104 protein-coding genes and 1 tRNA gene (1 of these 105 running past the window's edge) are annotated in these 115,343 nt (G+C 36.5%); 50 read left to right on the plus strand and 55 right to left on the minus strand.

What is annotated here, in order from left to right; genetic code table 11:
- The 4 genes from DRF60_RS14160 to DRF60_RS14175 all read left to right on the plus strand — a co-directional run.
- The coding region (locus tag DRF60_RS14160; protein WP_116012675.1) for an acyl-CoA synthetase family protein at positions 1-883 on the plus strand (883 nt) is incomplete at its 5' end.
- 74 nt (positions 884-957) lie between these two features.
- Positions 958-1,350, plus strand: coding sequence for an alternative ribosome rescue aminoacyl-tRNA hydrolase ArfB (arfB, locus tag DRF60_RS14165; RefSeq protein WP_116012676.1), 393 nt, complete (start codon positions 958-960; stop codon positions 1,348-1,350).
- 345 nt (positions 1,351-1,695) lie between these two features.
- Positions 1,696-2,076, plus strand: coding sequence for a GreA/GreB family elongation factor (locus DRF60_RS14170; protein WP_116012677.1), 381 nt, complete (start codon positions 1,696-1,698; stop codon positions 2,074-2,076).
- A 182-nt stretch (positions 2,077-2,258) separates the two neighbouring features.
- On the plus strand, positions 2,259-3,230 hold the full coding sequence (locus tag DRF60_RS14175; protein ID WP_111955197.1) for a deoxyhypusine synthase family protein: 972 nt from the start codon (positions 2,259-2,261) through the stop codon (positions 3,228-3,230).
- A 104-nt stretch (positions 3,231-3,334) separates the two neighbouring features.
- Here DRF60_RS14175 and DRF60_RS21390 read toward each other — a convergent pair whose 3' ends face one another.
- Complete coding sequence (locus tag DRF60_RS21390; protein WP_167443737.1) at positions 3,335-3,481, minus strand: hypothetical protein; 147 nt, start codon at positions 3,479-3,481, stop codon at positions 3,335-3,337.
- 106 nt (positions 3,482-3,587) lie between these two features.
- Here DRF60_RS21390 and DRF60_RS14180 point away from each other — a divergent pair, with 106 nt between their 5' ends.
- Positions 3,588-3,884: an MGMT family protein gene (locus tag DRF60_RS14180; protein WP_116012678.1), complete on the plus strand. Its 297-nt coding sequence runs from the start codon at positions 3,588-3,590 to the stop codon at positions 3,882-3,884.
- Positions 3,885-4,225: 341 nt separating this feature from the next.
- Here the strand turns inward: DRF60_RS14180 and DRF60_RS14185 are convergent, their stop codons facing one another.
- The 5 genes from DRF60_RS14185 to DRF60_RS14205 all read right to left on the minus strand — a co-directional run bounded on the left by DRF60_RS14185 (position 4,226) and on the right by DRF60_RS14205 (position 10,233).
- The gene (locus DRF60_RS14185) at positions 4,226-4,609 is read right to left on the minus strand and encodes a helix-turn-helix transcriptional regulator (protein WP_116012679.1); all 384 of its coding nucleotides are present in this window, start codon (positions 4,607-4,609) and stop codon (positions 4,226-4,228) included.
- A gap of 326 nt (positions 4,610-4,935) precedes the next feature.
- A complete protein-coding gene (gene htpG / locus DRF60_RS14190; protein WP_116012680.1) occupies positions 4,936-6,828 on the minus strand; it encodes a molecular chaperone HtpG in 1,893 nt (630 codons plus the stop codon).
- 149 nt (positions 6,829-6,977) lie between these two features.
- Positions 6,978-7,985 carry a recombinase RecA gene (gene recA / locus DRF60_RS14195; protein ID WP_116012681.1) on the minus strand — a complete coding sequence of 336 codons (1,008 nt, stop codon included), beginning with the start codon at positions 7,983-7,985 and terminating at the stop codon, positions 6,978-6,980.
- 203 nt (positions 7,986-8,188) lie between these two features.
- A complete protein-coding gene (locus DRF60_RS14200) occupies positions 8,189-9,385 on the minus strand; it encodes an oxygenase MpaB family protein (protein ID WP_116012682.1) in 1,197 nt (398 codons plus the stop codon).
- Positions 9,386-9,459: 74 nt separating this feature from the next.
- On the minus strand, positions 9,460-10,233 hold the full coding sequence (locus tag DRF60_RS14205; RefSeq protein ID WP_116012683.1) for a response regulator transcription factor: 774 nt from the start codon (positions 10,231-10,233) through the stop codon (positions 9,460-9,462).
- 429 nt (positions 10,234-10,662) lie between these two features.
- Here DRF60_RS14205 and DRF60_RS14210 point away from each other — a divergent pair, with 429 nt between their 5' ends.
- Positions 10,663-11,940 (plus strand): hypothetical protein, encoded by a 1,278-nt coding sequence (locus DRF60_RS14210; protein WP_116012684.1) that lies wholly within the window; start codon positions 10,663-10,665, stop codon positions 11,938-11,940.
- A 79-nt stretch (positions 11,941-12,019) separates the two neighbouring features.
- Here DRF60_RS14210 and gap read toward each other — a convergent pair whose 3' ends face one another.
- The 3 genes from gap to DRF60_RS14225 form a co-directional block, all read right to left on the minus strand.
- Entirely contained in the window at positions 12,020-13,024 is a 1,005-nt protein-coding gene (gap, locus tag DRF60_RS14215) for a type I glyceraldehyde-3-phosphate dehydrogenase (protein ID WP_116012685.1), read from the minus strand.
- A 29-nt stretch (positions 13,025-13,053) separates the two neighbouring features.
- A complete protein-coding gene (gene pfkA / locus DRF60_RS14220) occupies positions 13,054-14,040 on the minus strand; it encodes a 6-phosphofructokinase (protein ID WP_116012686.1) in 987 nt (328 codons plus the stop codon).
- Between the two features lie 576 nt (positions 14,041-14,616).
- On the minus strand, positions 14,617-14,958 hold the full coding sequence (locus DRF60_RS14225; RefSeq protein ID WP_116012687.1) for a winged helix-turn-helix transcriptional regulator: 342 nt from the start codon (positions 14,956-14,958) through the stop codon (positions 14,617-14,619).
- Between the two features lie 94 nt (positions 14,959-15,052).
- Between DRF60_RS14225 and DRF60_RS14230 the strand changes: the two genes are divergently transcribed.
- Together DRF60_RS14230 and DRF60_RS14235 are read left to right on the plus strand one after the other, a co-directional pair.
- Positions 15,053-15,691, plus strand: coding sequence for a peroxiredoxin-like family protein (locus DRF60_RS14230; protein ID WP_116012688.1), 639 nt, complete (start codon positions 15,053-15,055; stop codon positions 15,689-15,691).
- Positions 15,688-16,497, plus strand: a complete 810-nt coding sequence (locus tag DRF60_RS14235) for a DNA alkylation repair protein (RefSeq protein WP_116012689.1) — start codon at positions 15,688-15,690, stop codon at positions 16,495-16,497. The genes DRF60_RS14230 and DRF60_RS14235 overlap by 4 nt, the downstream gene beginning before the upstream one ends.
- Positions 16,498-16,509: 12 nt before the next feature.
- On the opposite strand, the gene DRF60_RS14240 is transcribed toward DRF60_RS14235, so the two are convergent.
- Positions 16,510-17,268 (minus strand): TIGR03915 family putative DNA repair protein, encoded by a 759-nt coding sequence (locus DRF60_RS14240; protein WP_116012690.1) that lies wholly within the window; start codon positions 17,266-17,268, stop codon positions 16,510-16,512.
- Between the two features lie 104 nt (positions 17,269-17,372).
- On the opposite strand from DRF60_RS14240, the gene bla reads away from it, so the two are divergent.
- Positions 17,373-18,257 (plus strand): class A beta-lactamase, subclass A2, encoded by an 885-nt coding sequence (gene bla / locus DRF60_RS14245; protein ID WP_116012792.1) that lies wholly within the window; start codon positions 17,373-17,375, stop codon positions 18,255-18,257.
- A gap of 23 nt (positions 18,258-18,280) precedes the next feature.
- Here bla and DRF60_RS14250 read toward each other — a convergent pair whose 3' ends face one another.
- On the minus strand, positions 18,281-19,540 hold the full coding sequence (locus DRF60_RS14250) for a putative DNA modification/repair radical SAM protein (protein ID WP_116012691.1): 1,260 nt from the start codon (positions 19,538-19,540) through the stop codon (positions 18,281-18,283).
- A 142-nt stretch (positions 19,541-19,682) separates the two neighbouring features.
- Here DRF60_RS14250 and DRF60_RS14255 point away from each other — a divergent pair, with 142 nt between their 5' ends.
- The 5 genes from DRF60_RS14255 (at position 19,683) to sucC (ending at position 25,361) form a co-directional block, all read left to right on the plus strand.
- Complete coding sequence (locus tag DRF60_RS14255; protein ID WP_116012692.1) at positions 19,683-21,011, plus strand: hydroxymethylglutaryl-CoA reductase, degradative; 1,329 nt, start codon at positions 19,683-19,685, stop codon at positions 21,009-21,011.
- Positions 21,012-21,177: 166 nt separating this feature from the next.
- The gene (locus DRF60_RS14260; RefSeq protein ID WP_116012693.1) at positions 21,178-22,254 is read left to right on the plus strand and encodes a hypothetical protein; all 1,077 of its coding nucleotides are present in this window, start codon (positions 21,178-21,180) and stop codon (positions 22,252-22,254) included.
- 2 nt (positions 22,255-22,256) lie between these two features.
- Complete coding sequence (locus DRF60_RS14265; protein ID WP_111955169.1) at positions 22,257-22,643, plus strand: DUF423 domain-containing protein; 387 nt, start codon at positions 22,257-22,259, stop codon at positions 22,641-22,643.
- Positions 22,644-22,761: 118 nt separating this feature from the next.
- A complete protein-coding gene (locus DRF60_RS14270) occupies positions 22,762-24,039 on the plus strand; it encodes a chloride channel protein (protein WP_116012694.1) in 1,278 nt (425 codons plus the stop codon).
- Positions 24,040-24,170: 131 nt separating this feature from the next.
- Complete coding sequence (gene sucC / locus DRF60_RS14275) at positions 24,171-25,361, plus strand: ADP-forming succinate--CoA ligase subunit beta (RefSeq protein ID WP_111955165.1); 1,191 nt, start codon at positions 24,171-24,173, stop codon at positions 25,359-25,361.
- A 363-nt stretch (positions 25,362-25,724) separates the two neighbouring features.
- On the opposite strand, the gene DRF60_RS14280 is transcribed toward sucC, so the two are convergent.
- A complete protein-coding gene (locus tag DRF60_RS14280; RefSeq protein WP_116012695.1) occupies positions 25,725-26,609 on the minus strand; it encodes a mechanosensitive ion channel family protein in 885 nt (294 codons plus the stop codon).
- 94 nt (positions 26,610-26,703) lie between these two features.
- Here DRF60_RS14280 and DRF60_RS14285 point away from each other — a divergent pair, with 94 nt between their 5' ends.
- Positions 26,704-27,339, plus strand: coding sequence for a peroxiredoxin (locus DRF60_RS14285; RefSeq protein ID WP_116012696.1), 636 nt, complete (start codon positions 26,704-26,706; stop codon positions 27,337-27,339).
- A 100-nt stretch (positions 27,340-27,439) separates the two neighbouring features.
- On the opposite strand, the gene DRF60_RS14290 is transcribed toward DRF60_RS14285, so the two are convergent.
- The 3 genes from DRF60_RS14290 to DRF60_RS14300 all read right to left on the minus strand — a co-directional run bounded on the left by DRF60_RS14290 (position 27,440) and on the right by DRF60_RS14300 (position 31,059).
- Positions 27,440-28,030: a hypothetical protein gene (locus DRF60_RS14290; RefSeq protein ID WP_116012697.1), complete on the minus strand. Its 591-nt coding sequence runs from the start codon at positions 28,028-28,030 to the stop codon at positions 27,440-27,442.
- 160 nt (positions 28,031-28,190) lie between these two features.
- Entirely contained in the window at positions 28,191-28,706 is a 516-nt protein-coding gene (locus tag DRF60_RS14295) for a hypothetical protein (protein WP_116012698.1), read from the minus strand.
- An 82-nt stretch (positions 28,707-28,788) separates the two neighbouring features.
- A complete protein-coding gene (locus tag DRF60_RS14300; RefSeq protein ID WP_116012699.1) occupies positions 28,789-31,059 on the minus strand; it encodes a TonB-dependent siderophore receptor in 2,271 nt (756 codons plus the stop codon).
- A 184-nt stretch (positions 31,060-31,243) separates the two neighbouring features.
- On the opposite strand from DRF60_RS14300, the gene DRF60_RS14305 reads away from it, so the two are divergent.
- Positions 31,244-32,299, plus strand: coding sequence for a Gfo/Idh/MocA family oxidoreductase (locus DRF60_RS14305; RefSeq protein WP_116012700.1), 1,056 nt, complete (start codon positions 31,244-31,246; stop codon positions 32,297-32,299).
- An 84-nt stretch (positions 32,300-32,383) separates the two neighbouring features.
- Here DRF60_RS14305 and DRF60_RS14310 read toward each other — a convergent pair whose 3' ends face one another.
- Positions 32,384-34,273, minus strand: a complete 1,890-nt coding sequence (locus DRF60_RS14310) for an ABC-F family ATP-binding cassette domain-containing protein (protein WP_116012701.1) — start codon at positions 34,271-34,273, stop codon at positions 32,384-32,386.
- A gap of 272 nt (positions 34,274-34,545) precedes the next feature.
- Here DRF60_RS14310 and DRF60_RS14315 point away from each other — a divergent pair, with 272 nt between their 5' ends.
- The 3 genes from DRF60_RS14315 (at position 34,546) to DRF60_RS14325 (ending at position 38,013) form a co-directional block, all read left to right on the plus strand.
- Positions 34,546-35,064, plus strand: coding sequence for a DUF1761 domain-containing protein (locus DRF60_RS14315; protein WP_317125829.1), 519 nt, complete (start codon positions 34,546-34,548; stop codon positions 35,062-35,064).
- Between the two features lie 45 nt (positions 35,065-35,109).
- Positions 35,110-36,240 (plus strand): GNAT family N-acetyltransferase, encoded by a 1,131-nt coding sequence (locus DRF60_RS14320; RefSeq protein ID WP_116012702.1) that lies wholly within the window; start codon positions 35,110-35,112, stop codon positions 36,238-36,240.
- A 126-nt stretch (positions 36,241-36,366) separates the two neighbouring features.
- A complete protein-coding gene (locus tag DRF60_RS14325) occupies positions 36,367-38,013 on the plus strand; it encodes an alpha/beta fold hydrolase (protein ID WP_116012703.1) in 1,647 nt (548 codons plus the stop codon).
- A 160-nt stretch (positions 38,014-38,173) separates the two neighbouring features.
- Here the strand turns inward: DRF60_RS14325 and DRF60_RS14330 are convergent, their stop codons facing one another.
- A complete protein-coding gene (locus DRF60_RS14330; protein ID WP_116012704.1) occupies positions 38,174-39,037 on the minus strand; it encodes a glycoside hydrolase family 25 protein in 864 nt (287 codons plus the stop codon).
- Positions 39,038-39,102: 65 nt separating this feature from the next.
- Between DRF60_RS14330 and DRF60_RS14335 the strand changes: the two genes are divergently transcribed.
- The 5 genes from DRF60_RS14335 (at position 39,103) to deoC (ending at position 43,585) form a co-directional block, all read left to right on the plus strand.
- Positions 39,103-40,365, plus strand: coding sequence for an NAD(P)/FAD-dependent oxidoreductase (locus DRF60_RS14335; RefSeq protein WP_116012705.1), 1,263 nt, complete (start codon positions 39,103-39,105; stop codon positions 40,363-40,365).
- Positions 40,362-41,033: a tRNA (guanosine(37)-N1)-methyltransferase TrmD gene (gene trmD / locus DRF60_RS14340; protein ID WP_116012706.1), complete on the plus strand. Its 672-nt coding sequence runs from the start codon at positions 40,362-40,364 to the stop codon at positions 41,031-41,033. The genes DRF60_RS14335 and trmD overlap by 4 nt, the downstream gene beginning before the upstream one ends.
- 376 nt (positions 41,034-41,409) lie before the next feature.
- A complete protein-coding gene (locus DRF60_RS14345; RefSeq protein ID WP_116012707.1) occupies positions 41,410-42,351 on the plus strand; it encodes an endonuclease/exonuclease/phosphatase family protein in 942 nt (313 codons plus the stop codon).
- 14 nt (positions 42,352-42,365) lie between these two features.
- Complete coding sequence (locus DRF60_RS14350) at positions 42,366-42,836, plus strand: Lrp/AsnC ligand binding domain-containing protein (protein WP_116012708.1); 471 nt, start codon at positions 42,366-42,368, stop codon at positions 42,834-42,836.
- Between the two features lie 5 nt (positions 42,837-42,841).
- A complete protein-coding gene (gene deoC / locus DRF60_RS14355) occupies positions 42,842-43,585 on the plus strand; it encodes a deoxyribose-phosphate aldolase (RefSeq protein WP_185144594.1) in 744 nt (247 codons plus the stop codon).
- A gap of 39 nt (positions 43,586-43,624) precedes the next feature.
- On the opposite strand, the gene dusB is transcribed toward deoC, so the two are convergent.
- Both dusB and DRF60_RS14365 read right to left on the minus strand, forming a co-directional pair.
- On the minus strand, positions 43,625-44,620 hold the full coding sequence (gene dusB / locus DRF60_RS14360; protein WP_116012710.1) for a tRNA dihydrouridine synthase DusB: 996 nt from the start codon (positions 44,618-44,620) through the stop codon (positions 43,625-43,627).
- A 334-nt stretch (positions 44,621-44,954) separates the two neighbouring features.
- Positions 44,955-48,146 carry a hypothetical protein gene (locus DRF60_RS14365; protein ID WP_116012794.1) on the minus strand — a complete coding sequence of 1,064 codons (3,192 nt, stop codon included), beginning with the start codon at positions 48,144-48,146 and terminating at the stop codon, positions 44,955-44,957.
- Between the two features lie 415 nt (positions 48,147-48,561).
- Between DRF60_RS14365 and DRF60_RS14370 the strand changes: the two genes are divergently transcribed.
- The gene (locus tag DRF60_RS14370) at positions 48,562-49,398 is read left to right on the plus strand and encodes a lamin tail domain-containing protein (protein ID WP_116012711.1); all 837 of its coding nucleotides are present in this window, start codon (positions 48,562-48,564) and stop codon (positions 49,396-49,398) included.
- Positions 49,399-49,688: 290 nt separating this feature from the next.
- On the opposite strand, the gene DRF60_RS14375 is transcribed toward DRF60_RS14370, so the two are convergent.
- From DRF60_RS14375 to DRF60_RS14410, 8 genes are all read right to left on the minus strand, one after another.
- Positions 49,689-52,508 (minus strand): aminopeptidase, encoded by a 2,820-nt coding sequence (locus DRF60_RS14375; protein WP_238640216.1) that lies wholly within the window; start codon positions 52,506-52,508, stop codon positions 49,689-49,691.
- A gap of 54 nt (positions 52,509-52,562) precedes the next feature.
- Entirely contained in the window at positions 52,563-53,942 is a 1,380-nt protein-coding gene (gene pyrF / locus DRF60_RS14380) for an orotidine-5'-phosphate decarboxylase (RefSeq protein ID WP_116012713.1), read from the minus strand.
- A gap of 125 nt (positions 53,943-54,067) precedes the next feature.
- On the minus strand, positions 54,068-54,409 hold the full coding sequence (locus DRF60_RS14385; protein ID WP_116012714.1) for a YkvA family protein: 342 nt from the start codon (positions 54,407-54,409) through the stop codon (positions 54,068-54,070).
- Between the two features lie 85 nt (positions 54,410-54,494).
- A complete protein-coding gene (locus DRF60_RS14390; protein WP_116012715.1) occupies positions 54,495-55,034 on the minus strand; it encodes a TlpA family protein disulfide reductase in 540 nt (179 codons plus the stop codon).
- Between the two features lie 46 nt (positions 55,035-55,080).
- Positions 55,081-55,644 (minus strand): thioredoxin family protein, encoded by a 564-nt coding sequence (locus tag DRF60_RS14395; protein WP_116012716.1) that lies wholly within the window; start codon positions 55,642-55,644, stop codon positions 55,081-55,083.
- Positions 55,645-55,661: 17 nt separating this feature from the next.
- Positions 55,662-56,732, minus strand: coding sequence for a chorismate synthase (gene aroC / locus DRF60_RS14400; protein WP_116012717.1), 1,071 nt, complete (start codon positions 56,730-56,732; stop codon positions 55,662-55,664).
- A 50-nt stretch (positions 56,733-56,782) separates the two neighbouring features.
- Positions 56,783-58,414: an LIC_10190 family membrane protein gene (locus tag DRF60_RS14405; protein ID WP_116012718.1), complete on the minus strand. Its 1,632-nt coding sequence runs from the start codon at positions 58,412-58,414 to the stop codon at positions 56,783-56,785.
- Positions 58,415-58,469: 55 nt separating this feature from the next.
- Positions 58,470-59,021 carry a glycine zipper domain-containing protein gene (locus DRF60_RS14410; protein WP_116012719.1) on the minus strand — a complete coding sequence of 184 codons (552 nt, stop codon included), beginning with the start codon at positions 59,019-59,021 and terminating at the stop codon, positions 58,470-58,472.
- A gap of 238 nt (positions 59,022-59,259) precedes the next feature.
- On the opposite strand from DRF60_RS14410, the gene DRF60_RS14415 reads away from it, so the two are divergent.
- The 12 genes from DRF60_RS14415 (at position 59,260) to DRF60_RS14465 (ending at position 68,878) form a co-directional block, all read left to right on the plus strand.
- Positions 59,260-59,709, plus strand: a complete 450-nt coding sequence (locus tag DRF60_RS14415; protein ID WP_116012720.1) for a hypothetical protein — start codon at positions 59,260-59,262, stop codon at positions 59,707-59,709.
- A gap of 851 nt (positions 59,710-60,560) precedes the next feature.
- The gene (locus tag DRF60_RS21190; protein WP_157967970.1) at positions 60,561-60,737 is read left to right on the plus strand and encodes a bacteriocin-like protein; all 177 of its coding nucleotides are present in this window, start codon (positions 60,561-60,563) and stop codon (positions 60,735-60,737) included.
- A gap of 461 nt (positions 60,738-61,198) precedes the next feature.
- Positions 61,199-62,497 carry a tyrosine-type recombinase/integrase gene (locus tag DRF60_RS14420; RefSeq protein ID WP_116012721.1) on the plus strand — a complete coding sequence of 433 codons (1,299 nt, stop codon included), beginning with the start codon at positions 61,199-61,201 and terminating at the stop codon, positions 62,495-62,497.
- Positions 62,498-62,499: 2 nt separating this feature from the next.
- Entirely contained in the window at positions 62,500-62,775 is a 276-nt protein-coding gene (locus DRF60_RS14425; RefSeq protein WP_116012722.1) for a hypothetical protein, read from the plus strand.
- A 216-nt stretch (positions 62,776-62,991) separates the two neighbouring features.
- Complete coding sequence (locus tag DRF60_RS14430; protein WP_116012723.1) at positions 62,992-63,216, plus strand: hypothetical protein; 225 nt, start codon at positions 62,992-62,994, stop codon at positions 63,214-63,216.
- A complete protein-coding gene (locus DRF60_RS14435; RefSeq protein ID WP_116012724.1) occupies positions 63,206-63,388 on the plus strand; it encodes a hypothetical protein in 183 nt (60 codons plus the stop codon). The genes DRF60_RS14430 and DRF60_RS14435 overlap by 11 nt, the downstream gene beginning before the upstream one ends.
- A gap of 146 nt (positions 63,389-63,534) precedes the next feature.
- The gene (locus tag DRF60_RS14440; RefSeq protein ID WP_116012725.1) at positions 63,535-64,017 is read left to right on the plus strand and encodes a hypothetical protein; all 483 of its coding nucleotides are present in this window, start codon (positions 63,535-63,537) and stop codon (positions 64,015-64,017) included.
- Positions 64,018-64,092: 75 nt separating this feature from the next.
- Positions 64,093-64,794, plus strand: a complete 702-nt coding sequence (locus DRF60_RS14445) for a hypothetical protein (RefSeq protein ID WP_116012726.1) — start codon at positions 64,093-64,095, stop codon at positions 64,792-64,794.
- Positions 64,795-64,893: 99 nt separating this feature from the next.
- The gene (locus DRF60_RS14450) at positions 64,894-65,178 is read left to right on the plus strand and encodes a helix-turn-helix domain-containing protein (RefSeq protein WP_116012727.1); all 285 of its coding nucleotides are present in this window, start codon (positions 64,894-64,896) and stop codon (positions 65,176-65,178) included.
- 11 nt (positions 65,179-65,189) lie between these two features.
- A complete protein-coding gene (locus DRF60_RS14455; protein WP_116012728.1) occupies positions 65,190-65,618 on the plus strand; it encodes a hypothetical protein in 429 nt (142 codons plus the stop codon).
- Positions 65,608-66,708, plus strand: coding sequence for a hypothetical protein (locus tag DRF60_RS14460; RefSeq protein ID WP_116012729.1), 1,101 nt, complete (start codon positions 65,608-65,610; stop codon positions 66,706-66,708). Before DRF60_RS14455 ends, DRF60_RS14460 begins: the two co-directional genes overlap by 11 nt.
- A 172-nt stretch (positions 66,709-66,880) precedes the next feature.
- Positions 66,881-68,878: a hypothetical protein gene (locus tag DRF60_RS14465; RefSeq protein ID WP_116012730.1), complete on the plus strand. Its 1,998-nt coding sequence runs from the start codon at positions 66,881-66,883 to the stop codon at positions 68,876-68,878.
- A gap of 63 nt (positions 68,879-68,941) precedes the next feature.
- Here the strand turns inward: DRF60_RS14465 and DRF60_RS14470 are convergent, their stop codons facing one another.
- The 8 genes from DRF60_RS14470 to thrA form a co-directional block, all read right to left on the minus strand.
- Positions 68,942-69,646, minus strand: a complete 705-nt coding sequence (locus DRF60_RS14470; RefSeq protein ID WP_116012731.1) for a hypothetical protein — start codon at positions 69,644-69,646, stop codon at positions 68,942-68,944.
- A 600-nt stretch (positions 69,647-70,246) separates the two neighbouring features.
- Positions 70,247-70,317 (minus strand) — tRNA-Cys (locus tag DRF60_RS14475).
- A 58-nt stretch (positions 70,318-70,375) separates the two neighbouring features.
- Entirely contained in the window at positions 70,376-70,882 is a 507-nt protein-coding gene (locus tag DRF60_RS14480; protein WP_116012732.1) for an RDD family protein, read from the minus strand.
- 23 nt (positions 70,883-70,905) lie between these two features.
- Positions 70,906-72,270 (minus strand): DUF4403 family protein, encoded by a 1,365-nt coding sequence (locus DRF60_RS14485; protein WP_116012733.1) that lies wholly within the window; start codon positions 72,268-72,270, stop codon positions 70,906-70,908.
- A 27-nt stretch (positions 72,271-72,297) separates the two neighbouring features.
- Positions 72,298-72,669, minus strand: a complete 372-nt coding sequence (gene folB, locus DRF60_RS14490; protein ID WP_116012734.1) for a dihydroneopterin aldolase — start codon at positions 72,667-72,669, stop codon at positions 72,298-72,300.
- Positions 72,666-73,979, minus strand: coding sequence for a threonine synthase (thrC, locus tag DRF60_RS14495; RefSeq protein ID WP_116012795.1), 1,314 nt, complete (start codon positions 73,977-73,979; stop codon positions 72,666-72,668). The genes folB and thrC overlap by 4 nt, the downstream gene beginning before the upstream one ends.
- A gap of 10 nt (positions 73,980-73,989) precedes the next feature.
- Positions 73,990-74,931 carry a homoserine kinase gene (locus DRF60_RS14500; protein ID WP_116012735.1) on the minus strand — a complete coding sequence of 314 codons (942 nt, stop codon included), beginning with the start codon at positions 74,929-74,931 and terminating at the stop codon, positions 73,990-73,992.
- 10 nt (positions 74,932-74,941) lie between these two features.
- Complete coding sequence (thrA, locus tag DRF60_RS14505) at positions 74,942-77,392, minus strand: bifunctional aspartate kinase/homoserine dehydrogenase I (RefSeq protein WP_116012736.1); 2,451 nt, start codon at positions 77,390-77,392, stop codon at positions 74,942-74,944.
- A gap of 350 nt (positions 77,393-77,742) precedes the next feature.
- Here thrA and DRF60_RS21955 point away from each other — a divergent pair, with 350 nt between their 5' ends.
- Both DRF60_RS21955 and DRF60_RS14510 read left to right on the plus strand, forming a co-directional pair.
- Entirely contained in the window at positions 77,743-77,940 is a 198-nt protein-coding gene (locus DRF60_RS21955) for a bacteriocin-like protein (protein WP_449384869.1), read from the plus strand.
- A gap of 236 nt (positions 77,941-78,176) precedes the next feature.
- Complete coding sequence (locus DRF60_RS14510) at positions 78,177-78,371, plus strand: bacteriocin-like protein (protein WP_123902693.1); 195 nt, start codon at positions 78,177-78,179, stop codon at positions 78,369-78,371.
- A 65-nt stretch (positions 78,372-78,436) separates the two neighbouring features.
- On the opposite strand, the gene DRF60_RS21195 is transcribed toward DRF60_RS14510, so the two are convergent.
- The 4 genes from DRF60_RS21195 to DRF60_RS14525 all read right to left on the minus strand — a co-directional run bounded on the left by DRF60_RS21195 (position 78,437) and on the right by DRF60_RS14525 (position 81,236).
- Complete coding sequence (locus tag DRF60_RS21195; protein WP_157963414.1) at positions 78,437-78,583, minus strand: bacteriocin-like protein; 147 nt, start codon at positions 78,581-78,583, stop codon at positions 78,437-78,439.
- Positions 78,584-78,622: 39 nt separating this feature from the next.
- On the minus strand, positions 78,623-79,642 hold the full coding sequence (gene nadA / locus DRF60_RS14515) for a quinolinate synthase NadA (protein ID WP_111960477.1): 1,020 nt from the start codon (positions 79,640-79,642) through the stop codon (positions 78,623-78,625).
- A 114-nt stretch (positions 79,643-79,756) separates the two neighbouring features.
- Complete coding sequence (gmk, locus tag DRF60_RS14520; RefSeq protein ID WP_116012738.1) at positions 79,757-80,320, minus strand: guanylate kinase; 564 nt, start codon at positions 80,318-80,320, stop codon at positions 79,757-79,759.
- A gap of 70 nt (positions 80,321-80,390) precedes the next feature.
- On the minus strand, positions 80,391-81,236 hold the full coding sequence (locus DRF60_RS14525) for a YicC family protein (RefSeq protein ID WP_238640217.1): 846 nt from the start codon (positions 81,234-81,236) through the stop codon (positions 80,391-80,393).
- Between the two features lie 143 nt (positions 81,237-81,379).
- On the opposite strand from DRF60_RS14525, the gene miaA reads away from it, so the two are divergent.
- Entirely contained in the window at positions 81,380-82,288 is a 909-nt protein-coding gene (gene miaA, locus DRF60_RS14530; RefSeq protein ID WP_116012740.1) for a tRNA (adenosine(37)-N6)-dimethylallyltransferase MiaA, read from the plus strand.
- A 190-nt stretch (positions 82,289-82,478) separates the two neighbouring features.
- Here miaA and DRF60_RS14535 read toward each other — a convergent pair whose 3' ends face one another.
- The 4 genes from DRF60_RS14535 to DRF60_RS14550 all read right to left on the minus strand — a co-directional run bounded on the left by DRF60_RS14535 (position 82,479) and on the right by DRF60_RS14550 (position 89,376).
- Positions 82,479-83,891 (minus strand): efflux transporter outer membrane subunit, encoded by a 1,413-nt coding sequence (locus tag DRF60_RS14535; RefSeq protein ID WP_116012741.1) that lies wholly within the window; start codon positions 83,889-83,891, stop codon positions 82,479-82,481.
- A gap of 148 nt (positions 83,892-84,039) precedes the next feature.
- Positions 84,040-87,222 (minus strand): efflux RND transporter permease subunit, encoded by a 3,183-nt coding sequence (locus DRF60_RS14540; protein ID WP_116012742.1) that lies wholly within the window; start codon positions 87,220-87,222, stop codon positions 84,040-84,042.
- A gap of 40 nt (positions 87,223-87,262) precedes the next feature.
- Positions 87,263-88,423 (minus strand): efflux RND transporter periplasmic adaptor subunit, encoded by a 1,161-nt coding sequence (locus DRF60_RS14545; RefSeq protein WP_116012743.1) that lies wholly within the window; start codon positions 88,421-88,423, stop codon positions 87,263-87,265.
- Positions 88,424-88,779: 356 nt separating this feature from the next.
- Entirely contained in the window at positions 88,780-89,376 is a 597-nt protein-coding gene (locus DRF60_RS14550; RefSeq protein WP_111960491.1) for a TetR/AcrR family transcriptional regulator, read from the minus strand.
- A 156-nt stretch (positions 89,377-89,532) separates the two neighbouring features.
- Between DRF60_RS14550 and DRF60_RS14555 the strand changes: the two genes are divergently transcribed.
- Positions 89,533-90,087, plus strand: coding sequence for a thioredoxin family protein (locus DRF60_RS14555; RefSeq protein ID WP_116012744.1), 555 nt, complete (start codon positions 89,533-89,535; stop codon positions 90,085-90,087).
- Between the two features lie 120 nt (positions 90,088-90,207).
- Here DRF60_RS14555 and DRF60_RS14560 read toward each other — a convergent pair whose 3' ends face one another.
- Positions 90,208-91,113 (minus strand): AraC family transcriptional regulator, encoded by a 906-nt coding sequence (locus DRF60_RS14560; RefSeq protein ID WP_116012745.1) that lies wholly within the window; start codon positions 91,111-91,113, stop codon positions 90,208-90,210.
- A gap of 123 nt (positions 91,114-91,236) precedes the next feature.
- Here DRF60_RS14560 and DRF60_RS14565 point away from each other — a divergent pair, with 123 nt between their 5' ends.
- From DRF60_RS14565 to DRF60_RS14575, 3 genes are read left to right on the plus strand one after another with little or no spacing between them, the layout of a single operon-like run.
- Entirely contained in the window at positions 91,237-92,469 is a 1,233-nt protein-coding gene (locus tag DRF60_RS14565; protein ID WP_116012746.1) for an MFS transporter, read from the plus strand.
- Positions 92,469-93,947, plus strand: coding sequence for a trehalase family glycosidase (locus DRF60_RS14570; protein WP_116012747.1), 1,479 nt, complete (start codon positions 92,469-92,471; stop codon positions 93,945-93,947). The genes DRF60_RS14565 and DRF60_RS14570 overlap by 1 nt, the downstream gene beginning before the upstream one ends.
- 18 nt (positions 93,948-93,965) lie before the next feature.
- Positions 93,966-96,422 carry a TonB-dependent receptor gene (locus DRF60_RS14575; protein ID WP_116012748.1) on the plus strand — a complete coding sequence of 819 codons (2,457 nt, stop codon included), beginning with the start codon at positions 93,966-93,968 and terminating at the stop codon, positions 96,420-96,422.
- Positions 96,423-96,591: 169 nt separating this feature from the next.
- Here DRF60_RS14575 and DRF60_RS14580 read toward each other — a convergent pair whose 3' ends face one another.
- On the minus strand, positions 96,592-97,230 hold the full coding sequence (locus DRF60_RS14580) for an MBL fold metallo-hydrolase (protein WP_116012749.1): 639 nt from the start codon (positions 97,228-97,230) through the stop codon (positions 96,592-96,594).
- A 70-nt stretch (positions 97,231-97,300) separates the two neighbouring features.
- Here DRF60_RS14580 and DRF60_RS14585 point away from each other — a divergent pair, with 70 nt between their 5' ends.
- The gene (locus DRF60_RS14585) at positions 97,301-98,515 is read left to right on the plus strand and encodes a type IX secretion system plug protein (RefSeq protein WP_116012750.1); all 1,215 of its coding nucleotides are present in this window, start codon (positions 97,301-97,303) and stop codon (positions 98,513-98,515) included.
- 161 nt (positions 98,516-98,676) lie between these two features.
- Here DRF60_RS14585 and hemH read toward each other — a convergent pair whose 3' ends face one another.
- Genes hemH through DRF60_RS14600 form a run of 3 tightly spaced genes read right to left on the minus strand, consistent with a single transcriptional unit; the run spans position 98,677 to position 101,137 of the window.
- Entirely contained in the window at positions 98,677-99,705 is a 1,029-nt protein-coding gene (gene hemH, locus DRF60_RS14590) for a ferrochelatase (RefSeq protein ID WP_116012751.1), read from the minus strand.
- Between the two features lie 15 nt (positions 99,706-99,720).
- The gene (locus tag DRF60_RS14595) at positions 99,721-100,248 is read right to left on the minus strand and encodes an NADPH-dependent FMN reductase (RefSeq protein ID WP_116012752.1); all 528 of its coding nucleotides are present in this window, start codon (positions 100,246-100,248) and stop codon (positions 99,721-99,723) included.
- 10 nt (positions 100,249-100,258) lie between these two features.
- A complete protein-coding gene (locus tag DRF60_RS14600) occupies positions 100,259-101,137 on the minus strand; it encodes a NifU family protein (RefSeq protein WP_116012753.1) in 879 nt (292 codons plus the stop codon).
- 174 nt (positions 101,138-101,311) lie between these two features.
- Between DRF60_RS14600 and DRF60_RS14605 the strand changes: the two genes are divergently transcribed.
- Positions 101,312-101,845, plus strand: coding sequence for a gamma carbonic anhydrase family protein (locus DRF60_RS14605; protein ID WP_116012754.1), 534 nt, complete (start codon positions 101,312-101,314; stop codon positions 101,843-101,845).
- A 271-nt stretch (positions 101,846-102,116) separates the two neighbouring features.
- Here the strand turns inward: DRF60_RS14605 and DRF60_RS14610 are convergent, their stop codons facing one another.
- Complete coding sequence (locus DRF60_RS14610; protein WP_116012755.1) at positions 102,117-102,566, minus strand: hypothetical protein; 450 nt, start codon at positions 102,564-102,566, stop codon at positions 102,117-102,119.
- Between the two features lie 83 nt (positions 102,567-102,649).
- On the opposite strand from DRF60_RS14610, the gene DRF60_RS14615 reads away from it, so the two are divergent.
- A complete protein-coding gene (locus DRF60_RS14615; protein WP_116012756.1) occupies positions 102,650-104,776 on the plus strand; it encodes a helix-turn-helix domain-containing protein in 2,127 nt (708 codons plus the stop codon).
- Positions 104,777-104,813: 37 nt separating this feature from the next.
- Here the strand turns inward: DRF60_RS14615 and DRF60_RS14620 are convergent, their stop codons facing one another.
- Positions 104,814-105,659 carry a M12 family metallopeptidase gene (locus tag DRF60_RS14620; protein WP_116012757.1) on the minus strand — a complete coding sequence of 282 codons (846 nt, stop codon included), beginning with the start codon at positions 105,657-105,659 and terminating at the stop codon, positions 104,814-104,816.
- A gap of 360 nt (positions 105,660-106,019) precedes the next feature.
- On the opposite strand from DRF60_RS14620, the gene DRF60_RS14625 reads away from it, so the two are divergent.
- Positions 106,020-107,024: an LLM class flavin-dependent oxidoreductase gene (locus tag DRF60_RS14625; RefSeq protein WP_116012758.1), complete on the plus strand. Its 1,005-nt coding sequence runs from the start codon at positions 106,020-106,022 to the stop codon at positions 107,022-107,024.
- A 67-nt stretch (positions 107,025-107,091) separates the two neighbouring features.
- Positions 107,092-108,213 (plus strand): 3,4-dihydroxy-2-butanone-4-phosphate synthase, encoded by a 1,122-nt coding sequence (ribB, locus tag DRF60_RS14630; protein WP_116012759.1) that lies wholly within the window; start codon positions 107,092-107,094, stop codon positions 108,211-108,213.
- 145 nt (positions 108,214-108,358) lie between these two features.
- On the opposite strand, the gene fmt is transcribed toward ribB, so the two are convergent.
- From fmt to folK, 5 genes are all read right to left on the minus strand, one after another.
- On the minus strand, positions 108,359-109,303 hold the full coding sequence (fmt, locus tag DRF60_RS14635) for a methionyl-tRNA formyltransferase (RefSeq protein ID WP_116012760.1): 945 nt from the start codon (positions 109,301-109,303) through the stop codon (positions 108,359-108,361).
- 235 nt (positions 109,304-109,538) lie between these two features.
- A complete protein-coding gene (locus DRF60_RS14640; protein ID WP_116012761.1) occupies positions 109,539-111,446 on the minus strand; it encodes a RecQ family ATP-dependent DNA helicase in 1,908 nt (635 codons plus the stop codon).
- Positions 111,447-111,523: 77 nt separating this feature from the next.
- On the minus strand, positions 111,524-112,960 hold the full coding sequence (locus DRF60_RS14645; RefSeq protein WP_116012762.1) for an OmpA family protein: 1,437 nt from the start codon (positions 112,958-112,960) through the stop codon (positions 111,524-111,526).
- Positions 112,961-112,993: 33 nt separating this feature from the next.
- Positions 112,994-114,103, minus strand: a complete 1,110-nt coding sequence (locus DRF60_RS14650) for an OmpA family protein (RefSeq protein WP_116012763.1) — start codon at positions 114,101-114,103, stop codon at positions 112,994-112,996.
- A 20-nt stretch (positions 114,104-114,123) separates the two neighbouring features.
- Positions 114,124-114,540, minus strand: a complete 417-nt coding sequence (gene folK, locus DRF60_RS14655; RefSeq protein ID WP_116012764.1) for a 2-amino-4-hydroxy-6-hydroxymethyldihydropteridine diphosphokinase — start codon at positions 114,538-114,540, stop codon at positions 114,124-114,126.
- 20 nt (positions 114,541-114,560) lie between these two features.
- Between folK and sppA the strand changes: the two genes are divergently transcribed.
- A protein-coding gene (gene sppA, locus DRF60_RS14660) for a signal peptide peptidase SppA (RefSeq protein WP_116012765.1) crosses the window boundary here: on the plus strand, positions 114,561-115,343 show its start. The gene runs 972 nt beyond the window's last position; 783 of the gene's 1,755 nt are visible here — the first part of the coding sequence; it begins with the start codon at positions 114,561-114,563; its stop codon lies beyond the right edge, outside the window.

Here is a 115,343-nt window from a genome sequence, read left to right on the forward strand (position 1 = left end):
AATTTTTGAAATCGAAAAAGAGAAAATGCTGAACTCTGCTGTAATGACCTGTAATTTCTTAGGCTTGAAAGAAGGAAATAAAGCGCTGTTATGCCTGCCGGTTGAATATATTTCAGGTAAAATGATGGTAGTCCGTTCTATCGAGAGAAAATTAAGGCTGATTGTTTCAGATCCATCCTTGAAACCAGTTGAGCATTTAAGTGAAGAAATTGATTTCTGTGCAATGACTCCTCTTCAGGTAGAAAACTCGCTGGATAAACTCCATTTGATCAAAAATCTGATCATCGGTGGGGCAGCTGTTTCTGAATCATTAAAAAGAAAGATAGCCCAAAATAAAAGATTAAAAAGTATCCGTATTTTTGAAACCTATGGAATGTCTGAAACGCTTTCCCATATTGCTTTAAAGCAGCTTATGCCGGAACCGCAAGATTATTTTACGGCTTTTGAAAACGTAGCTATCAATATAGATGAAAGAGGCTGTCTGAAAATCTATGCGCCCAATGTTAATGCTGAGGTTTTGCAAACTAATGATTTAGTTGAAATTAGAAATGGAAAACAGTTTAAGTTTCTCGGACGTATAGATAATGTTATTAATTCCGGAGGAGCGAAAATTTTTCCTGAAACACTGGAAGCATTGGTGAAACAAGAAATTCCCAATGAAGCAGTTTTTATAGGTCTGAAAGATGAAAGTCTGGGCCAGAAGCTGATATTGGTGATAGAAGGATCAGAATCAGCGGATCTGATTGAAAAGATTGCCGGAATACCTTTTGAAAAAAGCTTTCACAAACCTAAAGAGATTATTTTTATAGAACGTATTCCCAGAACCCCAAACGGAAAAGTGAACAGGATAGAGCTGAATAAAATAATAACCGAAAGATTATAAATTTTTGCCCATTATTTGATGTACTTTAATTCCTGATTCCTGGCTCTTAAATCCAGACCTTTAAAATATAAAACATGAAAGACTTTTCAAAAGAACTGAGTTTTAAAACTTCCCGGAGCAGCGGAGCGGGCGGGCAAAACGTTAATAAGGTGGAAACTTCGGTGACCGTTCTATGGTTTGTTGCCGGGTCTGAATTTTTTAATGAGCATCAGAAGGAACTAATCCTTACTAAACTGAAAAACAGAATCAATGCAGAAGGATATCTTTTTCTGACCGTATCGGAAAGCAGAACCCAGCTGATGAACAAGAATAAAGCGATTGATAAAATGATTGAACTCGTTAATAAAGCTTTAATCGTTCCTAAGAAAAGGGTCGTCACAAAACCATCAAAAGGACAAAAGCAAAAGCGCCTGGATACCAAAAAGAAAATTTCTGAAAAAAAGGAAAACAGGAAATTTAAGTTTTAGATTTTAAATAAAAGAGGTAGAGTAAAAAAGTAGTCTCTTTCACGAATCAAAATTTTTAAGTATCTTAGAGTATTATTAATGGTTTTAAGCATGACAGCAATTATTTCTTTTTCCCCGGCAGACCGTTTTTCAGGTCTTTTGCTGTCATTGCTGTATTTACATAGAGATTCTTTTCTAAAAAGCTCTAAGGACTTTATCAATTAAGCCCTGTCAGGATTCAGGACAGGGAAAATATTCCGATAAACTTTACGTATTATTTTTGCAGTTTTCTACAGGAAAAGGCTGTCTGCTATCCTGCATTGGATCATGGAATGACTGCATCCATTACCTTAAAAAATATAAAAAATGTCCAATCATATTATTGTAACCACCGGAATTTATGATGCTATAAAAGATACGCTCAGAAGAAAAAAAGTAAGCATGCCGGAGGAAAAAAGACTTGCTGAAGAATTGAGAAAAGCTAAACAAGTACTGAGAAGAGAGCTTCCTGCCGATGTAGTGACGGTTAACAGGAAAGTGACGATTAAAGATCATACTCAGAATTTTGAACACGAATATATTTTCGTGGCTTCTTCAAAAGCTAAGCCTGTAAAAAACAAGTATTCCATTTTATCAGATATTGCGCTTGCTACAGTTGGATATAGAGTAGGAGATATCATCGACTGGCCTTTTAAAGATGGTGAAAGAAAAATTGAGATCTTAAAAGTAGAATCTTGTCACGGGTAATTCCTGTGTATCTATATTTGTTAGATGAAAGTACAGCTTCACGGCTGTACTTTTTCATGAAGAGACGTTATGGATAAAGCTATTTTTATCATTTGTTAAAAAAGAATGGTCAGGCAAGAGTTTCTTTAAGTACTCATGTTGCATTCCGTTTTTAAGTTTTATCTTTGCAAAAATTAAAAAAAATGAGCAAACCGATTTCTGAATTTATAGAGAAATATTATCTGCACTTCAATGCGGCTGCATTGGTAGACGCATCTAAGGGGTATGTTGCACATCTTAAAGATGGCGGAAAAATGATGATCACTTTGGCAGGTGCGATGTCTACTGCTGAATTGGGAAAAATTCTTGCAGAAATGATCCGTCAGGGAAAAGTTGATTTTATTTCTTGTACAGGAGCCAACCTTGAAGAAGATTTGATGAACCTTGTGGCGCACTCTCACTACGAAAGAGTTCCGCATTACAGAGATTTAACGGCGCAAGATGAGTGGGATCTATTAGAAAGAGGATTAAACAGAGTTACAGATACATGTATCCCTGAGGAAGAAGCTTTCAGAAGGCTTCAGAAGCATATCGTGGAGATCTGGAAAGACGCAGAAGCTAAAGGCGAGCGTTATTTCCCGCACGAATTTATGTATAAAATGATCCTTTCAGGGGTTCTTGAGCAGTATTACGAAATTCCTAGAGAAAATTCATGGATGATTGCCGCAGCTGAGAAAAACCTTCCGATTGTAGTTCCGGGATGGGAAGATTCTACCATGGGTAACATCTTCGCTTCTTACTGTATCAAAGGTGAGCTTACAGCAACCACTATGAAATCGGGGATCGAATATATGACCTATCTTGCTGACTGGTATACTAAAAATTCAGCCGGAAAAGGAGTTGGGTTCTTCCAGATCGGGGGAGGAATTGCAGGAGATTTCCCAATCTGTGTGGTGCCGATGTTGTATCAGGATATGGAAATGCACGACATTCCTTTCTGGTCTTATTTCTGCCAGATCTCGGATTCTACAACGTCTTACGGTTCATATTCAGGAGCAGTTCCTAATGAGAAAATCACTTGGGGTAAACTGGATATCACAACACCGAAATTCATCGTTGAAAGTGATGCTACGATCTGTGCACCATTGATGTTCTCTTATATACTGGAAAATTAAGAATAAATTTCTTTTAAAAATACCAACGCTTCAATTCATTTTGAAGCGTTTTTTATTTCCCGTTCGTCATTGCGAGCGAAACGAAACAATCTCTTACTTGGAGGTCAATCAAGAGAATTAATCAGCACAAAGTATCGGTAGGCCAGAATTCCTTTCTCTATTTTACTAAGCTTGTTCGGATCTTTATTACTCAACTTGGGAAGAAGCTTTTTATTGACTGCATTCAGCAGCCGGAAAAATGATTTTTTCATATCTTTAATATTTAAAATCAGACATCATTGAATAATTAAGAATCCAAAAATGATGCAGAAAGATGTTTAATGTTTATTATTTAACGATAAAACAGTTCGCTATACTATGGACGAAATTTTCAAACAACAGATTTATGAGATTACAAGACTTATTCCAAAAGGAAGAGTGTCTTCTTATGGTGCCATAGCCAAGGCGGTAGGTTATCCTAACCATTCTCGTCATGTAGGAAAGGCGATGGGAGGATGCCCGGAAGATGTCCCGGCACATCGTGTTATATCCAGTTCAGGTGTATTATCTGTCCCCGAATTTCAGAAAAGACTGGAAGCAGAAGGTGTTGTCGTTGAAAATTTAAGAATAAAAGATTTCAAAAAACTGTTCTGGAACCCACTTGAGGAGATTTAGAATTAAATTTTACTGTCCAGTTAAGAAATTACGGTTCAGCAACTGTTTTTTTATTCACAGCTATTAAAGTACTTTGGTTCATCAATAAATCTAAACTTATAAAACGAATTGATCAATTCGGGTTTCCGGCGGCGAAGCCGCCGGAAACCCGAAAATTACCATTCATATTTCAACTGCCAGAGGTAAGATCATCATTTTACTTTTTGAAGGGGTGGCTTTTTGTTTACAAAAAGACGAGGTAGTTAAAAAATATCCACAATAAAAAAGCCTTGGATACTATTGAGTATTTAAGGCTTTTAAAAATTTATACGTAAAAACGGGCTGATTTTTAAAACTGCAACCTATTTTCTTCCTTTTGGTGTTCGTAATTCTTCCTTTAATTTCTCATTTTCCTCTTTCAGCAGGGCAATATAATCCTGCAGGTTCTGAATAATAGACGCTGACATATTATGAAACTGAGTGATCGTTCCTGATGATGAAGAGGATTGGTCATTATATACAGGATGATTATTATTGATCACAATCTTAGCTTCTTCATCCTCATAAATGTCTTCTACTGAAACATCTAAAAAACGGGCAATCTTGTCCCATTCATCTCTTACAATCTTTACATCACCGCTTTCCTTTCTGCTGTAGTTGGATACATCAGTCGCGATAATATCAGCTATTTGCTGCTGAGTATAGCCTTTTTGTTTTCTGATAACGCGTAATTTTTCTTTTTGCATATCCTACATTTTATACAAAAATGGAAAAAAAGTGCAATGTGCGCAATAAAAAAGAGAAAAAATATGCAGTGCACTACAGGATATAACCAAAAATGCTGGAAAAGTTTAGAATATCAAAGCTAGTCAATAGTTTGCTTTGAGCCATTAGGGCAATTATTAAGATTTTAAGAGTATTAAGTTTAAACTTTGTTTTAATAAATAAGATTGGATTTGCTTTGTCTGCACTAGTGTATGCTTTATCGGAGACAAAGTATTTTCTACTTAAGTGTAAGCATAAAAAAACTGTTCCCAATAAGAGAACAGTCTTTTTAAATTTTAGTATTTTATTATTTTTCCAGTTGCTTATAGCTTCTCTGGATAAAATCTGTCAGATCTTTTCCTTTTAGTAAATTCTGTGAAAGTTTCGCCAGATCAAGAGCATATTTGATCAGCGTTTCCTTTTCCTCAGGATTTTCTGTCTTTAAAATTTGGTTTGAAAGCTCACTGTTAGAATTCACCACAAGATTATACATCTCCGGAAAACCTCCCATTCCGAACATACCGCCTCCTCCGGTTGCCTGCATTTCCTTCATTCTTCTCATGAATTCTGGCTGTGTGATGGTGAACGGAGCATCATTGCTGTCAAGATCTTCAAGCTGTACCGTGAATTTGGCATCTTTTACAGCTTCTTCCACATCTTTCTTTAAAGATTCCTTTTCAGTTTCATTTAATTTAGAAATAACCGGTTCGTCTTTTTTGATGAGGTTATTGATGTGGTCCGCATCCACTCTTGCAAATGAGATTTTCTCTTTTGTAGTTTCCAGTTTTTGGATAACGTGGGAAATCACAGGTGAGTCTAATAACAGAACGTCATAGCCTTTATCATTAGCGGCCTGAATATAGCTGTGCTGCTCATCAGCATTCGTTGCATAAAGAATTACTGTACTACCATTCTTATCTGTGTGGGCAGGCTGGATTTTTTCAATTAATTCATTCCACAGGAAATATTTTCCGTCTGTGGTAGGATATAGTGTGAACTTATCTGCCTTTTCTGCGAATTTCTCCTCTGTGATAATTCCGTATTCGATTACTATTTTGATATCGTTCCATTTTTGCTCATAATCTTCACGGTTCTCGTTGATCAGAGAAGACATTTTATCGGCAACCTTCTTAGTGATGTAGGACGAGATTTTCTTCACAGCACCATCAGCCTGAAGGTAAGAACGGGAAACATTCAACGGAATATCCGGGGAATCTATTACCCCTCTTAAAAGCATTAAGAAATCCGGAACAATACCTTTTACTTCATCCGTTACGAATACCTGATTCTGGTACAATTGGATCTTATCTTTGTCAATATTTAAATTGTTGCTCAGTTTCGGGAAAAATAAAATTCCTGTAAGATTGAAAGGATAGTCAACGTTCAGATGGATGTTGAATAAAGGCTCCTCAAACTGCATTGGGTACAGTTCATGGTAAAATTTCATATAATCTTCATTCGTCAGCTCGCTTGGTGCAATAGTCCATGCGGGTGTTGGATTGTTGATAATATTATCCACTTCCTCGGTTTCAGCAACCGCATCTTCCGGAGCATCCTCAGGTAATGGAAGAGTATGTGTTCTGGTCCCGAATTTAATAGGAACAGGCATGAATTTATTGTATTTTGATAACAGTTCCCGGATCTTAGTTTCTTCTAAAAATTCCGTAGAATCTTCTGCAATGTGGAGAATGATTTCCGTTCCTCTGTCAGTTTTGTCAGTTGTTTCCTCGAGGGTAAATTCCGGGCTTCCGTCGCAGATCCAACGAACTGCAGCACCGTCCTTATAAGATTTTGTAAGAATTTCTACTTTTTCTGCCACCATAAATGCAGAATAGAAACCAAGTCCGAAATGTCCGATGATTCCTGCATCTTTTGCAGAATCCTTATATTTTTCCAGGAATTCTTCGGCACCGGAAAAAGCAACCTGATTGATGTATTTTTCAACCTCTTCACCAGTCATACCAATTCCCTGATCGATAATACGTAACGTTTTCTGTTCCTTGTCAATCTTAACTTCAATCTTCGGGTTTCCGTAATCAACCTTTGCTTCCCCGATACCTGTCAGGTGCTTTAATTTTAAAGTAGCATCAGTTGCATTGGAGATCAGCTCTCTCAGGAATATTTCGTGGTCACTGTAAAGAAACTTTTTAATAAGTGGGAAAATGTTTTCCACAGATACATTAATATTTCCTTTAGTCATAATAATTTTTGTTTTTTAATTTTCTATGTAAGCCTCAAAAAAAATACCATGAAGGAGAATGTGACAGAATGTCAGAAGGAGCTAAGGCTTAAATTATAAACAAAAAAAAGACAGCCCGAAAGCTGTCTTAAATTTATATATTGAAAAAATTATTTCATTTTATTTTTCAATTCTTCTTTGATTTTATTTTCCAATTCTTCAGCAAGCTCAGGATTGTCTTTTAACACATCTTTTACAGCATCACGACCTTGTCCTAATTTAGTTTCCTCATAGCTGAACCAAGAACCGCTTTTCTTTACAATTCCCTGTTCTACAGCTTGGTCAAGAATTTCTCCTGTTTTAGAAACTCCTTCACCATACATAATGTCGAATTCAGCCTGCTTGAAAGGAGGTGCTACTTTATTTTTTACAATCTTCACCTTTACACGGCTTCCGATAGCTTCATCGCCATTTTTAATAGGTGCACTTGCCTTTCTGATATCTACTCTTACAGAAGCGTAGAATTTCAATGCATTACCCCCTGTAGTTGTTTCAGGATTTCCGAACATCACACCTATTTTTTCTCTCAACTGGTTAATGAAAATTACGGTACATTTCGTTCTTGAAATCGTAGCTGTCAGTTTTCTCAATGCCTGAGACATTAATCTTGCATGAAGACCCATTTTAGAATCTCCCATTTCCCCTTCAATTTCCGCTTTTGGAGTAAGGGCTGCTACAGAGTCAATAACCACGATGTCAATTGCTCCTGAACGGATCAGGTTATCAGCAATTTCCAGAGCCTGCTCACCGTTGTCCGGCTGAGAAATGATTAAGTTTTCAAGATCGATTCCCAGTTTTCCTGCGTAACCTCTGTCAAAAGCATGCTCTGCATCAATAAATGCTGCAATTCCACCTGCCTTTTGAGCTTCTGCAATAGCATGAAGCGTTAAAGTTGTTTTACCGGAAGACTCAGGTCCGTAGATCTCAATGATTCTTCCTCTTGGATATCCACCTACTCCAAGAGCGATGTCTAATCCCAAAGATCCGGAAGGAATAACTTCAATGGTAGTATCAATCGTACTGTCACCTAAGGTCATTACAGTTCCTTTTCCGTATGTTTTATCTAGCTTGTCAAGCACTAATGCAAGTGCCTTTTTCTTATCGTCTATGTTGCTCATCTGTTGTTAAAATAATTGCTCAAAATTACGGAATTTTAACGTCAAAAACTAATATTGTTTCATGTGAAAAACTGTTTTTAACGTTAAAAAATAATAATGTTTTGAGACTGATGTTATTCATTACGAATAGAATGCAGAGTTTTATGATTCAAAACATAAAAATATTTTTTTTCCGTTTAATGTATTTGCTGTTCAGGATTCTTCTAATGAAAATTTGAATTTTTAGTAACTCTAAGATAGTCTTCCAGCACTTTCATCTGATCTTTATTTCCTTTTTTTATTCTTGTGTCCTGGCTTACCAGGTTATCATAAATTTTGTTGATAATAATTTTGGTTTTAGGAAACAGTTTCCGGTTGGGAACTTCAGGGATCCGTAGTCTTTTACATACCTCATCATCGAGAAGAAACCACGTGCAGCAAATATGCAGGTATCTCAGGTTTTTTCTTTGAAATTTGAATTTTAAGATCGGGTTTTCCAGAGATTCATTCAATAAAGAATGAGCGAGCAGAATAGAATCTTTATCTGATGGCGGCTGTACAGAAGTCCACAGGTAGAAATATTCGGTTGCCTGCTTTTTGCTTTCTGGAAGAAGATGTTCAGGAATTCCCAATAGATATCCGACATATTTCCAGAGATGGAAAATTCCTTTTTCCTCTTGAACAGAAAAAGTATTTCCTAATTTTTGAAGGCTATGAAGAAAAACGAGGCTAAACCCTATATACGTAGCCATCATATCCCACGAATTAATGGGCTCGCCCCAGTTTTCAGTATCCCATTCTTTGTAATATTTTTTAATGGAAAGTCTGGCGTAAGAGTGGATGAGGCGGGTTTTTATGGCAAATTCGTAGCCTTTTGCATGCAGTTCCAATGCATCGTAACGTGTGACATTTACCCAAAAATCCAGGGTTTCTGAAAGACGTTTTACAGCGCCCTTTTTTAATGCTTCTGTAGCGGTAAGAGGCTTGTTGAGGTAAGCATAGTCATAACCTCCCATCAGGCAGTAATCTCTTAACGAGATCAGCGAGTCCAGGTTGCTTCGCATGCAGAGTTCTGCGCCGCTTTTCAACAGGTTGTAATCAAGCCATTCAGGAATCCGTTGGGCTTGGGAGAAGAGTTTTTTTACACTTTCAGGGACATCATCTGTTTCAGAGATTCCATTTCGTATATAGCCTTCAATTTCTTTAGATGCTTCATGAAATTTTTTAGTAAGATAAACATCCCGGACAACTTCATCACCTATTGTATCTACATGATAAAAATAGGATGAAAACTTGTCAAAATCTTTAAAGCTCACTTCAGCGCTGGAAAAATCAATAAGCTGTTTCCCGTTACCTTTTCCCCAAAAACTCTTGAAATGGGGAAAATCTTTAAAGCGAGGTTGTATAATCGGTGTGTCCATTTCGTATAAAAATACAAGTTTTACACCGAAATTCAATGGTGAGATTTGTCAGTCCTTACTAAACGTTGAGAATATTAAATAAGTCCTCTTTCAAAAGCCTTTTTTACAAGTTCTTTGCTGTTTCTGGAATCTGTTTTCCGTAAAATGTTTTTTCTGTGCGTACGAACTGTATGTTCAGACAAAATCAGAGCCTGAGCTATCTCCGGCCCGGAATATCCTTTGGTGATAAGGGCAAGAATTTCCATTTCTCTTTTCGTTAGATGTTCAGAAAAATTCTCTGGTTTCGAAAATGAATCCAGCTTCACCTGGTGAAAGTCATTTCTGGGACCTATCCCGGAAACCAGAACGGTATAAGGATTTTCTTTTGTGATATGATGAATATTGGTATGGATGTTTATAGCCTGTACAGGAATTCCGGTTTCATCCTCCATAGTGATAATGGACTGATGGTGAAACAGTTCATAATTTCCTTCCGCTGTTTTCATTCTGAAGCAATAGCTGCCCTTAATATAAAGCTGATGCTCAAGTCCAATCTCTGTTATTTTGTTAATAAGGATATGTTCGGCTTTTATTACAAATTCTATATCATCAGGATGGGTAAGATCAATGACATCTTTTAAGTTTTCCGGATATGATGAAAGGCCGTGAAGCTTCAGAATGTTTTCATGATGATGAGAAAGTGTACTGTTTGTAAGGTTCAGTGCATAGTAATAAAATTCTCCTATAGCAAACATTTCGCCAATGATGCGCTCTACGGGTGGTTTATCCAGGACCTCTCTGTCTCTCCTGACGCCGGGGTATGTGTTCCAGACTTCAATGAGAGGATGTTTTTTTTCTGAATTCTCCATGAATAAATTAGTTTTAGCTAAAATAAATAAAATACTTACAAAATACCACAAAAGGGGGATTTTTTTACACTGATAAAATGCTAAACTTTGTACTAGCTAATAACCATGGCGACTCAATTCTTTTGTTCCGTTTTGTTTTATGGTTTATTTTTTTTTATAATTTGTTTAATTAAGAAAATAGTAAGTCTCAGAATATTGAATTTTTACACACGGTTTATTCGAAGTTAATTAATGAATGTTATAAAAACAGTTTAATCTTTTCTTTTTTAGTTGTTTGAAAATGATAAACTATTAGCCTCTCTTTGCTGGAGAGGTTTTTTTGTATAATATATTCTCTCAAAATATTGCTCTTTTTGATATTTAAAATCACCCAAACGGGTAATTTACTTGTATTCATGGATTTTCAAACTTTGTAGAAAACTAATAGCCATGAAAACATATGTATTACTTCTATTCCTACTGTGGGCGGGAATAGTTTTGGGACAAGAAAAAGATCAAGCAAATTTAGAAGCCGTCCTTGATCGATTAGTAAAAGCGGATACAAATTATATTAAAAATAACAGTGCACTGGTATCTATTTATACATTTAAGCAGACGGTAAAAAAAGATTTCTCCTTATTGGTAACAGGATCACCAGAAAATACCCAGGTTGGAAAATATGCCGCTCTTTCGGTTGATAAAAATGAACAGAGCTTCTCCTTTAGTCCTGTTAATTATATTGTTAATGGGGACAATGCCAATAGTCCCTTTAAACATGTATTGGCGATAAATGCTAACGGGAAGTTAAATAATAACGGTTTTTTTGATTTTTCTGACAGAAAAAAACTGCAAGTAGGAGGAAGTTGGACTGCTCTGTGGTTTTCCGGATATAATTTCCCTAAGAATTATAAGGCCCATTTGGGGATCTATGATCTGGCCAAAAAGTCTGTAATAAAGCAAGCCGGTAATGAAGCTGAATTTCAAAGAATTATACATAAGAAAATGGATACGACGTATTATAAGCAAATCTATCATCAGGAAGTCGAGAAATATGAAAATGAGGCTTATAAGAATGTCTGGACTTCAAAATTTCTTATCTGGACAAAACTTGATATTGGTTATGCCGAAGATAAATTAAAAATAATTGACAGTGTTAATGTTCAAAATTCTGTTATTGAGCCTATTAATAAAAATGTTAATGGGGGTTATTTTTCGTTATCAGGCAATCTTTTTTACGGACTGAGAAATGGTTTGGGATTCTATATCAATGCTCAGCTTTCATATTCTAAAAAGACCTCTCTTTCTGAAATATTCTCAACGGTAGAGTGGAATAAAATTCAATACAGCAGTGGAACAAATAATACAGTCTATTACGATATGGAGGAACAGAATGTTTATATTGCCAATATCAGTACGCTTAAGCAAAGATATAAAAGAGATATATCGGTGCAGATTCTCAGCTTTATTCCCCTTGGACAGCACAATTTAATAGGTTTAGATGTAAGCTATCAGAATAAAGAGTTTATCACACCGGGCTCAACTACTTTTACAAGTAATAAAAATATTTTTAGTGTAGGGATTATGTTCCCGCTGCGGGATAAGGATGGAAAAACCACCATCAATATAGAGCCTTTCTGGCGTAATACTTCTTTCAGTAATTACGATGAAGGGAAGGAGGAAAGTTTTTGGGGCGTGAAATTCGGGGTTCCTCTGAATCAGCTTTTCTAAAAAATGTATTGTAATTTATTCTAATGTACTAAACAAAAAAACCTTCCCATCGGGAAGGTTTTTTATAGCTGATTACTTATTATAAAGAAGCAGAATGTACAAGCATATCTACCAACTTGTTAGAATAACCCATTTCGTTGTCATACCAAGAAACAAGTTTTACAAAGTTTGGAGAAAGCATGATACCAGCATCTTTGTCGAAGATAGAAGTTCTCTTATCTCCTACGAAATCCTGAGAAACTACTGCATCTTCAGTATATCCTAAGATTCCTTTTAATTCACCTTCAGAAGCGGCTTTAATAGCAGCGCAGATCTCATCGTAAGAAGTAGCTTTTTCTAATCTTACAGTAAGGTCAACTACAGAAACGTCTACTGTAGGTACTCTGAAAGACATACCTGTTAGTTTTCCGTTTAATGAAGGGATTACTTTTCCTACCGCTTTAGCAGCACCTGTAGAAGAAGGGATAATGTTGTTTAATGCAGCTCTACCACCTCTCCAGTCTTTCATTGAAGGACCGTCAACAGTTTTCTGAGTTGCTGTTGTAGCGTGTACCGTAGTCATAAGACCTTCAACGATCCCGAAGTTATCGTGGATTACTTTAGCTAAAGGAGCTAAACAGTTGGTAGTACAAGAAGCGTTTGATAAAATTTTGATATCGTCAGTAAGTTCCTTGTGGTTCACACCCATTACGAACATCGGAGTGTCGTCTTTAGATGGAGCAGAAAGGATTACTTTTTTAGCACCGGCATTGATGTGAGCCTGAGCAGAATCTTTAGATAAGAAAAGACCTGTAGATTCTACGATATAGTCAGCGCCTATTTCATTCCATTTTAAATTGTTAGGATCTTTCTCAGCAGTTACTCTGATTCTTTTTCCGTTTACCACAAGGTCATTTCCTTCTACAGAAACTTCTCCCGGGAAAATACCGTGTACAGAATCATATTTTAACATGTAAGCCATGTATTCTGCGTTGATTAGGTCATTGATTCCTACTACTTCAATGTTATCTCTTTCAGTCATTGCTCTGAAAACAAGACGTCCAATTCTACCAAAACCGTTGATACCTACTTTAATTGTTGACATAATAGTTTGTTTTAGATTATAAAAAAATATTAGATTGCTAAAATTTCGGAAATCAGTAAAAGATCTTTATTGATTTCATTATGTTTTTTAATAGCTTCTTCAATTGGTGTATACACCATATCGTTGGAACGCATTCCGGCCATTACATTTGTTTTTCCTTCCATGAGTCCCACTACGGCACCGTAACCAAGTCTGCTTGCCAGAACCCGGTCTGCACAGCTGGGAGAACCACCTCTCTGGATATGTCCTAAGATCGTTACACGGATATCGTAATCAGGGAATTCCTCTTTAGTCTGCTTAGAAAGCTCGTAGATGTTCCCAAGTTTTTCACCTTCGGCTACCACAACGATGCTTGATGCTTTTCCTGTTTTCTCAGCTTTTCTGAAATTGGCGAAAAGATCTTCCATGCTGTCTTTCTTCTCAGGAATAAGAATATCCAGAGCACCGGTAGCCAATCCACTGTTTAAAGCGATGAAACCTGCATCACGGCCCATTACCTCTACAAAGAAAACCCTGTTGTGGGATGTTGCCGTATCACGGATCTTGTCAATAGCTTCCATAGCGGTATTTAAAGCCGTATCGTAGCCAATCGTATTATCAGTTCCGAAAATATCATTATCGATAGTTCCCGGTACACCAATTACCCTGATCCCGAATTCTTCGTTGAAAATCTTTGCCCCGGTAAAAGTCCCGTCACCTCCAATGCACACCAATGCATCCACACCATGTTTCACACAGTTGTCATAAGCTTTCTGACGTCCTTCAGGAGTTCTGAATTCTACAGATCTGGCAGATTTAAGAATTGTTCCGCCCTGGTTGATTATATTTTTTACAGAACGGGGGCCCATTTTCAGGAAATCATCATGGATGAGTCCATTATAGCCTTCCCTTACTCCGTAGCATTCGATATTATAATAGTTTGCAGTTCTAACGACCGCTCTTAATGCTGCATTCATACCCGGAGAGTCACCTCCTGAAGTAAGAACTGCAATTTTTTTTACAGCACTTTCTTTCATCTAGTAAAAAATTTCGAACACAAATTTACAAAAACAAGTTCAGATAATGGCAGTAAGTTCATAAGAGTTTTAAATATAAATAATTAAAAGCTTCTAAAATTTGAAGGCTTAAAAAAATACTTCGTTGTTTTTTTCTGAGAATTTACATCAAGATATAAATACCAAGAACAGCTTCATGTAAATTTTGTGTTGCAGCTTGTGTTTCATCATATTTTATGATCGGACTGCCACAAGGTTTCAGTTTAAAATTTTCAACAAAATAACCGAAAGTGTCCGGTTATTTTCAGTCCATATATAACCTTCAGGAGCGGAAATCCTTTTCCTGATCGTATTTTTTTATCTTTATTGAAATGGATGGAGCTTTGGAAATCCGGGTTCCTGCAATTTCTATCTTCCGGGCAAATAAAGATTTGTCGTTACTGCAGGCTGAGGTGAATCTATAGTGACCACTATCGGAATAATTCTTTTCATGTAGTTTTATTCAGCCATAATGTAATCACAAATATCTGAGATTTTGAAAATGAATAAATGAAAAGGGAGAAATTAAGAATGAAAGTGAAAAAATCATAGAATAATCTAAGCCTTTTCATCTTCAGGAATCAAAAGTTTTCCCCAGTCATTCAGCTGCCAGAGAATCTCTACCAGTTTTTTTCCAAGCTTGGTCAATGTATATTCTACCCGGGGAGGTAGCTCATTAAAAGACTGTTTGGTCAGAATACCGTCTTCTACCATTTCATTGAGCTGCTGATTTAAAACCCTACGGTCTACTTTGGCAATCCCCCGAAGAAATTCACTAGGCCGTTTCTTGCCTTCATGGATCTGCCATACAATTGGGATTTTCCATTTTCCACTAATGGTATTCACGGCTATTTCCAGTGGACAGATTTTATTTTCTTCAGCTTTCTCCTTTGTTTTCATAAAATTGACTTTTTTACCCCTATGGGTGGAAAATATGCGTTATTGTCTATTTTGATTCACTTTTAGACCTTTGTAAAAATAATAAAATTAAAAGATGAATATTCTGGCTAAACAGATTGACGAATTGAATCATACATTGTCTTCCCGGCTTCCAAACGAGGTTTTGCAGGCATTTGAAAAGTCTATAGAAGAATTGAAAACCAGAAATCTGGAAGAAGGCAGCCTTAAAGTAGGTGATAAAATGCCCGAATTTTCTCTTCCCAATACTATGGGGCAAATGATATCGTCTGGAGAAATTCTTAAAAAAGAAAAAATGATCCTGGCTTTTTACAGAGGAAACTGGTGCCCGTACTGTAATCTTGAGCTGAGGTCTTTACAGCAAACTCTTTCAAGAATAAAAAATGAGAATGCTTTTTTGGCCGCAGTGTCTCCACAAACTTTATATCATTCCAGAACGACGGCTGAGAAAAACAATCTTGGTTTTAATGTTTTGACGGATGCCGACAATACTTTTGCGAAAAAGTTGGGAATTGTTTTTCAGTTGCCGGATTTTATATTACCTTATTATCAGAGCCTCGGTATTGAGCTTACAGATTTTAATAATAATGAAGAAAACACCCTGCCGATTCCTGCTGTATTTGTAGTGGACAGAAATGGGTACATTATTTTCAGATTTTTAGATGTAAATTACATGAACAGACTGGATATTGAAGAACTGATTAAAGTATTATGACAGAAAAACGAAAAGGTGCCCGCTCCATAAAAGACATCCCTGATGATATCCTTGAAAAACTGAATCAGGGAAAGATTGAAAGTGTGAATCTTACAGAATGGCTGGCTGTAGATCAAAAACAGTTGTTGGAGAATTTTCTTTTGCAGCAGAACCGAAAGGAATATTTAGAACCTATATTAAAAGACGTCAGTAATCTGAAAAAACAAACGGTTAATACCATTAATGAAGCGATTGGTCTTGGCATATTCAATGAAGTCTTAAAAAATAATGATGATGAATTTTTACCCATTGTTTCCGGGCATACATCTGATCTTGTAAGATGCTGGGGAACCTATATGGTGGGAAGAAATAATGCTTTAACTATAAAAGAAAAACTGGAGAAAATACAGCAGTTTGCTTCCGACGGACATTTTGGAGTAAGAGAAATTTGTTGGATGGCAGTGAGATCTGAGATTGCAGACGATCTCGAAGAAAGCCTGTTCATATTGTCAGAGTGGACTGATCACGAAGATGAATACATCAGACGCTTTGCCAGTGAGTCAACGAGACCACGTGGAGTCTGGTGTGCACATATTGAAAAATTAAAAGAGAATCCTGCATTGGGGCTTGAAATTTTAGAACCCATGAAATCAGATTCATCCAGATACGTTCAGGACAGCGTAGGGAACTGGCTGAACGACGCCAGTAAATCCTGTCCAGAATTTGTAACAAAAACCTGTGAAAGATGGCTCCGGGAAAGCCCAACAAAAGAAACCATGTATATTATCAAAAAAGCTTTGCGAACAATTCAAAAAGATAGGAATTAATATATCATTAAATCACCGTTTTTCCGTCAAGTACTTCCAATACCTCTTTGGAACATGTTGAATATGAAGTTTAAGGTTCTTCCTTTCCACAATATTGGTCTTTGTAAAATACCGTTGCCACAACTTTTGATAATTGTTTTCATCATCATGAAACTTCTCCTGGTATCGGTGCAGATCCAATTTTTCATCCGGATAAAAAAACTCACAGTTCTCCAGGTCATATAGAATTCCGTAATTCCGTCTTAGGTCGTAGATCATCCATTTCTGGTCCTGGTAGCGGTTTTTAAAGTGTTTTCGGATCAGTGGAAGAACATCGAAATCAGGATCTATTTTTGCAAAGAAAACTTCGTCCTGCATTTTTTCAAATCGTACAAAAGCCGTCATTCTGTGCCTTTCACGATCTACAGATTTACAGATCTTTGAAATTTTAAGCATCTCTTCATCTGCATAATTCTGAAGAATATTTTTCCCAGGGTGCCGGATGGATTGTTTTACAGCAGAAAGAATAAGATGCTCCCGTTCCGGATCTTCGGAAAGGAAAACTTTCAGAAGCTGTTGAACGCCTGATCTTCCGATATGCTGTTCCAGTTTGTTGAATACTCTTTCCGCTTTATCGCTTTGTGTAATCACTGTATGAATTTCGGCAAAAATATTTTCCTGATGAAACCTTTCCTTACTGGCAATTCCCACATCTTGATACCGGTATTCAAAAACTTCAAATACAGCAGTTAAAAGTCCGTCAAAACTTCCGTCATAAAGTAATGTTGTCATTGGAATACAAATATTTTTTTTAAAATACAAAAATGAGTCCTTCTTAGTATTTTATTTTGTTTCTTTGAAACAGTAGCAGAATGTATAAAATACAGATGGTAAAGATGATAAAAAATATTCTTTTAACCCTGATCTGTCTGATCAGTTTTCAATTGAAATCACAGTCAGTTCAGCAATTAAAAAAAGAATTGCAGCAAATAATATCTACGAAGAATGCAACGTTTGGAATTTCTGTCAAAGGAATTGAAGATAAAGATACTTTGAGCATCAATGGAAATAAGAGAATGCCGATGATGAGTGCTTTTAAATTTCATATTGCATTAGCCGTTCTGGATCAGGTGAATAAAGGGAAACTCCGGTTGAATCAGAAATTTTTCATTAAAAAAGAAGAACTTCATCCTAATACCTGGAGCCCGATCAGAGACGGGTTTCCTGAAGGGAATATGGATCTGACCCTTGATCAGCTGCTGAGATATACCGTTTCGCACAGTGATAATAACGGCTGCGATATATTACTGGAGATCATTGGCGGAACGCAAACGGTTCAAAAATTCATTAATAAAAAAGGGATTCAAGATTTTACCATACGATTCAACGAACAACAAATGTCCGGGGAAAATCTATACGGTAACACTACAACGCCTATTGCAACTACCGAACTTCTTGATAAATTCTACAAAGGAAAAATTTTAAAGGAAGCTACAACAAAATATCTGTACACCATCATGGTGGAAACATCCAGAGGATTGACATGGATGAAAGCAGGCTTGCCTGAAGGTACTGAACTGGCACACCGTACGGGGATTTCCGGGACCAATGAAAAAAATCTCAGAGCTGCCATGAATGATGTGGGGATTGTAAAGCTTCCCAACGGGAAACATTTTATACTTTCCATCTACCTGAAAAATATTACAGAAGATAGAGCAGCCACAGAAAAAACGATCGCAAATATCGCCAAAACAGTATGGGAATATTATTCAAAAAAATAAATTTGATACGGGAGATATCAGTTTTAAAACAAACTTAGTTGCTGTGAAAACTGATTGTGAAACTTGGAAGAACTTCCGCCTACAACTAGCTTTCTCAAATTTTTATCTGTTAAATATTTCAAGTAAGCATTTCCAGCATTGAAATCAATAAAATATTTTGCACGGTTGACAGCAGCACCCAGCTTTTTCAAATGATCCATATTTAAGACCTGAAAACGACGTGCCTGAATGATTTTCTGCGCAGTTTTTACGCCAATTCCCGGAATCCTTAAAATCATTTGATAATCGGCAGTCTGCAGATTAACAGGGAATTGGTGAAGATGCCTCAAAGCCCAGCTGAGCTTAGGATCCACTTCCAGGTCCAGAAATGGCATATGAGGATCCAGAATTTCCTCAGCTTTAAAACCATAAAAACGCATCAGCCAATCCGATTGATACAAGCGATTTTCACGAAGCATCGGAACTTCCGTAGTAAGAGAAGGAAGCCTTTTATCTTCCAGAACAGGAACATAACCGGAATAATAAACCCTTTTAAGACTGAAATTTTTATAAAAATGATCGGCCACTTTGATGATCTGCAAATCATTTTCATTGGTTGCCCCCACGATCATTTGCGTAGATTGTCCTGCCGGAGCAAACTTAGGAACCTTTCTGAAAATTTTCTTTTCATCTTTATATTGAGCAATTCCATTCTGAATATATTTCATAGGATTCAGCATATCCTGACGGTTTTTTTCAGGTGCTAATAATTTCAGTCCGCTTTCTGTAGGAATTTCAAGATTGATAGATAATCTGTCCGCATAAAGAGCGGCTTCCTGCATTAGCTCATCACTTGCTCCCGGAATAGATTTTAAATGAATATAGCCGTTGAAATTTTCTTCTAAACGTAATTTTTTTGCCACTCTTACCAGACGTTCCATCGTCGTATCAGCGTTTTTAAATATGCCAGAGCTTAAAAAAAGTCCTTCAATATAATTTCTGCGGTAAAAATTAATGGTCAAATCTGTTACCTCTTCCACAGTGAAGGCTGCTCTCTTAATATCATTGGAACTTCTGGATACACAGTAGGCACAGTCATAGATACAATGGTTGGTCAGCAGGATTTTGAGCAGGGAAACACATCGCCCGTCCTCTGTATAGGTATGACAGATCCCGCTTACGGAACTGTCTCCTAAAGCACCTTTTTTATTCTTTCTCGTACCTCCGCTTGATGAGCAGGAAACGTCATATTTCGCTGCATCCGCAAGGATTTCGAGTTTTTCTTTCAGGCGTTCAAAATTCATTTTTCAGAAGGATGTTATAATTTGTATCTAAATTCTGTTCAAAAGTAGTTCCAAAATTGATAAATATCAATTTTTTTCAATAGAAGTTATCAACAACAGAGACTTTCAAAATTACTATCTTTACACTTATTAAATTTATGCTATGAATCATAAACCGGTAGAAGGTTTCTCTAAACTTACAAAGCAGGGGAAAATCGATTGGCTTGTCAGCGAATACCTTGAAGGAAACGAAGAATATCAAAATATATTAAAACAATACTGGAACGAAAATGCTGATCTTCAGAAACTCCATGAAGAGTTTTCTGAAAATACGATCTCCAATTTCTATATGCCTTACGGAATTGCCCCGAATTTCTTAATTGACGGGAAATTATTTGCTCTTCCAATGGCCGTTGAAGAGAGTTCAGTAGTAGCAGCCGCTTCAAAAGCCGCTAAATTCTGGATTGATAAAGGAGGTTTCAAGACAACCATCATCAATAACGAAAAACTAGGACATACCCACTTCATATTCAATGTAGAGTCTCATAAGCTTTTACATTTTTTTAATTTCAAATTAAAGAAAAAACTGTTTGAAGCCACAGAAGATATTACCGCCAATATGAGAAAACGAGGCGGTGGAATTCTGGATATCAGATTAATTGATAAAACCTCAGAAATGCCTGATTATTATCAGCTTAAAGCAAGCTTTGATACGGTAGATTCCATGGGTGCGAATTTTATCAATTCGTGTCTTGAGCAGTTTGGAAAAACAATGAAGCAGGAGATTGCAACGAGTGAAGATTTCACACAGGAAGAAAAAAACTCGCTTCAGATCGTGATGAATATTCTTTCCAACTTTACACCGGACTGTCTCGTAAGAGCTGAGGTTTCATGTAAAATTGAAGATTTAAAAGATGACAGTGGGATTTCGAATGAAGAATTCGCAAGAAAATTCAAACAGGCCGTTACCATTGCTGAAATAGAGCCTTTCCGTGCAACCACACATAATAAAGGCATAATGAATGGGGTAGATGCAGTAGTAATCGCTACAGGAAATGATTTCAGAGCAACAGAAGCCTGTGCTCATGCCTACGCAGCGAGAGACGGACAGTACAGATCTCTAACGCATTGTACAACAGACAATGGAATTTTCAGATTCTGGATCGATCTTCCCATTTCTGTAGGAGTAGTTGGAGGACTTACGAACCTTCACCCATTAGTAAAATTCTCCTTGGCATTACTTGGGAAACCATCTGCGCAGGAATTGATGAGCATTCTGGCTGTTTCCGGACTTGCCCAGAATTTCGGAGCTCTCCGTTCTTTGGTGACAACCGGTATCCAGAAAGGGCACATGAAGATGCATCTGTTGAATATTCTAAACCAAATGGGGGCGACGGAAGAGGAAAAACAGCATTTTGTGAACTATTTTAAAGACAAAACGGTAAGCCATCATGAGGTTATTCATGAATTTAACAGATTAAGAGCTCAATGATGCTGCAGATTATCCTACCTATAGTATTTATCATCTTCGGAATCTTCCTGAAGAAAACAACGTCACCGGGCTTTAGAAATTCTAAAAAGCTTTCCAATCTCTTTATTATATTAGGAATCTCGACGTTGGTGGCAAAACTGATTTTAATTTACATTCATTCAAAATAATGAGAAAGAAAATGGTATTCTTCCTGATAATTTCTGGTTTAAGTTTTTCTCAGCAGAAAAATGTAAAAATCAGTGATTTGCAGCCGAAATCTGAAGATACTGTTTTTCCGGTTGTTTCCTATCCCGGAAATCCTTTGGCTGAAAATAAAATCAATACCTTTCTGCAGGTCAATGAACTGGAATATGTACCGAATTCAGGCCCTGATCCTTTTAAAAAGGCTGCCACTGCGACCAATTCCTATACCAATTATCTCTATTTTTACAGTTGGGAAAAATTAGAAACCCCTAAAAATATTTTAAGTATTGGTATAGATGGCGAGGCTTCGGGAGCTTATCCGGAAGGTTTTTCCAAATGGATTAATTTTGATCTCAGAACAGGAAATTTTATTAATTGTCCCGATTTATTTCAGCCCAACGCTGTTAAAACGATTGAAAACTTAATCAATCAGAAAATTAGGAAAAGAGTTGATGATTTTCTTAAAGAGTTGAAAGCCGATAAAAATCCTACAGAAGAAATTCAGGAGCAGATAGCAATCTATGAAGACTGTTTTTTAGAACATACTCTGGAATATATTGAGTTCCGTTTTGGAAAGGATCAATTGACTTTCGTTGCAGGAAGATGTTCCAATCATGCGATGAGAGCATTGGATGATCTGGGAAGTCACAGCATTGAAATTTCTTATAAAGACCTAGAAAAATATTGGAGTCCTTACGCAAAAAATCTTCTGTCAGGTTCTGAAAAAACTGATGCAACAAGTTTCCAGTATAAGCTGTTGAAAGGAAAAATTGATCGATACCCCATTACAGTCCTGATCAAACATCTTTACACGGATAATGAAGAACATGCTTTTTCTGCCATGTATTGGTATGATAAAAATAAAAAACTGATAGAATGGAACGGAAAGATGAAAAGAAATCATATTTCCATTACGGAAAATGACCGCTATGATGAAGAATTGGAAAAATGGATTCCGAGGGCTTTTATTGAGGCTAATAAAAAAGGTAGCAAGATTACCGGAACCTGGCAGGATTATAAAACAAAAAAATATTTAAATCTAGAATTAGAAGAATTATAAAAATGAAAACAATTACTTTAATTTTTGGTGCTGCGTATGGAATGCTGTCTGTGATTCTGGGCGCCTTCGGAGCACATGCTTTAAAAAAAATATTGTCTGTAGAAAGACTTGAAAGCTTTGAAACAGGAGTGAGATACCAGATGTATGCCGCATTTTTCTTACTGATCATCGGATATATTTTAAAATTTGAAACTTCGTCTGAAAAATGGACTTCCATTTTGATGATTGTGGGAACCATGTTATTTTCTTTCAGTATTTATTTCCTTAGTCTGCAGGATTATCTGGGGGCAAACCTTAAATTTTTAGGACCTGTTACTCCGCTGGGAGGGCTTTTTATGATCCTAAGCTGGGGAATGCTTATTCTTTACTTTGCTAAAAACAGAATTTAGGCTATTAGTAGATGTGAATTGTCAATGGTCAATTGTGAATTTTAACAGATTGACTATTCACCATTCACTTGCGAGGCAAAATTGACCATTGAGCAGAAATGTATAAAAATCAATTCAAATGAAAATCAATAGAAGAAGACGGTTAATAAAAACATTGAATCTTCTGGATCAACCCATAAGATTCAATCCTTTTTTATTCAGCCGGACTTTTTTTATGTGGGCTTTTACAGGTCTTGTGGGAGGAGCTATTGCAGGAGGTTACTGGATCGTGTTGGAACATTTTACTGAATTTCTAGCTGGATTTCAAGGCTGGATGGTTATCCCTACCATGGCTGTGTGCGGTTTGCTGGCAGGACTTGTGATTCATTTCATCGGAGATCCCGGAGAAATCCATCTGATCGTTAATAATATCAGGTTTAATAAAGGAAAATTAGAGCCGAAAAATAATCCTTCCATGATTTTGTCATCACTTTTTTGTGTGGCATCGGGTGGAAGTTTAGGTCCTGAAGCACCTTTGGTTCAGGTAACAGGATCTACCGGAACCTGGTTGGGGAAAATTTTCAGGCTGAAAGGAGAGGAACTTCGTTCATTGAGCATTGCCGGAATGGCTTCTGGTTTTACCGCCTTGTTTGGCGCACCGCTTGGAGGAAGCCTTTTTTCTCTTGAAATTCTGCACCACAAACATGCGGTGGAGTATTATAAAGCTATTATTCCAGCACTGGTTGCGAGCTGTTTCAGTTATGTGATGTTTGCTCTGATCATTCATTTGGGAATTGGCGCAACATGGGATCTGAAGGCTTATCATTATTCAGGAGTGTATGATTTTATCTATGCCTTTTTATTCGGGGTAGTGGCTACCGTTTTCGGGTGGATATTTATTTTCGTAGTAAAATTCTTCAAAAAAGTTTTTGAATACAGAGCTTTCCCGATTTATATGAAAACTCTGGTTGGAGGAATTCTCTTAGGCGTTATTGCTTATAATTTTCCGATTACAAGATACTTTGGTCATCATGAGATCAATGAGCTGATCAACGGGAATTTTGCCCTGAATTTTTTGATCGTCATTCTGGTTTTTAAAATCATAGCCATTGCGATTACCGTGACTTCAGGGTGGAGAGGAGGTTTCATTATCCCGCTGTTTTTTGTAGGCACCACTTTAGGGCTGATTCTTCACCAGCTGTTTCCTTCGGTTGATACTACTTTAGCCATTGTGAGCTGTATGGCTGCTATTAATGCCTGTGTGACCAGAACGCCAATGAGTACTACGATTATTCTGGGAACTTTAACCGGCTTTACCTATTTCGTTCCGATACTTTTTGCCAGTTTAACAGGGTATTTCCTGGCTCCGAAAATACCGTTCATCGGCTCGCAGTCTGAAAAATTATCCGAAGAATAGAGCAAATTTTGTAAACATGTTAAAAATCAAGTTCACCGCACTTTAATTTTTAAGTCAATAAACTTGAACTTCCATGTCTTTTTAGTAAATTTGTCAACCTTTAAATTTTAAAATAAAATAATAAAAATAATATGAATCTTCACGAGTATCAATCAAAAGAGATTTTATCAAAGTATGGAGTAGCTATCCAACGCGGTTTCGTAGCGAATAATGTAGACGAAGCTGTAGCAGCTGCAGAAAAGCTTACTGCTGAAACCGGAGCTCAGGCTTGGGTTGTAAAAGCACAGATTCACGCAGGTGGTCGTGGTAAAGGTGGTGGTGTTAAGTTCTCTCCAAACATGGATAAGCTTAAAGAAAATGCACAGAACATCATCGGAATGCAGTTGGTAACCCCACAAACTTCTGCTGAAGGTAAAAAAGTACACTCTGTTTTGGTTGCAGAAGACGTTTATTATCCTGGAGAATCTGAAACTAAAGAATTTTATGTTTCTATTCTTTTAGACAGAGCTGAAGGTAAAAATACAATTGTATATTCTACTGAAGGCGGAATGGATATTGAGCATGTTGCAGAAGTAACTCCTCATTTAATCCACAAAGAAATTATTGATCCTGCTTTAGGTCTTCAGGGATTCCAGGCCAGAAAAATTGCTTTCAACCTGGGTCTTGAAGGAAACGCATTCAAAGAATTCACAAAATTCATTGCATCTCTTTATAATGCTTACACTGGAATTGATGCCTCTCTTTTTGAAATCAACCCTGTATTAAAGACTTCTGATAACAAAATTATCGCTGTTGATGCTAAAGTAACTTTGGACGACAACTCATTATTCCGTCACAAAGATTTAGCTGAACTAAGAGATACAAGAGAAGAAGATCCAATGGATGTTGAGGCGGGTGAAGCCGGTCTTAACTTCGTGAAGCTTGACGGTAATGTTGCTTGTATGGTAAATGGAGCTGGCCTTGCAATGGCAACGATGGATATCATCAAATTATCAGGTGGTAACCCTGCTAACTTCCTTGACGTAGGAGGTACTGCTGATGCTCAGAGAGTTCAGACAGCTTTCGGAATTATCCTGAGAGATCCTAACGTAAAAGCTATCCTGATCAATATCTTCGGAGGTATCGTAAGATGTGACAGAGTGGCTCAGGGGGTTGTAGATGCTTACAGAGCTATGGGAAGCCTTCCTGTTCCTTTGATCGTAAGATTGCAGGGAACTAACGCTGTAGAAGCTAAAAAATTAATTGACGATTCAGGTCTTCCTGTACATTCAGCAATTACTTTAGAAGAAGCTGCAAACAAAGTAAAAGAAGTTTTAGCATAAGCCTTAACTTTTAAATAATACAGAAAACCGTTTCATTTTGGAACGGTTTCCTTTTTTACCACAAAAGTCACAGACGTTTTTCATGTTAAACACTTTAGATCACTTTAGCTTAAAAGTTTTACCATCCTGAAAACAATAAGTTCACATAAGCAGAAAATCAAAGATTTTCTTAAAAACTTAAGTGTACTTTCTATGCACAATCTATTTAACTTTAAAATAACTTAAGTGTCAAAGAACTTTTGTGACTTTTGTGGTTGAATTTAATTTTTTGTAGCCCGATAACATCAGAGATGTACCTTTAAATCAAAGTATCAGAAATAATTTGAAGCATAAAAAAACCGCTTAAAAAAAGCGGCTGATATTTTATTTGTCCTGATTTTCGGCAGGAAGAGATTCTCCATTCGTAATGCTGATGCTTGTAGGCGTTACCAGTTTAATATTGTCTGTATCCAGGCGTTCTTTGATCTTCAGGTAGGCTTCACTTTTTACCTGAACCATATTGGCTCCTACTCTCATCCAGAATTTAACCTGAAGATTGAAATTACCCTGTTTTAAATCAGTGAAAATAACTTCCGAAGTATCCAGCCTGTCTACACCATCCAGTTTTTTAATCACATCCAGCATCCCTTTCTGAGCATTACTGATATCTTCATCCGCAGGGATTTCGAAGTTTAAAATAACCCTGCGCTGCGGCGAGGCTGTAATATTGTAAAAAGGGGCATTGAAAATTACCTGATTGGGGATGTAAGCTTTCTTTCCGTCATCGGTAATAATTTTTGTTGTTAAAAAACCTATTTCCTGCACCGTTCCGGAATGTGTTCCGATCGTAATGTAATCTCCAATTTTAAATGCTTTGTCAATTCCGATCAACATTCCTGAAAAAATACTTGATACCAGATCCTTCAAAGCCACCCCGGCAATCACCCCGGCTACTCCTAAACTCCCGATAAACTTCCAAAGGAAACCGCTGAAGCCCATTATTTCGAGCGCGATAAAGGTTCCCATTAGCATGATCAGAAACCTGAATACGCTTATTAAAGTAACAAGAGAGCTTTCCTTCTGACTCTTAGGTAAAAATTTGTGAAATAATTTTACAGCACCTAAACTTAAGTATTTACTGGTAAGAAGAAAAAAAGAAAATACTAAAATTCCAACGATAAGCTTTGGCGTAAGCTCGGCAAACCTCATATACCAGCTTTCCAAAACCTTATAAATAACATCTAGATAGCTGTATCCATTGTTCTGCATGAAAAAAAATTTATTAAAGATAAATAAATTTCAACAAAAATTTTGCCAGTCTCAAAAAGTCTACTAAATTTGTAGACTAACAAAGCAAAATATTATGTCACTTAAATTAGGAGATACAGCACCGGACTTTCAGGCCGAAACATCTTTAGGCGATATTAGATTTCACGAATTTTTAGGGAATTCGTGGGGGATTTTATTCTCACATCCTGCAGATTATACTCCGGTATGCACTACAGAGCTGGGATATACATCAAAGCTGAAATCGGAATTTGATAAAAGGGGAACAAAAGTTATCGCATTAAGTGTAGATGGAGTAGAAGACCATCAAAGCTGGATTAAAGATATTAACGACACCCAGAATACGGAGGTACAGTTTCCTATTATTGCAGATAAAGACAGGCAGATTTCGGAGCTCTATGACTTTATTCATCCTAAAGCTTCAGCGACAGCTACCGTAAGGTCTTTACTGATCATTGATCCTGACAAAAAAATAAGGCTGATCATTACTTATCCTGCTTCTACAGGAAGGAATTTTAATGAGATTCTCAGAGTGCTGGACTCTCTTCAGCTGGCAGATTCATATAAAGTAGCTACACCTGTCAACTGGGAAAATGGAGATGATGTTATCGTACCGCCTGCTATTTCAACAGAAGATGCCAGAAAGATATTTCCAAAAGGAGTGACAGAAGTAAAGCCGTATCTGAGATATACGCCCCAACCCAATACATGATTTATTTGATTTTTTATAGTTTAGTTTTAATTTGTACGAAAATCGCCCCGAAATATTTCGGGGCGATTTCATTTTTTTTATTCAAGTGAATATAAAGTGATTATTTTAAATCATTAGCTACTTCTTTAGCTTTTGAAGTTGGTAAATAAATACTGAATCCTACGTTGAATGTAATATTAGAATTTAAACCTTCACTACCAAATCCAGCTTGACCCTGATATTTAACCAGTCCTTCTAAACCGATGTTTGGAGTAATAAAGTAAGAGTAACCTGGGCCTACACCAAAGTCAAGACCTGTTGTAGAATTACCGTTTTCAACAGACGATCCTCCGATTCCAACATTACCTTCAAAGAACCAACGTCCGTGATTTAATAAATTGTCCACTCCTTTTTCACCCGGAGACAGATAATAACGACCCAATCCACCCACTGCATAATCAAATCTTGTTGGACTGCCATTAGTAACTTTACTAATTCCTAAATTAACATATCCACCCACTGCAACATTGTCTTCTATAAAATAAGCACCTTTAGGCTGAATAGCAATGCTATATCCTCCACCAGTATTTAAACCAAAATTACTTGTTAAAAGGCTACTTCCTACCAGCCAGTTACCTTTTTGAATTTGAGCGTTAGCTGTTGCAGTCAAACCTGTTGCTGCCAATATTCCTGCAAAGATTAGTTTTTTCATAATTTATTATTTTAATAATTAAATGTTACCATTTGTAGATTAAACAAAAAACAAGAAATGTGCCAAGCTTCTTAATTTTAGATAAAAACTCAGAATAAATGTTAATTTGTGGGTAATCGAAATGTGAATTATATAGTCTTTTTTTTGATAATTTTATAATTTAAATGCACAAAAGAATGACCGAAATAATAAGGCCTGCAATGGTGAATTTTATTCCGCGTTTGAAAGCTTTTGTTTTAGGGTTAAACATCCAGAAACTGGAGATCACAAAGAAAAATAAAGAGATCCCGAAAAATGTATTCAGAGGTGATAATGTTTCTTTTGACTGAGATTTATGAAGTTTAACCATTTTGTCCAGAACAAATGGAAGTTCTTTTTTAGAATATTTTGCCTTTCCGGTAGATGCATCGTAGGTTCCCTGTTTAAAATAGATGATAGCCCCCTCCGTTTTTTCTGCTTCCAAACCTTTGATTTTCAGTTCTTTTCCAAGCTCTTTCTCTGTAAGATTAACTGCAATAGTTTTATCATATTTTTTTTCTTTTTTAAGAAAATCAGTATCCCTGTAAACGAGTAATACTCCGCTCAATGCATAAACTGCCATTATTCCTGCAAGAAAAAAACCCAGATAGCGATGTGTAACCCTCATAAAACTTCTTGTATCTTTGATCTTATCCATATCGTATATCTTTTTTTATATTTAAAAATGGAAACTGCAAAAATGCAATTTCCACTTTGAATGATGAAATTATATAATAATTCTAAAGTTTGTAGGTAAGCGTAAAATAATAGTTTCTTGGCGTGATAGGATTTACAGAATAATTTTCATGTACATTGTAATTCACTACATCGAACAGGTTGCCCACTTTTCCCTGGATAGAGAATTTCTTCCATTCGTAGCCTAAGGATACAGATACAGTAGTATAATCCTTTAATTCAAATACTCTGCTTACCCCATTTCTGGCAGCTAAACTATTACTTCCGGTCTTGGTATCATTCCATCCTGCAAGGCGATCACCAATATAGTAAGCTCCAGCGCCTATTTTTAATCCCTTGGCAAAACGTGTAAATTTATAGAATACCGATGCATTGGCTGTGGTAGCGGGAGTTCTTACTAATCTTTGTTTTTCAACATATCCGAAAGTATCCGGGGTATCCAGATAAACAGAATTATTATAAGAGAATCCTCCAATAATTGATAAATTTTCTGTAGGATTTCCTGTGATATCCAGTTCTACACCGCGGCTTCTCATTTTTCCTGCGAAATCTTTTAAAAGGCCGTTAGGGTCTATCTGTAATCCTGCATCATTTAAAGCAACCTGATAATAATTTTTATATAAAATCTGGTAAACAGTAAGATTAACGGCGAGAGCATTATTAAACAAATTTTTCTTTGCTCCTACTTCATATTGGTCAATATAAGTAGGTCTAAGAGCTTGATCTTGTCTATCTAAACCAACATTATTGGAGAATGAGTTAGTGTAGGTTGCGAATACTGATAAATTATCATTTGGCATATATATAATACCTGCTTTTGGCGATATAGCCATATTGGAAGAGCTTGAAAACGGAACATAAGGGGTAGTGTTATCCTTAAAATTTACTTTTCTTGTGCTTTTGTTTTCTACATAGGACCATCTTAAGCCAGCAAGTACCTTAAGTTGTTTTGAAATACTGATGAAATCCTGAGCATATACTCCTATTCTCTGCGTAGGAATTCTTGTACGCTCAAATTTGGCTATATGTTCCGCAGTAGGCATACCACCACTTGCCCATGTAGATGGATCGTCCAAATAAACTAGGCCGTTAGGGTTTCCGTTTGTGCCGAACAAATAAGCAGTCCCATATAATGCCTTTTTAGGATCTGCAATAGTGGGGTCATAATAAGTATAGGAATCAGCAATACCATAATCAGCATCTGCTCCTATTAAAACTTTATGATTAATTTTTCCTGTGTTGAACTCACCATTGATGTTAGCCTGGAATGATGTGTAATTTTGCTCGTTGTAAGTTCTGTTTAAAGGTCTTTTCCATGCTAATCGATTACCGGTTGTATATTCCCACTGTATCCTTTCTGTGGAAAAATAATCCTTAGTGTAATTTTGATAAGAAGCGGTGGCATTCAATGACCATCTTTCGCTGAACTGATGATTGAACGTAATGTTGGTTGATAATTGCTCTACATTCTGATACTGCCAGTCTGTTCCCAGAAAAGCATTTCTTGGCAGCAGATTATTCATAGAGTAGCTTTTGTCAGCATTGGTAATAGAACCAATTCCAAAATCGGGGGTGAAATTATTCTTAAGATAATCCGCTTCTACAATTAATTGAGATTTCGGGCTTAAGTTGAATAAAAATGAAGGATTGAAGTAGTACTTCTCAGATTCTACAACATCTCTGAAACTTTCAGCATACTCATAAGCACCATTAACTCTGAATGCAATGTTTTTAGATAAAGGCCCATAAATATCAACTGTTGGCTTATAGGAGTTCCAGCTTCCGCCGTTCAGTCCTACACTTCCGCCAAAATTAAATTTAGGCTTTTTAGTGATCATATTAATGATTCCTCCTGCAGCTGTATTTCCGTACAGCATCGCATTGGCTCCTTTAAGTACTTCAACTCTTTCCAGGCCGCTTACTTCAGGAAAAACACCACTGTTAACTCTTGCACCGTTTTTAAAAATATTATCATTTCCCAAAATAAATCCACGTCCTCCAAAACTGTCCTGAGAATTTCCTCTGGATGATGTAACGTACATACCGTTTACATTTTGAAGAACATCGCTCAATTGTTTAGCCTGTTGTTGCTCAATAATTTCGTGAGTTACAATGGAGATTGGCTGAGGGGTTTCCATTACCGTAAGGGCAGATTTTGTAGATAGGGGTCTTGCCTGGTTTGGATTACCCGTTTTATGAAGATTAATGTCTTCAATGGTTTGGGTTCTGATAGTATCTGTTTCAGTATTTTTCATTTGTGCGCCTAAAGACAGGGCTGCCAATAAAAATCCTAAAGATGCAAGTTGTTTGTTCATTTTATTTTTATGTAGACTAGTTTTAAATAGCGGCAAAAATAAGAATTTTCCAAATATTAATTTAGAATTGATAAAAATAATAAAATGATTTAAATCATACTTTATGAATGCTGTAAAAATATCGATTGCTTCTGTAACCTGTTAAACTAAGGATTATTGAATATATTTGTTAAAAATTTATAGTATGCAATTGATAAAAGCAGGCCTTTGTGCCTTTGGAATGAGCGGGAAAATATTTCATGCTCCGTTTTTGAAAGAACATCCCGGATTTTTTATGGCTGCCGTAGTAGAAAGAAGTAAAGAAGAGTCAAAAGAAAAATACCCGGAAGCTACCATTTACCGTTCCGTAGAAGAGATGCTTCAGAATGCAGATATAGAGTTGGTAATCATTAATACTCCTGTACAGACCCATTATGAATATGCAAAGATGGCGTTGGAGGCAGGGAAAAATATAATTGTTGAAAAACCTTTTACCGTTAGTGTTTCAGAAGCAGAAGATCTTGTGAATCTGGCAGAAGAAAAAGGTCTGTTTCTAAGTGTTTATCAAAACAGAAGATTTGACCGCGATTTTCTTCAGGTTCATAAAATATTGAATGACGGAAAGTTAGGAAATATCAAAGAAGCCGAAATCCGTTTCGATAGGTTCCGTACCACACCCAGCGGAAAACAGCATAAAGAAGATCCGCAGCAGACTGGTTCAGGTTCACTGCATGATCTTGGTGCCCATCTTGTAGATCAGGCCGTCCAGTATTTTGGATATCCTGAAAAGCTTTTTGCCGATGTATTTTCTATGAAAGGGCAGGAATATGCTAATGATTATTTTGAAATTCTGCTCTATTACAAAGACAATTTAAGAGTAAGACTGAAATCATCCGTGTTTACCAAAGAAGCTCATTACGCCTACGCTATTCACGGAGAAAAAGGAAGCTTCCTGCAGGAAAGAACCGATAATCAGGAAAATGAACTGGTTGCAGGGGCTATACCGGTTTATGGCAAAGAATGGACCGAGCCTTTAAAAGGGACAGACGGAATTTTAAATTTCATCAATGAAAACTCAGAACCCGAAAGAATGCTGACTGCCAGCGAACCCGGAAACTATATGGATTATTACCAGCAGATTTATGAATATATTGTTTTCGGATATGCTTTGCCCTCCCAGGGAAGAGAAGTTGTACAGAATATGAAAATTATAGATGCCTCCCTGGAAAGCTCAAAAGAAGGGAAAATAGTATACTTATAGGGTAGAGGAGTTTGAGAGTGGGAGGGTTTGAGTGTAAAAGTAGTTGATATTTGGAACTTCCTAACACTAAACCCCTCTTACTTATTATATTTCCTGAAGCTCCAGCCATCTCATCTCATACTCTTCAAGCTTTTCAGAAATCACCTCTAATTCGGCAGAAAGTTTGGACACCTTTTCATAGTCTGTTTCGTTATTTAACTGATCGATGATCTTAGCACGCTGCTGTTCAAGCTCAGGCATTACTTTTTCTATCGTTTCCAGTTCCCTTTGTTCCTTAAAAGACATTTTTCTTTTTTGAGAAGCAGGTTGCTGAACCTCCGGTACTGCAACAATTTCTTTTACAGGTTCCGGTTTGGATCCTGCATTTTTTTCCAGTGCATCCTCGCGGCTTTTGACTTCCCTGTATTCTGAAAAGTTTCCGGTAAAATCTCTGATTCTTCCTTCCCCCTCAAAAGCCAAAATATGGTCAACAATTCTGTCCATGAAATACCTGTCGTGAGATACAATAATTAAGCTGCCCTGAAAGTTCAGTAGAAAGTTTTCCAGCACGGTTAAAGTCGGAAGGTCCAGATCATTGGTGGGCTCATCAAATATCAGAAAGTTAGGATTCTGATACAGGATATACATTAAATGCAGTCTCCTTTTTTCCCCTCCTGAAAGTTTCGAAATTGGCGAATACTGGGTCTGGTCATCAAATAAGAATAATCTCAAAAACTGTGATGCAGAGATTGTTCTTCCGTTGGCTAAAGGAAAATTTTCAGAAATTTCCTTGATAAAATCAATAACTCTTTCATCTTCTTTATACTTCAGTCCTTTTTGTGAAAAATATCCGAATTTAATGGTTTCTCCCGTTTCAATTTCTCCCGAATCTTTGGGTTCAAGTCCCTGGATAATATTCAGTAATGTAGATTTTCCGGCTCCATTTTTTCCTACAATGCCTACTTTTTCGCCTCTTTGAAACTGATAGCTGAAATCCTTTAATAATAATTTATCACCATAGCTTTTAGAAATATCTTTAAGCTCCAGAATTTTATTTCCAAGCCTTTTCATTTCAAAATCGAGTTCCAGAGATTCTTTTCTGGTATCAGTTTTCGCTACCTTTTCAGTTTCATAGAAATCATCAATTCTTGATTTGGATTTTGTAGTTCGTGCTTTAGGTTGTCTGCGCATCCACTCCAGTTCTTTCCGGTAAAGATTATTGGCTTTGTCAATGGTGGAATTCATATTATCTTCGCGAATCATTTTATTTTCAAGATAAGTCGCATAGGAACCATTATGGAAATACAAATTTTTATCCTCCATTTCCCATATAATTCCGCAAACCGCATCCAGGAAATACCTGTCGTGAGTTACCAGTATTAATGTTATTTTTGCTTTGCTCAGGTAGCTTTCCAACCATTCTACCATTTCTACATCAAGGTGGTTGGTAGGCTCATCCATGATCAGGAGAGTATGACGGTGCTCAGCTCTTGTTTCAGTCAATAATTTGGCCAGAGCAACACGTTTGATCTGTCCCCCGGAAAGGTTTCCCATTTTAGCTTCCAGATCAGTGATTTTCAGCTGAGAAAGAATTTGTTTCATATCATTCTCAAGATCCCATGCTTTATGGATTTCCATTTCAGCCAAAGCCTTTTCAATGAAATCATAATCTGTAGAAAGAAGTGACTGATGATAATTTTTCAAGGCCTGAATAGGCGCAGAGTCCAGGGTCATCATAAACTCGTCAATGGTCAGATCAGAATCAAATTCAATCTCCTGGTCAAATAAAACCACCTGGATATCTTTATTAATATTTACAGTTCCGCTGTCTGCAATTTCTTTACCCATTAATATTTTAAGAAGAGTAGATTTTCCGCTTCCGTTTTTGGCAACAATGGCTATTTTGTCTCCTTCATTTACATGAAAAGAGATATTTTCGAACAAAACTTTAACGCCATAAGATTTAGTAAGATTTTCTACAGAAACGTAATTCATTGGAATTTAATGGTTTGATTTTTAAAAATTCAATTGTGCGGCAAAAATACGAAAATGTAAAGACTTAAAACTTACTAATAACATTAATAAGAAACTTTAAAACGAAATCATTTTTCATATTATTATGAAAATGTAAAAATTGTATTGGGTTTTTAATGGAATTTATTCTATTTCATTTTTAATTTAAAGTTAAAATGAAATATAGTTTATGTAAAGCATATTTTATGTTGTATTTTGATGTAGATTTGATATAACAAATAAAATACAATATTATGATGCAAATTAACTTATTGGCTATTGCTGTAGCCGCACTGGTTCCACTTATTATGGGATTTATCTGGTATCATCCAAAAGTTTTCGGAAATGTTTGGATGCAGGAAGTAGGATTAACGGAAGAGAAAATGAAAGGTGCAAATATGGGATTTGTATTTGTATTTGCATTCATCCTGTCTTTTTTAATCGCTTTTTTTCTGCAAATGATTACAATACATCAACTCGGAGCTTTAGGAATGATTGGTGGAGACGAGATGAATGCTAAACCTTCATTTTTTGCTTTCATGAAAGATTACGGAACAGCCTACCGTTCTTTTGGACACGGTGCTTTACACTGTTTTATAGCCGGAATATTCTTTGTATTTCCAATCACTGCAATTAATGCAATGTTTGAAAGGAAATCATGGAAATATACCTTCATCAATACTGCATACTGGACGATAACAATCACAATTATGGGCGGAATTGTCTGTGGCTGGTATTTAGTGGACGGCTTTAATTGGGTTACACAAAAATAAAATTTTAACGATCTAAATGATAAGGCTACATTTGTGGCCTTTTTTATGTCATATAATATAAAAATATACACTAGCGTTTCGCATTTACCTTTACAGTGGAATGCTGTAATCGGAAACCGGAATATCATGCTTTCCAAAGAATATTTTCATGTTTTGGAATCTTCCAGGCCTGACAATATGGAATGTTATTATGCCGCTTTCTTTTATAATGATAATTTGATAGGCGGTGCTTTATTTCAATATTTAAATTTCCAGAATCATGCGACCTTTCAAAAAAATGAAGTTTGGTGCAGTATCAGGAATTTCTTTGCCCGAAAGTTCAGTAAAGATGTAATGATCTTGGGAAACAATATGTTGACAGGCCAGAACGGATTTTATTTTGATACTGCCAAAATTACTTTTGAACAGGTTATTTCACTTTTGAACAGAGCAGTTCAGAAGATGCAGAAGGAGATCAGAAAAACGTCTTTGATCATTTATAAAGATTATCATTTCAATTTCGTTAACTATTTCCAGGGTAAAAACCATCAATCCTATTTCAGATTTTCAGTTCAGCCCAATATGATGTTGACATTAAAAGATAGCTGGACTGTTTATGAGGATTATTTAAATGATTTTTCTAAAAAATACAGAACAAGAGCCCGTTCTGCCCGAAAGAAATTTGAAAATATAGAAAAACTTGAATTGAATTTGAATGATATACAGAAGCATCAGGATGAAATGAACATTCTCTATCAAAATGTAGCTGAAAATGCCCCGTTCAATACCTTTTTTCTTGCTGAAAATCATTTTGAATGCATGAAGAAAAATATCAATGAAAATTTTAAAGTATTTGGCTATTATTTAGATCAAAAGCTGATTGGATTCTATACTTTAATCCTCAATAATCAAGATATTGACACCTATTTTTTAGGCTATGATAAAGAAATTCAAAAAGAAAGGCAGCTGTATCTCAACATGCTTTTAGATATGGTAGAATTTGCAATTAGCAATAGATTTAAGAGAATAATTTTTGGGAGAACAGCTTTGGAGATAAAATCAACTATCGGAGCAGAACCTGTAGAAATTTTCGGATTGATCAAGCATAATAATAGCCTCTTAAACCAGTTTATGGGAAAAATATTTTTGTCACTTAATCCAAAAGCTGAATGGGTCCAGAGGAAACCTTTTAAGTAATTTTCACATTTTCTATCACAGACTGGTGATATTTTAAAATAAGTTTAACTAAAAACAAATCAAATTTAATAAGCTGTTATGAGTATAGAACGGAAGAAATAAAGACTTTTGCATCAAACTTATACTATGAAAAAACTCAATACTTTATTCTTCCTTTTAGCAGCTTGTTCTTTTAATGCACAGGTGATTTCTGGAACTGTAATTTCTAAAAATGAAAAGCAACCTGTTCCTTACGTGAAAATCGGGGTAGAAAAAGAGAATGCTGGTACTGTTTCCGATGAGAAGGGAAATTTTTCTATTGATCTTTCCGGGTTTGATCCTTCAAGGAAACTAAAAATAGAGGTTCCCGGCTATGAATCCTATGCTGAAACCGTTCAGAATTTCAGGAAGCATAATCAACAGCAGGTATTTTTACAAGAAAAAGTTAAAAATATAAAAGAAGTCAACATTAAAGCTAAAAAGCTGGTTGATAAAAACTGGGGCGTCAATACGAAGACAAAAAGTGTTCTGTATTCCGTGAATCCCAAGCTTAAAAAAGAAGATTTTCTGGGTGAAACCGCATTGGAATTTAACGCCAGCAGAAGATCCAAGATCAAGAATATCAACCTGAACATTGCCAGTTATACTTCAGATAAACCGGTGCTGATGAGATACAGTCTTTATACCGAAAAAAATGGTTTTCCTGATCAAAATATACTGGATGAAGAAATCACAGTGGAACTTACGGAAGATATGATCAAAGACGGAACTTATACACTGGACGTCAATGATCATAATATCTGGGTGCATGGGAAATTCTTTATCGGAATTCAATTTTTAAAAGAATTTGACGGAAAGGTCAATATCAGTGCCGCACTGTTCAGGACAGGGTTTCTTAGAAAGTTTTATGGGGACTGGCAGAAAATGACTCTGGCAGCGCCAGCTATTCATATCGATGTAAAAGTGGATAAAAGCGCAAAGAATATCAAAGATGAAACAGCGGCCTCAGGAGATGATCTTGAAGGGCTGATTCCTGACGTTTCACAATATAACATGGAATCTAAGAACTCTGTGTACGGAAAAAATGAATCTTCGGGCAACTATCTTCAATTAAAAGATACAAAGCTTTATTACGAAGTTTACGGTGAAGGCGAACCGCTTTTTCTTCTTCATGGGAATTCAGGAAGCATCCAGGATTTTTACCAGCAGATTCCGGTTCTTTCCAGACAGTTTAAAGTAATTGCTGTAGATACCAGGGGCCAGGGCAAAAGTATTGATACTTCCGAAAGAGATTTTACCTATACTCAATTTGCGGAAGATGTAAAAATGCTTGCAGACAAGCTGGGATTGCATAAAATTAATATTGCCGGATGGAGCGACGGTGGAATTACAGGATTGGAGTTTGCTTTAAAATATCCGGAAAACCTTAACAAATTAGTTGCCATCGGAGCGAATGCTTTTCCTGAAGGTGTCGATGATAGACTTATTTCCCATATGAGAAACCAGCTTCTGGTGCTTGATATAGAGAATAAGCCTGGAAAATTCAACGAACGTAGACTGGTAGAAATTATGCTGAATGAGCCTCATATCAGCAAAAAAGAGATGGCCAAAATACAAAGCCCGGTTCTGGTGATTGCAGGTGATAAAGATGTGATCAAACAGGATCATACTGAAATGATAGCCAAACAGATCCCACATGCTGAACTTAAGATCTATAAAAATGCAACCCACATGATTCCTTTCGAAAATGCTGATGAGCTGAATGCGGATATTATAAAATTTCTTGAAAAATAATCTTAGCATGAAATGGAAGTTGGGAGATATCGCAGACAATTGACCTTTTTCAGCCATTTCTTAAACTTATAAAATTGATTTCAAAATTGCTTAAACCCGGGAGAAGCCGTTCTTTCGGGTTTAAGAACATCCAACTTCTAACTCCCATCTTCCCTCCCTATTAATCCAGCGTGAGCCTTTTCAATGACCAGGTGCTTCCGTTGTAGACATCAAGATCTACTTTGGTATTGATGCCGTGAACGATGCCATTTTCTGTAAACTGCCAAAAATCCCAATGACCATCGGGAGTGGGAGAAGGCACGTCATTATAATTTGCGAGCCAGAGAGGATAATCATCAAATTCTCCCTTCAGGAAGTCTTTATAGTAATGATAATAAGTATAGATGATTGGTTTTTCACCATAAGTTTCCTCTATGATCTTGCACCATACTTTCAGATCTTCTATCAGTTTTTTATTCGTTTTTCTTTTCGGGATCTTTTCAATATCTAGAATAGGTGGAAGGTCGCCGCTTTCCAGTTTTACATTAGCTAAAAAATTATTTGCCTGGATCACAGGGTCCTCATCAGCCCTGTAAAAATGGTAGGCTCCCCGAATCAGATGATGCTTTTGGGCTTTTACCCAAAACTCGTCAAAATGTTTATCGGCATTTCGGTTTCCCATCGTGGCACGCATGACTACAAATTCCAGCGGAATTGTTTTGTTTCCAATGCTCAGGCTGTCCCATTTGATATCTTCCCTGTTCTGATAATGAGAAACATCAAAACCATATGTTTTGTCGAGGTTAGCGGTAAGGATCTTCTGAATCCTTGCTGATTCCACTTCACTGTTGTGCAGTTTTTTATGTCTGAATTTATTGAAGTACAGTGCATAATAATAGCTGACAGACTGCTTCAGGTAAAATCCTGTTCCTATTAAAGCCAGAATTAAAACAGCCAATATCACTTTTCGTCGGAAAAAATAATTCTTCCGACGGTTCTTATGTACTTTTTTGGCCGTCTTTTTGGTGTACTTTTTAGGTGTCATAAAGTTTTGCAAAACTAACTTATTTCACTACTAAATGCTAAATAAAATCAGTAAATTTGTGTATTATGGAAACACGCGAAAAGATCATCATTATAGGAGGGGGCTTTGCGGGGCTACAGCTTGCTAAAACACTGAATAACAGAAACAAAAAAGTAATTGTTCTGGACCGGGTGAATCATCATATGTTTCAGCCGCTTTTTTATCAGGTTGCATGCGGGAGGATAGAACCATCCAATATTTCTTTCCCTTTCCGGAAGATTTTTCAGCAATCCAGAAATACACAGTTTCGCCTTACGGAAGTGAAAGAGATTGATCCTGCCAACAATAAAGTGATCACAGATGAAGCCGAGTTTACCTATGATAGACTGATCATCGCTACAGGATGTAAAACCAATTTTTTTGGAAACAAAGATATGGAAGCAAGGGCTTTCGGGATGAAAAATACCCAGGAAGCGATAAGCATCAGGAATCATGTACTGATGACCTTTGAAAAACTTATCCTTGAAAAAAGCAGGAGTGATGACGGCAACTGGAATATCGTTATTGTCGGAAGCGGACCTACCGGTGTAGAGCTGGCAGGAGCTTTTGCAGAGATGAAAAAAGAAATTCTTCCCAGAGATTATCCATACATGAATTTCGATCAGCTTAAGATCATTCTGGTAAGTTCCACAGAAAAACCACTTGCCGTAATGAGCAGTGAAGCACAGGAAAAATCTGAAAAATACCTTAAGGATCTCGGTGTTACATTTCTAAGCGGGGAAGTCGTTACGGATTACGACGGTAATAAGGTATATACAAAAAGCGGAAAAGATATCCCTTCCAATAATGTGATCTGGGCAGCGGGTGTTACAGGAAATGTGGTGGGCGGATTTCCGGAAGAAAAATTAGTAAAAAACAGATATATAGTAGATCGGTTTAATAAAATAAAAGGTTACAACAATATTTACGCAGTTGGAGATATTGCCTACATGGAAACTCCTAAGTATCCGAAGGGACATCCACAGGTCGCAAACGTAGCCATTAATCAAGCGAAAAATTTAGGTAAAAATTTTCTGAAGAAGAACGAAAGTGATTGGGTAGAATATGAATATAAGGACCAAGGCTCGCTGGCAACCATTGGAAAACACAGGGCTGTAGTGGATCTTCCGTTTATGAAGTTCCAGGGATTCCTGGCCTGGTATTTCTGGATGTTCCTTCATCTCATGCTAATCCTGAGCGTAAGAAACAAACTTGCGGTCTTTTTTAACTGGATGTGGAGCTATTTTAATAAAGATTCTTCTTTAAGATTAATTATTTCACCTAATAAGAAAAACGATACATTACAATGAGAATTGATATAATAAGCGTACTTCCCGAATTAATGGAAAGTCCGTTTCAGACTTCTATTTTAAGGAGAGCAATGGATAAAGGTTTAGTGGAAGTTCATTTCCATCACCTGAGAGACTGGGCCATTAACAAGCACAGACAGATTGACGATGAACCTTACGGAGGAGGGGCTGGAATGGTAATGATGATAGAGCCGCTGGATAAATGTATTTCTGAACTTAAATCCCAGAGAGAATATGATGAAGTAATTTATCTGACACCGGATGGTATCACATTAAACCAAAAAATTGCAAACACTCTTTCAATTAAAAATAACCTGATCTTCCTTTGCGGTCACTACAAAGGCATCGATCAGAGGGTTCGTGATCTTCACATTACCAAGGAAATTTCAATTGGTGATTATGTACTTACAGGAGGTGAGCTGGCAGCATGTGTTCTTGCTGATTCCATTATCAGACTGCTTCCGGGAGTTTTGAATGATGAACAAAGTGCACTTACGGACAGTTTCCAGGATGATCTTCTTTCACCACCTATTTATACAAGACCGGAGGTTTATAAAGGACTGGAAGTGCCGAAGGTATTATTAAGTGGAAATTTTGCCCGGATAGAAGAATGGCGTCATGAAGAAGCTGTAAGGATCACACAGGAAAAACGTCCTGACTTGCTCTAAAAAAAATAACATAAAAACATGGAAAAAAAAAATTTTTCTTCATGTTTTTGAAATTCTGCTGTTAAAATGGAATAATAGTTGGTATAAGGTGGGAATTAATGAAAAATATCTATCATATTTCATAATAATTATAATTTTTTTCCTATTAATTAGATAGCTATATATTATTTTGATTTTATTTTTTGTGATGATAATTTTAAATGATTAATAATTTGACTTTATAAAAGCGTTTTTATTGATAATTTTTGTTAAATGTTTTGTATTGCTTGCATAATATTAAGATGAAAATATTATAAATAAATTAATGAAATTTGAAAAAAAATAATAAATTTACAACGAAAAAGAATTGATAATTTTAAGATAGCAAATTTTGCAGATGGAGATGTTCTCTTTTTATAATGTTGAAAATTTATTTTTACCTGATCCGAAACCTCTTCACAGATTAGATCCTACAAAATCAGGCTTGAAAGGTTGGGATGAAAGAAGATATAGGAATAAGCTTTTTAAAATTTCACATGTTTTTCAATTAATGAAGGAGGAAAATGGTGTCCTCCCATTTTTAATCGGGCTTTCTGAGGTTTCCGGAAGGAAAGTGTTAGAAGATCTGGTGGAAATGGAACCTTTTAATTCAGAATATGGAATTGTACATTACAATTCTATGGATGAAAGGAAGGTAGATGTAGCCATGTTATATCATAAAGACAAAGTAGAGATCATAGACTCAGAAACTATTACCTTCTTCTTTGAAATTATAAATAAAAAAAACACAGAAAATTACGACACAACCAGAGACGTGCTGTTTTCTAAAATTAAGTATAAAGAAACTGTTATTAATGTTTTTATCGCCCATCTTCCCTCTAAGCGAGAAAAAGATATTAATAAGCCCAAAAGAGACTTTATTCTTAATGAAATCCATAACCGGCTTCTGAAAATTGCAGGTAGCGAAAATGAACATGTAATATTGTGTGGTGATTTTAACGAAAACCCTGATGATGAAAATTTAGTAAAAATTCTCTACGACAACAAGCATAAGAAGGTCCTGGTAAACCCTTTTCAAGAATTGTTTAATACAAGAAATTATTCTACTTTTCATTATAAGTCTGGACTGTTGTATGATCAGATTATCATTTCAAAATCCCTTTTTGAAAATGATGCTTTGAACTTTCAGAGTGCCCATATTTTTAATTCTGAAAAAATAAGCAGCCAGGTGAAAAATTTTGAAGGACGCCCCTTCCGAACCTATGCCGGTACACGGTATTTGGGCGGATATAGCGACCACTTTCCGGTTTTTGTAAAATTTGAAGAAACAAAAACATAAATAATAAGTAGAAAATGAAAAATTCAAGTAACACAAGTTATCATTTAGACTCGATTGACAAAGAAATCATTTACATGCTGATGGATAATGCTAAAACTTCCTTAGCCCACATTTCAAAAAATGTTGGAATTTCCACAACAGCAGTACACCAAAGAATTAAAAAACTCGAGCATGCGGGAGTTATTGAAAACTCCATTTCGTTCCTTAATCCTAAAAAAATTGGATATAAGGTAATTTCGTATATCGGAATGTTTCTGGACCAGCCCAGTCATTACCCGGAGGTTGTAAAATCTCTGAAAGAAGTGAATGAGGTAGTAGAAGCCCATTATACAACAGGAAATTATACCATATTTTTAAAGGTTCTTTGTAAAGACAATGATCATCTTATGCAGATTCTAAACAAACTTCAGAAGCTGAAAGGGGTGACAAGAACAGAAACTTTCATATCTTTGGAACAAGGTATTTACAGACAACTGAAAGTATAAAGATTATGAAGATTGCCCAATATTTGGATTCAACCTATTTGAAAACACCCGAACAATCAGGTATTTCAAGCGAAGAAACATTACAGATAGATAAAGAGCTTGCGCAGGAAGCCATAGATCATGGTATTTTTGCCGTAATGATCCGCCCGGATTATGTAGCCGAGATCAAAAAGTATATTCAGGAAAGACATTCAAATGTTGCGGTGGGAACTGTGATAGGTTTTCATGAAGGGACCTATCCTGTTGATGAGAAGCTTGCTGAAGCGTCAAAAGCAATTGCAGACGGAGCAGATGAACTCGATTTTGTTATTAATTATAATGCTTATCTTAAAGGAGATCTTGCCCTGGTAAAAGATGAGTTTGTAAAATGTACGGAACTTGTTCTGCAGAATCAGAAGGTCGCAAAATGGATCATTGAAATTGCGGCGCTGACGGATGCTCAGATCGCAGATATTACTAAAAATATCTCAGACTGGTCGACAGAAAACTTCTCTGAAAATGATCTTTCGAACATTTTTGTGAAATCTTCTACAGGTTTTTACCAGACAGAAGGCGGAAAACCGAACGGAGCAACCTTTGAAGGCATAAAAATCATGCTTGACAATGCTGGGAAACTTCCCGTAAAAGCAGCCGGAGGAGTAAGAACCCCCGAAGATGCTGAAAAAATGATCAGTATGGGCGTGAAAAGAATCGGAACTTCTTCAGCTTTGAATTTAATAAAAAACGAATCTTCATCAGGAGGATATTAATACATAAAAAAACCATCACATCTGATGGTTTTTTAATTTTTATACCTGTGCCTGATATTCTTCGTAGAACTGTTGCGTTTCTTTAATCAAAGCATTCATTTCTTCTAAAGTAAATACCTCAAGGAATTTTTTTCTGAATTCTTTGAAATGAGGAACACCACGGAAATAATTGCTGTAATGCTGTCTCATTTCAATAAGACCTAACTTTTCACCTTTCCATTCCGCACTCCATTCCGCGTGTTGACGGACAGCAAGTAAACGGTCTGCAATAACAGGTTCCGGAAGATGCTCTCCGGTTTTGAAAAAATGTTTAATCTCATTAAAAATCCATGGATATCCAATCGCTGCACGGCCAATCATAATTCCGTCGCATGCATATTTTTGTTTGTATTCAAGAGCTTTTTCCGGAGAATCAATATCGCCGTTTCCGAAAATAGGAATCTCAATATTTGGATTTTGTTTTATCCTGGAAATATGTTCCCAGTCCGCTTCGCCCTTATACATCTGTGCACGCGTTCTGGCATGTATCGTTAAAGCTTTGATACCTGTCTCCTGTAAACGTTCTGCTACTTCATCTATATTAATGCTGGTACTGTCCCATCCCAGACGGGTTTTAACTGTTACCGGCAGATGAGTAGAGTTTACCACTGCTTTGGTAAGACGTACCATAAGGTCAATATCCTTAAGAACTCCTGCTCCCGCTCCTTTACAGACTACTTTCTTTACAGGACATCCGAAATTAATGTCTACCAGATCTGGGTTTACCGTCTCTACAATCCTTGCAGACATCGCCATCGCCTCTTCATCTCCACCAAAGATCTGAATACCAACCGGTCTTTCATAATCGAAAATATCCAGCTTCTTACGGCTCTTCATTGCATCACGAATCAAGCCTTCAGAAGAAATAAATTCTGAATACATCAGATCTGCCCCGTGCATCTTGCACAGGCGTCTGAACGGAGGATCACTTACATCTTCCATCGGAGCCAGCAAAAGCGGAAATTCCGGCAGTTCTATATTGCCTATTTTTACCATGCGGCAAATTTACGAAATTATAAACATTTGAAAATATGATAATATCTATTGTGAAGATAGGGGAGGAATAAAGAGCCTAGAGTCAGGATTTTAGACATCAGATATCAGATTTTGGTACGTCAGACTATTGAGTTTTTGGATTTAAAGGTTATTAAGATTGTAAATTTTGCTTCGCAAGCAAGGGGTGAAGGGTGGCGTGTAGATGGCAGATATTAGGTTTCAGACACCAGACGAAGGATTTTAGTAAATTTGAAGAATGGCAAAAAACCAGCAACTGGCAACCAGTAATTAACTCCAATCTCAATCTCTCATACCCTCAAACTTCCTCACTCAATTAAAAGCTCGCTTTTACCTGCATACTTCCGATGTGAATGGTTCTGTCTCCGGAATTTCTTCCTTCATAATTTAAATTGAGCTGAAGGAAAGAGTTGATAGCCTGTTGAATAAAGACACTCCATACCTGATTTTTTCCGGGCTTAAGGCCGTCCAGCATCTGGTTTCCTACAATACTGAAATTGTTTCCGGTAAAATCATTATTAATGAAAGAGAAGTTTCCTCTGATTGAAGTTTTTTTGCGTTCCCACTGAATGGTTCCCGTCACATCAAAAGCTTTCAGGAGCTCTTCACCATCTATTCTTTTTTTCTGACGGTAAGCAGAAGAAAGTTCAGCCTGTATAGCATCTGTAAATTTATAGGTGGCTTTCGGTTTTGTTTCAATATTATTCAAACGGTAATCCCTTGTGGCAAATAGCTGGGATGAATTTCTAAGATCATGGATCGAATTTTCCCAATCGACTCTGAATTCCTTGTTAAACCAATATCCAATATTGATGAAATGGGAAACCTGCTCACGTTCTTCATTACTGAAATTGGCATTGATGAGGTTATCATTAGTAATAAAACGGTAGTTTCCGTTCCAGCCGGACTTCTCAGTTGGATTAAACTGGACAGAGGCTAAAATATTTTGGTTTTTCAAGATCTGATCACTGCCCTTTTCAAAAGGATTCAGTACCAGAACTTTATCTTTTTTGTAGAAAGAGTTTTGTGAGTTTAAGGAAACATTAAAATTCCAGCGTTTTAAAAATACGTTTTCAGAATTGAAAACAATCGATGGATTAACAAACAATGCCAACTGGATTTTATTTTTATTGGAAGGAATATAGCGTACAGAATTTGTATAAATCCTGATATACTGTGCCAAGTCAGAATATTCTGCAATTTCGAATTCATCGAGCTGCTGTATACCGTCTCCGTTATAATCAGTCCATTTATAAACACCCTGTCCGTCTGTTACCTTAAGGTACTGGAATTCCCTTTGAGCTTCCTGTCCGTTTCCAAGTTCATAAAATGCCTGCAGGCGCATCCCGTTTCTGAACAACTGCTGGTTATACAGAATGTTTCCGACTACGAAATCATTATTTCGGGTCATGTCTGCATTATCACTCTGGTAAAAGAATTTTCTATAGTGTATCAAAGCATTTAAAGTAGTTCTTTCGGTTTTGATAAGCTGGCTTTCTGCCATGATCCCCAGGATATTATTCATACTTTCCAGCCTGTTGTTTCGTACAGAGTCGTTATCTCTCATATACACTTTTGCAAGAAGCTTTGTGCGTGTACTGTCACCGATCTTTTTCTGAACAAAGATCTCTTTCCAGCTGAAACTGGTAACATCCATGAGCTGCGTATCATTATACTTCTTCTCATTATGTTCCATGCTTCCCCCAACGGCCCAGCTTCCTTTTTTACCGGTAAATTCTGTAGAAACTCCACCCCGGATGAATTTCGTGTCCTGAAGTGTAGCATTCGTATTAAGGTATGACAAGTTTCCTTTTGTAAAGAACTTTCCTGTGATCCAGCTAAGATCAAGATCATTTTTTATCCCCTTGTAGGTATCCTGTTCATCCAGGTAGTTTACGCGGTAATTCAGAGTAGATTTATTGTTCCATTTATTTAAAAAGCTGAATATAAACCTGTTTTGAGTTCTCTGGCTGAACTCCTGTACCAGGTTAAAATCTCTCGAGAATTCTACATCATTAATACGGTCTAAAATATGGAACTGCTTATCTATATATTGATATTCAAAGCTCGGAGTTCCTTTCCAGTTATTTTTTGTAAAACTTTTATTTCCGAAAATACGCCATGCGTATCCAATGTTTTGAGCGGCATCTTTTGAAGAAAATAAATTCAGGTCATAATTGCTCAGGGAGAAATCAGCCCCTATTTTCCCGTCTTTTAAAAGATATTCGGAATTTACCGAGTAAACCTGCGATTTCTGAGGAGAAGGAAGCTTTCTTACCGCTTTATAATCTCCCATATTATTCCCGACATACTCAAAAACACGTCCGTTATTGGTCGTCTGTGTAATTTTGTAATCTCCCTGATTAACACCAAAATAAGTGAAAGAAACCTGATAAAGTGTTTCATTCTGATCTGTAGAAAATTCGTATAAATTTCCGGCTGGATTTAAGCGATACAGGATTTTATTAACATCATACGGAGTAACTACTCCTGATGGTGCATACATCAGATTGGGGTCATTACCCGCATCGGCAAGGATTTTTTCATCTTCTTTGGAGAGATTTAAAGAAAGAGGGGCATTTTTATTATCGTTTTCCATGAACCAGTTCAGTCCTACTTTGAACTTTTCTCTCTGATGCTCTAATTTTCCGGTAAATAAATATCGGGAGTAATTCCTGTTCGTGTAGTTATAAGAAATTGTAATGAAATTCTGTTGAAAAATCGGGCGGAAACTGGTAAAGGTTACCTCTCCGGTATTATAATTAATAACGTAATCCTGATTTTCGCCACGCTTCATTAAAATACCATCAATGAATACCTGTTCAGAGCCTGAAATAAGAGTGATAAACTGCTCGCCATTCTTCCCGGTTAAGCGGTAGGGTCCCTGGTTACCTTCCACACCCTGAAAACGCACTCTGTGAAATTCACTCCGGGCAACACCCATGGAAACATCCACAAAAGTTTTGTTATCCTTTCCGAATTCAGTCTGAAACTCAAGCCCCATGCTTCGTCTCTGGAATTTTGCAAAATAATTTTTGGATTCTACAAGATCAAGATGCCCCGCTCTGAGGATCGACTTATCCTTAATATTCAGCTGCATATAGATTTTATCAAACTCTTCCAGGGTCTGGGTATAGCCATCAGCCTGAATGGGAAGATTATGATCCGAAATACTTGCCAGGATAGTCACATCCTTAGAAAGCCTTCCGGAAATCTGAAGATCCATGGAACTCTGTACAGACTGTCCCTGGTTATTACCGAAAGTGATCCCACGGATAATGGAACCTTTAGAGTTCAGTTCTCCTAAAAATCTTTTCTTATCGTTTTTGACAAGTACTGCTTCGTCTACGATTATTTTATTGTTGGTCTTCACAAAATCCAAGGTGTCTTTTGCAAAAATATCCTGTTCAAAACGGGCCGCAAGGATGCTGTCTTTTTTAATACTGTCTTCCGGAATGTTTGGATTTTTCCACGAAAATATTTGCGCATGGGCCGAAAATATGCCCATGAAAACCAAACCGATCAGAAGAAAAAGATTGCGCAAGTGTTTAAAAATAATTCGTAAAAATAGCTAAAAAATGTTAATGGAAAGGAGTTTAGAATTATTAACAGAAATTTAATCTAATTATTGTAAATCACTGAAAATTACAGGTGATTTTATGATGTAAATTATTAATAATTGAATTTAGTAATCATTGAATTTTTATTCATAGTTAAATCTACATCAATTAGTGGAAATACAATTTTAAATATAATAATTCTTTGAAAAGTGATTTAGTCTACAATGTGAAATATCAATGGTAGTAAGGGTTTTGGGAAAGATAGTTAAAAAGCAATTTTAATTAATTGTTAATTATATGCCATCATTTTAATATAGTAAAGGTTTTTTTGTATTTTTATCTCGTAATAAAAAACTTTTTATAATGAAAAAAATCTTTACTATTTTGGGATTAATCTCAGCAGCAGCATCTATGAATGCACAAATTGTGATTAATGAAATTTATGGAGCTGGCGGTGGTAGCAACGCAGCTATATTGTATAAATACGATTTTGTAGAATTAAAAAATATCGGTTCTACTTCAGTTACTTTAACAGGTGCTTATTTACAGTATGCCTCGGCTGCAGGGACATTCAATGGAGGTAACAGTAATCATGCTTTACCAAATATAACTTTAGCTCCAGGACAAACTTATTTATTACAAGAGGGGAGTGCAGGAAGTGCAGGAGTAGATTTGCCAACCCCTGACGCTATTGGAACAATTAATTTATCTGGAAGTGCGGGAAAAATTGCTTTAACTACTAATAGTACTGCTCCAACATCTCCAACAGCGTCAAATGTAATTGATTATCTAGGATATGGCAGTACTGCAAGTGCTTTTGAAGGAACAGCTTCTGCTCCAGCACCATCAAATACAACTTCAATTGCAAGAGCAACAGGAGATACTAACAATAATGCCACGGATTTTACAGCAGGAACTCCAACTCCTCAGAATTCAAATTCAGGAACTTTAGCTGTTTCAGATACAAAAAATGCAAAAGCTGGGAACTTTGTAAAAAATACTTTCGTGAAAAGCGATGAAATTACTTTCGGAGCTGATGTGAAGGATGTGAAAGTTTATAATATGTTCGGACAGGTTGTTAAATCTGCTTCTGTAAAAGAAAACGGTAGTGTAAATGTTGCTGAATTGGCAAAAGGAAACTACATCGTTACAGGAACTGTAAATAATGAGCCGGTATCTCAGAAGATTTTGAAAGACTAATTTTAGTTTCAATATATGCTCCGGCCATTTCGCAGAAATGGCCGGAGCTTTTTTATTGTTTCAATAATAGAATTTTTATTAAAATTTTAAACTAAAACATCTAATAATGCATATTATCTTTTTTGTTTTAGCTCTTTTGAATATTTTAATTTTTTGGTCCTTTATTTGATGTATACTTGCCATGAATAGTAATGTCATTATGTTGAATGAAATTACTTCAAAACGATTAATAGTTAGTTTTCAATATAACATGTTAAAGAAGCAGCTGTTTTACAGTTGCTTTTTTTATTTTAATACCAACCTCTTCTCGCAGCATTGATAACGGCACCAAGATTAAGTACCAAAGTATATCTTATACGTTTTGCATAATCCTTGAAAGAAGGTTCAAAGCCTAATGATGATTGTATCGGGAAATATATTTCAAGAAAATCGGGGATAAGCCTCACTTTGATACCACTGTCCCAGATAAATTCTGCGGGGCGGTTTTTATTTTTGTAGATCCCTGCATCTGCATACACATGAAAGATTTTCCATACGCTTGAATCTACGTTAAAAGAAGTGATCCACTGATTGACAGATCCCGGGATGAAAGATTTAAACCCTCCGTCAGCCAGGATAAACTGTTGTGACAGAAGACCGCTGTTAGCACTTTCCCCCAGCAAATTGTAAGAGAAAGAATAGTTGGATACCCTTGAGATTCCATAGTTGAACGTATTATTCCTAGTCTCGTTTCTTATAAAATAACCAGCAAATAACCTAACACTTAACTTTTGCTTTGGAGCAAATTCCCATCTGTAAAATCCTTCTGCAGTTATTTTATTGAAATCCTCCATACCCTGAGTGCTTAAGCTTAAGCTTTTTTCATGGATCATCTGGCTGTCGCTGTACCCATAGCCTGCACTCCAAAGATTATATTTGTCATAATCTTTATTAGCGATCATTTTGGGACTGAGATCCCTCTCCAAATAATTGTAAGAAAATCCTAAGCTTCTGCTTACCGTACTTCGGGGATTTTTTCTGAAGTTGAAATTGGAAAAGATCGAACCTTTCCTGTAAGCCAGCCCGTAATCATAATGGAAGTAAGAGCCCGATACTCCAAAAGTAATACTTCTGAAAACACTTTCAGCTGGAAGAAAAGAGTAGGAGATAGCGCCTGATCCGGTCAGTTTTCCGGTTCCGGTACTGTAAGTTGGTGTAAATGAGTACAGGAACTTCTGATCGAAGAAAGACTGGTTTTTTAAATTAACACCCAAAAGGAATTTATCATACGTATTATTAAAACGTACCCTTGGGCTGACGTATATTTCGTTATATTCAGGATTTGGGATGTCCTTGATAAGTTTAAATTTTATTTTTTTTGCATTCGAAAACAACCCTTTTGCATATAAAAAATTGTCACGGTACTTAGACTCCGGGAAAATATAATCCGAGTTTAAGGTTACCTTATGGATATCTTCTGAAGCAGGAAGACTAAAATTGGTGATTCTTTCGTTTTCTTTTGTTTCTATCCAATAAGATTTTACTTCTCCTTCGCTGGTCTGTGTTTCAAGACGTACAGGGATGGGAGAATCCATATTTTTACCAATTTTGATATTCAAAGAATCGTCCTGCTTCCTGACATTTTTAAGTCTGAAGTTAGCCCTGTTCTTTTGTTTTAAAAAATTGGCGAGATATTCTGATGTTTTATCTTTTTCAGCCAGTTCTTTCAGAAATTCCTCCGGCTCAATTTTCTTGTCTGTATTTTTGGAAATATAATCTTTCAGGATACTATTGAACTGCTCATAGCCCATTTTTTCGGCAGTATAATTAAAAAGGCTTCCTGTTTCAAAACTGCTGACTGCCATATCATTAAAGTTGCTCAAAACCGTAAAGTTTTCGCTGATCTTCTGGTCCAGATTCTGTGACATGATATATTGATAGGCAAGTCCGTAACGGTCGATCAATTTTACTTTAGAGGCATGGAATAGCTTTAACGGCTTTACGCCAAAAATACGCGTCTCAGGCAAATTACCCAATAATTTAGTCTCCTTGTAGAACTTTTGAAGGTACTGGATTTCCAGATATGATTTTAAACCGTTTTTAAACCAGTGATCTTTCTGTTTATCTGCAATAATGCTTTCGTCAAGTATTTTTTTTGCCATGATTCCGAAATAATCAAGATCTGTTTTCTCAGAGTCTGTGAACAGCTGAAATCTGAATTTCCAGAAAGAGATATCATTACTCCCGAAGAAATCTTCTGAAGATTTGAATTTTTCCGAAATGAATAGATTTTTTGGGAGAAAACCTATTTTTTCTTTAATGAATTTTAAATGCAAAGGCAGATAAAACTCAAGATTCTGTTTTTCTTCCGGTTTCAGATTATATCCGAATTTAATCTCAGTATCGGCTCCATCAACATTTATTTTTATAGAAGGAAGTCCGTTCTGTGAGATAATAAATTCAGGATCAGAATCGAGATACCCCTTAAATGCATTCATCTGAACCTGTGGCAGATTACTTTCAATGAAACTGTTAGGCGGAAGGTCAAAATTAACGGTCCAAAAGGTATTGAAACTTACCGATTCCTCAATATCGTGATAGTTCCTTTTGGAAATATTGTCCGGATCAAAATGATCCGGAACAATAAAGAAATATTTTAATGCAGTGATTTTATCAGATGTACCGTAGCCTGTAAATTTCTTATCAGGAAGGTGCATTCTGTACTGAAGCTGTAGTTTAATGCTTTCGCCAGGCTTCAAAGCCTCTTTCAGAGGAAGAAAAAGATTCTCATCTGATGTGGAATTCACTGAAACAGGCTGTTCTGAATTTTTAATTTGGAGATCCAGAAGAGTACCCAGCTGATCATTTTTCGCAAAATGAAGATCACTGTTCCTGTCTTCCAGCTTTCTGTACACAAGTGATGTTCCTTTTTTATTATAGGCAGAAACCCAATTGAGAAGCTTTACCGACTGCAGGTCTTTGCCGGAATGATTGTAATACACAATTTCCTGGTTAACCTCCAGCATCTTTCTGTCGGCAGATAATTTAGCTTCAATGTATATGCTGTCTTTTTGCCCGGAAACCTGTACAATTCCCCAAAACAAAACAAGGCAAGTCGTAATCTTTTTCAAAATCCTGTGATAAAGCCCAAATATAAACTTATTTTGAATATATCCAGTAGGGTTTTAGCCTTGGACTACGTTTTTTTGCAAAGAATTAACATATGCATTCCAGCCCTCATTTTTATAAATAATGGCAGCGGTTTCAGGATCTTCAGATTTATAAATACCTCTCCCTACGATGATGAAGTCGGAGTGAAGCATTCTGAAAACATGTTCAGGAGTATTGTACTGCTGTCCTTTTCCGTCCCCTGAATCTGCAAGATTAACACCCGGAGTGAAAAGTAACAGCTCTTCAGGAATTTGATTCTGTGACACTCCTCCAATCACATTTGGATGTGATAATGCTACTTTCAGAGCCTCTTCACGATAGCTTGCCGTAGTGAGAGCTCCCTTGGAAGACATTCCTACGATTGCGACAACGCCTACATTTTTGAAACAGTCCAAAGATTCAAATCCTCCGATCACCTGTGAAGTAACGAAATCTGCCCAGTCCGTAATTTTAAATACGCCGCTGGTGAACTGTAGTTCCTGTGTATTACCGATGTCTGCAAACTTTCTGTCTTCCATTAATAAGAACTGGTGCTTTTCAGCCAATGCCTTTAAAGGAACAATCGTTTTTTCGTATTCAAAATCTGAAATAATATCAATATGCGTTTTTAATGCTATGATGTGAGGTCCTACTTTCTCAGCAAGATCAAGTAGTTCCTGTGTTTTAGTAACGTCAGCAGAAGCAATCAGGTTTGATTTTTTTGCCAGGGCAGTTTCAAGCAGTTTTTTAGAAACCGAATGCTGAGCATGCTCTAATTTCTGCTCGTAAGAACTTCTCGTCTTTTCTTCAAACTGAATATGGTTCCCCTGAAGGAAGTCCTGGATTCTTTTTACTTCTTCATCAGAAAGTTCTCCGGTTTCCTGAAGGATAGCGCAAACTTCTGAAATATTAAAAAGGGTATGAACTCTGTAACCTTTACTTTCCAGCAACTGTTTCCCGCCCTGTTCTCTATCAAGAACCACAACAATATCGGCTACTTTAAGATCTTCCTGCTCTACCTCTGCAATGGTTTCTACAAGAGATTTTCCGGAAGTGATCACATCTTCTACTAAAAGACAGTTCTGGCCTTTCTGGTAAATTCCTTCGATCAGCTTTTTGGTTCCGTAGCTCTTGGCTTCTTTTCTTTTAATAATTAATGGAATATAACTTTCCAAAGACATTGCAGTAGCCATCGGAAGTGCTGCATAAGGCACTCCGCAGATTAAATCAAAATTATCCAGTGGAAGCATTTCCAGTAAATAATTAGCCAGATTCTTCAAGATTTTAGGGTCTGAGGCCAAAGGTCTCAGGTCTACATAAAACGGACTTTCGATACCGCTTTTTAAGGTAAACCTTCCGAATTTGATGATGCCCAGCTTGTAGCACTCTAAGAAAAATTCTTTTTTACTTTCCATTCTTTTTTATTAGATACTGCAAATTTAATGATTTGAAACAACGCTTAAAAATTTATCAACCATTTGTCAATAAAAAACCACCCTGAAATGTTTCAGAATGGCTTAAAGAATATTTCTATAAATTATTATTTTACAATTTCTGCATCGATAATTTTAGTGCCGTTCAGCCTTTGTTCTGCTTCCCACAGCAAAAATTTGTCCACTTCCTTGATCAGTTTTGGAATCGTCAGTGACAATACTGCCAGGTCATCCATAACTCCTAAAACTGGAACGGCAAATTCAGGAAGTATGTCAATAGGGGAAATTACATATAAAAGCCCCAGCAGAGGGAGAATGATATCGATGGACCTCATTGGGTATTCTCCTTTTCTCCATAATCTGACCATCCTGAAAATGTCAGGAATTTTTTTAATAAAGCCTTTATGGCCGATCGCTTCTTTTGCAAGATTCAATTTTGAATATTTCATTTTGTGTTTAGTTTTAATAAATTTTTCAACGTAGTAAATTTCGCAAATTCTATACCAATAAATTATAAAATTTAGTTAAAAATAATTACTTGATGATGTTGTCAATAAACTGATGCACAGTTTCTGTGTTCCAATCTCTGGACGCATCTTCTTTAATGATGATTCTTCCGTGCTTATCAATAAGAAAAGTGGTAGGGAATACTTTTGGAAGAATTTTTTCGGAAATAGGGCTTTGTGCAATATAGACAGGAACGGAATAATTATTTTCTTTTAAAAACTTTTTTATATCCTCTTCCTTGTCATTCATCGCAATAAGAATAAAGTCTACATTTCCTTTTCTTGAGTCATATAGTTTCTGAATGCTTGGCCATTCTTTTCTGCACGGCGGACACCATGTTCCCCAAAAATTAAGGAAAACAGGCTTATTCTTAAAAGTTTTAAGATTGGTACTTGGCACATTGATTCCTTTCAGCTCAATGTCATAATCTTCTTCACTTACATGTACGGCATTTTCAATCGTGGCGATCGGGAAGAACTGATCTCTCAGGTATTCTTTTACCCCCGGAACAAAAGCTATTACACCGATAATTATGATAAGGACAAGATAAATGATATTCTTTTTCATGCGTTGATCTTTATTGTTATTTTTTGCCGTATAGAATTAAGTCTATTTACAATAGTTCCAAAATCTCCTGAACAGCATCCTTGCCTCTGTTTTTAGCATAGTACAGCTGCAGGTCGTTATAGAAATTATCTTTTGGGTAAGTTTCCGGATCTGCTTTATGTTTCATTAATAATTCATATCCATATTTCGGACGCGGTCCCCATGAATTTTTTACATTGAATTCCTTATCCAGGATGAGCACTTTAGGGATAGATTCTGTACCGTTGGTCAGGTATTGATTAATTAGGCTTTTGTCACTGTCTCTCAGGAAAATTCTTACATCATTGTGTCCTTTAAAGAAAGTAACAAGCGCAGGAACCGTAGCGCTGGCATCTCCGCACCATGCTTCTGAAATAATCAGAATTTTTCCGTCAAAATTTTTAGAAGCCAACTCTTTTAACTGTTCTTCATCCGGGACATATTTTTTTAATGTTCTGTCCATTCTCTGCAACCCTAATTCGTAGTATTGCCTGTATTCGATTTCCTGTTGGCTGGAAGGATTTTCCAATCTTTCTTTTCCGATACTGACATATTCTTCAAAAGAAATTCCCTGATCCCAGTAATTTTCCATTACCAAAAATATTTATGTTAAAAATTATTGATGTTTCTTGTCTTGTTGATTAAAAACAGGTCAGCCAATACAAATGCAGCTAAGCTTTCCACAACAGGAACGGCTCTTGGCACTACACATGGGTCATGACGTCCTTTTCCTTCCACTACTACTGGATTTCCATATTTATCTACACTGTCCTGAGGTCTTAAAATAGTCGCTACAGGTTTGAATGCAGCACGGAAATAAATATCCATTCCGTTGGAAATTCCTCCCTGGATTCCTCCTGAAAGATTAGATTTTGTGGTGAAATCAGTATTGAAAGCATCATTATGCTCTTTTCCTGTCATTTTAGCACCGCAGAAGCCGCTTCCATATTCAAATCCTTTGCAGGCATTGATATTCAGCATGGCTTTGCCTAATTCAGCCTGAAGTTTGGAAAAGATAGGCTCTCCAATCCCTACAGGCACGTTTTTGATTACGCAGGTAACTGTTCCTCCGATGGTATTGCCTTCTTTCTTGATCTCTTTAATTCTTTCGATCATTCTTTCTGCAGTTTCAGCATCCGGACAACGAACATCATTGCTTTCTGTTTTTGAAAAGTCTAATGCCTGATATGGTTTTTCACAGAAAATATCGCCTACGGAAGAAACATAAGCATTGATCTCGATGCCGGATAAAAACTGTTTTGCCAATGCTCCTGCAACGACCCAGTTGATGGTTTCCCTGGCTGAAGATTTTCCGCCGCCGCGATAGTCTCTGATACCAAATTTCTGGTCATACGTGAAATCTGCATGACTCGGACGGTATGAATCTGCGATATGATCATAGTCCTTAGACTTCTGATTTTCATTTTCTATAATAAAACCGATTGGAGTACCTGTCGTTTTTCCCTCAAAGATCCCGGAAAGGAACTTTACCGTGTCACTTTCTTTTCTTTGAGTAACAATCGCAGATTGGCCTGGCTTTCTACGATCCAATTCAAATTGAATTTTATCGAAATCTACCGTTAAACCTGCCGGAAAATTATTGATGATACCGCCGTAAGCCACGCCGTGACTTTCTCCAAATGTTGTAAGACTGAGAAGATTACCTAATGTGTTGAACATGATACAAAATTACCTATTTTTCTTCAGATAATAAAGTTTCTGTATTTGTTCTATTTATCAGTGTTTTTGATAGTATGGATAATGTCCTGTACTTCTTTTTTCTCGTCCGGTGTGAGTTTTTTCCAGATAAATCCTTTTTTGATATTTTTTTCATCAATGTACTGAGGGAAAATTCCTGCTTTTGCATCATCAAAAATATAACTTACAGAGATTGCAGGAATAGGAGTGTCAAAATTAAAGGGGTAATCCTTTGATACATTGAATTTTAAATTTCCTGTTTTAAAAGTTTCAAATTTGTTATAATGGTAAGCTGAAGGTTTGTAGAGCTGTTCTTTTTTCAATCCGGCCATAAAGTTTCCCGGTCTGAAGCTCGGAATATACTGACGGATGAAATTGGGGAAGCTTAAAATTCCTATCACCAATACACTTGATGCGGAAAAAAAAGCAAGTGAATTTTTTTTGCTGAAATGAATAAACAGGATAAAAGCGATCACGAAAAATACATCAAGAAAAAAACGGTATTGTGCTGAAAAAGCTAATACCAGTATACTTTTTATTAATATGGAAATACAGATCAGACTAATAATTTTTTGCTTTTTAATGAAAGCAAAAACAGAAAAGATAGCCAGACTTAAAATGAAGATGATATTGATTTTTGATTTAATTCCTTCCAGTGTAAACCAGTTTCTGATCACATCATAAGAAGAGAATTTTTGAATATCCCCGTAGCTGTACTGCATGTCGTAGGTTTTCTGAATAGCGTATTGTGAAGAAATTTTTAAGACTTCCGGATTGGGTTTCCAACTGAATCCAAAATCACCTATGGCAACAGGAAATACAGGATATCCGAAGGTCCATATATTTTTAATAAAAAACAAAATAAGAATCCCGGTTCCTATGATCCAGTTTTTATAATTGGGTTTAAAAATAAATACAGAACACAGGAATACCATTAATGGGAGCCATATCATGGTAGGTTTTATCGAAAAAACAAAAACAGCATAAGCAAAAAGAAGACTGATGTTTTTGTTTCCTGTCATGATTTCATTTAAAATAATTAATGATAAAGTAATAACAGGAAGGTCAGGGCTTGGTGACTGTGAGAAAAGTAAGAGTATGGGAATAAAACATAGATGGATCCAACTCTTCTTCTCAAAAATATAAAAAGTATAAATGATCAGAAGAATGGCATTGATTCTTAAATAAGGATCTGATAAACCGGCGAATCCCGCCTGGAAAATATGCCATACCGACATTTGTCCTAATGTAAAATCCAGATTGGAAATGCCTTTCACCAGGCCATACTCTGTGAGCCATTTGATTGTGGGTATATAATATCCAAAATGGTCCAATATATAAGGATAAAAGGAACTGCTGTATAAAATGAGCAATGAAATACTGCCAATCAGAAGAATATCTTTCTTTGAAAAGGAGTTAATTTTCTGATATAATTTCTTTTTGAAAAAGAAAAAAACTCCGGATAATAGAAAGGGAATTTCTACATATATATTAATAGGAATGAAAAAAGCCAGAGCAGTCCATATAAGGCTGAGTCCTAGTATACCGCTTAAAATACTACCCGAAATTCCATCAAATAGGGAGCCGAAAAAGTATTCCATGATTTTTCCCCAGCCCGCGAGTACTGAAAAAATAAGAACTGAAGAAAGTAAAAGTAAAATCATAAAAAAAGATTGCCTAAAAATAAGCAATCTTTAAATGTTATCGTTAAAATATTAATTAACGTGGTTGAACTCTTCCATCTTTTCTGTCTCCAGCCCTACCGATTGTATAACCGGTTGCACCACCAACTACACCACCAATCACGGCTCCAAGACCTCTGTTTTTCTTAGCAACAATAGCTCCTACTGCAGCACCACCCACGGCACCAATAGCGGTTCCTTTAGCTGCTTTACTCCATCCTTTCTTTTGGGTGGCAGTGGTTCCCTGAGAGGAATTGCTTCCATTATCTGCATAGGTTCCGCCTCCTGAATTAGAGTTTGACCCTCTGTCTCTGTATACTGTTTTTGTTTCTCTTATAATCTGAGGCTTTGAATTATTGGATGCAGCTGCCTGAGATTTTTTACTTTCAGCAATGCTGTCTGCCTTTTTCTGTGCTTCGTACACAATTTTTTCTTTTTCAATAGCCAGCTTCTGTTTTTCTATTTCAAGCTGTCTTGCCTGAAATTCAAGTTTCTGCTCTTCAAGAGATTTTTCAGCTGTCCTTTCGTCCTTTTTGCAGGCTGTCAGTAAAAAGACTGATAAAAAACCTGCTAATACTATCTTTCTCATAATTCAAATTTTTAATAGGTAGTCTTAGCCAAAACGCATCAACTTCCTAGTTATTTTCAATTATGAAGCCAAATTCAGTTAAGAAATGTTAAAGTGGCAATTTTCTAATTAAAGCCTGATTGTTTTTGACATTACTTTAGCTTACCAGAATGAGAAGGATGTAATTTTAAGTTAATTAAAAGTTTTTACTCAATTCATATGAATTGGTTACTTTTGAAAAACCAAAAATTACTTTAATATGAAAATATCAATTTTTAAGGCAATAACTTTTATGCTATTGTCAGCCGTTGTCATTTCGTGTTCTTCAAATGATGATATAGTAACAGATGTACAGTCTCAGGTTCATTCCGAAACCTCTAAAGAAGCTTCAAAAACGAAAACTTATAAGGTAAGATTCGGGCTTATATCTTTGGATGGAACAAAAACGCTTTCAGGAAGTTATGATGTAGGAAGCTTCCTTGCTGAAAATACAGTTACAGGGGAGGTTTATGATACGTATTACGGTGGAGGCTTCCAGACATTGCCCGGATATAATGAAGGCATTCCTGCGGGAACTTATACTTTCTCTGCGATGCAGGGGCAGGGAGGCTGGGTTGGTTACGGATCGGTGACCGGAACTGTATCAGATGCTCAGGTGGATGCTGATGGGTATATTACTGTATATATACCGATAACATGGGAAGAGTAAGCTAAATTAATGATTTGATTAAATGAAAATCTTATGATTATACTCATAAAATGAAAAAGATGAAAGTATTACCTTTAAATTGTAGAATTAGAAGAATAATTTTTCTTATTTAAATTATAAAATTTTTTCATCATTTGTGTTTTTGAGGCCTCCATCAGGAGGCTTTTTTTATTTTCCATGCAGACGCTAGGATATGATATTAATCATAAATCCGCAACTGGACATTTATTCAAATTAGTTTTTATTTTTTTATGATCATCAACTATTACCCAATTCTAAAGGATATTTTGTATTTTATTCATCTGTAATAACTTATAAACGATGGTCATTATATTGAATAAAAAAATAAAAAAGTATTTATTATAATAACAACTTTGGCACGATTTTTCAATACATGAAGCAACTCATGTTTAATTTGAGTTTTCATGGTTATTAGTTTTTATCCCCGAAGCAATTCGGGGATTTTTTTTGGTTTTATATTTTTTATGGTATTAATGTTATTTAAAATTGGTAAATGTTTTTAAGGAACAAAATATCCTTTACTCCGGAGTAAACATAATTTAGAATATCAGCTATTTGCAAGCACAAATCGGCAGATTAAATTATAACTGTTAAAAGTCAGGGTGAAAATCAGATCTGGAAATTTTTCTTTCTGATACTCAGGAATATGGATGATTGCATATTCATTTTAAGTTTTGAACGGGCGATAGATTGAGTATAAATAGCTAAACTTTACTCTAAAGTCTGTGTATAGTATCGTTGTGGCTTTTCGTAATTAATAAATTGTTATTTTAATTCTATAATTGGGGAATTGTTGCTATATTTAGTGTTTAATAAATAAAAATTATACAATGAAAAATCTCAAAAAAATTTCTAAAGGAAACCTAAAAGCTATTAAGGGAGGTGGAGTTACTGATGGTATTTGTAAGCCAGGATATAAGCTCATATGTGAGGCTACTGGCATTTGCGGACCAGAAGAAGATGCAGCTTGTAATTGCTATTGCATTCCTATTATTCCAAATCCATAACATATGTCCCTCAGTTAGAGGGATTTTTTTATTTTCCATCATTTAATGAAAGTTTCTCTCTGGCAAAATAAAGGTCGTGTAGTTAATGGAAAATTTTCAAATAAAATGAATATTTAGTTTATTTTCTAAATAAAAATATAACAATGTTAGAAACTAACTCATTTGACAGAAATTAAAAAAGTTTTTTGAATTGCCGACAACAATACATACAAAATAAAAAGCCTTTCTATAATTGACTGGAATCCAGTTTTTATATAGAAAGGCTCTTAGGTACCTAGCGTACCCAAATATAAATAATCAATACTTTTTTATACTCTAATAAAATACTGTAAATAAGCTTATTTAAAGGCTATTTATATTGTTTTGCATTTCATATGATTTTATTTTATTGTAAAAATGTAGACACAAATGTGGACACGTTATAAAATAATTTCTATCTTCGTATTGTTCAAAATATAATTATGGCTACGATTAGATATTATTTACGTACAAAGTCTACGAATTCTAAAATACAGATACAATTATCGATTTCAAGAGATTTGAAATTAAGGACATCTACAGATCTGGTCATAAATCATTCTGATTGGAGTTCTGATACGAACTTTCCAAAACAAAATAATCCTAAAAATAAAATACTTACTAGGCAATTAAGGGAATTATCAAATCATTTATTGAATGAATATAACTCTGATTTTGCTGCAGGAGTACTTTTGAATACAGATTGGCTGAAAGAGAAATTAAACAAATACTTTAAACGGATTGATGAAAAAGTAGATGATAGTGTTTTCTTAAACTACCTTGTCAATTTTATAGACTTCAAAAAAAGTATTTCATCCTATACCGATTGTACTATTCGTAAGTATAATAATCTTAAGGATCGTTTTGCCGAATATCAGAAAAAGAAAAAAAAGAACTATTTAATTGAAGATGTTAGTGGGAAAGTGCTAATTGATTTTAAAAATTACCTCATCATTGATTGCGGTTTAATGGACACAACAGCTACAAGATTTATTAAGAACCTTAAAACGGTGATATTTGACTCCAGGAATAATGGAAAGCAAATACACCATCAAATTGCAGGGTTTTCCACAGGAACAACGAATAGTGAGCATAAGGTGTTTCTATCTTTTGATGAGATAGAAAAAATAAAACAGATCATTACACTGAATAAGGATTGGGATACAGCTAAAGACTGGCTTGTTTTAGGTTGTTATTTAGGACAAAGGGCTAGTGATTTACTACGGATGAATAAAAGAATGATTTACACCAAAACAGATGCTGATGGTAACTCATTCAGATTTATTGAGATCACACAGCAAAAGACAGGAGAAAAGGTTGTTATTCCCTTACATGATGAGGTTGAATCTATTTTAGAAAAATACCATGGTGATTTTCCACCAACATTCGCAAGTAATCCGGGTTCTAATTCTGTATTATTTAATAGGCATATAAAGAAGGTTTGTGAACTGGCAGGGGTTCATGAAATGGTGAAAGGTAAAGTTTACAATGAAGAGACAAAAAAGAATGAGATTGTAGAAACTGAAAAATGTAACCTGGTTTCTTCTCATGTTTGCCGCCGTTCATTTGCTACTAATTTTTATGGAAATAAAATGTTTACAACACCTCAGCTTATGTCGATTACCGGACATAAATCAGAATCCCAGTTTCTCAATTACATTGGTAAAACAGCAGATGACTGGGCCATGCAGACGGCCAAAACATTTAAAGATCTTTCTGAGAAAAAAATAAAAACATCATAATTATGGCAAACAATATTATAATTCCCGAAGGTTATGTTTTGGTTCCGGCAAGTTGGGCTGAAAGATATTTTAACAAGTCATTTTGGACAGAAATTGAAGTGCCAAGAACCAATGAAGTAGCTGAGTATGTAGGAGTGAGTGTTGAGAAAATAAAGAAGGATCTAAGAAATATAGAATGTCCACTTAGAAAGGCTGAAAAAAGCAAATCCGGAAGAGGCAATCAAATGAAATTTCACAAATGGTCAGTTGAAGAATATAAAGACTGGCTTAGAAAATAAAATTATATGAGCAGCAAATTAGAATATGAAATAGCAAAGAATATCTGAATAAGCTTCCAGACAAAGAAAGAGAAAGCCTCTGTAAAGTAACTCTTCTGGGGTTACAAGAACTGAAGAAGACAAGAAGAGAATTAGAACGTGAGTATTCTGAATTTCTTAAAAAATCAAAATCCTTTCAAGATTTCAAAAATAAATACGGAATAAAATAATTTAATCATGGACGCATTGGAAAAAGAGATTAATGCCCTTAAAATGAAGCAACGTAGAGCAGACGAAAAATATAAGCAGTCTTCTAGTGAAATTTGGGCAAGAATCGAATTATTGGAAAAATTAGCATTAGAGAATACCGGAGTGGATGCCGGGAAAATTGATCCAAGCGTCCAGATTGCTTTGAATAAGGTAGCAAAAAGAAGGTACGGAAAAAAAAATTATGGGGAATAAATTAGATTATCAAATAGCAAAAGAATATCTGAATAAACTTCCGCGAGAGCAAAAAATGGAAATTATAAACGGAACACTTGGGCAAGTAACTGTAAGTAAAAAAGAAAAACAGCAGATCCGGAAGTTTTGTTCAGATTATATAAAAGATAAAATCCAGAAAGGAAAAATATAAAGCCACCTGCGGGAACAGATGGCATTAATTAACCTCTCAAAAGTTAAAATCATTACAGGATTCAAAGGAAAATATTGGATTAAAATAAACAAATCTATACGATATGGAAAATTCGGATTTATAATGACTAATAAAAACTAACCACTATGAAAACAAAAGTACAAGAAAAATCAAATGAAAGAAAATTAAACAATGTATCATTTGAAGCATTAAGAGATATTGAACTTCTTGAAGAAAGAAGATTAAGTTGGGGACTTATAAATTTCAATTCTGTTTTAAATCATTTCAATTGGGGTTTTTACAGAGATCGTAATAAATATCCAGATTTCCACAGTTTGGGATCATCAATGAGTGATCATGCTCGCAAAGGTAACATTGGTAAATACCAAATATATTGCCTTGTAAAATTATCATCCATTATTTACGATGCAAGGGTATTGTACGAAAACAATCTTATTGATTTTACTCAATTACATAGTATCGTTGTTCGTGTAAGAAATGATGCGCACAAAAGATTTAAGTCTATCGAAAAGACTCAGGCAAAAAAAGAGTTGAAAAATAAAAAATTAAACTCTGATTCCCTGTTGATCTTAAAAGCAAAATTAGCAATCCTAGAAAACGAAGATTAGTAAAAAATGAGATGTTAAAAGCATCTATTTTTTTTCATAACTTTATGTTGGCAACTGAAAATAACTGTTTGAAATATGGAAATTATACCACATTATATTTTTAAGGAATTCGAAGAAAACTATTTGCAAGAATATGTAATACATTTAAGTGAAGATGCTGAAAAAATAACTTTGTTAGATTATTATGAAAAACTAGATGATTATTATAGTGGATTGGTTAGAGTATTAGGGGATTTATTTAACGATCAGTTAATTGATATTATTAAAAATAATTTTCACTGGGAGGTATTTAGAGGATTTGTCTTTGTCAAATTCCCTGATCTTTTTGAAAGCCAAATAGATGGAACTTTAGAGAAAGCAACAATTAGGTATAGTTTTGAGATGAATAGACTGATTGAAAATCGACTAGATATAGGGGTGAGTTTATATATGGAGTTAAATAATATACTAAGTTTTCTAACAAATAAAATAATTGAAGCAGCTCTAAACCGTCCTGAGAATAATAATGATGAAAAAAGAAAAAGGGTCGTTTTAACGAATCCAAAAAAATTAGCTTTATTACAAGCAATTGGATTTTTTGATTTGCCAACTATTACAGAATTATCTGAAGATGATCAAAATAAAATAGTTGCATTATTGTTAGATGCGGATAAAAAAGAATTTGTCTATAAAAATAGACTAAATCTCAACTCTAAAAATCCAAATTATCAAATAGATAAATATACAGCATTCCAATATGTGGAAGAGATGGAACAGTTGTTAAATGGCATGCAATAAACTTAAATAAAATATCATACGGGAGTTAAATGGGAGTGTTTTTGCACTCCCTTATTTTTTATAGCAGATACCTTTGTATCATAACATAAACAGATAGTTATGAATACAATTCAATTCGTAGGAACTAATCCTACAGATCTTATTAAAGGAATCGAAGAAGCACTGATTCCTAAACTTACAGAGAGACTTTCTGTACAGTTCCAGCCAAAAGAGCCAACAGAGTATTTAACTCGTAATGAAGTTTGTAAACTTTTAAAGATTGATCTTTCAACATTGCACAGGTGGAGGAAAGATAAAACGATCCCTTCCTACGGCTTTGGAAACCGGGTATATTTCAAGCGTGCTGAAGTTGACCAGATTATTAATAGAAATAAACTCAGTTAAACTTAAATATTATGGCAGCGATTACACCAAGATTGGAAGCCTACCTGAAAGTAAGAGGTAGCATTGCAGAGAGAATGAATGAGGTTCTTGAGGTTATCGGAAAAATTCAGCCTTGCACGTATGAAGATATTGCAGATGAATTGAAAACCAGAACAAACTTAGTAACCAACCGAATGAGTGAACTTGAAAAGGTTGGTTTAATCCGTGTCACGGATAGAGTAAAACAAAAAGGAAATACACGGAGTCTTTTCAGTGTGTGTACTGAAGAAGAAGCGAAGCAGCTTCAAGAAGAATTCTTAATTAGATACAAATCTGAAAAAGAGGATCTGGAAACAGCATTTCAGAAAGTCCAGGAGAATCCGGCAGCGAAAGACATTATTAAACGTTGTGTTACATACTGTAAATACAAACTTCGCTTACTAACTAAATATGCCATCTAGTAACGAAAAAAAGGGAGCCATTAAGTTCCCTGATTGTTCAAAATATGTAATGGTGGCAACCGATTACAACACAAAGATAGTGAAAATAATGCTGGATAATTTGAAATTTTCAATTACTGATCAGGATATTATACAGAGATTATGGCGATTTGCAGAACAGGAAATGCTTTCCCGTAAACCTCAAAATAATAACTATGTATGCTATTCAAAGTTTGGTGCATTGATGAGGTTTGATTTTAGGAAAAGTATTGAAAATGGTTATCTGATTGGTTTTAGACATTTAGAGGTGTCAATAAGTCCGCATTATCACTTTAATGGCTATTTACATAATGGTAATGATTTCAGCCCCAAAAACTGCTTAAAAACGTTACGGGATATATTTATACAGATAAAGCTAAGACAGGAGGAATTTGGCCTATTAAAAGCAGTGAATATTGAGTATGGGCTAAATTTAGTACCTGACACAGAGATCAAAAACCTCATCGGTGGAATTTCTTTCCATAAAAGAACGCCTTTCATAGCTCCAGATGCAGCAAAGCCTTACTTCAAAATTACAGACGCGACGAAGTATAAACAAATTAAAGCGTATGCAAAGGGGCTGCAGTTTATGGAGCATCCGGAATATGGTATTGATCTAAATACCTTTCGGTTTGAAGTAAAAAGCAAACAGAGTAAATGCATTTCTAAATTGGGAATTAGCACAGTAAAGGACCTTTTCAATGAGGAAGTTTACAGTGGATTATTTCAATCTCTTTTAGATGAATGGGAAAACATTCTTTTCACTTTTGAAAAAGAAAAATTTGATGCGTTTTTGAATGACTCTAATAGAGATAAATTTAATTATGAACGGCAAAAATATATGAAAACTAATGTTGAGGTTCGAACGATTTGCAGACAAATTAAAGGGCAATTAATCGATAAATTTTTATCATTTCAAAATTCTGCAAATTCCACACAGAAAACACTGATGAATACTGGAAAGGTCAAAATTAGAAATGACCCTTCTCTACTGATAAACTTGGAATATGCAGAATTTAATATAAATATTACTAAGAATAGGAGTATGAAATTGGGAACCTCATCAATATAGGATTGAAAATAATTTTGGTCAAAAAAAATAAAGTTCCTGAATTTTTAGAGTCCATAAAAAAGATTTGATAGAACGGTTTTTCTTACTCATAAAAAAGGAGGGTAACGGAGTTTTCTTACCCATAAAAATATAATTAAGAGTTTTCCAACTCTATAAAAATAACAAATAAAAAATGACAACAAAGAATATAAATACAGCTTTTATAAAGCTAAAGTCAATAAATGAACTGGAAGAGATAACGACTCTCGAAGATGGAAATTTACTGTTTGAGGATGGGGATGGAAAATTAAAAAGAATGACAACTGCTATATTTTATCAGCTGTTACATAATATTGCAAAGCCAATCTCGCCATCAGATACTAGGCCTTTTACTGCAAATACTTGGCATAAACCAACAATATATTCAGCAAGTCCAGGAACAAATTACCCCAGTGCTGGTAGTTTAAAGGCCATTGAAGGATATGATACATTATTCTTTTATAACGGAACTTCTTGGATTAAAGAGGCTAACAAATTGCCAGGTGTTGATGTTGCTGAAGCATTTGATCCCACAGACGCAGTAAAAGCACAGGGAGGAGAGCAGATAAATAATTGGTTTATGGGATCAGATGACATTATTACTACCAGTTCAAAAACATTCGAGGGTACATTAATAACTTCTTACCCAACAGGTTTTTATGATCCCTCAGGTGTACTCGTTAATGATACATCCAGAAGACGCACAGGTTATTTGACGTTGCCTGTACATACAAATACAATTAATTTTATAAATTGGAATGCTGCTTATAGAGGTGTTTTTTTGAGTGCTACTAATATAACTTTAGGTATATTTTTAACAAACAATAATACGCCAATTGCTGTTCCTTCCGGAGCGGTAAAAATAGACATAGGCATTAAATCAACATCTGTTGAAGTTGATCTTAATGTGATTAAAATTAATTATCATATTGTAATTCCAGGTGAAGTGAAAAAAATAGTTAGTCCTGTAGAATTAGAGAATCGAATTGATTTAAGAGAGACTAGCCAGAATACTAATTACGGCTTTTCGCAATACTCAAACTTCGATTCTTTTACAAGTGGTTATATAGATGCAGCTGGTCTTATTCAACCTGATCCGACAAATGTTCGAAAGCTGTCACCCCAAATAGATATTTCACAGTATACGAAGTTCACATCACATGTATCTATAAATGGAGCGTATTATCGGCTGACAGATTCTTTAGGTTCCCTTATAAAATTTGGGCTTCTTGGACCAGATATACAAATTCCTGCCGGATCAAAGTTTATCCAGTTCACCATTAAAGGTTCCGCTTCACAGGTGAATTTAGCTTCTGATTATTTTACATTCACAATTGGAAATGAAATTGATTATATTTTAAAGAAATCAGATATATCGTCTTTTTCTTCTCAAATAAATTTATATGTTCAAATTTCTAAAGCAAATTCCATTGGTTCGACAAATATTGATCAGTGGGAAAATTTCTCTGATGGATTTGATTCAAATAATGTAACACTTTTTGATGGTGGAATTAAGCTAATAGATAATATTACAGCAGTAAATAATCAAGCTAAGATTAGAAGTTTAAAATTTGATTTCGGCAATGTTTTTTCTGTATTTATGAAAGTTAAGTTTCTGCAGCTTAACAACTCATATAACATGGATATTTTGGATGGAATTATAAATCAATATGGTGAAACCAATAACACTAATGACGATAACATTAATAAATCCGGATTCTCTTTTGCAGTAATTCATCCGACACTTTCCGTAAGGCCAATATTTTCGATTGTTAAGTCAATAGACTATGATACTTCGGGTAATTTGGAAATATGGAGAATCATTAAACCTACTAATTTTGTCGCAGGATTTGAGAGGATATGGACAGGGAAAGAAATTCCAATGAATGCTTTTTTTGATATGCAAATAGATTTTGATTTCAATACTGAAACAAATGCAAATTATTATGTATCTATCACTGTTAATGGCCAGAAGTTGGTAAACAGGTCATTGATGGGTATGAATTCAAATTATGCAGGCAATAAATCATTGCTCTTCCAATGCAAAGGAACTACAGAAGAGCCAGCAGAATTTATTGTGAAAAATATTAAGGTAGTCCAGGAAAATAAAGATAAGGCTAATCTATTGGGTTATTTAATGTCCGGGATCTAAGAATGATTGAGATTGAAACCTTTAATATAATATAAACCTCAGCAAAACGCTGAGGTTTTGTAATTATAAATCTTTCAGTTCGTCCCTCTTTTTATTGTTTTCTATATTTTTAAAGAATTCTTCCTTTGCTTTGTTTTCAGTTTTGATTTTTTTAATTGTTTCGAGATTTTCCGCTATGAAATATAAAGAAGTCTTCTGGTCGCAATTATCATCTTTGCCATCCGAAATAACTCTATTTATTTCTATATTACCATTGGTGTAAGTTCTATAATAGTTTTTTTTAGTAAATGAGATTCGCTCTCTATTAATATAGCAGTAATCATCTCTTTCTGTTTTAGATAGTTCCCCTAATCCATATTTTGTTTCAAAGTCCATTGAAAGGTAGCCTGTTACATCGCTAAAATGGATGAAAGAAAGAATGTTATCGACAAATATCAAATTAGCAAATCCAATGGTGTATTTATTATTAATCTTTAAATTTTTAATATTGTAGGTTGTTACGTTGTCTAAATAATAAGTAGGATAAGAATTATCTGAAACTTCCTTAGTGTTTGGTATTACTTTAACATAAACATTAGGTTTATTTAGATTTGAGTATAAGCAGTTCATACCTACACATTCAATAAGTTTCAAGTTTTGAGATTTAGTAATACTGTCAAACTGTTTAATTGTTAATTTATCAATTTTATAGGGGCCAATACCTTCAGGTAAATCTTGACAAAACAAATTTGAAGCGTAAAAAATAAGAATGTATAATAACTGTTTCATGAATAAATTTTTGATAAAGATATTAATACATGAGAATTTATAATTACGGGTATCCATAAAGGAATTATCTAAGATTTTATGTCGATCATTACGCGTATAGTTTACTAGGGTGAAGTTATTATTAATAATTGGAAAATAGATCATCCCAAGTTCTTAGAGTCTATACGCGCACGCGCGAGGGTTTGATTAGATTTGCATATTGTACTAAGGTTTTTCTACAGTCACTTACGCGTAATTAGAAATTTTATATCTCCCTATCTGTTTGCGTATGGTTGTTTATGCCGACTTTATTGGTGTCTGTTCGTGTGTAAGGGAAACAATAATACAGTCAAAAGTTTATGCGGGCTTTCCTGGAATAAAACGTAGTCATAAATTACTAATCGGACCAATACGCGCACGCGCGAGGGAATATAAAGATATTTGTTAAATTTTAGGTCATAAAAGTTAGAGCGATCTAATAAGAGATATGTTTTTGGGATTTTTATTCTTCTCAAGTCTGATAAAATGACTGTTTATTATATTGTTGACACAAAAGTAGACACAAAATAAAAAAACCTTTCTATAATTTACTGAAATTCAGTTTTATATAGAAAGGCTCTGAGGTACCTAGCGGATTCGAACCGCTGTAGATGGTGTTGCAGACCACTGCCTAGCCACTCGGCCAAAGTACCATTTTTACCATTTTTGAGGTGTGCAAATATAGCAAAAAAAATTAATGAACAAAAATTTTTAAATCATTTCTTTCGCTCCAATGCTGCTTATTTCCTCTTTTAATTGTCTTTCAGCAACATAGTTTTTACCGTTGATCACTCTGGTATCACTCCAGCTGTCATGCCAGCCATTATTCCCTAAAAAAGAAAGGGAGTCAAAAGGTACTGCACGGGAAAATGTACGGGCAATAATCTGTTGGGATGTTGGTTTATTCCCATCTATGCTGATAACTTCCGTTCCTGTAATATATTTAGCGATAGTCTTACCCAGATAATATTCCATAAAAAAGAAATAGGAAAAAGACAAAGCGAGATAAATAAGAAGTGCAATCAGACTAAAAGTAAAGCTCTGATCCTCATTTTCAGCTGAAAATCCCTCTCCATACACTATTGCGTATCCTATTCCAAATATAAAAAAGAAGGCATAATAAATAGCCTGTATAAAAAGCCTGTCTAAAAAGAAATTAAGAAAGCGTTTGCCGGATGTGGCTTTATGTCTGTCGACAACTGCCAGATATTTTCTCATGATATTGTATTAGTTTTATTAATTTAAATTCCGTTAAGTATTAGTTTTAAAGTTGCGTTTGTTTCAATAACTGCTGTAATTCCTGATTCATTTAATAGGACACTGCCTGGTTTCAGGTTGAAAACCCTTCCGTTCATCTTTAGCCCTTTGTAATATTCCTTATTAAATGCTTCTTCTATGCTTTTCTTGGAGGCCAGCTCCAGTTCCTGCGTAGGAATTCCGTATTCCTCTTCAATCATTTTTACAATTTTTCCTTTAAAAAGAAGAGTCGCAGTTTTCTGCAGAACATTAGCCGTCCTTAGATTGAATTTTGTATTGGACAGTACAATTTTCTTTTTCGTTTCGTCATATACAGGAATTCCGGAAATAATGGCTTTTCCATTTACGTAGCCTTCTGTTTCAGCTTCAATGATCACTCTTCCTTCGGCACCATAAACCCGGATGTCTTTGATCTTTACCTTTGAGTCTCGGACATCATATTCCTTGTTCATGAACATATTTCTGGCAATATTGGTAGCTTCAGAAAAAGGAACATTAGCTGTAGTCTGCAAGAGGAATTTATCTGCCAGAACAGGAACGACATTAAAGTTCCCGGCTGATTTTACCGTTGGTGATGCAGCAGGTTTGCTTCCGGTAAACGTTTCCGAATAAATATCCATTCCTATATTCGTAGTGATCTCGTTCCCATAGAATTTCAGCGGGGTGATATTCACGCCTACCGGGCTTATTTTCAGCCACGTATTATATTCCTCCGAAATATTAAAAGGCTGTGAGAAAACATTCCATGCCATTACTGCATACTGTTGGAAATTCAGCTGCGTAGCCATCTGCTGATCAATAGTCTTGGCAAATTTTCCCTGCTGTTCCTTCAGGCTTTTTTCTACCAGTGAAGTGATAGGAATCTGTATTCTGCCATAATCCAGGACAGGCTTTGTCACCCATCTGAAACCGTTGGGCTGCGTATTGGTAGAAATTGTCCAGTTGTTATTAAAATTAATCGTGGTATTGAAGGACATAACTGTTTCAAAAGTAGTATTCTGATACGAATAAACTCCCAGGGTACCAATCCCTTTTTCGGCCCATATTTTTAAAGGAACTTCTATCAGAAGGTTTTGGCTTGTTCCGCCCACAAGACGGATAGGCCGGGTTTTCCATACTTTGACCTTAAACTGATCGTTATTGTTATCTGTATAAGAATCATCCTGAAATACCAGCTCTTTTACTGAAGCATTAATCATATTGCTGATTTCAGAAAGCGGAATGGTTACCGGCATCGTAATGCTGGATTTTATTTTCGGGAAATTGTAAACAGCGGATTGATTATCAACAGCAGTCTGGCCAAAAACTATGGCGAAACTTAATAAAAATAATAATTTGATGGATTTCAATTCAGTATGTTTTTTGTGTAGATAAAATTAAAAATCATCAGGTTTGAAGCTTCTCTCCAGTTCAATACTGGCGCCTTTCATTTCGCCCTGCATCGGTGGTGAAGTTTTTGTAATCTTCAGCTTAATATAGGAAATCTGGGGAAAAATTTCATGAATCTTCATGATCATTCTTCCAGCCACATGCTCCAGTAATTTGGATTTAATGGCCATTTCCTGATGAATGATCCCGTTGATGTCAGCATAGCTTATCGTATCATTCAGATCATCTGTTTCTGCAGCTTTCCAAAGATCCGTGTGCAGTTCTGCATTTAAAATATAATACGTCCCGATGATGTTTTCTTCGGGAAGCACGCCGTGGTAGGCATATATTTTTACATCTTCAAGAAAGATCTTGCTCATTGTTCCTGATTTTTATCCAGCAAAAATCGTTTTAATTCTTCAAAATCTGCATTTATTTCTACAGTTTTTTTATCCTTTTTCATAAGATCATTCAAAGCTTCGGGGATATCAATGGTGATATGGGCTGCTTTTTCTACTGCTTCAGGGAATTTCACAGGATGTGCTGTTCCCAATATAAATCCTTTTTTGCCGGGATTCTCATTCAGATACTGTTCCATAGCAGCGAATGCAACTGCGCTGTGAGGATCGAGGGTATACTCATATTTTTCGTATACCTCTTTTATGGTTTGTAGCGTTGATTCATCATCAACCGAATATCCCGAGATCATATTTTTCAGATGTTCATACTGATGTCCGAAAAGTTCCAGAATTCTGGTGAAATTACTTGGATCTCCAACGTCCATAGCATTGGATAAGGTGGCTACAGCTTTTTTAGGATGATACTGATGACTTTTCAGATAATCAGGAACTACATCATTTTTGTTGCATGCAGCAATAAAATGTCCTGCAGGAAGCCCGCGGAAATAAGCAAGAAGCCCCGCACAGATATTTCCGAAATTTCCACTCGGAACACCAATGACCGGATCCTGATTTTCGTACTGTTTCCATTGTTTTAAAGCTAATAAATAATAAATCTGCTGAGGAAGCCATCTTGCAACATTAATAGAATTAGCTGAGGTTAAAAACAACTCTGAGTTAATACTTTCATCTGAAAAAGCCTGCTTGACAAGATTCTGACAGTCATCAAAGTTTCCGTTGACTTCCAGTGCCAAAATATTTCCTCCCAGTGCCGTAAGCTGTTTTTCCTGAACAGCACTCACCCTGTTTTTAGGATAAAGAATAACCACATTGATTCCTGGGACATTATAAAATCCATGGGCAACAGCTCCACCCGTATCACCGGAAGTAGCCACAAGAACCGTTACTTTTTTATCCTGATCTTTTAGAAAATATGACAGACAGCGGCTCATAAACCTTGCTCCCACATCTTTAAATGCTAACGTTGGTCCATGGAAAAGCTCCAGAATGGATATGTGCTCACTGATCTTTTTTAAAGGAATCTCAAAGCTGATGGTTTCTGTAGTAATTTTCTTTAATATTTCCGAGGGAATTTCGTCCCCGATAAAATCTTTCATGCATCTGAACGCAATTTCTTCATTGGAATACAGATGCAAATTTTGAATAAATTCTTCATTAAACTGAGGAATTTTTTCGGGAAAAAACAATCCTTTTTGACTACCCTGGCTTTTTATAGCAGCTGTTTTGAAATTAACGGTTTCCTGTTTATCTTTTAAATTATAATAATTCATTGTCTTTAATTTATTGGTTATCATCATGATCTTCTTCAACAATCTCAATTCCTGAAGGGTTTATTTTTGAGACATACACAAAACTCTCAATTTTAATTTCATCGTAAATAGATTTCATCAGCTGGGCAATCTTTTCTGCCGTTTCTTTTTTCTCTGCCAGCATAAAAATTGAAGGTCCTGAACCCGAAATTCCGCCTCCAAGTGCGCCAGCCTCCAAACTTCTTGTTTTAATCTCATCAAATTTCGGAATTAGGATGCTCCTGACAGGTTCTATAATCCTATCATTCAGACTTCGTCCGATGAGCGGAATATCGTTTTTGAGGATTCCTGTCACGAGTCCTGCTATATTTCCCCACTGTTCCACAGCATCTTTCAGAAGAATATTTTTCTTTAAAATCTGCCGTGCATCAGAAGTTTTTACTTCGACCTGCGGATGTACTGCTGCCACAAACAGGTTGGGGGTACTCAACGGAATAATATCAATAGGAGAGGAGGATTTCACCAATGTGATACCTCCATAAATGCACGGGGCAATATTGTCTGCATGGCGTACTCCGGAAGCAAGCTCTTCACCGAACATGGCGAAGTGAACCATTTCTTCACGGGATAAAATATTTCCTAATAAGGCGTTGGCCCCAAAAGCGGCTCCGGCGGCACTTGCCGCACTGGAGCCGAGCCCGCTGCCCGGCTTTATATGTTTACGGATTGTGACTTCAAAACCTTTCGTCAGCTTCAGATGCTCGATGATATTTTGGAGAACAACGCCCGCTACATTTTTTGACGGCTCTTCCGGAAGTCCGAAATGATCCTCATGTCTGATAATGATCTCAGGGCTGTCCAGTAATTTCAGTTCCATTTCGTCATAAGGCTCGTGAATAGCCATTCCCAGGATATCAAATCCGCAAACGAGATTGGCAATGGTAGCCGGGACTTTTATTTTTATCTTTTTCATATTATTTATTTTAAACTGATCGGATAATATCTGCAAAAACACCGCTGGCAGTTACTTCAGCCCCTGCACCGGCTCCTTTTACAACAAGAGGCTGCTCGGAGTATCTTAAAGTTTTGAAAATGACAATGTTGTCTTTGCCATACAGATGGTACAGATCACTGTCCGGAGCAACATGCTGAAGGCCGACCTTAGCTTTACCCTCTTTAAATTCAGCGGTATATTTCAAAATTTTGCCATTTTTCTGGGCCTCACTGACTAAATTTTTAAAATGACTTTCATATTCCGTAAGCTTCTCATAGAAATTTTCTACACTTCCATGAAGACATTCCTCGGGTAGAAAGCTTTCATTTTCTATATCTTCAAACTGAAGAGGATATCCTGCTTCTCTGGCCAGAATTAAGATTTTTCGGGCTACATCAGTTCCTGTCAGATCCAGCCGTGGATCCGGCTCAGTAAAGCCTTCTTTCTGAGCCTGGGCAACAACTTCTGAAAAGGTTCTGCTTCCGTCATAATTGTTAAAGACGAAATTCAGCGTTCCGCTTAATACAGCCTGTATAGATGTGATTTTGTCACCACTTTTCATGAGATCATTAATGGTTCCGATAACCGGAAGTCCGGCTCCTACATTGGTTTCAAAGTAGAATTTGCAGTTGTGATTCCGGGCAGTACTTTTTAAGTTTTTATATACTTCAAAATCTGAGGTGGCTGCAATTTTGTTACAAGCCACAATATTGATGCTTCTTTTTAATAAATTGTCATAGATTTCCGGCACTGAGGAGCTGGCGGTTACATCAATAAATATTGAATTCCTAAGGTTCCGGGAAATGATCTCCTCTGCAAAGCCGTGGATAGATGCTTCGATGCCTTTTTCACTCCAATTACGGTATTCGCTTTCAGAAATTCCGTGATCAGAGAAAAACATTTTCCGGCTGTTGGAAATCCCTGCAATTCTCAAATTAATCAAATTGTTTTCCCTAAGGTATTCATTTTGTTCAAAGATCTGCTCTACCAGTTTTGAACCTACATTTCCGACTCCACACAGATAAAGGTGTACCTGCTTGATTTCGGATTCAAAAAATTCTTCATGGAGTACATTGACCGCTTTTTTAGTATCGTTTTCTGAAATAACAATACTGATATTCCTCTCGGAAGATCCCTGCGCAATGGCTCTGATATTAATCCCGTTACTACCCAGGCATCCGAACATTTTAGCACTGATTCCGCTTCTGTTTTTCATGTTTTCCCCTACCAGTGCCACAATTGAAAGTCCGGTTTCTATTTTTACAGGAGTCACTCTCTGTAGTTTTATGTCATCTTCAAAAGAGGAGTTCACAACATTTTCTGCATGAAAGACATCTTTTTCATTGACGGCAATGGTAATGGAATGTTCTGAAGAACCCTGGGTAATAAGAATAACATTAATCTTTTCAAGGCTAAGACATTGGAAAAGTTTTGCTGAAGTTCCGGGAATTCCTACCATTCCGCTGCCTTCCAGGGTAAGAAGGGCAATATGGTTCATATTGGAAACTCCCGCTGCAGCCTGTTGCTTTTCGACAGCTGATTTGTTTAATTTATGGGAAACCAGTGTTCCTTTCGCTTCCGGATCAAAAGTATTTTTAATCTTAAGGTCGATATTTTTTGCCATAACAGGCTGTATGGATGGCGGATAAAGAACTTTAGCCCCAAAATGGGAAAGTTCCATCGCTTCATGATAAGAAATCTCAGGAATAGGTTTAGCATTAGAAGCCAATCTTGGATCTGCAGTCATCATCCCGTTTACATCGCTCCAGATCTGAAGTTCTTCAGCAGAAACGGCCGCCGCAATAATGGCTGCTGTATAATCAGAGCCGCCTCTGCCTAATGTGGTGGTATTTCCGTTCTGATCTCTGGCAATAAAGCCGGGTGCTACGATGATCTTATTTTTATGCTCAGCTGCAAAATTCTTTACATTTTCTTCAGTGATCTCAAAATCTACCTTCGCATTGGTAAAGCTGCTGTCTGTTCTGATCTGATCAGCCGAATTCATCCATATACAGTCCAATTCCTCATACTGAAGCCTGGCTGCAATAAGGTTTGAAGACAGAAATTCTCCATATGAAGTAATCCTGTCTCTGATCTTATCTGTAAATTCACCTAATACAAATATTCCGCTGTAGATATCTTCCATGTCATTAAAGTGCTTTTTAACAAAGCTTAGCCACGAGCTCTGTGATAAAACAGGAATAAGCTCTTTGACAAGATCTAAATGCTTTTCTTCGAGGTTTTTAATGGAGGGAATATAGTTTTCATCTTTAAGGGAAGCATATTCTGCTGCTTTTATCAGGGTGTCGGTAACACTGTGAAGGGCTGAAACTACAACAATCACTCTGCTTTGTAAAGATTCTTTTTTAATAATATTTTCTGCCAGAAGAATATTGCCGGCATTGGCGACAGATGTACCGCCGAATTTTAAGACTTTCATCCAATTAATATTTAAGGTTAGGTAAAATGAAATGTTTACTCTTTAAAAAAAGAGTACGGGTGCAGGAAATAATATGTGAAAATGTACCCCGCTAAGGGGTAGTTGTTGTAGTTGTGAATGTAGAAACAGAAGATAGTCCCGAAATAAGTGATTCCGGTGTAGAAATATCTGATATGTTTCTTAGAAAGTTCATTCTTTACCAAACAAATGTACAAATTATTCGGAGATATCAAAATTATTTTGGTGTACAATTTTATTTTTAATTCATTTTCAGGAGATATATTGATTTGAAACTTTATTTTTCCCTTTAAAAGAGCTATACTTAAATTCTAAAACAAAATAAAATTACTATGAAAAATTTAAAGAAAATGTCTCGGGAAAAATTAGGAAAGATTAATGGAGCAGTTTCTAATTGCAGTGGATGCCCGGCTGGCGGATTTGGTCCTGGTGGGACTTCTGGCGGATATAATTACTCATGTGAGGATTATCACGTTCTTCCGAGCCGATGCAAAAGCTGTGTTTTTGTTAGTTCAGAATGCTTCCAATAACCAGTAGTGAAAGAAGAACTGTAGGACTGTCTGTATAGGCAGTCCTTTTTTTATTATATAGATCAAGTGGCGGTGCTGCATATGTATGCTTTCGCGGCGGTGGTGCCTGGGGCTGATGGAGAACTCCGGAGGCACATGTTATGCTCCGATGGTGTAATTAATTTGAATCAGTTTTTATTAATAAACTTTCATAGATGAGGTTAAAAATGCTATATTTAGAAACCAAACAAATCAATATGAAAAATTTAAAAAAATTAGGCAGAGAGAATCTGAAATCGATTAACGGAGGAAATACTTGTTTTGAGTATTGCCCTCCGGGACCTTATGGAGTAGGTCCGGAGTATCCAAAATCATGTGAAGATTTTAATGCTTTGCCTGAATGCTGCAAATTAAGGGTGAGAGTAGATTATCTCTGCTTCGGACCCATATAAAAAGTAAAGCACTGTTTCATAACAGTGCTTTTTTAATTTACTAAAATTGATTAATTCATCAACTTTTAAGAAGTGGCTAAACATTTTGGAGGACTACCACATACTCCCGGAATGCATACTTCATCAGGTTTACAATAAGTGGCACATTCTGTTGATGTTCCGCCATTGATGCTTTTTAGACATTCTTTGTCTAATTTTTTTAAATTTTTCATATGTAAAGATTTTGGTTTGAACCTTAAATATATGAAAAATTATTTTATACTTTTCGAAAGATCCAACATTGCCTCGATTGGCTTTAGGGCCTTTAAACGAAGCTCTTCGTCGATAAGGATTTCCGGAAGTTCATATTTCATGCACAGATATAATTTCTCCATGGTATTACGTTTCATATAGAAACATTCCGAACAGTTACAGCTTTCATCAAAAACCAGCGCAGGAATAAGTTCCTTATGCGGGGCACGTTTTTTCATTTCGTGAAGAATTCCTTCCTCAGTGGCAATAATGAATTTCTGACAGTCGTCTTGTTCTACAAAATTCAGCAGGGCAGAAGTAGAACCTATAAAGTGGGCTAGTTTTAAAACGGCTTCCTCGCTTTCAGGATGTGCAATTAATTTCGCATCAGGATTGTCTGCCATCTGCTGGGCAATTCTTTCCATAGAAAATGCTTCGTGTACGATGCAGCTTCCGTCCCAAAGAATCATATCACGACCGGTTTTTTTAGATAAATATCTTCCCAAATTTTTATCCGGCGCAAAAATGATTGGTCTGTCTTTTGGAAGGGCTTCAATCACAGTTTCAGCATTTGAGCTGGTTACGATGATATCACTTTCTGCTTTAGTTTCTGCGTTGCAGTTAATATACGTAGCGATCAAGGCATTAGGATGCTGTTCGCGCATTTTTCTCAATCCTTCTCCAGAACATCCGTCTGCCAAAGAACATCCGGCCATGGTGTCAGGAAGAACTACTTTTTTAGTCGGGTTCAGAATTTTAGCGGCTTCCGCCATGAAGTGTACTCCGCAGAATACGATCATGTCTGCATTGGTATCTTTGGCCTGTCTTGCCAGCTGCAGAGAATCTCCCAGGAAATCAGCGATATCCTGAATTTCTCCCGGCTGATAATAATGGGCAAGGATCACTGCATTTTTTTCTTCTTTAAGTTTCAGAATAGCTTTTACCAATTCTTCTCCTTGAGGGATCGCTATGTCTTTTATATCCAGGAATCCTCTTACAGGAATCGCAGATTTAGCTTTTTCTAATGTTTCGGTACTCATATCCACCTTAATGTTTTTTGATTCTGGAAGTTAGAAATTAGAAGTTAAAATGTTGTAGTTTGAATTGTAATTACTCTTTCAAACTTTCATCATCCGACTTCCATCCTCCATCTCTTAATTCCCAATAAAATTTTTTATTAAACTTTCTATTTCTTTTTTTGCTACATCAAGATCGGTATTAATAACGATCCTGTCAAACTCTTTCGCAAAGGTCATTTCTTCTCCTGCCTTTGCCACACGTGTTTTGATGGTTTCTGCATCATCCGTGTTTCTGGAGATCAATCTTCGTTCCAATTCTTCTATGGAAGGCGGTTCAATGAAAATAGACAGGGCTTTCTCTCCAAAATATTTTTTTAAGGAAATTCCCCCTTTTACATCTACATCAAAAATAACTAATTTTCCCTGATTCCAGATTTTTTCCACTTCAGATTTTAAAGTACCGTAATATTTGTCAGTATACACTTCTTCATATTCTACAAAAGCATCTTCCGCTATTTTCTGTCTGAATTCATCAGGGCTCAAAAAATGATAATCCACGGCATGGGTTTCACTTCCTCTTGGCTGTCTTGTGGTACATGAAATAGAGAATGCCAGCTCAGGAAATGTTTCCAGAGAATGCTTTACTAATGTAGTTTTTCCGCTCCCTGATGGTGCTGAAAATATGATAACTTTATTCATTTGGATTAGAGATTTTTAGATTAGAGATATGAGAATAAATTCTTTGATCTCTTATCTATAGGTCTATGGTCTATAATACGTTTAACGTCTGTTCTTTTATTTTTTCCAGATCATCTTTCATCATGACCACCAGCTTCTGGATCTCTGCATGATTGGCCTTTGAGCCTAAAGTATTGATCTCCCTTCCGATTTCCTGGGAAATAAAGCCAAGTTTTTTTCCGTTGAAATCTTCATTATCCATTACCTCTTTGTAGTATTTCAAATGCTGGGTCAGCCTTACTTTCTCTTCTGCAATATCAAGTTTCTCCGTGAAGTAAGCCATTTCCTGGTAGAAACGGGTTTCGTCTACATTCTCAAATTCCTTTAAAGATTTCTGATAACGCTCTTTTACAGCAGTGATCCTTTCTTCTTCAAAAGGAACTACTTCAGAAAGGTATTTATCAATATTCTGGATGTTTCTTTCGAGTTCTTCATGTAAAATAGTACCTTCTGTCTTTCTGAATTCCATAAAACGGTCCACAGCTGCATGAACGATCTTTGCCAAAGCCTCCCATTCGCCTTCTGTAAGTTCGTCAGGTCTTGAAGTGATGGCATCAGGAAGTCTTACCGCCATTTTCAGATATTCAAAGTCTGGACCGTCAGAAGCAATGTTACGAAGTTCGCTGATATAAGAATCGATCAGGCTTCTGTTGATCTTCACATCGTTCGTCTCTTCAAGGTTCTCCAAATTAATGTAGCAATCTACCTTTCCACGGATAATTCTGTCATTAAGGATTTTTCTGATCTCAAATTCTTTCTCTTTATAACGTAAAGGGACTTTGATATTCAAATCGAAACTTTTGCTGTTCAGAGATTTAATATCTATTGAAATCTTTTTTCCTTCAAAAACACCTTCGGCTCTGCCGAATCCCGTCATTGATAAAATCATAGTTTTTTATTGTTGTACAAAGATAAACATTTAAATTAGCACTGTGAAATCGCAGTGATTTGGACACCACAATTAATGATGAAGATTTAAGATTCCATATGACCTTTAAAAAAATAAATAGATAACTACATATGAAAAATTTGATTTCTGTTGTAGGACCCACTGGAATAGGCAAAACGAGATTGGCAATTGATCTGGCAAAACATTTCAATACTGAAATTGTTTCTTGTGATTCCCGCCAGTTTTTTAAAGAAATGAAAATAGGGACAGCATCGCCATCGGAAGAAGAACTGGCGGAAGCTCCCCATCATTTTATTGGAAATCTTTCGGTTCAGGAATACTATTCTATCGGGCAGTATGAGGAAGATGCTTTAAAAAAACTCAATGAACTTTTTGTCAATCATGACACCGTTATTTTGGTCGGTGGGAGTATGATGTATGAAAAAGCAGTTATTGAAGGACTGAATGACCTGCCTGAAGCTGATGAAAACAATCAGAAAAAATTGCAGGAAATTCTTGATACCGAAGGGATTGATAAGCTTCAGCAAATCCTGAAAGAGCTCGATCCTGAATATTTTGAAGTCGTAGATTTTCACAATCACAGAAGGCTTTTACGGGCTATTGACGTAATCTGGCAGACGGATAAAAAATATTCCGAACAGATTGCTGTTTCCCAGGATTCCAGAGACTTTAATGTGATCCGTATCGGAATTGAAGCTCCAAGAGAGGATCTGTATGACAGGATCAACAGAAGGATAGATATTATGATGGAAAAAGGACTTTTGGCGGAAGCGGAAAGTTTAGAGAAGTTTAAAGATCTTACTGCTTTGAAAACTGTTGGATATGCAGAATTATTCAAATATTTTGACGGAGAATGGGATCTGGATTTTGCTGTTTCCGAGATCAAAAAAAACAGCCGCAGATATGCCAAACGTCAGCTGACTTGGTACAGAAAAGCGGATGATATTCATTATCTGCCGTTGGGATATTCGCAAAAAGACTTTGAAGGGCTGCTTCAATGGATTTCTAAGCAGTTTTAAAATAAGCTTCAAATTTAGATCTGCTCGATCTGCTAAATCTGCGAGCGTAAAAATAATCTCTCGCTGATTTAGCAGATTAGGCAGATGTTTGTGTTATTTTTGTGTGCTTTATTTTTTTGTTGGGTTTCAATATACAAAAAACGGCCTCTGGAAACCAGAGACCGCACTTCAAACAATATAATTAAATTTACTACTTCCAACCGCCGCCAAGAGCTCTGTAAAGATCTACAATGCTGCTCAGTCTCTGTCTTTTTACGGACGCAAGATTTAGTTCAGCCTGTAAAGAATTTCCCTGAGCTGTAATCACTTCCAAGTAATTGGCCATACCGCCTTTGTAAAGCATTTCTGCACTTTTTATTCCGTTTTTCAACGTGGTTACCTGTTCTGTAGCTTTCTGTTCCTGAACTTTTAAGCTTTCGTTAGACACCAAAGCATCGGAAACTTCACCCACAGCATTTAAAACAGATTGACGGAAGGCCAATACGTTTTTCTCTCTCTGGATTTTAGCCACATTCAGGTCGGTTTTTAACTGTCTTTTCTGGAAAATTGGCTGGGTAATTCCTCCTAATACAGATCCGAACAATGACGCCGGAATCTGGAACCAGTTATCAATTTTAAATGAATTCACACCTCCGCTTGCTGTAATTTTCAAAGCCGGATACATATTAGCCTGAGCAATTCCCACCATTGAATTAGATTCCAACAGAACAAGTTCCTGCTGACGGACATCCGGGCGACGGCTTACCATGGCTGCCGGAAGTCCTGCTGAGATATCCTGTGGAAGAGAAGTGTCAGACATTTCGATTGTTCTGCTGATTTTAGTTGGATTTTCACCTACAAGAATACTTAAAGCATTTTCCTGGATCGCAATATTTTGTTCCAGCTGAGTGATCAAGAGCTCCGTAGACTGTTTCTGTGCCGTAGCCTGCTGAACGCCTAAAGAAGTTGTATCACCGCTCTGCCACATTTTTTCAGTGATGGAAAGAGTATTGTTACTTAATTCCAAATTTGATTTTGCAATCTGCATCTGCTTATCAAGCATCAATAAATTATAGTATCCCTGGGCAATCGCTGCTACAACCTGTGTCTGCACAGCTTTTGTAGCTTCATAAGTCTGAAGATACTGCATTCTTGAAACTTCCTGCTGGTTTTTGATCTTACCCCAGATGTCAGCCTCCCAGGAAAGGTTGAATGCTGCGTTGTAATCTTCAACGTGATTCTGGCCTAAAAATGAATTTAAGCTTTTTCCGTTCATACTGTTTTCCGAAGGTTTTGAAATTTGCGCCGAAACCGCAAAACCTACATCAGGATACTGAAGATATTTTGCCTGTTTCAGTTTTTCCTGTGAAGAGGCTACCTGCTTCAAAGCAATCTGGAGATCATAGTTATTTTTTATTCCTTTTTCAATCAATTCCTGTAAAATGGGATCGCTGAAAAACTGTTTCCATTCCAGGTTGGCAACACTTGCTGTGTCAGCAGTTGCTGTATATTGGAATTTTTCCGGAAGCTGAAGATCCGGCTCCGTATATGCCAGTTTGGACACACACGAAACCGCGCCTAAAGCCAATATAAGTGTTAGAAGAAAATTCTTAATTCTTTTCATAGTTTAAATCGAATTTTTAATTGAAAACAAAACTTTGAGATGCTTTTTATTGCAAAGAGGTCTTTAGTAGGAGAAATACTTTGCATTGATGATATTAGTTTGAATAGTTAAGTCTCTATTGATCTCAAAGTTTTGTATATCATATGTATTAATGAGCTGTTGCCAGAAGTTCTTCCTCCAATTTTTGTTTTTGAAGTCTTCTCTTTTTTCTGCTTGGCATTTTTTCATGCAGGTACTGGAAGATTACATACATTACCGGAATGATGAAAATCCCGAATACTACTCCTGTAAACATTCCTCCTACAGTACTGATACCGATAGAGTGGTTACCTTTCGCAGCAGCTCCCTGTGTCCAAACCAGCGGAAGCATACCGATGATGAAGGCAAATGAGGTCATCAGAATAGGTCTCAAACGTAATCTTGAAGCCTGAAGGGCTGATTCAATCAGTGTTTTTCCTGCTTTTCTTCTCTGGACGGCAAACTCTACAATAAGGATCGCATTTTTCGCTAACAGCCCGACCAGCATGATCAAACCTACCTGAACGTAAATATTATTGTCAATTCCCGCTAATCCCGTGAAAGCAAATACTCCGAAAATCCCTGTAGGGACTGTTAAAATAACAGCGAACGGAAGGATGTAACTTTCATACTGGGCAGCCAATAAGAAATACACAAATAGTATACTTAACATGAATACAAATGCGGTCTGGCCACCTGTTTTGATCTCCTCACGGGTAATTCCCGTCCATTCATATCCGAAACCTCTCGGAAGAGATTTCTGAGCCACTTCTTCTACCGCTTTAATGGCATCTCCGGTACTGTAACCAGGTTTTGGAGTTCCGTTAATCGTTACTGCGTTGAAAAGGTTATTTCTTGTCACGGTTTCAGGTCCGAAAGTTCTTTTTAAAGTAACCAAAGTCTTTACAGGAACCATTTCACCTAAATTGTTTTTAACATAAATCCCTTCCAGAGAATTCGCATCTGTACGGTAAGGAATATCTGCCTGGGCCATTACTCTGTAATATTTCCCGAACCTGTTGAAATCCGAAACAAAGCTACTTCCGTAATAGATCTGCATGGTTTGCATCAATTCTGTTATAGAAACACCCAGCTGATTGGCTTTGTCAGAATCTACATCTATTGTGTACTGAGGATTTCCGGCAGCATAAGTTGTAAAGGCGAATGCTATTTCCGGACGTTTCATCAGTTCTCCGATAAAGGCCTGAGTGGTTGTTCCCAACTGCTCAAAAGAGCCGTTTGTTTTATCCTGAAGCATAAATTCAAATCCGGAAACGTTACCAAATCCCTGTACTGTCGGGAAATTGAAGAAGAATGCATTGGCATCTTTTACCTGTGATACTTTTCCTGTCAGTGCTGCTGCGATTTGATCTGGATCTTTCATCTCGCCCCGGTCTTTATAATCTTTCAACTTAATGAAGCCTGCAGAATAAGGAGAGGCGTTGGCATTACTGATAAAGTTCATCCCATCGGCTACCCAAAGGTGATTCATGGCTTTTTCAGCGTTTACAATTTTATCAATCTGCTCAGTAGCTCTGTTCGTTCTGTCCAGTGAACTTCCCGGAGGGGTATTTACAGCATATAAAACGAATCCTTGATCTTCTGTTGGGATAAACCCTGTCGGAGCTTTATTGATCAAGAAAATACTTGAAGCAATGATAAGTGCAAGACCTCCAACGGCTACCCATTTGTTTTTAATTAAAAACTTAAGGCTGTAGATATATTTTCGGGTCATATTATTGAAGGCTACATTGAATGCATTGAAGAATTTCGCTCCAAAACCTTTTTTATGACCGTGCTCACCATGTTCCCCCTGAGGATCATTTAAGAATAATGCACATAAAGCAGGACTCAATGTTAATGCGTTTACTGCTGAGATCATGATTGCTATTACCAAAGTAAAGGCAAACTGTCTGTAGAAAACTCCTGCAGGACCCTGCATGAAACCAACCGGAATAAATACAGCACACATTACCAGTGTAATGGAAATAATGGCCCCGGAAATTTCACTCATGGAATTTGTAGTGGCTTGCTCTACCGGCATTCCTGTCTGTTCCATTTTGGAATGGACGGCTTCTACCACCACAATGGCATCATCCACCACAATACCGATGGCGAGTACCAGTGCAAACAATGTCAACATATTGATACTGAATCCAAACAGTTGCAGGAAGAAGAAGGTACCGATAATGGCTACCGGAACTGCAATCGCAGGAATCAATGTAGATCTGAAATCCTGAAGGAAAATATACACCACAATAAATACCAGGATAAATGCAATCACCAAAGTTTCAACTACCTGATGAATAGAGGCATCAAGGAAATCTTTGGAGTTGTACATAATGATCGGCTTTACTCCTTTTGGAAGGGTAGTGGAAAACTGATCTACCTGCTTTTCAATTTCAGTAAGAATTTCGTTTGCATTGGAACCTGCAGTCTGAAGGATAGCGAAACCTGCTACCGGTTTACCATCCACTCTGTTGGCTGCTGTATAGGTATAGGAACCGAATTCTACTCTGGCTACATCTTTTAATCTTAAAAATGAGCCGTCATTATTGGCTTTAATAGCAATATTTTCATAGTCTTCATTTTTGTTTAATTTACCTTTATACTTTAAAATATATTCGTAAGTTTCCTTACTTCCCTGTCCCAGACGTCCTGGTGCAGCTTCAAGGTTATGATCTTTGATAGCCGCCATCACTTCCTGCGGAGAAAGGTTATTGGCTGCTAATCTGTCTGGTTTTAACCAGATTCTCATGGAGTAATCCCTGGTTCCGAAAACCTGAGCCTGGGCAACACCCGGAATACGCTGTATCTGCGGAATAATATTGATCTTCAGATAGTTTTGAAGAAACAGCTCGTCATATTGCTTAGGGTCATCACTTGACAGTCCCATGAACATAATCATACTGTTCTGTACCTTCTGTGTGGAAATTCCGGCCTGAACTACTTCCTGAGGAAGCTGGCTCATCGCTTTAGATACACGGTTCTGAACATTGACTGCAGCATTATCCGCATCTGAGCCCTGTTTGAAAAATACGCTCAGGGTCATGGTACCGTCGTTACTTGAGTTGGAGGTCATATAGGTCATATTCTCAACCCCATTTACTGCTTCTTCAATAGGAACAGCAACGGAGCGGGCTACAACTTCAGCGTTCGCTCCCGGATAAAATGCCGTTACCTGAACACTGGGAGGCGCAATATCCGGAAACAGCGTAATCGGCAGGTTGAAAACCGAAAGTGCCCCCAGCAATAGCAGTATAATGGAGATGACCGTTGATAGTACGGGTCTTTCTATAAATTGTTTTAACATAAGAAGTTTATTTTTTTAAGTCTTCTGTATTCGGAATAGATTACAAAGGTTTAGCTCTCAATAAGCTGTCAGATGAAATTACTTTCGGCTTGATAGAAGCTCCGTCCTTTAGGTTTCCGATTCCGGTGTATACGATTTTCTCACCCGGAGAAAGTCCTTCAGAAATAAAGTAATAGCTTTCGGTTTTTCCTGAGATTTTTACCGGTTTGCTGGTTACTTTGTTGTCTTTACCTAAAATATAGACATAAGTTTTGTCCTGAATTTCAAAAGTAGATTCCTGCGGGATTACCACAGCATTGGAAAGCATCTGAGGCATGCGCACTCTTCCTGTATTTCCTGTTCTTAAAGCACCTTTTGTATTAGGGAAAACTGCACGAACGGTAATGGCTCCGGTAGTTTTATCAAACTGCCCGTCTACAATACTCATTTTCCCTTTTTCAGGATACGTACTGTTGTCTGCGATCACCAGGTCTACCATTGGCATATTTTTTAGTTTTTCGTCTAAGCTGGCTCCCGGATATTTATTTTGAAACGCGATAAAATCCAGTTCACTTAAAGAGAAATAGGCATAAATTTCGCTGATATCCGATAATAGGGTCAATGGATTAGGATCTGCTCTTGAGATCAGGCTTCCTTTTTTGTAAGGGATTCTTCCGATATATCCGCTTACGGGCGCTGTAATGGTGGTAAATCCTACATTGATTCTGGCACCTCCTACAGACGCTTTTGCCTGTGATGCTGCGGCTACGGCTGCTGCGTAATTGGCCTTAGCCGTTTTCATCTGTACATCAGAGACAACTTTTGCTTCTACCAGTGGCTGAAGTCTGTCAACCTCCACTTTGGCCTTTTGAATATTGGCATTGGCCACCTGTAAATTAGCCTGGGCCATATTCATTTGCTCGCCATAGGCTCTTGAATCTATTTTAAATAAAGGCTGTCCGGCTCTTACGTATGAGCCTTCTTCTACGTAGATTCTATCCAGGTACCCATCTACCTGAGATCTGATTTCTACGTTATTTTTACCCTCCAGTGCGGTAGGAAATTCCTGATATGTTGTAGCTGGAGAGGTGATCACGGTGTAAACCGGAAGCTCCGGAGCAGGCGGTGCTGCATTGGAACCTTCTGCTGCTTGGGTACAGTTCTGCAAAAGGATAATACTTGATATAAGTACGATAAACCTTATTTTTCCAGGTATTTTCATTGTTGGTTTAATTTTTTTAATGAAGTGTTAGATTTAAGTAATAGTGTTCTTTTAAATAAATTCTGTTATTTTTCCTAACAGTGTTAATGATTGGTTCAAAAAAAATTACAGAATTTTTAATAATAGGAGTCAGATCGTCATTTTCATAATTGCTGTCTGTTTTTTAATGTTGAAGTTTATATATAATGAGGTGTATTAAATATGTGTTAATTTATCTAACGGTGTTAAGTTTAAAAGAAAAGCTGTCCCGAAATTTGAATGCTTGTTTTCATGGTTAAATTAGTTTTTAAGTGAATATTTATTGATATTCAAATGTTATATTTCCTAACGGTGTTAATTTTTAGTTCAAAAAAAAATTACAATGACTTAACAAAAGCTGAAACCGTTTCGTCCAAAGTCGTTTTATTCATTGTAGAAGGAATATCCGTATTTCGCATCATCATAATGGAGATCAGTCCATGCACTGCCGAGAATAATGCGTGCGACATATGACAGGCATTGTCAGGATTAGACCCGTTCTTCTTAATGATGTTATAAGTACATTCATAAATAAGGTCCTGAAATGACGAAAACTCTTCTTTCATCTGACCTTTCCCGCTGCACTGCATTCCTAAGCCAAACATTAGCTGATAGTATTCTTTATTTTTAAAAGCAAAATTCCAGTAGGCATCTACTATCGCAATAAGCTGCTCTTCAGGGGTATCAAATTTTCTCTGGGCTTTTAAAAGTTCTATATGAAGACAGTGAAAGCCGTTCAAAGAAATCTCATACAAAATAGCTTCTTTGTTTTCAAAATAATCATAAACTACAGGAGCACTGTATTCAATAGCATCTGCTATCTTCCGCATCGAAAGTGATGCCCAACCCTCTGTTTTAGCCAAACCGAAAGCAGCCTGCAAAATATTTGCACGGATGGATTCTTTCTCTCTTTGACGACGTTCATGTAGGCCCATGATTTTTATTTACTAACAGTGTTAGCAAAACTACAAACTTTTTGACATATCTTCCAAATAATATTTAATAATTAACATTTAACGCAAGTTTATAAATTCCTGAATTGGCTTATATTAAAAGAAACTTTATCTTTGCGGATAAAGAAAATAAAGGATATGAATACTCCCTCTAATATGCTGGCTCTAGGAACCAAAGCTCCGTTTTTCGAGCTTCCGAACCCTTCAAAAACTAACGAGATCCAATCTCTGGAAGAACTGAAAGGTGAAAAAGGAACACTGGTGATCTTTATGTGCAACCATTGCCCGTTTGTTCTTCACGTGATCGACAAGATCAATGAACTGTATGAAGATTATAATGATAAAGGGATTGAGTTCATTGCGATCAATGCCAATGATGTAGAAAAATATCCGGCTGATGCTCCGGAGAAAATGATAGAATTCCAGATCGAAAGAAATTTTGATTTCCCTTATCTGTACGATGAAAGTCAGGCCGTAGCAAAAGCTTACGATGCAGCCTGCACACCGGATTTCTATTTCTTCGATGATAAGCTGGACCTTATCTACAGAGGCCAGATGGATGATTCAAGACCGGGAAACAATAAAGATGTAACCGGAGAAGATCTGATCATCGCTTTTGAAAACCTTTTGTTGGGAGAGCCGCAGGAAGAGATCCAAAGACCGAGTATGGGATGCAATATTAAATGGAAGTAATACGATGAATGGTTAAATATTTTTAACCGTCATATATATAAGTATAAGCTGTTCTTTTTTAAGAGCAGTTTTTTTTTATCCTTGGCAAGGTTCAAAACCTTGCCAAGGATAATAGTATTTTTAAAAGCTAGCTTTCAATTTAACCTCATTCTCAACCTTCAAATCTACACTCACCTTATTATGAGAATAATTCTTAATAAATTCAGAAGGCGTCTTCTCCGTATATTTTTTAAACATCCGGTTAAAATAGGTTACATTATTAAACCCACAGCTATAGCTGCATTCTGAAATACTCATATCCTGAGCCATCATCAGACACGCCTTATTAATACGGTAACGGTTTACAAATTCCGTAAACGTGATCTGGGTAGCTTTTTTGAAAAAATTACAAAACGCAGGCAGCGTCAGGTTGGCAATCTTTGCTACATCTTCAATATTGATTTCCTTGTCATAGTTATGTTCAACGTACGTAAAAATGTTTTCCAGCCTTGTTTTGTTTTTTGAGATAATGGTGTATGGCATAATTTCTTTGTTCAAAAGATCATAATCTTTACATTTTGAAAGTTCAAATAAAATTTCGAGAAGGAGCAGATATCTTTTGTAGCCTTCCGATTCCAGCATCAGTTTCAGCTTGGGAAGCATGAGTTTTTTGATCTTATGATGAAATTGGATCCCGTATTTAGAAAGTTCCAGCAGATTTTTAATCGATCGGGCCTCTATTTCCTGTTGTGGAAACTGAAGTATTTCCTCCCTGAACTGAAGAACAATTTCTTCATGAGGATCTGTAGAATTTAATCCAAATCCTGAATGTGGAATATTGGAGCCGATCAATACCAGGTCACCGTTCGTATAATTGCTTTTGTGATACCCAACATGGCGGGTTCCATTCCCGGAAACAATACATACAAGCTCAATTTCGGGATGGTAATGATATTCCCATTTGAATTCTGAGATTGGCGAATTGTTGTGCAAAGTGCGGAAGGAACTTTTTTCGTCCGGAATTATTCTTTCGAAACTGACTTTCATCTAATTAATCGTATTTATTCAATAAAAATACTAATTATATTAATATAGTTCAAATATTGATTTATTGTGTTAAATTAATGTTAAGCGAAATGCTTCTATCTTAGCCGACAAGAAATGATCTCCATGAAAAATTTCAATATTAAAGCTGTATTATTTTTGAATTATTTTGTTTTCGCGATTCTTCTGAATTCCGTGGGAACAGTTATTCTGCAGGTACAGCAAAACTTCGGAATTTCAAAATCCTCAGCCAGTATTCTGGAAGGATTTAAGGACCTTCCAATCGCTATATGTTCATTTATCCTGGCATCATTCCTTCCAAAAATAGGAATCAAGAACTCAATGCTTATAGGGCTTTTTCTTGTAAGCTGCATGTGTTTTGTCATGCCTTTTGCCAATGATTTCTGGTTTTTCAAATTATTATTTACCATTGTAGGAATTTCATTTGCCTTAATAAAAATCTCAGTTTTCACTTCCATTGGACTTGTGACGAGTACTGATAAAGAACATTCCAGCTTCATGGGGTTTCTGGAAGGTTTTTTCATGATAGGAGTGCTTGCAGGAAATGTACTTTTCAGTTTATTTATTGATGATCACAATCCGAAATCTACCCGATGGCTGAATGTATATTGGGTCCTGGGAGCTGTTTCTGCATTGTCATTTCTATTTTTATTCTTTTCAAAATTAAATGAAAAAGAGGCGAGGAGCGAGAAGACCAATTTGTTGGGAGATCTGAAGAACAGCATTAGCTTGTTCAGCTATAAGAAAGTCTTGTTTTTTCTTTTGTGCGCCTTCCTTTTTGTATTGGTAGAGCAGAGTTTCCAGACCTGGACTCCTACTTTTTATAAAGAAATATTGAAGCTTCCTACTTCTATGAGTATCCAGGCGGGAGCCGTTTTGGCAGGAGCTTTTGCATTGGGGAGATTTTTATCAGGCTTTTTCTCTAAAAAATTCAGCTGGATCTACGTGGTTTCTTTCTGCGTAATTGGTTTTGCGATCAGTATTGTCTTGGTTCTGCCATTGACTCATAATATTCAGATTGATGAAGGAACGGGATGGTTCAATGCTCCGCTTGTAGTATATGTATTTCCATTGATGGGAGGTTTACTGGCACCGATTTATCCAAGTATCAATTCTGTGATTCTGGCTTCCATTCCAAAATATTTACACAGTGCAATGTCCGGACTGATCGTGGTTTTTTCTGCGATCGGAGGTACAATCGGTTCTATGATCACTGGTTTTGTTTTCCAGGAATTCAGCGGACAGCAGGCATTTTATCTTTCACTGATTCCGCTTTTACTGCTGATCATTTCAGCCATTTTCATGAATAAATTAAAAATAAATCCTAAGAAACAATAATGAATAAACAGCTTTACATAAAGGAAATTCAGACTCTTTTTGATGAGGTACAAAGAGCACAGATCTTTGAGGACCAGAAGATGATGACAGATGCTGTTCCGATGTTTCCTGTTTCGGAGATCAATGCAGAATATGAAAAGAGAAGGAATAATGAAGGATTTGACCTGAAAGATTTTGTGATGGCGAATTTTGATTTTCTGGGAGCGAAAATATCAATCCAGAGAGAAGATCAGTTACCCATTGAGCAGCATATCGAAAAGCTCTGGGATGAACTGACCCGTACTGCTTATGAAGAAAAAGGAACATTATTAAAACTTCCGAAGTCATACATTGTCCCGGGAGGCCGTTTCAATGAATTTTTCTATTGGGACAGCTATTTCATTATGTTGGGGCTTCAGGTTTCTGGCAAAACAGAAATGATGGAAAATATTGTAGAAAACTGTTCTTATTTAATTCAGAATGTAGGATTTGTGCCGAATGCGAGCAGAACTCATTTCCTGAGCCGTTCACAGCCTCCATACTTTTCGCTGATGCTGGATCTGCTTTTTGAAACCACCAATGATGAAAAAATTTATATTCAATATCATGACACTTTAGAAAAAGAATATTCTTTCTGGATGAATGGGGAAGAGTGGCTGGAGAATAATTCAAGTGTGAAAAGGGTGGCAAAAACACAGGACGGAGATATTCTGAACCGTTATTATGACGCAGAAAATGCACCACGCCCTGAAAGCTATCTGATCGATATAGAAGACAGCGAAAATGCAGGAGCAGAATTTTACAGAAACATAAGAAGTGCCTGCGAATCCGGCTGGGATTTTTCCAGCAGATGGTTTGCAGACGGAGAACATATACAGACCATAGAAACGCTGAACATTGCGGAAGTAGATCTGAACTGCCTTTTATGGCATTTAGAGAAAACTCTTGCAAAATCTTCAGTGCTTCTGAATCTGGCAGATAAAGAAAATTATTTTACTGAAAGAGCAGCAAGACGCAGACAGATGATCAATACCTACTTTTGGGATGAAAACACTGAATGTTATAAAGATTATCACTTAAAAAAACACAAAAACACACCGTCTGAACATATTGCTGCTCTTTACCCTTTATTTCTGGAACTGGCAGACCAGAAACAGGCAGAATCGGTTGCTAAACATATTGCTGAAAAATTTCTTTATCAGGGAGGTCTTGTAACTACCACAAAGAAATCCGGCCAGCAATGGGATCTTCCGAATGCATGGGCGCCGTATCAGTGGCTAGGTTTTAAAGCAATGAAAAACTACGGCTTTGATGATCTGGCTGAAAAAATAAAAAATAACTGGTGCGGGAATGTAGAAAGGGTATACAGCAACACCGGAAAGTTAATGGAAAAATACAACGCTTTAGACACTGAAACAATTGCAGGAGGAGGAGAATATCCGAATCAGGACGGATTCGGATGGACGAACGGGGTCTATCTCAAATTAAAACAAAACTAACTATATAAAAATCATGCTATGAAAAAAAGATCGATATTTTTAATGGCTGCCACCGCTACGCTTTACTTTAACAATGCGTATGCCCAGGAAACCCCTCAGGACACTATCAAAACGTCTTCTATAGACCAGATCGTTATTACCGGGAGCTCCAGACCGAAAAAGAAAATAGAATCCAGTACGGCTATTTCTACCTTTACGGCCAAAGAGATCCAGAAACAGAATCCTATCAGTGCTGCAGCTCTTTTACAGAGAGTTCCCGGTTTTGCCGTGGAAACTTCCGGAGGTGAAGTAGGCAACAACCTTTTTGCAAGAGGTATTCCTTCTGCAGGAGCTTACGAATTTGTGCAGGTTCAGGAAGACGGACTTGCTGTTTTTGAAGATGGAGCACTTCAGTTTGCCAATGCGGATAATTTCTTCCGTGTGGATAATTCTGTAAGCAGGTTGGAAGCATTAAGAGGAGGTTCCGGTTCCATTTATGCAACCAATTCTCCGGGAGGTCTGATCAATTTTATTACTAAAGAAGGGAGTAATGACTTTAAAGGTACAGCCAAACTGGAAACCAGTACTTATGGGTTGATGCGTACCGATATTAATGTAGGAGGTGCCTTGGTTCAGGATAAGCTTTTCTTTAATGTTGGGGGATTCTACAGAACAGATAACGGAATCAGAAAGACAGGCTTCAGGGCCAACAACGGCGGACAGATCAGAATGAACCTTAAATATGTCTTTGATAAAGGTTATGCTAAAGTATATTACAAAAAACTGGATGACAGAAATACATTTTTCCTTCCGATTCCTTTAACCCAAAACGGTAATAAACTTAAGGAGTTCGCAGGTTTCGATGCCAATTACGGAACCTATAATTACAGAACTATCAGCCAGCTCAGTATACCACAGGCCGGTGGCGGATTTTTCAAAAGAGACCTTGAAAACGGAATTCACCCTAAAGTAGATGTGGTAGGTGCAGAATTTAAATATGATCTTGGAAATAATTTCAGCGTTTTGAATAAGACACGCTATACCAATATCAATATGGAATATACCGGAATGTTCCCTGCCGGAGCTCCAAAGCTGGCTTCTGATTATGCGACTAAACCTGCTAGTGAAGGAGGTTTAGGAATGAGTAATTATCAGTATTCGCTGGTAAGCAACGGGTCTGTTGTGAATCCTCAGTATATACAGAAATTAGGATTCTGGGCTATTGATAAACAAATGAATAATTTTGTAAATGACCTTCAGCTGAATTATAAATTTGATAAAGGAAATGTAACAGCTGGCTTCTACAAATCAAACTGGAAGTCTCACCAATACTGGAACTGGAGCAATATTTTAACAACAGCCACAGACAGGCCTCAGCTTTTAAATCTGGTGAATCCATCTATGAGCCCTTCAGATGTAGGATATTCCCAGACTTACAATGGGGTAAAGGATATGTCCTTCCTGATCAGGGATTCACAGATCCAGGGAAGTCTAAATGATCTGTATTTAAATTTAGATTATAACTTTACAGATGCCTTAAGCTTAAATGGAGGAATGCGTTACAGCCGTGATTATTATAAAGGATATGGAGTGAATACAACAACAGCGAATCTGAATAATTCAGGTTTAACGACTGACGGAACACACAGTTTTGCAACGACTACGGCAGATGATAATATGGCAGTATTAGGTAATAAATATACCTACTGGTATTATGATATCAACAAAGTATCTTATACATTGGCCGCTAATTATAAAATCAACAAAGGAAATGCGGTATACGCCCGTTTTTCTCACGGTTTCAGATCGCCAAATGAAGAAGCTTACTATAATAATATGTCGGATCTGAGCGCAATCAAAGCAGTGGATACCAATCAACTTGAGATAGGGTATAAATATTATTCACGCACGTTCGATATCGGAATTATTCCTTTCTATTCTACGCTTAAAAATCTTTCATTTACTGATGTATTCTCGGATGGGACTTCAGAAAATAAATTTGCCAACACGACGAATTTCGGGGTAGAGATCGAAGGATACACAAAACTGTTTAATAATATCCTTGAAGTGACTTTCAACGGAACGATCCAGAATCCGAAATACAAAGATTTCGTAGGAAAAAATGCTGATGGAACTACCTTTGACTACGATGGAAACACCGTAAGAAGGATGCCTAAGTTCTACTTCAATATCTCTCCTGCAGTGAACATCACAAAAGAATGGAGAGCTTATGTAAGCATGAACTATTATGGAAAACGTTTCCAGAACGAAGGAAATACGGATGATAATATTCTTCCTTCCTTCACTGAAGTGGGTGCAGGAATGTCTTACCAGTTAGGAAAAATACGTTTTGCAGTAGACGGAACCAATATCTTTAATACGATTGGAATTACAGAAGGCGATCCAAGATCACAGACAACAGCCGGAACCAATATCAGAATGGCAAGACCGATCATGGGAGCTGCTGCAAGAGCATCGGTTACATTAGATTTTTAATACTTATATTTTCTTCATAAAAAAACCGTCAGAAATCTTTTCTGGCGGTTTTTAATTTTGTGGAAAAGAAGGCAAGAAACGAAATTTTAGATATCAGATATAAAACTTTTAATATGCAACCAGCAACTAAATTTGTACACCTTAATACTCTTCTATTCTAAACCCGCTCCTACTTAAAAAACGGATTGTACTGCTTTTCGAAACCTATCGTCGTAGGATTGCCATGACCTGAAAAAACCTTTGTTTCATCATCCAGAATAAATAATTTATTGGTGATGCCGCCGATAAGTTGGTCATAATTTCCTTTGTAAAGATCAGTTCTTCCGATGCTTCCTTCAAAAAGAACATCCCCTGAGATCATAAATTTCTGGTCTTCATTATGATAAACTACGCTCCCCGGAGAATGTCCGGGAACATGATAAATTTTGAATTTTTCTCCGTCCAGATCAAGAACTTCCCCTTCATTAATACATTTAATATCTGCTTTTATGGGATCAACAGTGAATCCGAATCTCATTCCGCTGGCCTGAAGCATATCCAGAACATCCTGGTCTTCCTGATGCATATGGACAGGAACTTTAAAGGTGTCAAAAGCCCACTGCAAACCCAAAACGTGATCAATATGAGCATGCGTCAGAAGAATTTTATCGATTTTCAGACCATTTTCAGAAATAAAGCTTTCTATAGCTTGAGTTTCCTGCTCATTCATGTTTCCTGGGTCGATCAGCCAGGCATTTTTATTTTCGTTGTAAAGGATATATGTATTTTCGCTGGCAAAATTGAAAACGAAGCCTTGAATCTGAAGCATAACTGATATTTTTTATTTCAAAAATACGATATTATTAAGAAAATCACGATTTTTCGTTATCTTCGTCATAATGAAAACTTTGCGAATACTTTTACTTGCTTTAGGCGGAATGGTTTTTGGACAAAACATCCAAAGTATACAATTATTCAACCCACAGACGAATGATGGGACACCTGTCATAAGGTTTGGCGAACAACTGGTTTTAAGCTTTGATGATCTTACCAACGCCAGCGAAATCTACAGGTACACGATCAAACATTATGACCGGAACTGGAATGATGACAATTTATTTTTTACAGAGATTGCTAATGGAAGTTTAAATGGGCTTTTGGATAAGTTTGAATATTCTTTTAATACCATACAGGCTTATACCCATTACAAGCTTATCTTCCCGAATGATAAGATGCAGCCGAAGATTTCTGGGAATTTTGAGCTGATTGTTTATAAAGATTCTGCTGACAGACCCCTTTTCAAAAAAAGGTTTTATCTGGTGGAAGATGCTGCAACGCTTGCCTTGAATGTCTCAAGAATTGCAGATGCCAAAAAACCGAATATTAACCAAAGGGTAGAGGTAAAAGCGACTTCAAAAGCAGGAGATCTCTCTTCCAATGTCAATTCCATGACCTTGAATGTGATGCAGAACAACAATCCTAATGAAATGGTTAATAACCTGAAACCAAGTGCAACATTAGGAAACCAACTGCTTTTTCAACAGATGAGCTTAACATTTCCCGGCAATAATGAATTCTATTATTTTGATAACAAGAATATGAATATGGCTGCGGATATGGTGAGTGCTACAGAATTGAAGGATGGCGTAAACAATACCTATTTGCATCCAGTGTGGGCTTTTCCCTTGAACTATCAGTATCAGCCAGACGTAAACGGAGCATGGTTCTACAGAAGAAATGATTTGGGACTGGAAAGAAATGCGGAACGGGAAGCAGACTATTCATGGGTGTATTTTTCTCTGGACTCTGAGCCTGTGGATAAAGAGATTTATGTACTGGGAGGTTTCAATAATTTTAAACCTGGCAAAGAAAATCAGATGCAGTACGATGCTGCCAATAAAAAATATGTTGCTAAAATATTCCTGAAACAGGGTTTCTACAACTATATTCTTGCTACAAAAGAAAGTAACGGATCTCTGAACTTTGGTGAAATAAACGGTAATTTCTGGCAAACTGAAAACCTCTATCAGGCATTTCTATATTATGCACCTTTCGGACGTAATTATGACGGACTGATGGGATATGGAGAATTCAGAACTCCGATCGGAAAATAAATTTTACATTAAATTTAAAAATATTAGGAGGTATTCATTATGAGTGCCTCTTTTTATTATGCGGATGACTGTGGATATTGGTGAAGATCATTTGTGGAATTAGTGTTTACTTAACATCAAGGTCAATAAAAAAGGAACTGTATAAAACAGCTCCTTATATTTTAAACCAGATAAAACTCATTCAGTTTCTCTTCACAGAGTATCTTTACTACATCAATCCAGCGATCTTCATCATTCAGGCACGGAATATAGTGGAAGTTTTCTCCGCCTCCATGCTGAAACTGTTCCTTACCTTCTACCGAAATCTCTTCTAAGGTTTCCAGACAGTCGGAAACGAAAGCCGGGCAGACAATAGCCAGCTTTTTTACTCCTTTTTTAGGAATTGTTTTTAAAGTCTCATCCGTATAAGGCTCTATCCATTTGTCTTTTCCCAATCTCGACTGGAAAGAAACAATTGTTTTTTCTTTGGGAAGACCTATCTTGGCAATAACAGCTTCCGTTGTTTTATAGCACTGATGACGGTAGCAGAACTGATGACTTGGATTATTATCCCTTGAACAGCAGTCATTAAGATTGCAGGTCTTTGTAGGATCTGTCTTATAAATGTGTCTTTCCGGTACACCATGATAAGAGAACTGCAAAACATCAAAATTTTCAGGAAGCTTTTCCTTAATGCTTTCCGCAAGACAGTTGATATAGATCTCCCGGTTGTAAAAAGGCTGTATATAATTGATCTTTACTTTTGGAAACTTCTTTTTCCGTACTTCCTCTGCTTTTTCAATTACCGTTTCCGTGGTACTCATCGCATATTGCGGGTATAATGGGAACAGGACAATTTCAGAAACTCCCTGATCAACTAACTTTTGAATACCTGTTTCAATGCTTGGTTCAGCATATCTCATCCCAATTTCTACAGGAACGTCAACTACTTTCTGTAGTTTTTTTTGGATTTTTTTAGTAATGACAATTAAAGGAGATCCCTCATCCGTCCATACTGTTTTATAGGCTTCTGCAGATTTTGCAGGTCTTGTTTTAAGAATAATTCCCTGAACCAGTAGTGCGCGGAAGATCCAACGGTAATCGATGACCCTTTCATCCATCAAAAATTCATCAAGATATTCCTTTACATCATTTACAGCCGTAGATTTTGGGGAACCAAGATTTACCAGTAAAATTCCTTTTTTATCCAATATTTTTATTTTTAATTATAAAACAGCGTTTTCGAAATCTGTTATCAATGTTGATACTTGGGCAAAGATATTATTTTCAACTAAGCCGTTATCATTAAATTTACCCTTTATCCCTTTTATTAAAAGCTGATGCTGATCTTCTGTTTTGGCCCCGAGTGTGTTCAGAATCATTACCAATTCTTCATGACCTTTTTCTCCGTTAGCAGATGCTGTGATTACAGCAACCGGTTTTTCAGAAAAAACAGTGGTAGAAACACACCAGTCCAATAAATTTTTCAGTCTGCCGGGAATGCTGAAAATATATTCCGGAGTAGAAAATAAAACGCCTGCTGAATTTTCAATTTCTTCCCTGATCTTCAATATTTCGTCTGGTGTATCAGTATCAGTTAATGAAGTGTCAAAATGCGGAAGAGCAGAAAGATCATCATATATGTGGAAATCGGTGTCCGGATGTTTTTCCAGAACCTGTTCTATTAATTTCAGATTGCTGGAATTTTTTGTGGCACTTCCAATAATGACCAGGATTTTCTTTCCGGGTACCATTTACGATCAGTTATCCGTTTACAGCTTCTACTTTTTCCACTAAGTCCGGAACAAATTGTTTTAAAATATTTTCAATTCCGTTTTTCAAAGTAGCAGTAGAGCTTGGGCATCCTGAGCAGGCTCCCTGTAACAGCATTTTGGCTGTTTTACTTTCCTGGTCATATTCCATAAGGGATATTTTTCCGCCGTCATTTTCCACTGCAGGAGCTACATATTCATTTAGAACATCTGAAATTTTCTGCTCGTCATCGGTATAGTCTCTGTTGATGATTTTCTCAACAGGATTTTCATGCTTCTGAGGTTCAAGATTTGAAATTTCGCCCCCAGTCTGAAGATATTCAGCAATAAAACCACGTACAGCCATCATTACCTGATGCCATTCCACAGAATCATCTCTGGTTACAGCCACAAAATTGTCAGAAATAAAAATTTCTTTTGCAAAATCAAATTCATTAAATATAGCCTGAGCCAAAGGAACGCCCTCCGCTTTTTCTCTCGATTTTACTTCCACAAAACCTTCCATAAGCAGTTTATTGGAAACAAACTTCATCGCATTAGGATTAGGAGTCATTTCAGCATAGATCTGATACATTTCCTTTCTTTTCTGAAGGTAAATTCTGGGATTGGCTAATAATTCATCTTCAATGACATTCTTCAGGCTGTCAGCCACATGTTCCCATTCTACAGTATCCTGTTTCGCTACAGCCACAAAATTGGCTGTAATAAAAACTCTTTCCACAAAAGGATAGTTGAAAAGCTCCTGAGCTAAAGGAATTTCTGAAATATCTGAACTTCTGTCCAACTCTAAAGAGCCCGGGATCAGGTTATAATCCGCGACAAATTTCATCACTTTCGGGTTTTCAGTTGGTTCTATAAGTATCGTACGCATTTTTTCGTTAAATTTGAGATACAAAAATACGCAATTAGAAATTAGAAGTTAGAGATTAGAAATTAGATTTTTGCTATCACGGTTATTTAAAATTATAAGACAGAGAATAAAAGCGGCCGTTTTAGAAAATATTAGTTTCAATTTGACTCATTTTTAAATTTTCAAATTAAAATTATGGCAATTGTAAAAGAACTTTTAGGAAAAATTCCTCAGATAGGAGAGGGTACATTTTTGGCAGAAACGGCAACCATTATCGGTGATGTTACCATGGGAAAGGACTGCAGTATCTGGTATAATGCAGTGATCAGAGGAGATGTACATTACATCAGGATGGGCGATAAAGTAAATGTTCAGGACAATGCCATGCTGCACTGTACTTATCAAAAGCACCCTTTAAATATTGGAAATAACGTTTCCATCGGACATAATGCGATCGTTCATGGCTGTACCATCAAAGATAACGTACTGATCGGTATGGGAGCTATCGTTATGGATGACTGCCTGGTAGAAGAAAACTCTATTGTAGGAGCAGGTTCTGTAGTAACACAGGGAACTCATGTTAAATCAGGTGAAGTATGGGGCGGTGTGCCGGCTAAAAAAATTAAAGATATTTCTGCTCAGTTATTGGAGGGAGAAGTTAACAGGATCGCGGATAATTACGTTAAATATTCCTCGTGGTATAAGGAAAATTTAGAGGTTGGAAGTTAATTTCGAGTATAGAGCTGTTGCTCCGAACCGCGAGCTTCGCATCCGAAACTTTATTACTTGCTAAAATTCACTGGGAAAAAGTCTCATGCCTGAAATCAAAAAATCTTGGTTCTTGCATTTTGGTTCTCAAACCTTAAGTAAAACACCATAAATAAACAAAAGCTCCATCATACCGATAGAGCTTTTTTCAATCCTTAGTATAAACCCCTGAATGAGTTTGTATGTTGATTTTTCAACAGGATATATAACCTTTGCTTTGATTTTTTTCTATTTATTGCTCAGCCGTTATAAGCTGGGCTTTTCCATTGATACATTTTACAGATGTTGGCGGCATCACCATCATACAGTCAGAAGTGATATTGTATTTTTCATTGAAGGCTTTTACTTTCTGCGTATATTCCTCAATTCTTGGGAGAATGGCCGTCTCTATTTTTTTAGGATAGGCGATGTATTGCTGAGGTCCACCACAGGCTTTGGCTCCCATTGGAGCAAATGTCCATTCCGAAGCGGCAGTACATTTTTCTTTGGATGTTTCAGATTCAATGGATGCTTTTAACTTATCCAGCTGGGCTTGCTCATATTTTTGACTGTCTTCATCAGCAGGTCTTTCAGAAATATCTTTTGGAAGATTGGTATTCGCGTTCTTGGATGTATTGCATGAAACCAAGGTAAACATAGTGCATAATGCTAATAGTGGAGTATATATGAATTTTTTTTTCATTATAATTTCTTTTCTGTTAAAGAATTTTCAAAAGTTATGCCAAGGTAAGAAAATCAAATTCATTTCCGTAATTTTGAAGCACAATGAACAATCATTTTTTTGACTTAATAGAGCACACGAACAGAAGCGTTTTTCTTACGGGGAAAGCAGGAACAGGTAAAACGACTTTCCTTAATGATTTTGTAAAGAAAACAAGGAAGAAGTATATTGTGGTTGCCCCTACCGGAATTGCTGCGATTAATGCAGGAGGAGTTACCATCCATTCCATGTTTGGATTGCCTTTAAGGACTTTTTTACCGACCACAGACCGTATTGACGGTAGTTTGGCAAATAATATTGCCGACCTGATGCCCCATTTCAAATACAGAAAAGACAAGCTTAAACTTTTAAGAGAAGTGGAGGTGCTTATCATTGATGAGGTTTCCATGCTGAGAGCTGATGTCCTTGATATGATGGATTTCTCGCTGAGATTTATAAGAAGAAACAACCAACGGTTTGGTGGGGTACAGATGCTGTTCATTGGAGATCTTTACCAGCTTCCGCCGGTGGTGAGAGATGAACATATTTTAAAGATCTGCTATCAGTCACCATTCTTTTTTGACAGTCTTGCTATTAAAGATATTCCGCTTCTTACCATTGAGCTGACTAAGGTTTATAGACAGTCGGATGAAAAATTCCTGGATATTCTGAACGCAATCCGTGACGGTGATGTTGCCAATATCAATTTTGAGGAGCTTAACAAAAGATACGATCCTGATTTTAATGCAGGAACTGAATCTTACGTTTATCTGTGTTCTCACAATAAGATGGCAGATGAGATCAACCAGGAAAAGCTGGAAGAAATTGATCTGACGGTTAAAACCTATGAAGCCAAACTTTTTGGAGATTTTAAAGAAAACCAGTTTCCGAACGAGCAGTTTTTAGAATTGAAAGTCGGGGCACAGGTGATGTTTATCAGAAATGATATTACCGGTGAGAAAAAATATTTCAATGGAAAGCTGGGTGAAATTTCTGCTCTGGATGATAATGAGATTAAGGTTGTTCTTGATGGAAGTGAAAGGGAGATTACCGTTAAAAGAGAAGTCTGGGAACAGAAAAAATACTTCCTGGATCCCGAAAAAAATATCAAAGAAGAAGTTTTAGGGAGCTTTGAGCAATTTCCTATAAAGCTTGCCTGGGCAGTTACCATTCACAAGAGCCAGGGTTTGACCTTTGATAATGTGATCATAGATGCCGGAAAAAGCTTTACGGCCGGACAGGTTTATGTTGCCTTGTCAAGATGCCGTACGCTGGAAGGGATTGTTTTGAAATCTAAAATTACTCCTGAAGTTATTTTTAAAGATAACAGAATTCTGCAGTTTCAGGGAAGCACCCTTGCCAATGATAATGTAGAAGCCATTCTGAACCGCGAAAAATATGACTACAGCATCAAAAAAGTACTCCGTACCGTCAACTGTTTGTGGTTCCTGAATGAAGTGGAAGAGTGGAATAAACTGTCCATTACCACCAAAAGTATTGATCATGTAAAAGCAAATCAGCTGTATCTTCAGCTGAAGCACGAAATTGTCAGCCTCGGAAAGATCTTCGAGAAACTGGAAAGAGTAATTTCCCAGAAGGTTAATAATTTTATTGAAAACAAAGAAGAATGGTCTGATATTGAAAGTAAAACCAAAGGTGCGGTTAATTTCTTTTTCACAGAAACCAGGGATAAAATATTCAATCCGCTGAAAGATTTCTATGCTGAAATTAAAGGAGCAAAAGGCCTGAAACAATACAATGAAGAATTCAGGAACTGGCTTGAAGATACTGAAGAATACCTGAACAGCCTGAAAGAAATACATCTGCTGGAAACGAAGCTTTTAGACGAGAAAAATGATAAAGAAATCAATTTAAAGATCGCAAAAGTTCCCTCGCAGGTTCTGACCTTTCAATTATTTGAGCAGGGAAAAACGATTGGTGAAATCGCCATGGAAAGAGGTCTGGTAAAAGAAACTGTAATTGGACATTTAGCTAAATTTGCAGAACAGGGATTGCTGGATATTTCAAGAGTGATCACTTCTGATAAAATCAAAGCTTTTGAAAAAGAATTCTATGAAAATCCTCATGAAACCTTAACGGAATGGAAGAATGCATTGCCTAATGATTTTGAATTCAATGAGATCAGGATTTTAATTAATCACTATACTTTTAAAAGGGAAAAGAATTCATAAATATTCCTTTCCCTGATTGATTGTCTGATATTAAGAACTAAGGATACATCGTATTGATTGTATTAATATCCCCGGTTGTAAAACCTGTCCTGTTGTAAGTAAAAGTGGTATTGTTAGCTCTTATAATTGTTGGCTGTCCGTTTTTAGAATAGGAATTGGGCCAATACATCATCACAGAATTAATATTGAAAGGGCCTATATCTGTTCCGGAATTGTATATGTTGAAATTATAAGCCTGCCCGCTCTGGATATTATTCCACTGAATACTGATGTACTGATCTCTGTCTTTACGGGAATGTTCGTGATAAAGTCCTACTGTATGTCCCATTTCATGAATTACTGATGCTACAGAAATATACTGATCCAAAGAGATAGTCTGCCTTCCGCCTTGATAGCCGATATGAGCCCAGCCATCTGATCCGGATGAACTTCCGAAAATAAATTCTACATAATTAGTCTGATTAGTACGCGGTATCCATTGAGTATTGGTTTTGGAATTATACTCATTGACAGCAGAGGTAATTTTATTGGCATTGATAGAACCCATATTGCTGGCAACAGTATAATAAATTTTACCTCCCGGCCACCTTGAGTAGCTTGCACCTCCTTTATCAACTGAGTTCTCTCCTGCCAACTGTTTGTCGGAAAGGACAATGTCTCCCTGGAAAAAATTCATTCCGTTTTTCCTTTCATACGTAATATCCTGACCTCCCAGTCGTCCATTTTTAATATTTTCCTGATGTAGAGCATTGGCTTGAGCCTCTGCGGTCAGCTCATCATTATTTTTGGTACAGGATGTTAAAGCCACAGCAATAACAAAACTTATAAAGACCGTTCTTGCCTTTATTTTCTGATAAAATTTTGGATTGGTTTTTTTGTTCATATGAATATTTTTTATTGGTGTCAAAATATAATCTCTTTTCTTTCAATATACTAATATAGTAATTTATTTCCCTTTTAAATGATTTATTTTTATTATAATGTTTATATCCTTAATAATTATTTGCTTTTGGCGGTAAGTATCAAAAAGAAGAGTAAGGTTTATATATAAGGAAAGTTTTATAGCAAAATCTTTTTTTTGCTCTTTATAAATAAAATGATCTCTAAGCAAAAGGAATCGAACAGCTCTTTAATTCCAATAGTTTTTTCCTGAACTAGCTAATCCATCCTATCAATTACAAAAAGTAACTAATGCGATTTATTAGGTTTAAATTTGTTTGGTTTTAAACCTAAAACTTAAAATATGAAAAATTTTGAAATATCGGTACTTGATCTTGCTCCCGTAAAACAGGGAAAAAGTATTCATGATACCTTTCAGGACAGTTTGTCTTTAGCAAACCATGCTGAACATTTACATTATAAAAGATTCTGGCTGGCCGAGCATCATAATATGGAAAGTATTGCCAGTTCCGCCACCACAGTTCTTATCGGCTTTATTGCCAACGGGACAAAAACAATTAGAGTAGGATCCGGTGGAATCATGCTTCCGAACCACAGTTCGTTAATTATTGCAGAACAGTTCGGCACCCTGGAATCTCTTTTCCCGGGAAGAATAGATCTTGGTCTGGGAAGAGCTCCGGGCACCGATGGTCTTACTGCCCAGGCTTTGGGAAGAAATCCTGCCATTATTAACCAACAGTTTCCGAGACAGATCTTAGAACTCCAGACGTATTTTTCGAAAAATAATTCTGATGCCTTAGTTCGTGCGATCCCGGGTGAAGGTCTCGATATTCCGCTTTACATTTTGGGATCCAGTACAGACAGTGCGTGGCTGGCTGCGGAACTTGGGCTTCCATATGCTTTTGCGGGACATTTTGCTCCTGAACAGATGGAAATGGCTTTTAAAATTTACAGAGAACATTTTCAGCCCTCGGAACAATTAGATAAACCTTATGTGATGGCGTGTGTTAATGGAGTGGCGGCAGAAGCTTCCGAAGAGGCACACAAAATTTCTACAACTCTGTTTCAGGCATTTATCAATATCATCAGAAACGACCGTAAACCTTTTGCTCCACCCGTAGATGATATGGATGATCTTTGGTCGCCGATGGAAAAATCGATGGTGCTTCAGAAACTGAAATATACGTTGATCGGGAATCAGACTGAAATTAAAGAACAACTGAAAGATTTTCAGGAAAAATTCAATGTAGATGAATTAATTATCAACTCACATATCTACGATCATCAGAAGAGACTGCGATCTTATGACATTTTCAGACAGGCGGTAAACTCATTATCCAAAGCCTAACAAACCCTTCATATTAATTGGCAGTTGCTTATTTTTATAAGTATCTTTGCACAAATAAAAAGTAAACATGTCTGATATTAAATTAAATACTATTCCAGAGGCTATTGAAGACCTTAAAAATGGTAAAATAATCATAGTAGTAGATGATGAAGACAGAGAAAACGAAGGAGATTTTCTTTGCGCTGCAGAATTGACAACGCCGGAAATTATCAATTTTATGGCATTTCACGGAAGAGGGCTGATCTGTATGCCGCTTCCTGAAAAAAGATGCGACGAGCTTGGCCTTGAAGTAATGGTAAGCAGAAGCAGTGATCCTAAGGAGACCGCTTTTACCGTTTCTGTTGACCTTCTTGGAAACGGAACTTCTACAGGTATTTCTGCCGGTGACAGAGCCAAAACAATTTTAGCTTTGATGGATGAAAAATCCAAGCCGACAGATTTCATGAGACCGGGCCATATTTTCCCTCTTCGTGCAAGAAAAGGAGGGGTTTTAAAAAGAGCAGGACATACTGAAGCTGCTATCGATCTTACAAGCTTAGCAGGATTAAAGGAAGGAGGTGTGATCTGTGAGATTATGAATGATGATGGTACCATGTCACGTTTGCCTGAACTTCATGCTTTCGCTCAGAAACATGATATGAAGATCGTTTCCATTGAAGACCTGATCCATTATCAGCTTAAAAAAGGAAACCTTATCGAAAGGCTGGAAGAAAGAAAAGTAAAAACCGCTTATGGCGATTTTGATTTTTTTGCATTCAGAGAAACGTCAAATGACCAGATCCATTTTGCCCTGACAAAAGGTTCATGGACGGTTGATGAGCCTGTTTTGGTAAGAGTTCAGTCTTCAGATTCATATTTTGATGTACTGACAAGACTGAATAACGGAGAAAAACCTTTATTGGAAAAAGTAACCAATATGGTAAATGAAGCAGGAAAAGGGGCTGTTATTTTCATCAATAACGTTTCAAATTCTGAAAATACACTGAGAAAGCTTCAGCAGTTCCTGAATTACCAGGATGGACAGGAACAGCATCCTACTTTAGCATACAATTACAGAGATTACGGTATCGGAACACAGATCCTTAAGAATTTAGGGATCAATAAATTCAAGGTGATCACCCAAAACCCTAATATCAAACCACAGGTTGGTGGATATGATGTAGAGGTGACAGAGCTGGTTCAGCTATAAAAGTGAATGGTCAAATGTGAATTAACTTTGTTGTTAATTTTTATTTAGAGATCAAAGATTAAATGAAAAAGGTTTAGAGTTTTCTAAACCTTTTTATCTTTAATCATGACAGATTTTTACTCTAAAATTTTCAGACCCTGAAGTCTTAGAGGCTTATTTCATCAAAATTTCTAAATCCGTTCAGAAAATCCTTCACAGTCATTCTTTTTTTGCCTTCAAGCTGAAGCTCCTGAGGAAAATAAACCCCATCTTCGGTATAGATTTTAAATTCGTTCTTGGAAATATCCAAAGTTCCTGAAAGTTTTCCATGATCTGTAATTTCAAATTTTCCAGCAAATATTTTTAATCCTTTCCCTTCTTCTCCAATTTTTATACATGTGAAAGCAGCCGGATAAGGGGACATTCCAAGGATAAACTGGTGAACTGTTTTTGAAGGAGCTTTCCAGTTGATTCTGGTATCTTCTTTAAATATTTTATAGGCATTTTTAGGATGTTCTACATGAGGCTGAGGTCTTTCAATAATGGAGTTTTTTGCCAAACCGTCAAGTGTTTTTACGACCAGCTTTGAACCCATTACCATTAATCTGTCGTGAAGGCTTCCTGCATTTTCATCCGGTAAAATTTCCAGTTCTTCCTGAAGAAGAATATTTCCCTCATCTATTTTTTCGTTAATAAAAAATGTAGTTGCACCGGTTTTTTCTTCACCGTTGATCACTGCATAATTAATAGGAGCCGCACCCCTGTAGTCAGGAAGCAGAGACGCATGAAGATTGAAAGTTCCCATTTTAGGCATTTCAAAAAGAACCTTGGGCATCATTCTGAAAGCTACCACTACAAAAACATCAGCATTCAGTTTTCTAAGCTCTTCTAAAAATTCAGGATTTCTCAATTTTTCAGGCTGAAAAACAGGAATATTATTTTCTGTAGCATACATCTTTACCGGCGACTGATTAATCTTCTGTCCGCGGCCACTGGCTTTATCAGCAACTGTTACAACACCTACAACTTCATGACTGGACTGATGAATAGCTTCCAAGGAAGTCTTTGCAAATTCCGGTGTCCCTAAAAAAACGACTTTCAATGATTTCATACTGCAAAGATAAGGGTTTTTGGGAGTTGAAGAGTATTAGGCGGAAGAGTTTTAGAGTGTGTGAATGGGGTAATTGCTGGTTGACAGTTACTAGTTCGAGCCTCATATCTCGGAACGCACATCTCGAAACTTTTTAATTATTAAAATAAATTTAAATTCCTAGTTTATTACGTTTTGTCTGAAACCTTGATTCTCCCATTCACCATTTACCTGCGAGCAAAATTCACTCTTGACCTTATTGTTCATTCAGCGCATATGTCCTGAAATTCAACATCTTTACCTTCCCGGAATCTAAAAGAAAAATCAGGTTTTCTAAAATGTTGTTTTTAGAATGATAATTAAGCTGTACAGAAAGATCTTCGATAGTCGATGGTTTTTTAGCCAACAGATTAATGATCTGCTGGGAAATATTTTTTCCGAAAATAGATTGCTTGTTCTGTTCACAAACTGAGCATTGTCCACAGTTCTTTGTGTTCTTTTCCCCAAAATAGGCGAGAATAAGTTTCATCTTACAGTAATCATTATTTTCTATGAAAAACTTAATCTCTTCCCACTTCTGAATTTTATTTTTCTGAATGTGTTCAAAAATCTTCCAGTAGGCTGCATTAATTGCTCTTTCATCACGTTGCTTCAGAAATTTGATACTTGAAAGAGCTCCGTCCACATATTCCAGATAATTTTTTTGCTGGAGTTCCTTAAGCCTTTCTTTAATAAGAGGAACGCTTACCCCTATCTTATTGCTGACCTGCAGCTCGCTGAACATTACCTTATGCGTAGTAATTCCTGATATGGTACGGAGCAGAAGCTCTATGAAATAAGCGTCTTTCCGAGGTAGCTGGTCTATTTCCTCAGCATTGAAGAGAAGCTCCAATGAAGACAGGCTTTTGTTGTCATTATGATAGATGATTTCCTGATTATGAAGAAAATTGAGGACATTGCTGATCTTTGCTTTCGACAGTCGGGTAAAATTCTGTATCCCTTGAATGTTCAGCTGAAAAACTTTTTCCGGAAGCTCAAATTCTGCTACCTGGAAAATAGAGTAAAGGTAGGTGATGATCTTTAAGAATTCAGCTTTACTGGGTGTCTGGTTCTTTAGGATCTCATCGAAACTGAGTAATTCCTGTTTATTCCAAAGAAGAAAGGCGAAACTGTCTTTACCGTCTCTTCCTGCTCTTCCGATCTCCTGGTAATAATTTTCCAGTGACGGAGCAGGAGAGAAGTGAATCACAAAGCGGACATTGTCTTTGTCTATTCCCATCCCAAAAGCATTGGTTGAAATGAGAACATGGTTGTCACTTTTATTCCAGATGGCCTGTCTTGTGTTTTTTTCTTTCGTGGTTAAGCCGGCGTGAAAATAATCTACATTTTTAACCTGGTTTTTTTTTAGAAATTCTGCCAGCATTTCTGCATCTTTCCGGGTTCTTACATATACAATTCCGGAATCGTTGTTGTGTTTTAAAATATCAAAAACACGTTGGAATTTATCTGTAACTTCATCCAAAAAGATCCTGATATTTTCTCTCCTAAAGCTTTTCTGAAAAACAAACGGATTTTTAAGCTCCAGTTTATTTTTGATCTCTTCCAATACTTTGGGAGTTGCCGTGGCTGTTAGAGCAAGGCAAGGAATCTTAGGATGGTTTTTTCTAAATTCTTTAATATTTTGGTAGCTGGGACGAAAATCCTGTCCCCATTCCGAAATACAGTGGGCTTCATCTACAGCTATAAATGACAGCTGAATTTCCTCAATGTTCTGAAGAAACTGAGTGTTCGTAAGTCTTTCGGGGGAAATATAGAGCAGTTTGGTAAGCCCGTCTTTGCAGCGGTCGTATATCGCTTCTGCATCATATTCATCAAGTTCGGAGGATAAATATTCTGCTTCAATACCGCGATGCTTAAGCTGCCCCACCTGATCTTTCATCAATGCAAGAAGTGGAGAAATGACAAGGCAGGTTCCTTCCTTCAATAAGGCAGGAAGCTGGTAGCAGAGAGACTTTCCTGCACCGGTAGGCAGAAGAACGAGACAGTCTTTTTCAGTAATGACAGCATCGATAATTCCTTCCTGAGAATCTCTGAAAGCCTCATAACCCCAAAAATATTTTAGGGTATCGTATTTTAATTTTTGGAAATCCTGCTGAGAAATCATAAAGTAAATGTAATAAAAGTATTACAACAAAAAAAGCCGTGCAAGGCACGGCTTTGATATATTTACTAATAATTGTATTATTTAGCTTCGAAATATACTCTTCTGTTAGCTCTGTTTTTCCATTCAGGACATTTAGTAGCTGGTTCACACTCAGGGTATTTAAGGTCTTTTTCACCTCTACCAATTGCGTTCAGTTTAGAAGATTCTACTCCGTTTTTGATCAAATAGTTCTTAACGCTATTCGCTCTTCTTTCAGATAATTTTTGGTTATAAGCATCAGAAGCTCTTGTATCGGTAGCTCCGATTACGTTATAGGCACCATTTGAAGAGTTGATATATGAAACAGCATTATTCAGGATTGGAGTGTTTGATGGTAAAATTCTATCAGAATTTAAATCAAACTCAATTCCTTCAAGCTTAGTTTCAGTTTCTACTACAGGTCCTGCAGTTGTTGTAGGGCATCCGTTGTTTTCAACAGGTCCAGGAACAGTTACACACTTATCGTAAAGGTCAATTACACCATCAAGGTCAGTATCAAGAGCAACACCAGCACCATCTACTCTTGCCCCAGCAGGAGTATCAAGCTGTCTGTCCCAATCGTCACAAACTCCATCATTATCAGCATCACCTTTTTTACATACTTCAATATCCTGGTTTTTGTTAGCCAAAACATCAAGCTTGTAATAGATTTCCTGAAGTGGATCATGCCACATTAGGTGAGATTCGTGTTTTCCTAACTTCAATGTAAGACCTAAAGTCGCATTGAAGAAGTTGTCAGATACCTGCTCTTCACGCTTGTTGATTGCACTGTATTTTTCACCTCCTCCATCGAATTCATCATCACCGGTAACTACATACATTACTCTACCTTCAAGATCAAGTCTGTTGTTGATTTTGTATTTCAAACCGGTACCAGCCTGCATAAACATTGAACCTAACTTAAAAGGTTTAACTTCAGTAGCAAGTCTTTGTCCGTTAATATCTTTCTGATAAGCTCTGTAAGCAATAGTACCTATACCTGCATACCCGTGAAGCGCCCATCTGAAAGGTGAATGGTTGTCAACTCTTCTCAATAAATTAGAGAAGTTAATGTCTCCCAATAAAGAGATTGCATCATATTGAGTTCTTGCACCTACAGCTTTTGCATCCGGAGCAGCATCTTTAGTGTTGAACCATCCTTGTCTTGTTTCACCTCTGTCATATTGTAATTTTAAACCAAATGCATGGGTGATAGCTTTATCAATACTTAAATAAGCAGAGTATCCGAAAAGGTTTTTACCGTTACCATTCTTAATAGATGTTAAATCACCTGACTGTAGCAGTGGTACACCTGCACCGGCTGAAATAGACCAGTCATTAAATCTTTTTGACTGATTGGTAAACGGAGAAACATTGGCAGAACCAGAAGAAAATGTGTTTGGATATTCTCCATTTGAAACTGCTGTTGAGTCTTGTGCATAGCTTGCGGCCGGGATGGCCATTGCTAATGCTACAATTGCTAAACTTAATTTCATAGTGTATTTTTTATTTTAGTTAATTAAATGATTTTATTTTGTAGGACATCCGTTGTTTTCAACAGGTCCGGGAACTGTTACGCATTTATCATATAAATCTATCACTCCGTCAAGATCCATATCCAAAGCTACACCAGCACCATCTACTCTTGCTCCTGCAGGAGTGTTAAGCTCTCTGTCCCAGTCATCACATACACCGTCATTATCCGCGTCTCCTTTCTCACATACTACAAGTTCTGTAGCTGCATTTTCTAAAACGCTTGTTCTGTAGTATGCTTCCTGAAGTGGGTCATGCCATGCTAAGTGTGATAATTTGTTTCCTAACTTGAAAGAAACTCCTAAAGTCACAGTCCAAGCATTATCAGATCTTGAATCACTAACCATATTATACTTTGAACCTGGAGTTGATGGATCGTAATCGTTGGGATCACCCCATCCGCCGCCGTCGAATTCATCATCACCACTTATAATATACATCGTTCTTGCTTCGATGTCGATAAGTTTTGATACTTTGTATTTTAGTCCTGTTCCAAACTGATAGTATAAAGAGTTAATATCAAATTCCTTATTAATAAATAAAGGAATTCTCTTTGGACTTTCACTCCATCTGAATTCATTCGCATCATGCAAAGAAGTGTTGTAACCCTGGAATCCAATTCCTGCATAACCGTGAAGTGCCCATCTGTAAGGAGAATGATTGTCAACTCTTCTCAATAAATTTGAAAAGTTAACATCTCCCATTAAAGCAACCTGATCAAATTTTGTAGTTGCTGTACCTACTCCGGCAGCAGCACCTATTGAACCTGGTAACATTGCTTTCTGTTTTGTTTCACCTCTCTGATAGATAAGGCTTAATCCAAAAACATGAGTGATCTGCTTGTCAATACTTACGTAAGCATTATACCCCCAGTTTACCTTTTTGTCATAAAAGGATGTAAGATCCGAATGCGCCATGAATGCAGCACCTCCACCAACGGAAATAGACCAGTCGTTGAAACGTCTGGCTTTGTTGTCAAAACGCTGTACATTAGCTGAACCTGAAGAGAAGGTATTAGGATACTCACTAGATGATTTTACTGTGGTACTATCCTGGGCATAAGCCGCGATAGGTAGTGTGGCCAATAATAATAAACCTAATTTCATATATGTTTTTTATGTTTTATTTAGATAAAATCTTTCAATAATACTTTAGAAAATTCCCTTTCATATAAATGCTTTTGATGGGGTATTTCTAACCTTTCTGATCTGAATATCAGATCGTTATATTTAATGATATCAATATCTATTATTCTATCGCTATAACCGCCAGATGCAGATGAATCCTTGATTCTTCCCATTCCAACTTCTATATCTTTGATAAAATCAAGCAGTTGGATCGGCGATAAAGACGTGAATATTTCTGATGCAATATTACAAAAAATATTGGAACTAACAAATTCTATTGGTTCGGTTATTAAAAATTCGCTTATTTGTGAAATGTAATTCCCTCCTTCACTGATTTTTTGTAAAGCCAGTTCTATATTTTTTTTTTGATCTCCCAGGTTACTTCCTAGTAACAAAACTACCTTATGCTGCGACATATTGGAAAATTGATTGATTTATGAGAAGTTTCTTTAAAAACGTACTGGCAAATATAGTGGCTATTGTCCTATTGTGTGCCTTATTTTTCGTCTTTTTCATTATGATGCTTGTGTTCAGTTCTATGGGGAATGACAAATCTGTTGTGGTGAAAAAAAATTCCGTTCTTACGATTAATTTAAAGACTAATATAATAGACAGCCCTACTGAAGAGGAAATGGGATTGTTCAACATCAGTGATAAAAGCAAGAGCGTTATGTTGTATGATGCGCTGGAGGCCATTAGAAAAGCCAAGACTGATGATAATATTAAAGGTATAAGTATTGAAGCTGATCATGTGCATGCCGGAATGACGCAGATAGATGATATCAGAAATGCTCTTGAAGATTTTAAAAAGAGTGGAAAATTTGTGTATGCCTACGGTAATGCTGTTTCTCAGTCTTCTTATTATTTAGGATCGGTTGCTGACAAGTATTATCTCAATCCATCAGGAATGATAGAATTAAAAGGATTGGCTACAGAGGTTACATTCTTTAAAGATTTTGCTGATAAATACGGGATCGGTATAGAAGTCATAAGACACGGGAAATTTAAATCAGCGGTTGAGCCTTTTTTAAGAAATGATATTTCTCCCGAAAATAAAGAACAGCTGGGTACTCTTTTAAACGATATATGGAAAAGTACATCTACTAAAATGGCTGTTTCAAGAAAAATAGATACGGCACAGTTTAAAATGGTTGTTGACAGCTTATATGGGATGATCCCTGAATTAGGATTAAAGTACAAGCTTGCCGACAAACTGATC

Source organism: Chryseobacterium elymi (genome assembly GCF_003385495.1).
In the GTDB taxonomy this organism is placed as follows: Bacteria; Bacteroidota; Bacteroidia; order Flavobacteriales; family Weeksellaceae; genus Chryseobacterium; species Chryseobacterium elymi.

Bases quoted from the DNA above. Each gene is read 5' to 3' on its own strand.
- arfB (WP_116012676.1), top strand. From the start codon at position 958: ATGAAAGACTTTTCAAAAGAACTGAGTTTTAAAACTTCCCGGAGCAGC.
- DRF60_RS14170 (WP_116012677.1), top strand. From the start codon at position 1,696: ATGTCCAATCATATTATTGTAACCACCGGAATTTATGATGCTATAAAA.
- DRF60_RS14175 (WP_111955197.1), top strand. From the start codon at position 2,259: ATGAGCAAACCGATTTCTGAATTTATAGAGAAATATTATCTGCACTTC.
- DRF60_RS21390 (WP_167443737.1), bottom strand. From the start codon at position 3,481: ATGAAAAAATCATTTTTCCGGCTGCTGAATGCAGTCAATAAAAAGCTT.
- DRF60_RS14180 (WP_116012678.1), top strand. From the start codon at position 3,588: ATGGACGAAATTTTCAAACAACAGATTTATGAGATTACAAGACTTATT.
- DRF60_RS14185 (WP_116012679.1), bottom strand. From the start codon at position 4,609: ATGCAAAAAGAAAAATTACGCGTTATCAGAAAACAAAAAGGCTATACT.
- htpG (WP_116012680.1), bottom strand. From the start codon at position 6,828: ATGACTAAAGGAAATATTAATGTATCTGTGGAAAACATTTTCCCACTT.
- recA (WP_116012681.1), bottom strand. From the start codon at position 7,985: ATGAGCAACATAGACGATAAGAAAAAGGCACTTGCATTAGTGCTTGAC.
- DRF60_RS14200 (WP_116012682.1), bottom strand. From the start codon at position 9,385: ATGGACACACCGATTATACAACCTCGCTTTAAAGATTTTCCCCATTTC.
- DRF60_RS14205 (WP_116012683.1), bottom strand. From the start codon at position 10,233: ATGGAGAATTCAGAAAAAAAACATCCTCTCATTGAAGTCTGGAACACA.
- DRF60_RS14210 (WP_116012684.1), top strand. From the start codon at position 10,663: ATGAAAACATATGTATTACTTCTATTCCTACTGTGGGCGGGAATAGTT.
- gap (WP_116012685.1), bottom strand. From the start codon at position 13,024: ATGTCAACAATTAAAGTAGGTATCAACGGTTTTGGTAGAATTGGACGT.
- pfkA (WP_116012686.1), bottom strand. From the start codon at position 14,040: ATGAAAGAAAGTGCTGTAAAAAAAATTGCAGTTCTTACTTCAGGAGGT.
- DRF60_RS14225 (WP_116012687.1), bottom strand. From the start codon at position 14,958: ATGAAAACAAAGGAGAAAGCTGAAGAAAATAAAATCTGTCCACTGGAA.
- DRF60_RS14230 (WP_116012688.1), top strand. From the start codon at position 15,053: ATGAATATTCTGGCTAAACAGATTGACGAATTGAATCATACATTGTCT.
- DRF60_RS14235 (WP_116012689.1), top strand. From the start codon at position 15,688: ATGACAGAAAAACGAAAAGGTGCCCGCTCCATAAAAGACATCCCTGAT.
- DRF60_RS14240 (WP_116012690.1), bottom strand. From the start codon at position 17,268: ATGACAACATTACTTTATGACGGAAGTTTTGACGGACTTTTAACTGCT.
- bla (WP_116012792.1), top strand. From the start codon at position 17,373: ATGATAAAAAATATTCTTTTAACCCTGATCTGTCTGATCAGTTTTCAA.
- DRF60_RS14250 (WP_116012691.1), bottom strand. From the start codon at position 19,540: ATGAATTTTGAACGCCTGAAAGAAAAACTCGAAATCCTTGCGGATGCA.
- DRF60_RS14255 (WP_116012692.1), top strand. From the start codon at position 19,683: ATGAATCATAAACCGGTAGAAGGTTTCTCTAAACTTACAAAGCAGGGG.
- DRF60_RS14260 (WP_116012693.1), top strand. From the start codon at position 21,178: ATGAGAAAGAAAATGGTATTCTTCCTGATAATTTCTGGTTTAAGTTTT.
- DRF60_RS14265 (WP_111955169.1), top strand. From the start codon at position 22,257: ATGAAAACAATTACTTTAATTTTTGGTGCTGCGTATGGAATGCTGTCT.
- DRF60_RS14270 (WP_116012694.1), top strand. From the start codon at position 22,762: ATGAAAATCAATAGAAGAAGACGGTTAATAAAAACATTGAATCTTCTG.
- sucC (WP_111955165.1), top strand. From the start codon at position 24,171: ATGAATCTTCACGAGTATCAATCAAAAGAGATTTTATCAAAGTATGGA.
- DRF60_RS14280 (WP_116012695.1), bottom strand. From the start codon at position 26,609: ATGCAGAACAATGGATACAGCTATCTAGATGTTATTTATAAGGTTTTG.
- DRF60_RS14285 (WP_116012696.1), top strand. From the start codon at position 26,704: ATGTCACTTAAATTAGGAGATACAGCACCGGACTTTCAGGCCGAAACA.
- DRF60_RS14290 (WP_116012697.1), bottom strand. From the start codon at position 28,030: ATGAAAAAACTAATCTTTGCAGGAATATTGGCAGCAACAGGTTTGACT.
- DRF60_RS14295 (WP_116012698.1), bottom strand. From the start codon at position 28,706: ATGGATAAGATCAAAGATACAAGAAGTTTTATGAGGGTTACACATCGC.
- DRF60_RS14300 (WP_116012699.1), bottom strand. From the start codon at position 31,059: ATGAACAAACAACTTGCATCTTTAGGATTTTTATTGGCAGCCCTGTCT.
- DRF60_RS14305 (WP_116012700.1), top strand. From the start codon at position 31,244: ATGCAATTGATAAAAGCAGGCCTTTGTGCCTTTGGAATGAGCGGGAAA.
- DRF60_RS14310 (WP_116012701.1), bottom strand. From the start codon at position 34,273: ATGAATTACGTTTCTGTAGAAAATCTTACTAAATCTTATGGCGTTAAA.
- DRF60_RS14315 (WP_317125829.1), top strand. From the start codon at position 34,546: ATGATGCAAATTAACTTATTGGCTATTGCTGTAGCCGCACTGGTTCCA.
- DRF60_RS14320 (WP_116012702.1), top strand. From the start codon at position 35,110: ATGTCATATAATATAAAAATATACACTAGCGTTTCGCATTTACCTTTA.
- DRF60_RS14325 (WP_116012703.1), top strand. From the start codon at position 36,367: ATGAAAAAACTCAATACTTTATTCTTCCTTTTAGCAGCTTGTTCTTTT.
- DRF60_RS14330 (WP_116012704.1), bottom strand. From the start codon at position 39,037: ATGACACCTAAAAAGTACACCAAAAAGACGGCCAAAAAAGTACATAAG.
- DRF60_RS14335 (WP_116012705.1), top strand. From the start codon at position 39,103: ATGGAAACACGCGAAAAGATCATCATTATAGGAGGGGGCTTTGCGGGG.
- trmD (WP_116012706.1), top strand. From the start codon at position 40,362: ATGAGAATTGATATAATAAGCGTACTTCCCGAATTAATGGAAAGTCCG.
- DRF60_RS14345 (WP_116012707.1), top strand. From the start codon at position 41,410: ATGGAGATGTTCTCTTTTTATAATGTTGAAAATTTATTTTTACCTGAT.
- DRF60_RS14350 (WP_116012708.1), top strand. From the start codon at position 42,366: ATGAAAAATTCAAGTAACACAAGTTATCATTTAGACTCGATTGACAAA.
- deoC (WP_185144594.1), top strand. From the start codon at position 42,842: ATGAAGATTGCCCAATATTTGGATTCAACCTATTTGAAAACACCCGAA.
- dusB (WP_116012710.1), bottom strand. From the start codon at position 44,620: ATGGTAAAAATAGGCAATATAGAACTGCCGGAATTTCCGCTTTTGCTG.
- DRF60_RS14365 (WP_116012794.1), bottom strand. From the start codon at position 48,146: ATGGGCATATTTTCGGCCCATGCGCAAATATTTTCGTGGAAAAATCCA.
- DRF60_RS14370 (WP_116012711.1), top strand. From the start codon at position 48,562: ATGAAAAAAATCTTTACTATTTTGGGATTAATCTCAGCAGCAGCATCT.
- pyrF (WP_116012713.1), bottom strand. From the start codon at position 53,942: ATGGAAAGTAAAAAAGAATTTTTCTTAGAGTGCTACAAGCTGGGCATC.
- DRF60_RS14385 (WP_116012714.1), bottom strand. From the start codon at position 54,409: ATGAAATATTCAAAATTGAATCTTGCAAAAGAAGCGATCGGCCATAAA.
- DRF60_RS14390 (WP_116012715.1), bottom strand. From the start codon at position 55,034: ATGAAAAAGAATATCATTTATCTTGTCCTTATCATAATTATCGGTGTA.
- DRF60_RS14395 (WP_116012716.1), bottom strand. From the start codon at position 55,644: ATGGAAAATTACTGGGATCAGGGAATTTCTTTTGAAGAATATGTCAGT.
- aroC (WP_116012717.1), bottom strand. From the start codon at position 56,732: ATGTTCAACACATTAGGTAATCTTCTCAGTCTTACAACATTTGGAGAA.
- DRF60_RS14405 (WP_116012718.1), bottom strand. From the start codon at position 58,414: ATGATTTTACTTTTACTTTCTTCAGTTCTTATTTTTTCAGTACTCGCG.
- DRF60_RS14410 (WP_116012719.1), bottom strand. From the start codon at position 59,021: ATGAGAAAGATAGTATTAGCAGGTTTTTTATCAGTCTTTTTACTGACA.
- DRF60_RS14415 (WP_116012720.1), top strand. From the start codon at position 59,260: ATGAAAATATCAATTTTTAAGGCAATAACTTTTATGCTATTGTCAGCC.
- DRF60_RS21190 (WP_157967970.1), top strand. From the start codon at position 60,561: ATGAAAAATCTCAAAAAAATTTCTAAAGGAAACCTAAAAGCTATTAAG.
- DRF60_RS14420 (WP_116012721.1), top strand. From the start codon at position 61,199: ATGGCTACGATTAGATATTATTTACGTACAAAGTCTACGAATTCTAAA.
- DRF60_RS14425 (WP_116012722.1), top strand. From the start codon at position 62,500: ATGGCAAACAATATTATAATTCCCGAAGGTTATGTTTTGGTTCCGGCA.
- DRF60_RS14430 (WP_116012723.1), top strand. From the start codon at position 62,992: ATGGACGCATTGGAAAAAGAGATTAATGCCCTTAAAATGAAGCAACGT.
- DRF60_RS14435 (WP_116012724.1), top strand. From the start codon at position 63,206: ATGGGGAATAAATTAGATTATCAAATAGCAAAAGAATATCTGAATAAA.
- DRF60_RS14440 (WP_116012725.1), top strand. From the start codon at position 63,535: ATGAAAACAAAAGTACAAGAAAAATCAAATGAAAGAAAATTAAACAAT.
- DRF60_RS14445 (WP_116012726.1), top strand. From the start codon at position 64,093: ATGGAAATTATACCACATTATATTTTTAAGGAATTCGAAGAAAACTAT.
- DRF60_RS14450 (WP_116012727.1), top strand. From the start codon at position 64,894: ATGAATACAATTCAATTCGTAGGAACTAATCCTACAGATCTTATTAAA.
- DRF60_RS14455 (WP_116012728.1), top strand. From the start codon at position 65,190: ATGGCAGCGATTACACCAAGATTGGAAGCCTACCTGAAAGTAAGAGGT.
- DRF60_RS14460 (WP_116012729.1), top strand. From the start codon at position 65,608: ATGCCATCTAGTAACGAAAAAAAGGGAGCCATTAAGTTCCCTGATTGT.
- DRF60_RS14465 (WP_116012730.1), top strand. From the start codon at position 66,881: ATGACAACAAAGAATATAAATACAGCTTTTATAAAGCTAAAGTCAATA.
- DRF60_RS14470 (WP_116012731.1), bottom strand. From the start codon at position 69,646: ATGAAACAGTTATTATACATTCTTATTTTTTACGCTTCAAATTTGTTT.
- DRF60_RS14480 (WP_116012732.1), bottom strand. From the start codon at position 70,882: ATGAGAAAATATCTGGCAGTTGTCGACAGACATAAAGCCACATCCGGC.
- folB (WP_116012734.1), bottom strand. From the start codon at position 72,669: ATGAGCAAGATCTTTCTTGAAGATGTAAAAATATATGCCTACCACGGC.
- thrC (WP_116012795.1), bottom strand. From the start codon at position 73,979: ATGAATTATTATAATTTAAAAGATAAACAGGAAACCGTTAATTTCAAA.
- DRF60_RS14500 (WP_116012735.1), bottom strand. From the start codon at position 74,931: ATGAAAAAGATAAAAATAAAAGTCCCGGCTACCATTGCCAATCTCGTT.
- thrA (WP_116012736.1), bottom strand. From the start codon at position 77,392: ATGAAAGTCTTAAAATTCGGCGGTACATCTGTCGCCAATGCCGGCAAT.
- DRF60_RS21955 (WP_449384869.1), top strand. From the start codon at position 77,743: ATGAAAAATTTAAAGAAAATGTCTCGGGAAAAATTAGGAAAGATTAAT.
- DRF60_RS14510 (WP_123902693.1), top strand. From the start codon at position 78,177: ATGAAAAATTTAAAAAAATTAGGCAGAGAGAATCTGAAATCGATTAAC.
- DRF60_RS21195 (WP_157963414.1), bottom strand. From the start codon at position 78,583: ATGAAAAATTTAAAAAAATTAGACAAAGAATGTCTAAAAAGCATCAAT.
- nadA (WP_111960477.1), bottom strand. From the start codon at position 79,642: ATGAGTACCGAAACATTAGAAAAAGCTAAATCTGCGATTCCTGTAAGA.
- gmk (WP_116012738.1), bottom strand. From the start codon at position 80,320: ATGAATAAAGTTATCATATTTTCAGCACCATCAGGGAGCGGAAAAACT.
- DRF60_RS14525 (WP_238640217.1), bottom strand. From the start codon at position 81,236: ATGACGGGATTCGGCAGAGCCGAAGGTGTTTTTGAAGGAAAAAAGATT.
- miaA (WP_116012740.1), top strand. From the start codon at position 81,380: ATGAAAAATTTGATTTCTGTTGTAGGACCCACTGGAATAGGCAAAACG.
- DRF60_RS14535 (WP_116012741.1), bottom strand. From the start codon at position 83,891: ATGAAAAGAATTAAGAATTTTCTTCTAACACTTATATTGGCTTTAGGC.
- DRF60_RS14540 (WP_116012742.1), bottom strand. From the start codon at position 87,222: ATGTTAAAACAATTTATAGAAAGACCCGTACTATCAACGGTCATCTCC.
- DRF60_RS14545 (WP_116012743.1), bottom strand. From the start codon at position 88,423: ATGAAAATACCTGGAAAAATAAGGTTTATCGTACTTATATCAAGTATT.
- DRF60_RS14550 (WP_111960491.1), bottom strand. From the start codon at position 89,376: ATGGGCCTACATGAACGTCGTCAAAGAGAGAAAGAATCCATCCGTGCA.
- DRF60_RS14555 (WP_116012744.1), top strand. From the start codon at position 89,533: ATGAATACTCCCTCTAATATGCTGGCTCTAGGAACCAAAGCTCCGTTT.
- DRF60_RS14560 (WP_116012745.1), bottom strand. From the start codon at position 91,113: ATGAAAGTCAGTTTCGAAAGAATAATTCCGGACGAAAAAAGTTCCTTC.
- DRF60_RS14565 (WP_116012746.1), top strand. From the start codon at position 91,237: ATGAAAAATTTCAATATTAAAGCTGTATTATTTTTGAATTATTTTGTT.
- DRF60_RS14570 (WP_116012747.1), top strand. From the start codon at position 92,469: ATGAATAAACAGCTTTACATAAAGGAAATTCAGACTCTTTTTGATGAG.
- DRF60_RS14575 (WP_116012748.1), top strand. From the start codon at position 93,966: ATGAAAAAAAGATCGATATTTTTAATGGCTGCCACCGCTACGCTTTAC.
- DRF60_RS14580 (WP_116012749.1), bottom strand. From the start codon at position 97,230: ATGCTTCAGATTCAAGGCTTCGTTTTCAATTTTGCCAGCGAAAATACA.
- DRF60_RS14585 (WP_116012750.1), top strand. From the start codon at position 97,301: ATGAAAACTTTGCGAATACTTTTACTTGCTTTAGGCGGAATGGTTTTT.
- DRF60_RS14595 (WP_116012752.1), bottom strand. From the start codon at position 100,248: ATGGTACCCGGAAAGAAAATCCTGGTCATTATTGGAAGTGCCACAAAA.
- DRF60_RS14600 (WP_116012753.1), bottom strand. From the start codon at position 101,137: ATGCGTACGATACTTATAGAACCAACTGAAAACCCGAAAGTGATGAAA.
- DRF60_RS14605 (WP_116012754.1), top strand. From the start codon at position 101,312: ATGGCAATTGTAAAAGAACTTTTAGGAAAAATTCCTCAGATAGGAGAG.
- DRF60_RS14610 (WP_116012755.1), bottom strand. From the start codon at position 102,566: ATGAAAAAAAAATTCATATATACTCCACTATTAGCATTATGCACTATG.
- DRF60_RS14615 (WP_116012756.1), top strand. From the start codon at position 102,650: ATGAACAATCATTTTTTTGACTTAATAGAGCACACGAACAGAAGCGTT.
- DRF60_RS14620 (WP_116012757.1), bottom strand. From the start codon at position 105,659: ATGAACAAAAAAACCAATCCAAAATTTTATCAGAAAATAAAGGCAAGA.
- DRF60_RS14625 (WP_116012758.1), top strand. From the start codon at position 106,020: ATGAAAAATTTTGAAATATCGGTACTTGATCTTGCTCCCGTAAAACAG.
- ribB (WP_116012759.1), top strand. From the start codon at position 107,092: ATGTCTGATATTAAATTAAATACTATTCCAGAGGCTATTGAAGACCTT.
- fmt (WP_116012760.1), bottom strand. From the start codon at position 109,303: ATGAAATCATTGAAAGTCGTTTTTTTAGGGACACCGGAATTTGCAAAG.
- DRF60_RS14640 (WP_116012761.1), bottom strand. From the start codon at position 111,446: ATGATTTCTCAGCAGGATTTCCAAAAATTAAAATACGATACCCTAAAA.
- DRF60_RS14645 (WP_116012762.1), bottom strand. From the start codon at position 112,960: ATGAAATTAAGTTTAGCAATTGTAGCATTAGCAATGGCCATCCCGGCC.
- DRF60_RS14650 (WP_116012763.1), bottom strand. From the start codon at position 114,103: ATGAAATTAGGTTTATTATTATTGGCCACACTACCTATCGCGGCTTAT.
- folK (WP_116012764.1), bottom strand. From the start codon at position 114,540: ATGTCGCAGCATAAGGTAGTTTTGTTACTAGGAAGTAACCTGGGAGAT.